Origin of the sequence: Reichenbachiella sp. (assembly GCF_965223055.1) — a bacterium.
GTDB lineage: Bacteria > Bacteroidota > Bacteroidia > Cytophagales > Cyclobacteriaceae > Reichenbachiella.
The window spans coordinates 513,004-628,346 of sequence record NZ_CBDCVM010000011.1; the positions used below are offsets into that span (position 1 = coordinate 513,004).

Sequence of the window (115,343 nt, forward strand, 5' to 3'; positions counted from 1 at the left end):
GTGAAGTTCAATTCTCTTTTCATTGCTGTAGAAACACCGTTTTGTGTATGAAGCAAACTTGTACCAATCGTATGATTATCTGTTTTAGCTGCCAAAGTGGCCAATCCACTCCACAACACATTGCTAGTACTCAAATCACCAATACCTGTATAATCTCTTACCAAAGAAACCTCGCTAGTTGTTCTGTCCTTTTCATATCTTTTTCTTACGAAATCATCGTAAAAAACATTTGTGCTTTTATAATTGAAAATGGCATTGTATCCCCAGGTAACTTTTTCTCCTTCAATCTGATTTCTATGCAATACCGAAAGACCAGTGTTCATGAAGTTGCGCTCTTTATGGACACCCAGTGTAGGGTTGAATTTTCTCGTAACGCCAGCAACAAATTCATCAGGCTGAGTTGGAATGATAGTTCCGGCTGGTATAGGCAATTTTCGCTGGCCATCGTCCCATCCCAAAAAGTCAGTCCCAGATCCTTTATAACTCACATTGCTGGAATTAAAGTGCATGTCAGGATTATAACCCAGAGAAAGAGAAACTGATGTCGTTTTTTCGTCAGGGAAAGCCTTTGTCTGTATATCCACTAAACCTCCAGCGAAATCACCGTTTAGATTTGGACTGAAAGTCTTATAAACCATCACATTCTCCAATATCGCAGTTGGGAAAATGTCTATTTGCACGTCATTTCTGTCTGGATCCAAACCAGGAACTATCATTCCGTTCATTGAAGTCTTAGTGTATCTATCTCCAAGTCCTCTTACATATACATATTTGCCCCCTTGAACAGTAACACCCGTTACTCTTTTCATGGCAGATGACAAATTACTATCCCCTACTTTCTTAAATGCTGCTGATGATATCCCATCAATAGTATTTGCTGATTTTTTCTGAATGGACATCAAAGCCACTTCATTGTCCCTTATTTGCTCAGCAGTAACCACTACAGCTTCCAATTGTTGAACATCTTCAGAAAGTGTTACATTAATGTTGGTCACTTCACCTTCGGTGATTACTACACCTTCGATGATTTGTGGTTGATACGAGACAAACTGAATGACAATGTTGTGTGTGCCTGCATCAAGCGCTAGCGAGAAGTTACCGTCGAAATCGGCTACTGAACCTTGGATGGTTCCTTGTTTAGTCACGGTGGCTCCAAACAGACCTTCGCCATTAGCTCCGTCAATTACTTTACCTCTTAAAAATCCTTGCTGCGCTATTGAAACAGTGGCAGCACTAATGATCAATCCTATTGTTAATAATACCTTATTCATTTTCTGATATTCTAATTTTAATGCAAAACTAGAGTCTCCATATTCCTTGTGTATTTTCAATGTTTTATGAAATGTTTAATATTCCGACACGATTTATCAATTGAATAACATAATGGTAACATTCACCAACTCACTGTAATTCATTTGACATAATAGGTTCTCCAAAACAGAAAAGGCCCGGACTCCCGATAGCTATCGGGAAGCCAGAGCCTTTATATTCAGAAAATGAATCTTAAATTTCTTTCTGCTTACTCCTGGTTTCTTACTCGTCGAAGCTCTTGGTATACACTTCGAATGAATCTGCAGAAACCTTAGAGAAAACTAGACTTCCGGTAGCCACATTAGAAGCAGCATCTTCAGACTCTTCCAAAGACTCAGAATCGAATGAAGCTGACAACTTCACTTTACCACTCTTGAATACAACATTAGTAACAGTACCTTTTGCCTTTGATTTGAAGTCTGCATTGGTGTCAGTTTCATCGATTGAGTAGATGGTACCGTTTGTCAAAGTGAATGACTTGTCCAGAGATCCTTCTCTACCATCGATTTCCAATCCTTCGTCAGAATTCTTGTCTACATGTACTACGAAGTTCTTCACTTCACCAGCGTAAGACTGATCAATATCAATCGCATCATCTCCTACTGCATAAACCAAAAGGTTAGTCACATTTACAGTACCTCCGAAGAACTCTACTCCATCATCAGAGTTGGCATACACTTCGACGTATTCTATGGTGGTTCCTGTACCTACTCCTCCTAAAGTCAAACCGTTGATCTCGCTACCTTCAGCGATCTCAGCTCCGCCATGTCTAATTGAAACATACTTGATAGTACCTGAGTTATCAGCAGCATCATCTCCACCATACTGACCATTGCTATCTTCAGCATCAACTCCTTCGATTTGAGGATTTTCTGTCTTTGCACTTACAGGTGCTTTACCTAAAACTACCAATCCACCCCATTTTCCTTTGGAGTCTTTATCCAATTTAGTTCCTGCCAATTCTCCAGGCTGGATGTCATCATCTGATGAAGTCATGATAATTGGCTCCGTAGCTGTTCCTTCGGCCATCAACTTTCCGCCTTTAGCAATCATCAAAACAGCAGCGTTTGCCCCAGAAAGTGATGCATCTCCTTTTATCACTGTTCCTGCCTGAATAGTCAATGTCACACCGTCAACGACGGTAACTCTTGTTTTCAACAAGTACACATTGTCTTTAGTCCACTCCGTATTCTCATCGATATTGGCAGTAACTTCTACCACCGGAGCTTCATCTGCTCTCACTCTTGAACCCGCTGGCGCGTTAGTCAATGTCCAATCATCAAATACTGTTTCGTCTGAAGCACCTGTAGCTGTATCGTCAGAGGAAGCAACAGCATCTACGGCTACTTGAGTAGCTTCAATAGCAGCTTCTTGTAGTTCCTCCTGAGTTGGATCTGGAATCAGATCATCGATCGGATCATCATCATCACATGAAACCATCAATCCCATTGTTGTAAACACGAATAATAGTGCTAATAACTTTTTCATTTTTTCTCTTTTAAATATTCTGATATTATGTTTTTCAAAATTTGTACTGCAAAACTGTACAAGTGATATTATCAGGTGTGGAAGTAGTGGTTACCTTTCTGTTAAAAGAACCTTATAATGTGTTATTGCTATTTTATCAATGTTAAGGAAATGTGAAGCGGGTTAACAAAAAAGGCAGTTCCATCTCTGGAATTGCCTTTTTCATTTTTTTTCATCGTCAGGTCACTTCACCATATTGATATTGACCTTGTTCAAAATAGTATGGATAATGTCGTGGGTGGTGACACCATCTACCTCTGCTTTCTAGTTCAATATGTTTGAGAAATCAGGAATGTCTAATACAGACAACATTTTATCTATTCGATGAGTAAGTCCTTTCAGTGAATTTCATACTACTGATAGATTTTGAATGACAGCAGCCCATCAGTCAGTTCCATTTGATTGCCATTTCCATCGTATAGAACACAATGAAAAGATGCTTTAATCTGAGCCTCCCATATGCTGATCTCATCTCTTTGAGTAATTTCCAGCTCACTACCAGATTGGTCACCTATACCAATATCTGATGACCACAAAACACCGGATTTATCTGTGTAATTAAACACAATTCCCTCAACATGATCTTCCTCCAATTCGGCTCTTTTCCCAAAACCTAGACTTTCTCCCTCCTTAAAAATTTCGGTTAAGACTTCACTAGAAGAACTGCCATCTTCAATCTTGATGATGAGTTGCATCTTAGCTTCATATTGATCCGACAATAAGTCTTCACCCCATTCAAAATCTACAACATCCAACCAATACTGATTCGTCGGTCCATAATTTGAAGAAGTTGTTGCGTACTTGTATTTGCTACCAATTTTATCATTGACACCATCTACTTTTGCAAAAAAGTAATAACCCGTCAAATTTTCAATAGAATTTTCTACGTCCTTCAAAGGAATGTTGGTAAATGAACCTTCGGATATTTTAATTTCCTCTCCTGTTTTGTAGCTGATAACCGTTGCTGAAAAAGAACCGCTAACCAAATTATTCACCACGTCAAATTTGGAAATAGTAAGCGTGCCCAAGCCTGACTCTGTATTAGAACTATAGCTTACGTAATTTTCCGATTCTGGCGTGAATCTGACCGCACTATATGTTTCTGAAGACAGGTCAAAAACACCATCGCGAGCTTCAGCCAGAGAAAACATTAATTCCCCTTGTTCGGTCGTGGCTTTAATATAAAAATATGTATCTCCAAAGCTTGCCTCTACATTTGAACTTTTGAATTGCTTACCATCAATTAGAGTCAACAACTCTCCTTCTGTCGCATTGGGAAGTTCGGAACTGGATTCATCACAAGATTCGAACAATATTGAAAACACAATAAGCATTAAAAATTTATTCCATTTGATTGTGCAAACGTTTTTGAAGAGGTTGTTCCAGTTCATGTAGGTTGTGTTTAGTTTATAGATACTTTATTTAAAAGTTAAATAGTCTTGTGGGCAACTGTATATGATCAGCCTAAAGTATAATTGATTTTCATTGTCGAAATTAAATATAGGCGGTGACTCGATTACTTCACCATATTGATATTGACCTTGCTCAAAATGGTATTGATAATATCGTGAGTAGTGACACCGTCAGCCTCCGCTTCATAGTTCAAAATGATACGATGGTTGAGTACATCCGGAGCCACTTCCTTGATGTCTTCCGGCAAGACGAAATCCCGTCCTTCCAAGAACGCAATGGCCTTTGCTGCCAAATTCAAATTGATAGAAGCACGTGGAGATGCCCCGAATTGTATGTAATGTGCCTCATCTTTCATTCCAAACGACTCTGGATCTCTTGTAGCAAAGATGAGCTCAATAATGTAACGCTCTAATGATTCCGACAGGTTTACACTGTTGATCTCATTTCGTATGGCGAAAATATCTTCTTTGGTCAGTATCGTATCCACCTTGCTATCGAATGTCATATTAGACATTCTTCGCATAATTTCTAGTTCTTCATCCTTTGATGGATACCCCACATGCACCTTCATCATAAATCTATCTACCTGTGCTTCAGGCAATGGGTAAGTTCCTTCCTGATCCACCGGGTTCTGTGTGGCTAGCACTAAAAATGGCCGATCCAATTCATAAGTCGTCTCGCCAATAGTTACCTGCTTCTCCTGCATAGACTCAAGCAAGGCAGACTGTACTTTGGCTGGAGAACGGTTCACTTCATCCGCCAAAATTAAGTTGGCGAAAATGGGTCCCTTTTTCACCTCGAAATTTGAAGCCTTTTGGTTATAAATCATGGTACCTAGCAAATCCGCAGGTAGCAAATCAGGAGTAAATTGAATTCTTTTGAAGTCTAGGTGTAGCACATTAGCGAGTGTATTGACTGTCAATGTTTTCGCCAGACCTGGCACACCTTCCAAAAGGATATGTCCTTGAGTGAACAATCCGACCATCAACCGATTGATCATATATTTCTGACCAACTACTACTTTATTTACTTCAGTATAAATCTGATTGATTTTTTCCTGATGTGCCTTTTTACTATCTACGCTTGCCGTTGCTTCCATTTTTGTAGTTTATTCTTTACTAACCAAACAAAACTAATCCACTTTGGGTAAGTTTTAAAACCCAAAACGTATATCACACTAATGTTGCTGTTAAAAATTGTTAAGTACTACTGATGGGTAGGTTTCAGTAGATCGTTTACTGTTTTCACAGGGTTAAAAGTGGAAATAGGCACCTCTACAAATAAGGTAATCCAGTCCGCCATGGCACCATTCCACAATCCCGGTAGTTCCATAGCTTTGAGATCTTTCCCATTTTTTGATTTCTGTGTGATAAATCCTGTTTTGTTATCTCTATACTTCAACAAATCAAATTTTTCACCCTTGCAATCTTTCACTCCACAAACCAAATCAACCGGATTGAAGTGTGAAGACTGCTTTAAAATATCAACTTGTGTTGCATCAGACATATCAATCTGAGCTGTTTCTGCAATCTGCAATGATGAACCACTTTCTCCTTTCACCCAAAAAGGTCCTCCACCTGGTTCTCCTGTATTTTCTACCATTCCACAAACGCGAATCGGTCTATCTAAATACTTTACTAGTTCGCCTGAATCATCAAAATTCAAATCAACTCCATACTTAGATTTAAGCGTATCAACTGCTTCAGCAAAACAATCCTCCCCTTTTTTCAAGCGATTTTGCCAGTTAAACGAATCGGCTTGAAATGATAGTAGCAAACTGGCCAGAGCTTTTTTGTAAGTAATTGTATCTGACTTCAAATGATCAGGCACCACATTGTCTATATTTTTTACAAATATTACATCGGCATCCAGGTCATTCAAATTTTCCAACAAAGCACCATGCCCTGCTGGCCTAAAAAGCAATTGCCCATTGTCAAAAAATGGCTTATTGCTTAAATCTACGGCAATGGTGTCTGTAGACTTTTTCTGTTGCGAAAAAGAAACATCAAATTTCACCCCAAGTGTTTGTTCATACACCGGAATCACGTTTTGTAATTTTGATTCAAACTTCTGTTGATGCTCAGGTGAAACAGTAAAATGCAGGCTTACTAATCCGTTTTTACAGGCATACTTCGCTCCTTCAATCAAGTGCTCTTCTATTGGCGTTTTTGACCTACCCTCTTCTTGATGAAAATCAAGAAGTCCTTTAGGTAAACTTCCATAACCCAAGCCGGATTCATCCAGCAATGCATTCACGATGGCTTTATGGTTTTTTGAATCCAAAAGATCATCTATTTCATGACCCAGAGTTTTTAAGACATCCTTCAATTGTTCATAAAATGCAAAATCTTCAAGTCTTGAAATGAAATTTTCAGAACCTGAATTCAATTCATTTGTTGCCACATATTCGAAAAGCTCTTTGAACATTCGGGTTGCAGCGCCAGAAGCAGGAACGAATTTCACAAGCTTTTTACCTGCAGAAGAACGATTATAATTGGCAACCAATTGATCAATCTGTTCGGTTGTCAATTGGGTAATACCATCTCCAACTGTTGCGGGACGGTCCAGGTCTAAAAAAGGGAATCCCGTTCCAAAATCTTTTATTTGATTTTCAATCGCGCTCACTTGTGCTCCGTGAGCTATTATTTGCGCCTCTTCTGTTGCGCTAAAAGCATGCATATTTAGAATCTCTTTAATTGAAAAATGAATCAACAAACTCATGTTTGTTGAACACTTGAAGGTCTTCAACACCCTCTCCAACACCTATGTATTTTACCGGAATTTTGAATTGATCCGAAATACCAATTACTACTCCTCCTTTTGCGGTGCCATCCAACTTGGTAATGGCCAAAGAAGAAACATCTGTGGCTTTGGTGAATTCTTGAGCTTGTATAAAAGCATTCTGTCCAGTACTACCGTCCAAGACTAGCATGATCTCATTAGGAGCATCGTCTACAAACTTTTGAATCACTCTTTTGATCTTTGTCAACTCATTCATCAAATTGACTTTGGTATGCAATCGACCTGCCGTATCTATGATAACAATATCGGCATTTTGTTCTACAGCGTGCTTCACGGCATCATAGGCCACTGCTGAAGGATCAGTATTCATACCATGGGCAATTACTGGTACATTTACGCGCTCTCCCCAAAGCTTCAGTTGATCAACAGCAGCCGCACGAAAAGTATCAGCTGCTCCAAGAACTACTGATTTTCCTCTTCGTTGGAATTGAGAAGCCAATTTGCCAATGGTAGTAGTCTTTCCTACGCCATTTACACCTACGACCAAAAGAACATAAGGCTTTTTATCCTCAGGCAATTCAAAATCTGCTTGATTCCCAGAATTGTTCTCTTCTAGTAACCCGGCGATTTCTTCTCGAAGAATCACATTAAGTTCTGCTGTATTAAGGTATTTATCTTTAGCTACTCGCTCTTCTATCCTTTCAATGATTCTGACGGTGGTATCTACGCCAACATCCGAAGTTATCAATACTTCTTCCAATTCATCTAGCAAATCATCGTCTACCGTAGATTTTCCGGCGACGGCTTTACCTAATTTCGAAAAGAAATTTTCTTTTGTTTTTTCAAGACCCTTGTCTAGTGTCTCTTTCTTTTCTTTGGAAAAAATATTGAATAATCCCATAATCAATTCGGTGGATAGGTAAAAAACAGAAAAAGTCTCCTATCCCGATAGTTATCGGGATCAGGAGACTTTCAAAGATATCTTAAAGGGCTGAATTATTTTGCAGCCAATACTTCTTTCACTTTGTCTTCAGTGACAATTTCTTCTCTGAATGAATATGCTCCTGATTTGGTTTTCACCGCCTTAATCACCTTAGCATATTTTACACCATCCTTGTTCTTCAGGGTTGCAACTACCTTCTTAGCCATGGTTATTTAATTTCTTTGTGAACAGTATATTTCTTAAGAATAGGATTGTACTTTTTCAATTCCATTCTGTCAGGAGTATTTTTCCTGTTTTTTGTCGTAATGTATCTAGAAGTACCTGGCTGACCTGTAGTCTTATGCTCGGTGCATTCTAATATTACCTGAACTCTATTACCTTTCTTAGCCATCGTTCTAAATAATTATAATGAAAGGGTTCCTTTTTCTTTAGCCTTCTTCAAAGTAGCAGCCAATCCATTCTTATTGATGGTTTTCAATGCAGTTGAAGATACTTTCAAAGTAATCCACCTGTCTTCTTCAGGAAGATAAAATCTCTTCTTGAATAGATTCGGATAGAACCTTCTCTTTGTTTTGTTATTCGCGTGGGAAACGTTGTTTCCTGATTGTGGTCTCTTACCAGTTATTTGACAAACTTTCGACATTTTTCTAGTCTTTTAGCGATCCTTAAAAAATCGGAGTGCAAATATAGAGAAAACTTTAGCAATTGAAAAAGCCCTCTGAGAAATAAATTGAAGATTTAGAGATTTGCTATTTGAAATTAAAAGAATTTGGGTCTAATCAGTGTTTGAGCACCATACAACCACATTTTCAAATCTCAATTTGAGAATCTTTAGATCTTCCTAGCCTGATATCCCTCTTTGAGGAGAATTTCGACAACCTTATCTCGCAAATCACCTTGAATAATAATTTCTCGATCCTTCACATTGCCACCAACACCACACTTGGTCTTAATCATTTTACCCAGTTCTTTCAAATCGCCTGTCATGCCAGTAAATCCTGTCACCAAAGTGACCTGCTTTCCTTTGCGATTTTTCTTATCCAGCTCTACGCGTAATTTTTGATCTTTTGGCGCCAATGTTTCTTCTTCTAATTCAGACTCCTCTGTATAATCAAAACTATCATCTGTGGAATACACCACTCCGATTCTGTTTTTAAAATTTCCTTTTTTCGACATCTTATTAATTAATGATGTTTCACAAAATTACAAAACCAATCCCACTCCAAACAAAAGCACGAACAATAAGGTGCTTAATGCTAATTGCTTCAGATAGGGATCTAGTGCAGATGCACTGGTTTTAGTTTTTACTGCCCAAGCGTTTTTAATGATAAGTGGAAATGCTAATACAAAAAGATACGAGGTCCATTCCGACGAATTCAAAACTATAAACATCAAACCGGATAGCATAGCCAGTCCCAACAGCATAAAATGATATATCACAGCTTTGTCGCGTCCAATTCGCACGGGTATTGAAATTTTACCTGCCTTTTGATCAGACTCAATGTCTCGAATGTTATTCACATTGAGTACTCCTGTGGCCAGCAATCCACAACTCAATGCTGGTAGTAGTACATTCCAATTGAAGGTTTTGGTTTGTAAGTAGTAAGAACCACAAACACCCACCAATCCAAAAAAGATCAAAACTGAAATATCCCCGAGTCCACGATAGCCATAAGGGTTGCTTCCAGCCGTATAGGTGACAGCTGCATAGATAGCTGCAATGCCAATAGCCAAAAAGACAAAAATCAATAGCCATTGATCTGCAAATGCAGTAGCCAATAGCCACAATCCAGAAACTAATGACAGGCTAGCGAACATGGCCATCGCCACTTTCATTTGTCCTTTCGAAATAGCTCCAGTTTGCACTGCTCTGGATGGACCTTCCCGATCTTTGCTGTCTGCACCATGAATAGAATCACCGTAGTCATTGGCCAGATTAGAGAGTATTTGTAGAAATATGGTTGTAGAAACAGCCAATCCCAAAATCGTCCAATCAAACTCATCTTGCCACTTAGCCAGGAAGTTGCCCATAAAAATGCTGGATAGGGCCAGAGGCAATGTTCTCAATCGGAAAGCGGATATCCAATGTTTCACGTCGCTCATGTCTTACATTCTATCTGGCACATGGATGCCTAGTAAGGACATTCCAAATTTGATGTTCTTCGCTACTTGAGCAGACAGCGCCACTCGTGAAGCGGTGACTGATTCATCCTGCTCTCCGAAGATGGCTAGTTCAGCATAAAACTTATTGTACTCCTTAGCGAGATCATAGACGTACTGAGCAATCACAGATGGTAAATAATCCTCGGCTGCTAGTTTGATTTTGTTTGGCAACTCAGAAATCAAATACACCAAGTCGCATTCTGTTTGACTCAATTGTACGTCTGCTGAAATTTTCAACTCTTTGGTTTCAATCCCTAATTCATCTGCTCTTCTCAATATGGCCGATATTCTGGCATGCGTATATTGAATGAACGGGCCAGTATTCCCATGAAACTCAATAGACTCTTGTGGATCAAAAAGCATGCGCTTCTTAGGATCTACTTTCAACAAGAAATACTTTAATGCACCTAAGCCAATCGTATCATACAATTCATTGGCCTGCTCTTCGGTAAATCCGTCGATCTTACCTAACTCTTTCGTATGATGCTCTGCGGTACTGATCATTTCATTCATCAAGTCGTCTGCATCCACAACTGTGCCTTCACGAGACTTCATTTTGCCAGAAGGCAAATCAACCATCCCATATGACAGGTGATAACATTCTTCCGCCCATTGGTATCCCAATTTCTTTAGAATCAAGAAAAGCACCTTGAAGTGATAATCTTGTTCGTTACCAACCGTATAGACCTGCTTGATAAGGCCAGGGTATTCCTTGAATCTCTGGATCGCTGTACCAATATCTTGCGTCATGTAAACGGCAGTTCCATCAGATCGCTGTACGATTTTCTGATCTAAACCCTCATCGGTCAAATCTACCCAAACTGAGCCGTCATCCTTGGCGAAGAAATGTCCAGCTTTTAGGCCTTCCGCCACTTGCTCTTTCCCTAATAAATAAGTGTTTGATTCATAATAAAGCTTATCAAAATCAACACCCATCTGCTGATAAGTAGCGTCGAACCCTTGATATACCCAGCCGTTCATTTTTTCCCAAAGGGCATAGGTTTCAGGCTCTTTGGCCTCCCACTTTCTGAGCAAGTCTTGGGCTTCTAGTAAAATAGGAGCTTCTTTCTCTGCAACTTCTTTGGATTTACCAGACTCAACAAGCTGAGCGATTTCAGCTTTGTATGCCTTATCGAATTCGACATAATATTTTCCAACCAACTTATCACCTTTCAATCCAGAAGACTCAGGCGTCTCTCCGTAGCCAAATCTTTGCCAAGCCAGCATAGATTTACAAATGTGGATCCCTCGGTCATTGATGATCTGCACTTTGACCACATCATAACCGTAAGCGTCGTAAATCTTGGAAACAGAGTATCCCAGGAAAATATTTCTTAAGTGACCCAGGTGTAGTGGTTTGTTCGTATTCGGAGAAGAATATTCTACCATTACCGTTTCTCCTTTGCGATTATGCGCGCTAAAGTTTGATTGAGAAGTGATGTCATTAAACAAATTGGTCCAAATCGACTTTGACAATTCAATATTCAAAAAGCCTTTGACCACATTGTATCCATCTACGACTGCGCAATTTTCTTTCAAATAAGTACCCAAATCCTCTCCGGTTTCCATCGGATTCTTTTTTGAAATTTTTCCGTACGGGAAAGTCACAAAAGTATAAGTACCCTCAAACTCTTTTCTGGTAGGCTGCAGACCTAAGTCTGATGCCGATATTTCGTGATCGTAAAGAGATTTGAGCCCTTCTGCTATTCCTTGCTGTAGTTGTGATACAATATCCATTCTTTTTTACTTCTTGGGCAGAAAAACTTCTGCCATCATACATCGGGCGCTTCCGCCTCCCAGTGCCTCTATGGTGTCGAGCGAACTGGAAATGATGTCTTTGTTATAGTTTAAAATCTTAGTTTTCTGATCTTCCTCCAATGAGTCATAAGCAGCTGCAGACATGACCATAAATCGATCTCCTGATTTATTTTCCACCTGCAACATGTTCCCGGCGAAGTGAGTTTTCTGGTTTTCAGAAATCTCAATCACTTCTTTACCCGAATTTTCCAGCGAATCTACAACCATTTTTCTTTCGGCCGTATCATCTATGGTATCCAAACAAATGACAGCGAAATCATGACCCAAGGCCATCATCACATTTGTATGATAGATAGGTAGCCTTTTGCCATCGACATTCTGATTAGCCACAAATGAAACCACCTTATATCCAAAAGCACTTTCAAAATCTTTGATCACGTCTGGGTGGGTTCTTTCAGAAATAGCCGCGTAAGCGATTCGATTGCCTCGATCCAAAATCAGACTTCCTGTGCCTTCGAGAAACTTATCGACTTCTTCGGTTCCAGAAATATCTATGATATTGGTAATCTGGTAGCCAAATGCCCCCAAGTCATCAATAATATCCTGACGTCTTTCCAGCCTTCTGTTTTCCGCATACATGGGATACAAACCTATGACTCCGTCATCATGAAATGATATCCAGTTATTTGGAAAAATCGAGTCTGGCGTACTTGGTTCTGGGGTGTCTTTTACCACCAATACTTCGATGTCCTGATCTCGAAGCTTTTGTACAAACCCATCAAATTCAGCCAAAGCTCTTTGCTGCACATTTTCAGGCGTGATGCCTTCCAATGCCTTTTGATAATAGTTGTTGACAGCGGTCTGCTCATTGAGTCTGAACTGTACCGGACGGATCATCATGATCGTAGATGTTGTATTCACTCCCATCTCAGTATGCTCTTTCGAGTGGTAAAGTGGAACATCTTAACAAGCCTTCCATTTTAGCGGTTTCGCTATAGGGCACTCGCTCAACCTTGAATCCTCTACGTTCCAATTCATCGTTGAGTCTGGTAAAGCCTTGCTCACTGACAATAACCTCAGGAGAAATGGAGAACACATTAGAATTCATTTCATACATCTCATCTTTTGTGATTTCGATGCAATTCTCTTTTCCAAAATGACTCACCAATAAATCGTAGTCTTTTTCATTTTTAAATCCGCCCTTGTAAATGATACATTGATCATTTCCTACAGGTTGGAAACAACAGTCCAAATGCAAAGCATTTTCTTTAGGATCCGTATCAGATTTTTTCAACTCAAAGGCGTAGAATTCACAATTTGGAAATTGGTCTCTTAGAAACTCCACTCCCGCTCGATTTGTTCTACTTACTTGATATTTGTCGTAATCCTCGTCTTCTGAATAGCCAATGTAGAGCTTTTCTTTCCAAGGCATCACATCGCCACCTTCAGCGTAAGCGCCCTTTGGCATTCTAAGGACTTGATCAGGATTGATTTGATCGAGCAAAAAATTGATCCCATCTTTTTCTTCCGCTCTGTCGTCTATAATGTTGGGGACAATGAATTTGTCTCCGATGACAAAGCCAATATCGCGAGCAAACACCTGATTGGTATCAGGAAGTACATTCGGTCTGTAGACCTGAACGCCATGCTTTTTCAATACGTTTGCTACCGCTTCCATTTCTTTTATAATGTCTTCCTCTTTTGGGAAGGTTCCATCGAGAATATGCTCCCTTGATTTTGGGTCATACGCTTCTTCGATGGCAGGTACTCCTCCAAAACTTTCGCCAGTGCCTAGTACAACTGACTTGAGCTGAGCAGTTTCATCTTTAATTAAAATATTAATCATCAAATTCGGGTTTTAGGACGGCAAATTTAACAGGAATTTTAGCAAATACGATGGTGCGGATTAAACATAAATTTGCAGATATTTGTCCGCTTATATAAGCTCTAATTTGATAACAAGTCGTAGATGAAAAAGTACCGCGATTTAATCGACCAAACCTTTTACTTTCCTAATGAAGAATTTGATGTAAAGAACGATCATTTGTCTTTCAATGGAGTAGATCTCATGAAACTTATCGAGGAGCACGGGACACCTCTGAAATTAACTTATTTACCTAAGATTTCGCAAAACATCCAATATGCGAAAAAAATATTCGCAGAAGCTATTCAAAAAAAGAAGTACAATGGCAGTTACACCTATTGCTATTGCACAAAGTCTAATCACTTTTCTTTTGTGATGGAAGAAGCATTGAAAAATGATATACATATCGAGACTTCCTCTGCTTATGATATATCTATTGTTGAAACATTGTTTGAACGCGGGATCATCACCAAAGACACTTATATCATATGTAATGGTTATAAAAGGCCCTTGTATTTACAGAAAATTGCTGAGTTGCTCAACGCAGGCTTTAAAAACTGCTTGCCGATTCTAGATAATTTAATGGAACTGGATTATTACGAAGAGCATGTGAAAAACCCATTCCAAATGGGCATGCGTCTGGCAGCAGATGAAGAACCAAATTTCGAGTTTTATACTTCTCGACTAGGTATTCGATATGGAGATGTGATCGATTATTACAATAATCGAATTAAAGACAAATCTAAGGGGCAGCTAAAAATGCTCCATTACTTTATCAATACTGGAATTAAAGACACCGCATATTATTGGAGTGAGTTGAGTCGATTTGTTTACAAATACGCAGAACTCAAAAAAGTTTGCCCTGAACTTGAAGCAGTTGATATTGGCGGTGGATTTCCAGTGAAAAATTCTCTACACTTTGAATATGACTACCAATACATGGCAGAACAAATCATTGAAAACATTCAATGGATTTGCAAGAAAAACCATGTAGAAGAGCCTAACATATTTACAGAGTTCGGAAGCTATACGGTCGCCGAAAGTGGTGCAACCATTTATTCCGTATTAGACCAAAAACTACAAAACGACAAGGAGCTTTGGTACATGATGGACGGGTCGTTCATTACTCACATCCCTGATGTTTGGGGTCTTAATGCTAAATTCATCATGCTTCCAATCAATCTTTGGAACAACCAATTTCACAGGGTTAACATTGGCGGACTCACATGCGACAGTATGGACTATTACGATTCCGAAGCCCACATCGGCGAATTGTTTTTACCTGTGGTGGAAAAAGGCCAATCTATGTACTTTGGCTTTTTCCATACCGGAGCTTATCAGGAATCTCTAGGTGGCTATGGTGGTATTCAACACTGCTTAATACCAGCCCCGAAACATATTCTGATAGAAAAAGATGAAGAAGGAAAAGTGAGTAGTCGTGTATTTGCAGAAGAACAAACCAGTGAACAAATGATGAAAATATTGGGTTATAAGTAAATAATCATCCTTCAGCTTTTCATATTTCCACAAAGGCTGCAAAAATTTATTTTTTTCTCATAGTTTCGTAAAAAATTTACAATAGCCCTTGAATAAAAGTCTAGTTATAATACCAACCTACGATGAAAAAGAGAACATCGAGGACATCATCAAAGCGGTTTTTGATTTAAAAGCTGATTTTGACGTGTTGGTGGTAGATGATAATTCGCCTGACGGCACAGCGTCTATTGTAAAATCTTTACAAAAAGAGTTTAATGCCCTCCACCTTTTGGAGAGAGAGGGCAAAGCAGGCCTAGGCACAGCTTACATTGCCGGTTTTCATTTTGCACTGGATCACGGATATGAATATATATTCGAGATGGATGCTGACTTTTCTCACAATCCGCAAGACTTAATCAGATTGAGAGCAGCTTGTGAAAGCGGGTCCGATTTATCTATCGGTTCTAGATATATCTCTGGAGTCAACGTTGTCAATTGGCCGATGGATCGTGTACTCATGTCATATTGCGCGAGCAAGTATGTTCAATTCATTACTGGCATTCCAATTAAAGACACCACTGCTGGCTTTAAATGTTATACGCGAAAAGTTTTAGAGACTATAGGGCCAGACAATGTTCATTTTGTGGGATATGCTTTCCAGATTGAAATGAAATTCTTGGCCTGGAAGTATGGTTTTAAAATTACCGAGGTACCAATTATCTTTACTGACCGTACTAAGGGTCAATCAAAAATGTCTCGGGGTATATTTAAAGAGGCTGTATTTGGAGTAATTCAAATGAAGATAAAGAGTCTTTTTAAGAAGTATACTACTTCCTAAACACCTATCAATAATTTCTATTAAAGTATTGGTAGAAATGATTCTATCAGTAGAATCTACGCACAGCTTTTTGCGTTATTTGAGGTAAAGAACTTTAAATATTAATGTCATGAAGGAGAATAAAGTAATCATAAACAAGCTCAACGAACTTTTAGCAGACTTTCAAATTTATTATCAAAACCTAAGAGGGTTTCATTGGAACATTCAGGGTAAAGCATTTTTTGAACTTCATGTAAAATTCGAAGAATTATACACTGATGCAGCCATGAAGGTGGATGAAATAGCAGAGAGAATTCTTACCGTGGGTGGTGTTCCCTTACATGGATTTGAGGATTATTTGGCCACAGCTCAAATCAAACCTGTAAAAAATGTGCACGATGGAGAGACAGCGGTTCAAACCATTGTATCCAACTTGGAACATATTGTTTCTGTCGAGCGATCTCTTAAAGAACTGGCAGGTGAATCTGGCGACAGCGGCACTGAAGATCAAATGTCGGCACTCATAGAGGAGCAGGAAAAAACATTGTGGATGTATAAAGCATGGTTGAAATAACAAGAAAACGGTATTAAAAGAAAAGAGCAAACCAGTAAAGTTGGCTCTTTTCTTTTACATGAAAATATTCGTCAAATATTGATTCCGAAGATCTCGATAGATATAAAAGTCTGAATCAATGGTCGCAATTTCTTTCTGTCCTCTTTCTTCTGAAACTACTATTAAAGAAGCATCGGCCAAATCCATGGGTACGTCATCAAACTTTTCTGTCAATTCGGTCAGTCGGCCAATGTGCCTGTCCTTTAGTTCGAATAGCTTCAACCCTCCTCTTTCTATCCACTTCAAAAAGGCAACTTGGGCTTTAGTGCTAAAATCCAGCATATGGCTGACTTCTGTTACTACTGGCCACGTAGTCCATAATTGACCTTCAAATCCTTTTATAAACTCTAATGCTTGAGTATGATATCTGTCAGATCTGTCAAATAGGGCAATCAATGGTCCGGCATCAATGAGAGTGCTTTTCATGCAGCTTTTCTCTTAATTTAGATTTATATGTGGAAGAACGATCTGTTTCTCCACTTTCTCCGGTGCCAAAAAGATCCTCACCAAGGTCAAAAGGCTGTTTGGCCATTTGCTCTTTGCTAAAGTATTGGGCAAGCGCCTCTTTTACCACATCAGTCTTAGACATGTTGTTGAGCTCACTATAGTCCTTGAGTGTCTTTTCTGTGTCCTTATCAAGTCTGACGTTTAACATTGTTCTTTATTATTTGTAATACAAATGTAATACAATTATCGCAAATTACAAGTCATTCATCTCTAAGTACCTTAGATGGATTTGTATTGGCAGCTTGCCAAGTCTGTGAACCTACGACCAGCAAGCCTAGAATGGCGACAATAATTACTCCAAAAAGAACCACTCCGACTCCAATATCAACTCTAAATGCAATAAAATCCATCCATAGGTCATTGATGAACCAAGTCAAAGGAGCACTTATAAAAATAGCCAGCACCAACAATTTGATAAATCCCTTCGATAAAATAATGATCAATGTTTGATTGCTTGCTCCTAGCACTTTTCTAATAGATACTTCTTTCAATCTGTTTTGTGTGCTGAATACTACCATTCCCAAAAGACCCAAGCATGCTATGATGATAGCCAAAAACGAAATAAACGAAATGATTTTTGTTAAATCTCCGAACATCAGATTGGCAAAAAAAGCAATCTCATCACTCAACAATTTAGATTCCATTTTCAATTCAGGGTTGACCTGGTTCCAAGCTGCGTTTATGCTGGCCATCGATTGTTCGAAGTTCGATGAGTTAACTCTTACCTGCAATATGCCGAATTCTTCGGGCTCATAGATTAAACCAAGGGGTTTGATTGAGGACACTAAGGTTTCATGATTGTAATTCTTCAGTACTCCAATAATTTCATAGTTGATTGAATCATCTAAAACCACGATTTGACCAACAGCATCCAATGGGTGAGGATAGCCAAAGCTTTCCGAAGCTTCTTCGTTAATCACCAACTTTCGCTCTCTGATTTGTTCTGTAAAAGACTTTCCAGCCACGAGAGTGAGCCCCATATTGTCCACGTAGTCTTCATCCACTTCGAAGTAATTCAATTCTCTTTCCACTTCTTCGATTTTTATGGTGGTAGAATTACTCGTACCTGCGGCTGGTGAAAACCCTGCTGCTGACACACTTTGAATATCAGGATATTTGAGTAGCTCTGTTTTCAGTTTTTTAGGATCTGTATTGGTGAGTTGCACCACGACTATATTATCCGCATCAAACCCATAGTCTGTTTCAATCATATAATTCATTTGATCATAGATCAACTTCACCGTAATCACCAAAAACAAAGACAAACCGAATTGACCAACAATCAACGCATTTCTCAATCCCAGTTTTGAGAATACCTTAACCCCCGATAAGTTTTTTAATGCTTGAAGTGCCTTCACTGAAGAATGAAATATAGCAGGCACAAAACCAGCAAATAATCCTACGACAACTGAAAAAACTAAGCAAATCAGGTAAACATCAACTGATTGTTTCAAATCCCAATCCAACAACTGACTGAAATTCAATTCAAGGAAAATGGGTTCCATCATTTGAACTATACCTAAAGACAGCACATATGCCAACACCGATATAATAACAGATTCAGTCAAAAATTGCATTAGAATTTGAAGCCGTACCGCCCCAAAAACTTTGCGAATTCCTACTTCTTTCGCTCTATTCAAAGATCGGGCAATAGACAAATTGGTATAATTGAAACAAGAGGATATGATGATCACCAATGCCATTCCGGATAAGAAATAAACGAATATCATAGGAATGCCGGGGCCAATTTGATTGCCCATCATTGGACCTGGGCTAATGGATCTTATATTCTGAAGATAAAACTGAGTATCTATATCTTCCAATTCTCCATATTGTTCTTCACTAATCGTTGCTAGGTTTTTTTCTATCTCTGCAGGCTTCGCTTCATCTTCAAGTCTTACGTATGTCCATGTCCATGACCTATTGGTCCAAGAAGTGAGTTTTTCGGGCAATACTTCTTTCTTTATGAGCGATTCCAATGTAGACATAGATGCCAATCCATCAAATTTGATATGTGACTTTCCATTCAGCTTTTTGAGCACTCCTGTGACCTTATAGCTACCTAATTCACCCACAACAATAGTCTCACCTACTGGGTTTTCTTTTTTGAACAATTTCTCTGCAGTTTCTTTGGAGAGCACTACTGAATATGGCTCTAACAGGGCAGTATTTGGGTTTCCATATTCGAATTCATATTGGAAAATTTCAAAGAAAGAAGGGTCGGCAAAAAACCCAGATAAAGGTATGTTTACATCTTGCATCAACTTGACCCACCCATTACCAAAACCTCTGGTGAGTCTAGTAAAATCTGCAACGCCTGTAAATCTTTTCGTGAGCTCTTCTCCTATACCCATAGGGCCCGTAGCCATTCCTTCAATGATAGAAGGTTCGTCTCCTCGTGTGTGATTAATTCTATATACCTGCTCCGCATGGGTATTAAACCGATCATAACTAAACTGATCAGCCAGCAACATGATAATGATAAGGCAAATGGACAAACTGAAGGAAAGTCCGAAAACATTAATAAATGAAAACAGCTTGTGCTTTCTAATATTTCTGATTGAAATTTTCAGGTAGTTGTAGAACATAATGATTTATTTGAGTTTGGTCATTGGACTACAACATTTGGCTGTTGGTTACATGCTAATCAGCATTTAATTTCTTCAGCTCCTTTATTAACTGCTTTGCAGTCTTATATCCAACTATCGTTTTGCTGGTTTCTTGATCACTTGAAAGGTAAATCATAGTCGGTAGTCCTTCAATACCAAAATGTTTGGCCAGCTCCTTGCCAGAATATGAATCCCCCTTATATTCTATGGGCGTCGTACTATCGAAATCAATTTTAACAGCATAAAATTGATTATTGAGTATATCGATTACACCATCTTCAGAAAATGTAGTCTTATCCATTTTCTTACACCACCCACACCATTTGGCTGTGAACTCAATGAAAATCGGTTTAGGATCTTCTTTAAACTTAAGCTGTGCCGATTCAAAATCATTCCAATTGACTGTGCTCTCATCACCTATTTCAGCTTGGATGTGAATAGGCAAAAAACAGACAAATAACCACAGTAGATTCCTAACTTTCATAATTCAATTATTTTTAGCTATGTAAATAAACTCTAAATTCATTAATAAGGTTCATCTCGCGCAAACTACAAATAATTCACGTTTGTAATTTTTATTTACTTTGATGCGTGTTAATTTAACCTTCCAATAAGAGAGAAAGATGTACATCAACCTATCAGGATTAAATATTTTAGTAACCGGCGCTAGTAAAGGCATCGGAAAGTCAATTGCCTCTAAGCTGGCTGAGGCTGGAGCCACTGTTGCTGTACATTACAACAAAAACATGCGAGAAGCAGAAAACTTGGCTCATGTATTGGGTAATGAATCTCGCGCTTTTCAAGCTGATCTCTCCAAAAAAGATGAAGCAGCCAATTTATTTGACCGAGTGATACTAGAAATGGGAAGTATCGAAATATTGGTCAATAATGCAGGTGTGGCGAAGGCGGCTGATGTGAATGGAAAAGAATCTGACTGGATCAAATCCTGGAATGAAACTGTACAGGTCAATCTCACATCTGCAGGCATCCTTTGCAAAAAGACAGTAGAGCATTTTCTGAAAAGAAACAGCGCCGGGAGAATCATCAACATCACCTCAAGAGCTGCTTATAGAGGAGACTCGGCAGAGTACATGGCCTATGCCGCTTCAAAAGCCGGATTGGTATCGCTGACTCAAACGATTGCCCGAGCTTATGGCAAAGATGGTATCAAGGCTTTCAATATTGCACCGGGATTCGTCAGAACAGATATGGCCAAAGAAGCCATGGAGAAATATGGAGCAGAACATGTAACTGGAGATATTTCATTGGAACGCTTGACAGAACCAAAAGACATCGCACCTATGGTGACATTTTTAGCCAGCGGCATGGCAGATCACGCCACAGGTAGTACCATAGATATGAATGCAGCTAGCTACGTTCATTAATGGCGCCCCATCGCAACAATGAAAATTATAATTATTACGAACATAAAAACATAATAGAGTAAGTCTGTTCTAAAGTAGTTCTGGTATTTCAAATAAAATTCTCTCAGCTTTTTCATCGCATACTATTTTGCCTCTCAGCACCCAAAAAATCCAACGTTTTGGCTAAAATAATATCTATTTATCCAATACCCATTATATAGGTCTTTCTTACCTTTGCGCAAATTCATTGAATACTAAAGAATAAACAATATGCCCAAAGGAATATACGCCGTACCCGTTCCTGAAAACGAACCGGTGCTATCATACGCCCCAGGAAGTCCAGAAAAAGCTGCTTTAAAAGCTGAAATCAAAGCAATGCGCAGCAAAGAAATTGATGTACCTATGTACATTGGTAGTGAGCTAGTCACTACTGACAAAAAAATGAGAATGGCTCCTCCACATGACCACAAACACACATTGGGTCATTTCAACTATGGGGATGCCTCACATGTCGAGCAAGCCATCAATGCTGCCATGGGTGCCAAGCAGGCATGGGCAGAAATGTCTTGGGAACACAGAGCAAGCATTTTCTTAAAGGCTGCAGATTTGGTGGCTGGACCGTATAGAGCGAAGATCAATGCTTCGACTATGCTGGCGCAATCTAAAAGTCCATTTCAAGCGGAAATTGATGCTGCCTGTGAATACATTGACTTCTTGAAATTCAACGTTGACTTCATGACTCAGATTTATGCTGAGCAACCAGAGTCTGCTCCAGGAATGTGGAATCGACTGGAACACCGCCCTTTAGAAGGATTCGTTTTTGCACTTACTCCATTCAACTTCACGTCTATTGCTGGTAATTTGTGTGCGGCTCCTGCTATGATGGGAAATACCATCGTATGGAAGCCAGCTGAAAGCCAGGTTTATTCAGCACAGATTCTGATGGAAGTATTTAGAGAGGCAGGAGTACCTGATGGCGTGATCAATTTGATTTATGTAGATGGACCTACAGCAGGAGAAGTTGTTTTCAACCACCCTGATTTTGGAGGACTCCACTTTACAGGAAGCACAGGCGTTTTCCAACACTTGTGGAAGACAATTGGTGAAAATATCAACAAGTACAAATCATACCCGAGAATAGTTGGAGAAACTGGTGGAAAGGACTTCATTATCGCTCATAAGTCAGCAGATGCCAAAGCACTGGCTACCGGAATCATCAGAGGTGCTTTCGAATTTCAAGGGCAGAAATGTAGTGCTGCTTCGAGAGCCTACATTCCAGACAATCTTTGGGATGAAGTAAAAGGATATCTTTTGGAAGATCAAAAGTCTATCAAAATGGGTTCTCCAGAGGACTTTACCAATTTCTTCAATGCAGTAATTGATGAAAAGTCTTTTGATAAAATTTCAAAATACATAGATGCTGCCAAAGAAAGCAACATGGCAGAGATCATCGCTGGAGGTGAGTATGACAAATCTGAAGGCTACTTCGTGCAGCCGACGATCATTGTCACTAAAGATCCAATGTTCACCACCATGTGTGAAGAGATCTTCGGGCCAGTCATCACGATCTATGTATACCAAGCGGAGCGATTCGAAGAAGCACTTGAGCTAGTAGATAGCACTTCTCCTTATGCTTTGACCGGAGCAGTTTTCTCGCAAGATAGATATGCAATTGAACTCGCTACTAAGAAACTAGTGAATGCAGCGGGCAACTTCTATATCAACGATAAGCCAACAGGTGCTGTAGTAGGCCAACAACCTTTTGGCGGATCCAGAGCTTCTGGCACGAATGATAAAGCAGGTTCAATGCTGAATTTATTGAGATGGGTATCTCCAAGAACGATTAAGGAAACGTTCAACCCTCCAAAGGACTATAGATATCCTTTTATGGAAGAAAAGTAAGATCTGAAAAGAATAATATGAGTTAAAAACCGCACAATAGTGCGGTTTTTTTATACCCTATTTTCTAGGAACTCTACCAACTTAGCCACTGCCCGACCACGATGAGAAATGGCGTTTTTCGATTCTGCCGACATTTCTGCAAAGGTTTGATCATAACCCTCCGGAATGAATATGGGATCGTAACCGAACCCTTTTTCTCCTTTCAACACAGAAACAATTATTCCATTCACGATGCCCTCAAACTGATGCGTATTCCCTTCAAGATTTAAAGTGATTACAGTCCGAAATCTGGCTGTTTTATTGGAATGAGTTTCGAGATTCTTGAGCAACAGATTGATATTGGCCAAATTATCTCTATCTCTTCCTGCATAACGAGCGGAATAAACACCTGGGTCTCCATTTAAAGCTTCAACTTCTAAACCCGTATCGTCGGCAAAACATGGGATACCATATTTAGATGTTACGAAGTCTGCTTTAATCTTGGAGTTTTCGGAAAGTGTAGAACCCGTTTCTGGAATTTCTTCTCTACACCCTATATCTGTCAGGCCCACCACCTCATATTTGCTTAAGATTTGATTTATCTCTCTAAGCTTATTTTCATTATGTGTAGCGAAACAAATTCTCAATTTGAATGGCTTATGGTCTAATATTCACCAATTCAAACTCGAAAATCAAAGGGGTATTAGGAGGAATGTTTTGATTGCCTTCAGCATCAAAAGCACTACCAACAGTTCCATAGGCAACTGCCGAAGGGATCATTATTAATCCTTTGGAATTCATTTCCATTTCAAGCATCAGATTTCTCAAACCACTTCTAAATCCCAGAATAAAGCTAAAGCTTATTCCAGTGCCGTCTGCCTGATGGTTAAACGCCATCGGAACGTATATTCTATTCAATGTAAATACAGGATCACTTATGGCTCCAGTAGAAGTATTCAATGAGTCCAATAGTTCTTCATATGTCTTATCTGATTTCGCCAATAAATCATCAAATGAAATGCCAATATCTACATAGTTTAAACTGTCTGATTCTTTGGCTACTTGAGGATTGGTGGTATCAAACACCTCATTATTTGTAAACTTGCCCACATAGTGTACTGAAACTATGTCGTTGAACTCAGGAACTCTGACACTTGTAGAAGGGTTCCAAACTACTCGTCGTACCCCATCGTCCTGAACAACTACATCATCTGCATTAATCCCGTTCTCAGGATCAGCAATGTACGCATCAAATAGAACACCTTCAGACTCCGCCTGTGCTAATGAATCCAACCGCAACTGTTCTAATGCCTGCTCATCTTCAGCAGCATGATCTACGCAGCCGCCAAAATATATCAAACCACCCATCAGTACGGATAGCAAAATATGCTTCCTAAACCTCATTCCCATTGTACTAGTCAATTGCCAATAAATTAATATCAAATTTTAAATCCTCTTTAGGGCCAATTGGTCCCGACCCTGAGGTACCATAAGCAAGTTCCCAAGGAATATACAAAGTCCCAGAGCCTCCTTTTCTAAAATATTGAAGGCCTTCATTCCATCCAGCAATTATTCTTTCATCACCAACCGTGAAAACAAATGCTTCATTTCTATCATACGAAGAATCAAATTTACTATCGTCAAGATGGAATCCAGAATAATGTACAGTTACAGCATCCCCCACTCTTGGACGATCTCCGGTCCCTTCTTTAGCTATTACATAGACTAAACCTGTAGATGTAGTCTCATAATCTGTGATATTATTTCTTTCCAGATACTGTTCTATAGAAGGATACGATGATAGGTCTGAATTTTCATCACAAGATAAAAAACTCAAACCCATCAAGCTTAATAAGATAAATGCCCTCAATTTCATTGAAATATTATTGTATGTCTACCAATTCAACATCAAACTTTAGAATAGAGTTCGCAGGGATACTGCCTGTAGCTCTTTCTCCATAAGCTAATGTACTTGGGATATAAAAGGTTGCTTTAGCTCCTTTGTTCAAAAGTGCTATACCTTCATCCCATCCCATGATCACTCTGCCTTGACCTAAAACAAATCCGAATGGCTGTCCCCTATCGTATGAAGAATCAAATTTCGTTCCATCCAAAAGCGTTCCATTGTAGTGAACGGATACTTGATTTCCTGCTGAAGCACTTTCCCCTTCTCCTTCTTGAGTAATTACATATCTCAATCCAGACTCAGTGGTTTCTGCAGTTATATTATTTTCAGCTAAGAAAGCGTCGATAGTCTCACCATCCTTTTTAATAGTTTCTGCTGCATCCTCTAATTTCTTAGCCTGTGCAGCAGCCATTTCTTCTTTTCTTTTCTCTTGTGCCTTTTCGTACTCTTCTTTTTGGAATGCCTGAAACTCTTCAATAGTCATCATAGATACAACTCTGGCATAGAATGTCATATTTCCAGCAGTATCCAAACTATCAGGAATAGCTGTTTTAAATGTATTTTCAAACAAATCTTTTGTTGCGACTTCAAAAGAAGCACTATCTCCTACATTCATAATCTCCAATGCTTCGTACATGGTACCACTTGTAGACCAAACTTCCTTGATGTATTGAAGTGGAACAGGAGCGCCAGCTTTCTCAGAGCTCCATTGCTCGTTCCCATTTTCATTCATGTATTTCATATTAAGTCTTAGAATGGTACTGTCTACCAAAGCAGTTCCTTCTCCCTTTTCTATGATTTTTACTTTAATACCTGAATTTGTTGTTCTTTCTTCGCTACAAGCAACTGATAGGATAGAAATAGCCAAAATAGCTATAAGTGTATTATACTTCATAATTTAATTCCTTCGTCTGTTTTAATACTAGTTCTCTAAAAAGTTTGATGGTGTCTTCTAAGCTTTCAGTGGTTGCACCACCAGCCGCGTTTTTGTGTCCACCGCCATTAAAATATTTTCTTGATAATTCATTCACCGGAATATCTCCAAATGATCTGAACGAAATTTTCACTTTACCTGAGTCTTCAATGAAAATTGCTGACACAGTTATTCCTTCAATACCTAAACCATAATTAACAAGACCCTCAGAGTCTCCGGTTTGGTATTTAAATCTTTCTTTATCTTCTAAGGTCAAGTAGAAATAGGCTACATTGGTTCCTTCTATGATTTCTAATCTTTCCTTAAGTGCGAAACCTAGCAGCCTCATTCTATCTAAAGAATTGCTGTCATAGATGTTGTGACTCACTTTGGCTACATCCGCTCCCAACTCCATCAAATTCGCCACGATATTATGCACATGAGGAGTTGTCGAAGGATGTTTGAAATTTCCTGTATCTGTCATTAAACCAGCATACAGTGCTTCCGCCATTCCTTTAGTTAACTTATCTGTATCCCCTAGCATTTCAACCAGATCATATACTAGCTCTGCAGTTGCAGCAGCCTCTGTACTCCACAGTACATACTTGGCAAATGTCTCTGGATTCAGGTGATGATCGATCAACACTTTCTCGGCATCTGAATCCGCCACCATTTGACCCAATTTCCCAATCCTTTTCAGGCTTGAAAAATCTAAACAAAAGATCAAATCAGAATTTTCAACTAAATACTGTGCCTTTTCTTCATCTTCTTCAAAAATCAAAACATCGTCATTTCCTTCCATCCAATTAAGAAATTTTGGATAATCTGTCGGCGTGATGACACACACCTGATGACCTTGCTTCAATAAATATCCTGCAAGCCCCAAAGAAGAACCTAATGCATCAGCATCAGGTTTGATGTGGGTAGTTATTACAATTCGCTTTGGTAGCTCTAGTAATGCTTTAAATGCTGCTAAGTTTTGCATTGATGCTGTAAAAAGAAGATGCAAAAGTGGTGAAATTTATCCGAAATGCAAAAGACGGGCAAAACTACAAATTACGATATATCAGGAATTCTTTTGATCATTAAAAATTAGCCCTAATTTTGCGGGATTTTTAGAACAAATAAGACTTAAGTTTATAATGGCTAATAACAAAACATTCACCATGATCAAGCCGGATGCATTTAGCGCAGGCAATGCAGGAGCGATCACCAAAATGATAGAAGAGGCTGGTTTTTCGATCAAAGCAATGAAGTTGACAAAACTAACTGCTGAAACCGCTGGAAAATTTTACGCGGTACATAGTGAGCGACCTTTCTATAATGATCTTTGCGCTTACATGTCCTCTGGTGCTATCATTGCTATGATTCTTGAAAAAGATAACGCGGTAGAAGACTTCAGAAAATTGATAGGGGCTACTAACCCAGCTGAAGCTGCTGAAGGTACAATCAGAAAGATATTTGCTAAATCAATTGAAGCAAATGCTGTACACGGATCTGACTCAGACGAAAACGCAGCTATTGAAGGATCTTTCTTTTTCTCAGAATTGGAAAAAATCTAATCAAGATTTAATTCGAAGCTAACGAATCCCGTTTAGATACCTTCTAGACGGGATTTTTTATTTCTTGAAAAACTTACTTCGTATCCAGCGAGGCAGAAATATCGCCCCAAGTAATAGGTAAGGATAATAAGACATTAGTCTCCAGAATATGCTTGACACAAAAGTATAGCTGCCCAAGTACTCATTAAAGAATTGATTGAAAAAGAATTCGGCAGTCCCAGAACTACCAGGAGTAGGTGAAATAAGCATCACAATCCACATAATAATCTGTCGACTAAAAATAACCATGTGCTCAGGAATTGTAATTTCAGTATAGGCAGATACTAAGCTATTCAGCATTAAATACCTCGCACACCAAATGAAAAGGGTAGCCAGTGATATTTTGATCCAGTATTGAGCCATTTTCCCTTTGATCTCACTGGAAGCAATGATAATTTCATCTCCATACTGATTTGCTTTCACTTTCCACTTTTTTAACCATTTCATGGATGTCATCTTTAGCAAAAACCATTTGAATGCTCTCGGTTTGGCAAACAAACCATAAGACATTACCAAGGTATAAACGGCTATTAGCCCATAGCTCAAGAAAAAGAAAAACTGAAGACTACCACCAATTTGCAAATCAAATGTTTCAACAGAAGGAAAAATGACCCCTTGTGTCAGAAGCATGACTACAGGAGCTGCGACTACAAAAAACAAGTTGTCCAAAATGGCCGTCAGCATTACATAGGCCAACGATTTTCCAAAGTTGATACCTTCATAGGTAAGTATAAAAACAGCCACAGCAGTTCCTCCTACTACTGAAGGAGTTACAGCAGATGCAAATTCCCATAAGATGATTACCACTATGCTACTTTTCCAGGTAAGCTCTTGATTGGTCAGTGTTCTAATTCGGTATGCATATCCGGCATCTCTAGCAAGCAAAACCAAAAAAGCCACAAAGACGGATGACCACTTCGCATCAAATATCAAATTGAGATTATCCGAAGTGATATTGTCGTCAAAATAAAATAACAGAAAAACTATACCCAGGCCTAACAGGATTGGCACCCAGATATTATTAGGATTTAAAACTTTGAAAGCATTCTTTTTACTGATCTCCATCAATCGGCCGCTACGGTCTCCGTTTTTTCTATCCAAAAATTATTGAACCCTTCGCCGATGGTGATTTGAATCTGCTGCATTTGAAGCAATTCAAGGATGGCAAGGAAGTTGAAAATGACTGCAATTTTTTCTGGCTTTTCGGCCATCACTTCTGTAAAAGCCATACGGGGTGTTTTATCAAGAGAGAATAGTATGTGCTCCTTTTGGCCAGAAATGGTATAAGGGTATTGCACCACCTTATGTTCTACCTTGTTCTGTTCCGATTCGTAACGATAGAGTACTTTTTTATAGACTTTCAGAATCTTGAAGAGATCCAGGTTTTGCAATTCTGCTTCTACATTGGAAACTTCTGAAAGTGCACGTATTTCCTTGGCTAGGTTTCCCCTCTTTTCTCTATCCAAACGATCAGATTCGAGTTGTACAAGCTCAGCAATTACAGACTTGTATCGCTTATATTCCAATAAGTGTCGAACTAATTCTTCTCTTGGATCAATTTCATTACCCTCTTCATCCAAAACAGGTCTTGGTAAAAGCATTTTAGACTTGATCCGCATAAGTGTAGAGGCCACCAAAATAAACTCACTAGCCACTTCTACATTCATCTTTTCCAGATGCTTGATATAATCTAAAAAGTCGTTAGTAATCTTGGAGATTGGAATATCATATATATCAAGCTCATCTCTTTGAATGAAAAAGAGTAGCAGGTCGAAAGGACCTTCAAATAACGGTAGCTTGACTTCGAATTTCAACAGCAATACATTTTGTCAGTTTCAAAGGTATCACGATTACTTGATTTGAAAAAGTAAGTCTTTATTTTGATTTTGGCTTTTTGTAAATAGGCACTGCACTACACGCCTCCCCATACATCAAACTGGATACAACTGGGCGCAACAAACGAGTTATTTCCACATAGGCATATTCAGGCACTGGAAACTTCCCACAGCCTTTTATTATAACTTTTTGATCTTTAAAATCTTCTATTTTGATTTTGGCAAGTGCCTGCTGAAAAAGGTGATTTTCTAAATGAGACAAATCGCCAAATACAAGATTCTTGGCATGAGGTTCTAATGCTGATGACAAAAGCATATAGGCCCAAGTAGGCACAATGGCATCCACACTACAGTGCACAGCAACATTTTTGTTTTTGTAATCTTCCCAATTATGATTTTGGACAAATGCCCTAAAGTCCTTCTCACGCAGCACCAATTCATTATACAACTGATCCTTGATATCAATCTGCACTCGAGCAGATTGATCAAAATATTCCTCAAGATCAAAATTGATCAATGCACTCTGCGCAACCCTATTTACAATTTCCCCTTCCATTATTTGAATGATGATGCGGTTCTAAACTCTTTTAAATAAAACGGCTCGAAACTGATTACGTTTTCGAAAGACTCTGTTTTATATTTTTTATATGCCAACAAGGCTACTTCTTCGGCTGATGGCACAATATCATCAATGAAATAAGCATTCTTATCTGAAATTACCTCTTTTGATTTGTTGGAACCATCACCAAAAAAAAGCACCTTCTGGCTCTTCAGAATGTCCTCATAGGCATAGTCCTCCAATATTACAGGAGCAGTCGGCTTTATAGTTTTAAAGTCTTTATCAAAAAGCGCAGAGTAAACCTCCATCCTGCGCGCATCCAGCATTGGGCAATACACAACATCTTCCGTTGACCTTCGATACATTTGATAGGCCATTGCCTCTAAGGTATTCACTGCGATCAACGGAATGTCCAAGGCGAGACACAGACCTTTAGCGGCAGATACACCAATCCGTAATCCAGTATAAGACCCAGGCCCTTCAGCTACTGATACTGCAGACAATTCTTCCATCATACAGCCTGAATTGTGCATCATCTGCTTGATCATCACATGCAATAAAGTGGAATGCGATTTTTCTATAGAGTAGAGTTGTGACCCAACAAGTTGTCCATTTTTCAGCAATGCCACAGAGCCACTGCTGGTAGATGTATCTATACCAAGTATTAAAGACACGGAATTAAAGTTTATTTATTTAAAATTTTTGAATAGGACTCGGTATCAGCCAAAATTTTGGCAGCTTCCGAAACTGCTGGATCGTGGTCCAGACTTGCTTCTAACATTCCTTTGTGAAAGTAATATCTACTTACTATTTCTTCTTCCAACATGAATTTGATGTCATCCTTAAAAGTGGTCAAATAGTTGTCTTTTAGGGTAGAAACTTTTGTTTTCAATTTCTCAATGGCCGGCTCCATGCCATCATAATACTTTTCTTTCCTGGCCATTTCTTCTAGTGCTTTGATAGCATCGTCCATTTGAGAAGACAGGTTGAACTCTTTACCATTGACCCAAACCATAAATGCTTCATATTCCTCATCACTCAGATTAAACTCTCGAGGAGCGGCAATTTTATCATGGCTGTACGCATACTCAGTGGCATAATCAAAGATTAAATTTTGGCTCACCATATTGTACAGTAGATTTGAAAATTTTTGAGGAGACACTTCCAAATCCGGCTCTATCCCTCCACCATCATAAACGGTTCTTCCTTTGCTAGTTTTAAAGGCCACTTTGAGCGAATCCGGAATTTTACCAACACTTCCATCTTTATTTCTATGTGAATAGTCGATCGCCTGAATACATCTACCACTTGGAATGTAATATTTGGCAGTTGTAATTTTTAGTTGTGCATTATAAGGCAATGGACGGGTAGCCTGCACCAAACCCTTGCCAAATGTTCTGGTACCCACTAGCACACCACGGTCGTAATCTTGTACGACACCAGAAACAATCTCTGCAGCCGAAGCAGTCGCTCGACTGGTCAATACTGCTAGAGGGATATCATTATCAGCGGTTGCAAATGGTGTTGTATATGTTTTATTCCAAGACGCCATTTTTCCTTTGGTACTTACTACCTCTTTTCCTTGTTCTACAAACACATTGACCACTTTTACCGCCTCATCGAGCAATCCGCCAGGATTGTCCCTTAAATCCAAAATAATCTTTGTAGCGCCTGCTTTCTTCAAGCTATCCAGAGCATTTTTAACTTCACTTCCTGCATCTGTGGTAAAATCAGTTAGTTTAATGAAACCAGTTGTTTCATTATACATACCATAAAACATGATGTTGTCTATAGTAATTTTCGAACGAGTTAATGTCACATCAAATGGTTTGTCTTTGCCAAAGCGCTTTACTGTCAATACAATCTCTGACCCAGGTTGTCCTTTAAGTAACTCGCTAATTTCTATAGATGACTTATTTTCTAAATTCTGATGATCAATTTCTAAAATCTCATCTCCTATTTTCAAGCCCGCGGTATGAGCAGGGTAGCCTACATAAGGCATAATCACAGTATTTGCCTTTTTACGTTGACCTACGATCGCTCCTATACCACCATACTCACCAGTGGTAGCCGTCCTGTAATCTTCAATATCACTTTCCGAAATGTAGGCTGCATAAGGGTCCAACGACTTTAGCATCGCATCGATTCCATCACCTATCAACTCCTCACTAGAAATTTCATCTACATAATGCGTGTTCAATTCCCTGAACAGTGTAGTGAAAATGTTAAGATTGCGAGAGATTTCGAAGCTATTGTCTCCCCCAAGCCAAGTAAATGACAACAGCCCAACGAGCAATACAGCACCTACTATACCTACTACTATTCTCTTCATATCTAATGAATTTACTTATTCAGCTTGGACTTTAAACGCCCAATGGAATCGACAAGTTTAGATTCTATAAAACTATACGGATGAATTTCTTTACCTGTGTAAATATAGGCAATCAACAAATATTTACCCTCTGGCAATAGCTCTTCCAGTCGATGTTTATTTAGTCGATAAGCTTCACGCATCAATCGCTTGATTCGATTGCGGTCAACAGCTCTTTTGAAATTTCTTTTAGATACACTTACCATGAATTGATGGCATGTAGCATTTTCGTCTGCGTGGAGAAACCTGACAGAGAAGGGATAAAAATAAAAAGATGCTCCTTTGGTAAAAAGAGCATCAATTAATTTTTTACTACTCAATCTTTCCTGCTTCGGAAAGGAGTATTTTCTATATGTATGATTTGTTCCTTCCATTAAGAAGGAATAAAGCTAACCAAGATTCTTATTTCTTGTGCTTTCTTTCGTCAGAGACTGTCAGCTTTTTTCTGCCTTTGGCTCTTCTTCTTTTTAAAACAGCTCTTCCTGCCACATCTTCCATTCTGGCTTTAAATCCGTGCTTGTTTCTTCTTTTTCGCTGAGAAGGTTGAAATGTTCTTTTCATCTTATATCGTATTTTTTATCTCTAGATTTCCAAATGCCCTCAAACTACTCATCTGGCGCAGCCTGAAAAAATGGAGTGCAAAAATAGAGAGCTTTTTGACAATAACAAAGTCTAAATCAGATAGTTTAGGGAAGAAGGTACAATTAAATGATGTGTTCTTGATATATCTGTTCTAAAACCTGAATATTTGTGCAAACAAAGACAAAATTATGATTGACTGCCATATTTCTTTTCCAAATCCCTTGACACACCTTTTACACATCCAAATCAAATTTGGGGTAAGCAGTCAATCCACTGTAGATTTTATCCTTCCAGCATGGCGTCCTGGCCGATATGAACTAGCTCCTTTTGTAGAAAATATTCAAAAATTTCATCCCCAGGATGAGTCCGGAAAATTGCTAAACTGGGAAAAGACCAGGCCTAACATTTGGTCGGTCGATTGCGATGATGCAGATGAAATAACGATCAACTATCAATACTACGCGAACAAGATGGATGCAGGTAATTCCGTTTTAGATGATCGCCAGATTTACATCAATTTTATCAACTGCATTTTTTACACCAAAGCGCACAACAATGAGCCTATAAACTTGTCTCTGGAAATTCCTCAGGACTACTCAGTTAGTTGTAGTCTTGAATCTACTTCTTTAGGACAACTAAAAGCGAATGACTATTTACAACTCGTAGACTCACCATTATTAGCTAGCCCTGATCTTAAAATTCTGAGATATGCGGTAGAAGACCATAACTTCTCTATAGCTATTCTTGGAGACTGCCCTTTTTCTGATGAAAAGATTATTGAAGACTTCAAGAGTTTCACAGAATCTCAAATAAACACCATGGGAGGATTTCCAACGAAACAATATGATTTCATAGTGCAATCCCTGGATTACGCTCATTATCACGGCGTAGAACACCAAAACTCGACCATACTAGTTTTGGGTCCGAATGACGAAGCCAACAAAGACGCTTATTATGAGAAATTGATGGGGGTGGCATCTCATGAACTATTTCATACATGGAATGTGACCCGAATTCGCCCGAAGGAAATGTCTCCCTATCAGTTTGACAAAGAAACGATGACTAAGACCGGATTCGTAACAGAAGGCTTTACCACCTACTATGGCGATTTGTTTTTGAAACAATCTGGTGTTTTCAACCAGCAAGAATATTTCAAGGAACTTAATACTCTTTTCGACAGACATTTCGAGAACTATGGCCGACATGAAAGCACCTTGATTCAATCCAGTCAAAACTTATGGGTAGATGGATACAAAAACTTATTCCCATCTAAGAAAGTGAGCATTTATGTAAAGGGCGCCCTTTGCTCTTTAATTCTAGATTTGACTATTCGAAATAAAACGAACAATGACGCTACCCTCATAGACGTAGTGAAAAGGCTGTACGAAAAACATACCTACCCTCAAGGAGGATACACCCAAGAACAGGTTTACGAAATTCTGGAGAGCGTGGGAGGAAAAACGATAGAACCACTTCTTCATACACTTTATGAAACTTCTGAAAGCCTTGACACCTATTTGGCGGAAACGCTTTCTTATGTAGGATGTGAACTAAAGTCAAAACTTCATGCCAATGAAATTACAAGCAAAATAGGTATCAAATGGCAAGACAATATAATCACTGAAATAGCTCCAGGAAGTCCTACGGAAAAATACCTTTCCGTAGGAGATAAGATTCTTGAATTCAATGGAAGTAACTTCCAAAAAGATGAAATTTCGGTTGTAGAACAGAATCAACTAAAAATTAAAAGAGGACCAAAAACATATGACATTCTTGTGCCTATTGCGCCCAGTACGTATTACAATTCTTACAAAATTGAAGTTCAAGAGAGTGCATCACCAGAGCAATTGAAAAATTTATCTCTTTGGCTAGGAAATAATCAGAAATAAATTTCCGCTCAGTGGCTAAAAACTTACATTTGCCCATGCTTTCCTTTGTGGTGAAAATTAATGGTTCTTTTCTAAGATGAATTTTAAAGCGTTGCTGGTAAGATTTCTAGTATGGCGATTAAAGCATATTAGCAACAACAACTTCACTTTGATTCTTAGTGGTATAGTAGGATTGATTGCCGGCCTAGCTGCGGTTACGCTTAAAGAATCTGTTCATTTCATTCAGGCCATACTCAAAAATTACATTTATACTTCAGGTTTTGACTTTCTATATCTCTTTTACCCTTTAGCAGGTATTGTACTCACCATGATCGTCTCGAGATATATTCTGAAAGAAAAGCTTGGTCATGGGATTACACAAATTCTCTTTGTAATCTCCAAACGATCTAGTATTGTCAAGCGCTCCATGATGTATTCTCGAATGGTGACCAGTGCTATTACTGTAGGCTTTGGAGGGTCTGTAGGACTGGAGGCACCCATTGTAGTAACAGGATCGGCCATTGGTTCCAATCTGGCTACCCTCACTCACCTAAACTACAAAAAAAGAACTCTACTCATAGCCTGTGGAGCTTCGGGAGCTATTTCAGCGATCTTTAATTCTCCCATAGCAGGCGTGATTTTTGCCATTGAAGTTATTCTCACAGACGTTACAATTAATAAGTTTATTCCTATTCTGCTATCATCAGTAACAGGATCTTTAGTTTCTCTATCTCTATTAGGTGACGACTTATTGTTTTCATTTAAACTAAAAGACCCTTTTCTAGCAGAACATGTTCACTATTACATTTTTCTAGGAATAGCGTGTGGTATTGTTTCTGTGCACTTTACTCGATTGACTTATGTCATCGAACGATGGATAAAAAAAGTAACTAATGATTGGAGTCGCGCCATGGTTGGGGGTATCGGGCTAGCACTGATTGTACTGACCTTTCCTCCCATCTATGGGGAGGGTTATGACACCATCAAACAGCTACTCAACGGAAACGACGATATTATTTTCAACAACAGTTTGATCTATGGCGAAACAGATAAAACACTACTGATCATTATTCTATTGTTCGCCATACTCGTGGTCAAACCGGTGGCCTCTGCTCTAACCATTGGTTCTGGAGGAAGCGGTGGGATTTTCGCTCCGTCCCTATTCATGGGTGGCATTGCTGGTTATCTGTTTGCTAAAACGGTTAATTTCGTTTTACCTGTTACTATCAGTAGTAGTAACTTCACGCTGGTGGCGATGTGTGGCGTGATGAGCGGTGTGCTCCATGCGCCTCTCACGGCTATATTTTTGATTGCAGAAATAACTGGTGGATACGAACTCTTTGTTCCCCTCATGCTTGTTAGTGCCATTTCATTCATAACGATCAGTTATTTCGAAAAACACTCTCTTTATACCAAAAGCCTAATTGAGAAAGGAGACCTAATAAAGCACGATAAAGATCGACAAGTTTTAAGCTTGATGAAAGTGGACAAGATCATTGAATCGGATTTATTGACGATCATGTACGATGCTAAGCTAGAGGACATGATTAAACTGATCAAAAAGTCCAAACGAAACATTTTTCCTGTTGTGAACTATGTCGGCGGCTTAGAAGGCATCATTACACTAGATGATATTCGAGAAAAGATGTTCGACGAAGAAGCCAGGAAGAATATAGTGGTCAAAGAAATCATGCAACTGCCTCCAGCCGAAGTACATCCAGATGATTCGATGCAGACGGTCATGAATAAATTTGAGATTACTCAGGCATGGAATCTACCTGTAATCGATGAGGGACAGTATATTGGCTTTTTATCAAAATCTAGAATATTTAACGCCTATAGAAACAAGCTGATAAATCAAGACAAAGAATGAAAAGTTAAAAATTTCATTCTTTGCATTATTCATTGATTTTAGGCCTAAATAATTTAAACCTCACCTTCCTTTTCCACAATCCGCAGGACTGGTAATTATTATAAAACACTAATTGACAGAGAGTTAACTTCGCTTAATTCAATGATGTGGATAACTTGCAATTTTGTGGATAACTTTTATCGATTCCTCAGATAGTACTATTTGTTGAATAATTATATGTTTGTACAGACTATTTTGCAACTATCTATTTTTGAGTACGTTACGATATTTTTAAAGCAATTCAGTCAACATTATTGTCAATGAAAAGAGCAAAAACAATATTTTTAATTTCATTATTAGTGTGTGGTTTTACAGCAAGTCAGTCTCTCGCTCAAAGCATAGAGGTAATCAAATACCCAGAATTGGCCAAGCTCATTAATACACCGACTGAAAAACATAAAGTCATTAATTTCTGGGCCACCTGGTGCAGGCCTTGCATCAAAGAACTACCTCAATTCTTGGAATTATACGAAAAGTACAATGAGGAAAACTTAGAATTGAGTTTAGTAAGCTTCGACTTTGTTGAAGAATTAGAAAACAAACTCAAACCATTTGTTGAAAAGAAAAATATCAAAGCGAAAGTGTATCTGCTAGATGAAACAGATTATAATGCTTTTATAGACAAAGTAGACCCATCGTGGAGTGGGGCCATTCCTGCTACCTTGTTTGTGGCAAAAGGGAATTCAAAAAGGAGATTTATTGAAAAAGAATTCTCAGAAAATGAACTCGAAAAAGTTTATCTGAATTTTATTAAATAACATGATTATGAAAAAAAATGTACTTTTATTTTTTGGTCTTGTTGCAGTGGCAGCCATGCTTCTCGCCAGCGGCAACAAAGAGGAAATCGTAAAGCCAAAAGTTGGCTTCAACGTAGGCGATAAAGCTACTGACTTCAAATTGAAGAACGTAGATGGTCGTACTATTTCAATGGCTGACTACAAAGATGCCAAAGGGTACATTGTAGTTTTTACTTGTAATACCTGTCCTTTTTCAAAAATGTATGAAAAAAGAATTGATCAGCTCAATCAAAAATATGAATCAAAAGGATACCCTGTAATTGCTATCAATTCAAATGATGTCACTAAACAACCCGGCGACTCATTTGAAGAAATGGTTAAGCGTTCTAGTGACAAAGGCTATTCTTTCCCCTATTTGTATGATGAAAGTCAAGCTGTAGCTACGGCCTATGGAGCCACTCGCACGCCACATGTCTATATACTCAACAAAAAGTTGGAAGTTGCCTACATAGGCGCCATTGATGACAATCACAAAGATGCAGCTGCCGTCACAAAAAGATATGTAGAAGATGCGGTCGATAGCTTGCTTGATAGCAAGGCTGTAAAAACAACCTCCACTAAAGCGATAGGCTGCACGATAAAATGGAAGGACGCCTAAGCCTCCTTCTTCTTATAATATAATGTTGAGCAATTGGTTTTGTTCAACATTTTTTTTGCCTCAATGATTAAATCCTCTTCAGTCACTGAATTTATCGCGTCCGTTTCTTTGTTGACCAACTCGGTATTGCCAAGCAAAGTATAATAGGCCAAACTCATCGCTCGGTTGAGCAACTCCACTTCAGAAAATACATGAGAAGATTCGGCTTGCATTTTCACTTTATTCAATTCTTCTGGCCTTAACCCATCCTTTAAAAGGCCGGCTATTTCAGCATCCACCATTTCATCTACTTCTTCAAAGCTTATTTCATCTTTTAGTTTCCCAGAGATCACGAGCAATCCAGGCTCTATCGAACCTGTAATACTTGCACTCACAGAAGTTAAAAGTTTCGTCTCCTTCACCAACTTTGTATACAATCGAGAAGACTTGCCCCTTCCTAATACATCACTAAGCAGGTCTATCGTATAGTATTTATTGTGCAGTCGATCCGGCATATGATAGGCTCGATAAAATGCATTCATTGGAACCTCACCTTCTACGGTAAGTTTACGCTCCTCCACTTGTTCCCGCTCTTGAGGTAAGTCTCTGTTGTAGGTTTCTCCAGCCGGAATCGGTGCAAACCATTTTTCAGCTAATGCTTTAACCTGTTCTAGGTTAACATCTCCAGCCACCACCAAAATGGCATTGTTAGGTATATAAAATTTTTTAAAAAACGCCTTTACATCCTCCATCGTAGCATCCTCGATGTGCGAAATTTCCTTCCCGATAGTATTCCATCGGTATGGGTGAGTTTTGTAGGCCATTGGTTTCATATTCAACCAGGCATCTCCATAGGGTTGATCAAGATATCTCTGTTTGAACTCTTCGATAACTACTTTTCGTTGCACCTCCAAAGATTGTGGGTCAAAAGCCAAACTCAGCATTCGGTCAGATTCAAGCCAAAATGCGGTTTCTATATTGTTTGATGGAATCGAAATGTAGTAGTTGGTATAATCCGGAGTAGTAAAAGCATTATTTTCTCCACCCACCTTCTGCAGGGGCTCGTCATAAGAAGGTATATTAACTGAGCCACCAAACATCAAATGCTCAAATAAATGAGCAAAACCAGTCTTGTTCTCCTCTTCATCTCTGGAACCAACATTATACAGCACATTGAGGACTGCCACTTTGGTGGAGTGGTCTTCATGAACAACAACCTGTAGCCCATTGTCCAAAACAAATTTTTCGTATTTCATAGTTTTCCTTCTGGCTGTAAAAATAGAACGCAATCAGATGAATCTATACTATATTGATACATTCAATAAAATTTCTCTTTGAACCCTTGCCAACTCAGGCAAACTGTTAGATTTGTGACTGGCTCGTCCACAAACAATTGTTAAGCAACCCAATACTTACCCAATGAAATTCGAACGAAAGAAACTCACCAACCAACAACTTCTTTCATTTTATAAAAACTTATTACTCCCAAGACTGATAGAAGAGAAAATGTTGATTCTTCTTCGTCAGGGAAAAATCAGTAAATGGTTTTCAGGCATGGGTCAGGAAGCCATCTCAGTTGGCTCGGCTCTAGCTATGGACGACGACGAATATATCCTACCTATGCATCGAAACTTAGGGATATTCACCACTAGAAATATCCAACTAAATCGACTATTCGCACAGTTTCAGGGTAAAGCTAGTGGCTTTACTCAAGGAAGGGATCGTTCTTTTCATTTTGGCTCAAAAGAGCACCATTTGGTGGGGATGATATCTCATCTCGGTCCCCAACTAGGCATCGCAGATGGTATTGCCTTGGCTCACAAGCTAAGAAAAAATAAAAAGTCCACGCTTGTATTCAGCGGAGACGGAGGAGCCAGTGAAGGTGATTTTCATGAAGCACTAAATGTAGCTTCGGTTTGGCAACTGCCCGTGATTTTTGTGGTAGAAAACAATAGTTGGGGTTTGAGCACGCCAAGTAATCAACAATTCAACTTTGATTCATTCACTCAAAAAGGCCCTGGATATGGTATCAAAACCAAACAAGTAGATGGCAACAACCTCTTGGAAGTCTACCATGCTATATCGGAAGCTTCCAAATCCATGAAGAAGAATAACGAGCCTTTCTTGATCGAATGTATGACTTTTAGAATGAGGGGACACGAAGAAGCCAGTGGAACCAAATATTATCCAGAAGGACTTCAGGATAAATGGTCGAAAAAGGATCCTGTAAACAACTATGAGAAGTTTCTTCTCAAAGAAAAAATCCTCACCAAGAAACTCAAGGCAGAAATTGAGACCGAAATAAAAAAGACAATTGACGAAGGTTATAAAAAAGCCAATGAAGAAGGAGTAGTTGCTGTCTCCTCTGAGAAAGAATTGAATGATCTTTTTTCCCCTTTCGAACAAAAGGTAATCACTCCGAAATCTAAAAAACTAGCAGACAAAAGATTTATCGATGCCATATCAGACGGACTGCGTCAAAGCATGGAGAAGTATCCAGAAATGGTGCTTATGGGTCAGGACATTGGCAAATACGGAGGAGTGTTCAAAATCACTGAAGGTTTTGTAGATCAGTTTGGCGAAGAAAGAGTCCGAAATACTCCGCTGTGTGAATCTGCCATTGTAGGTAGTGCATTGGGCCTATCTATTCAGGGAATGAAATCTATGGTTGAGATGCAGTTTGCCGATTTCGTCACCTGTGGATTCAACCAAATCATAAACAACCTGGCAAAAATTCATTGGAGATGGGGGCAGAATGCAGATGTGGTAGTTCGTATGCCTACTGGAGCCGGAGTAGCCGCCGGGCCTTTTCATTCTCAATCGAATGAAGCCTGGTTTTTTCATACCCCAGGATTGAAAATAGTCTACCCATCCAACCCATACGACGCGAAAGGATTATTGAATGCTGCTATTGAAGATCCAAATCCTTATTTGTTTTTCGAACACAAGGCTTTATACAGAGCGCTTTCGGAAGAAATCCCAGAGGATTATTACACAGTCGAAGTAGGCAAAGCCAAACTAGTGCGTGAAGGTGCTGATCTATCAGTAATTACCTACGGCATGGGAGTACATTGGGCCAATGAAATCATCCAAGAACTTAACATAGATGCTGACATCTTAGACTTGAGAACATTGCTTCCTTGGGACAAAGAGGCAGTGGCTGCCACAGTCAAAAAAACTAACAAAGTCATCTTGCTGCACGAAGATTGTTTAACTGGTGGAATAGGCGCTGAACTCGCAGCATGGATTAGTGAACATCATTTCCAAGACCTTGATGCTCCAGTAATGAGAGAAGGAAGTTTAGACACTCCTATACCTTTTGCTGCTAATTTGGAACAGAATTTTTTACCTAAGGAACGTTTTAAAAGTAAATTAAAAGCCCTTTTGGAATACTAAGACCCTAACTTTGCAGCCTCTTATATTGAGTTCAACCTGGATTATGCAATAGGTATCGTAGTGAAGGCAAAAAACGCAAAGAAAGAGGAACTTATGTTGAGAAGGCATAGCATCACTATGGTGATTCAACAAGTTTACTTTAAGTGCCTATTTCAAAGTGGTATATGTCTGGAATAGATTTTCTATTGCATATTTCAGGTTCAATATATTTGTTAACTTCCCGTTTATATTGCGTAGAGAGGATATATGTTAAACAAGCGCTGGTATGTTTTTTTGCTATTCGTTGGCCTAATTACGGTCTCGGCACATACTTCTTATGCGCAACTCTTGACAGATCGAAACAAGCTTAAGACCGCAAGAAGAGAGACAGGATTCCTTCAGCACAAAAAGAAAGCAAAAATCAAAGGACCAAGCGGTAAGCACAAAACTGTTGCCGCCGGAAAAACCAAGTACTCCAAAGCTTCGAGTAATGAAGGTTCAAGTCGTGGTGTAAATCCTAAATATTCCGTATTTACAGCAGGTCAATCCAAAGGTAGAAAAGTCAGTCCTCGATATTCGGTAGCCAATGCTGGGCAAGTAAAAAGCCGAAAAATAAAGCCACGATATTCGGTAGCCAATGCCGGCCAGGTGAAAGGCAAAAAAATTAATGTCAGATATACACAAAGTCACGCTGGTGCTGGCATGGATCGGAAGGTAAATCCAAGATACTCAACACTTAATGCTGGTCAAGTGAAGGGTAAAAAGATTAGCCCCAGGTTTAGTGTAGCAAATGCAGGCAACGTAAAATCAAAAAAAATCACACCAAGATTCACTCAAACCAATGCTGGACAAGTCAAAGGCAAAAATGTGAATCCAAGATATTCGGAATGGAAGCAAGCAGGAAAAGTGGTGGTGGTAAAACCACGATTCACTGTTCCACCAACTTACAACCGAACTAAACCAGCGGGTAATCGAAATAAAGGCTTTTTACCAAGCATGAACCTAAACAGAAAACCAGCTAAACATAAAGCTGGTCCGAATTCTCAATATGCCGGGGTGATGAAAAAAAAGCATCAAAAACCGCTAGCCGTGGCTGATCACAATCAGAATATCAAGAGCTACACAAAGTTTTCCAGTCGGACTGTGCGTAACTCGCCAAATGCCAAAATGGCAAACTATGAGCTCAAGACTAAAAAAAGACGCAAGAAGAGTGGTATGCACCCAAGTGCCAACTATCTCTCAGCCAAATACAACAAGAGTAGAAGTGTAAGGGATTCGAAAAGAAAATTTAATGTCGTTTGGGTACGGATGAATGGGAACAAAATTCAACCTGACGCTGTTAAGAAGAAAACTAAAAAAGCAAAGTTCGATAAAGACGAAATCGACATTTGGAATAATTAATTATGAATTGGAATCAACTAACATCTAAAGGTCAAATAGATCAGATCAAAGCAAATTCTACTAACCAACCTGCTCTTATTTTCAAACACAGCACCAGATGTAGTATCAGTTCTATGGCAGAGAACAGACTGGAAAGAGCTTGGAATGCAGAAGAAATTCCATCTATGGACACCTATCATCTAGATTTAATCCAATATCGTGATATTTCCGATTATATAGCTGCTACATTTAAAATCCCTCATGAATCGCCCCAAGTCTTAATTATATCTGATGGTGAGTGTATCTATCACAATTCACATATGGGCATTGCTTATCACGAAATCAAAAGGATATTTGACGGATTAGTAACTGTGTAATTAGCTTTCTTCTCTTTCCAATGAGCCTATCATATGAGCTAGTTTTCTGGCTTTTTTACCATACATCAAGTGGATCATATAAAAAGTAATTGGAATAGCTAAGAAAATGCCACAAGCCATTCCAATCACAAAAGAGTCCGGGTTCGCAGAGTATTTTGCATAAAAGTCATCACCATCCAGATAGAGTACGATAGCGAGCATGACAGGTACTAAAACAAGAGAGGCAATCTTATAATGAAGTATGAAGCGCTTAACCATTTTTTGAATGGTATAAAGATATGCAAGCACAGAACTGTCAATTTCCTCTTTCTTTAAGCTACTTATCAAATTTCGATAATAGAGGTAAAAAAGCAAATCTATGATCAACAACCCTACTCCAACGACCCTCTGATTATAAAAGATCATACCAATACCTATACAAGTAAGTACTACAAGGTTGACCCATAGTTCGATAGTTAGGGTTTTTATAAACCTATGCACCAAACTATCCGATCCGCTACGAATCATCGCTTCGATTTCAGGCTCACTGAATGCTTGTGCATTCGCTTCATCACCTTGCTTCCAAATGTCCTTAATGTCCAAATCTTTCATCGATGATTTTTTTTAGCTGTGCCTTCACTCTATTCACTTTAGCTCCTACATTGGTTACAGTAATACCCAAAATTTCAGCCATCTCCTTGTAGCTTTTTTCTTCTAAATACAGAAGAATTATTGCTCGATCAGATTCTCTTAAAAGCTTTATAGCTTTATAAAGCTCCTGCACTCTCTCTTCCTGTAGTGCACTGTCTTCGTCTACTATATCAGGAATTTCTCTATTCTCGGTTGGTATGGTGCGTTTTTTACTTCTTAGTTGCGACAAGCAGACATTCAAACATACTCGGTATGTCCAGGTGCTCAATTTCGAAGCACCTCTGAATGAATCAAAAGATCGCCACAATTGAACAATGCACTCTTGATAATAGTCATTAAAATCGTCGGTACTATCTGTATAAATCCGACAGACCTTCGCAATGATGCGATGGTTGTTATTCAAGAATCCCTGAAAGTCCGACTTCATACACGATTGATTTCAAGAGAGTAGGTTGATGATATTTGTGTTTTATTACAAATTCGTTCGTTATTTTATTGGCATGCGCTCGAACGGCTTATTTCTATCAAACAGATAGCGATAAGTATGATGTGTCTTCCCTATCTCTCCTCCTACTTGCTTCACCACCAAAATCATTTTTCGATTGAAATCACCTATCCAATTCATTTCCAAAACTGGATAACGCTTATAGTCTTTTTGAACCATTTGCGCGGTAGCCATCACCAGAGCTCCATCTAACCCCTTACCTTGATGCGCCGGCGCAACACCAAATACCAAACCAAGCATTTTCTTATTGGTCTTTCTCCATTTATGCCATAGGAATTTGAGTTTGCCTATCAAATCCAATTTACCATTCACATATTTAAAGATCTGATTTACTTCTGGTAGATTCAAATAAAATGCTACAGGCTCTCCTTTGTAGTAGGCAAACCAGATTATTTTCTCATCGATAATGGGTTTCATTTGCTTCATTATAGCCTGAGACTGTTCCTTTGACATCTCCGCCACTCCGTCGTGATTGGCCCAAGCTACGTTGTACACTTGCCTAAAGTCTTCCGTATATTTTTCCAGATTACTCAGTTTCATATGTTCAAAGGAGTAATCAGGGTCTTTGTTTAATACTTCTGACTTTTCCATAATTCGAGGATGGAATGGGTCAAAAGTATTTCTTATAAAAGTGAATTGTTTGAAGTACACCTGAAAGCCATAATTTTCGAACAGCTCCTGATAGTATGGAAAATGATAGTTGCACTGATAATTAGGCTCAATATCGAAGCCATCAACCAAGAGACCCCACCACTTGTCGCGATCACCAAAATTAATCGGGCCATCCATGGCTTCCATGCCTTGTTCCTCTAGCCAATTTTTCGCCACATCAAAAAGGAGGTTAGCTGCTTCCTGATCATTAACACACTCAAAAAAACCCGTTCCTCCGGTGGGTTGATCATTATCCTTATCCTTGGTCTTATCATTGACAAAGGCGGCAATTCGACCCAGGGTTCGACCATCTTTTTTAAGCAACCAGCGCTTACATTTCCCCCACTTAAAGGTCTTATTCTTATCTTCGTCAAAGACAGCATGAACATCTTTATTCAGAGGACGAATCCAATTTTTTTCATCTTTGTACAAGCTCACAGCCATCTCCACAAATTCTTGCTGTTCTTGTTTGCTATTTACCGCTATCAGTTTCATGGCCTAAACTTACTCACACCTTGGGGTATTGACAATATTTGGTTGCCGAAGAAAAAAAATATCGAGTCTTCATAAAAAAAAATCATATTTTAATAGCGAGCCTTTGGAAAAGATAAAAAGCAGTTTACTTTTGCAGACCATTACAAAATGGTCCGTTCGTCTAGGGGTTAGGATCCTAGCCGGCCGCACCAGGTTTTCATCCTGAAGGGGAGCATTTGAGGACGATCAGATACCCCAGTAGAGTTGATAAATTGTAAGTTTTGGTCCGTTCGTCTAGGGGTTAGGACGCCAGGTTTTCATCCTGGTAACAGGGGTTCGATTCCCCTACGGACTACAAGAGATTGGGACGCTAGTCGTTCCTTTTTTATGACAAAGTAATGGTCCGTTCGTCTAGGGGTTAGGACGCCAGGTTTTCATCCTGGTAACAGGGGTTCGATTCCCCTACGGACTACAAAAAGGAAGCTCAAAAGGCTTCCTTTTTTTGTGCTTATTCTGTTCTTATTTTTTCAAATCAAAAATATAAAGTTCGACTTGGGATAGCTAATAATAATCCTACTTACATCATATGCGCAAGCACAGCAAAAATGCTTGAAAGGATGCTCTAGTATTTATTAAGCAAATCAACAGGGTCGCGTGACTTTAATTCAATAAATGTCAATTTAAACTCAGATGATAAACTGATCAAAAATTCAATAACCGTAATGCTCTAACACAATAAGGCATCAATAATCACAATACATCATATTTTCTTTAGTAATAATATCCAGAGGCAAATACTGATTTTTTATCACCTCAGACTTGAGTATCAAATGTTTGTACAAGGCCTGCATAGCCAAATATCCTTGATTGATAGGCTGCTGATCTATGAGATAATCGATCCAACCATTTTTTAGACCCTTCACATTAGACGCTACCAAATCATAACCAACAACTCTCATGTTCATTTGCTTTCTAATGGTATGTATTTCGTCCAGTACCAAATGAGACTTAGAATGTGGCAAAAACAGATGCACAGGCTTATCTTCCTTCAATAACCTGGCTTTTAGTCCAGACAAAGACAAGCCTTCCTTCTCCAAATTCACTTTGGTGATTTTGATGCCTTTTTGTCTTGCGAAAAATGTCTCAAGTCCTTCTATTCTTCGGTTTATGGCTTTGTTCTGGGTATCAGAAAAAGACAGCGTAACTATCCAGAGACAAAAATTGGAGTCGTAAGCATTGCTCAAGATGCTACCAGCCATGATCCCACTCTGAAGTGTGTCCTGCCCTACAAAAGACAAATGATTCATCCCATCCATGGTTGCATCCACAAAAATATAAGGGACAATGGTCTCCTTCAGCAGGCTAACAACCTCGTCATCTCTGGTTAGCATATTCGGTGAAAGAATAAGTCCATCAGGATTAGAATCCAGAGCTGCTCGAATCGCCGTCGTCCTCGACTCTTCACTTTTAGATGACACGACAAATTCTTGCTGCGTAAAGCCCATGGCGCTGAATTCGGCTATGGCTCGATCTATTCCCGCACGATGCTTGTCCCAATAGGGGTTGTCATCTGGCAGCACCACGGCTATGGTATAGGATCGATTCAATTTCAAGTTGCGTGCATAGACATTGGAGGTGTAATTGCCCTTTTTGGCAATGTCCAGAATTTTGTCTTTAGTAGCTTGTGCCACACGTCCTCGATTATGAAGCACACGATCTACCGTTCCAATGGACACCTCTGCTTTTTGTGCTATCTCCTTGATAGTGATTCTTTTAGACATAGTCTTAAAAAATAAATGCAATAATTTTTTTTACATTGACGTGCAATATACTACTTTTGGTCAATAAATGTTAACGTACACACCACTCCCTTAAGCATGCATAAGGGTTTTTTTAGTAAGTAATGCGTTAACGTACACACAAACTTTTGAGTCATGAACAAATTAGAAAATAAAGTAGCGGTTATCACCGGAGGAGGAGGCGTTTTGTGCAGCACTATGGCACACCATTTGGCTGATTTAGGATGCAAAGTGGCCATTCTAGATTTGAACAAATCCAATGCAGAAAACGTGGCCCAAGCAATAAAAGCTAAAGGAGGAGAAGCTATTGGCGTAGAAGCCAATGTACTAAAAAGTGATAGCCTGACGCAGGCTAAAGCAGCGATCAATGAGATGTATGGTACTTGCGATATATTGGTGAATGGCGCCGGCGGAAATCACCCCAAAGGCACTACCACCAAAACACATTTCGAGATGGAAGACCTGGCTAAACAAGAGGACCTTACCACGTTTTTCGATCTGGATCCAGAAGGTATCAAATTCGTCTTTGATTTGAATTTCATCGGTACATTGTTGCCCTGCCAAATTTTTACGAAAGACATGCTTGGCAAAGAAGGCTGTACTATCATCAATATTTCATCGATGAATGCTTTCACTCCATTAACTAAAATACCAGCATATAGCGGCGCCAAGGCAGCCATATCGAATTTCACACAGTGGATGGCCGTACATTTCTCTAAAGTTGGCATTCGGGTGAATGCCCTCGCACCAGGGTTCTTCCTGACCGAACAAAACAGAAGATTGCTTACCGAAGAAAACGGCGAACTTACTGCCAGGGGTAACACCATCATCGAACACACGCCCATGGGCAAGTTTGGCGAGCCGGAAGATCTGCTGGGCACGCTCGAATGGCTGGCTGGACCCGGCGCTTCATTTGTCACGGGAGTCACGATTCCGATCGACGGTGGATTTAGTGCATTTAGTGGAGTATAAAAAATTAGAAGGATGAACAAACTAGAACAAACGTGGAGATGGTATGGCCCTAACGACGGCGTAACTCTCTCTCATATCAAACAAGCAGGTGCCACCGGCATTGTATCTGCCCTCCATCACATTGCGAACGGAGAGGTATGGACCGTTGAAGAAATCAACAAGCGCAAGGCTGAAATCGAAGCTGCCGGCCTCACATGGTCGGTAGTAGAAAGTGTGCCAGTGCACGAGGACATCAAAAAAAGAACCGGTGACTACGAGATATATATCGAAAACTACAAGCAGTCCATTCTCAATCTGGGTGCTTGTGGCATCGATACCATCTGCTATAATTTTATGCCTGTGCTGGATTGGACTCGAACCGATTTGGACTTTGATTTTGGCGATGGGTCGACCGCTCTACGATTTGACGCGACGGCTTTTGCAGCATTCGAAATCCATTTGCTCAAGCGACCCAATGCGGCTGTAGCTTACAGCACCAAGCAGCAGGAGCAAGCAGCATCCTATTTCAAATCCCTGACGGATGAAGATAAGGAAAAACTGGTCAACAATATCATTGCCGGACTGCCAGGCGCTGAAGAAGGATACACACTTCAGCAATTTCAAGAGGTGCTGGACACGTATAAAAACATCGACGCACAGCAACTCAAGCTCAATTTGTTTGCGTTCCTAAAGGCCATCATACCTGCCGCCGAGCAGGCCGGTGTGCTCATGTGCATTCATCCGGATGATCCGCCATTTCCTATATTGGGACTCCCAAGAGTGGTGAGCACCGAACAGGACATCAACGAACTCTACGATGCGGTAAACAGCCCTAACAATGGCTTGACATTCTGTACTGGTTCGTTTGGCGTAAGGCCGGACAACGATCTGGTGGGCATGGTGCAGCGACTGGGCAGCCGTATTCATTTCATCCACCTGCGCGCCACCAAACGCGACGAAGATGGCAACTTCCACGAAGCAGACCATTTGGATGGTGACGTAGATATGTTCGGTGTCATGAAAGCCCTGATCGAAGAGCAAGAATCACGAATTAAAAACAATCGCAACGACGTGCGCATGCCATTCAGGCCAGACCACGGACACAAGATGCTGGATGATTTGGTCAAGAAAACCAACCCGGGCTATTCGGCCATCGGTCGACTCCGCGGATTGGCAGAGCTAAGAGGATTAGAGTTAGGAATTAGAAAATCAAAGTGATGAAGAAATTTTTAGGAGACGATTTTTTATTGAACAATAGCGTGGCTGAGGAGCTTTATCATCAGCATGCGGCTTCCTTGCCAATAATCGACTATCACAATCATTTGGATCAGGCCGCCATGGCCGCCAATCATCAATTTCGAAACATCACTGAAGCTTGGCTATACGGTGACCATTACAAGTGGAGAGCCATGCGCGCCAATGGCATTGATGAAAGATACATCACCGGCGACGCCACGGACAAAGAAAAATTTAACAAATGGGCCGAAACAGTGCCCTATACGCTCAGGAACCCGCTATATCACTGGACACACCTGGAGCTACGACGATACTTTGGGATCAATGAATTGCTCTCCCCTGATACTGCCGACGAAATCTATTCGGAGACAGAGGCACTGATGAAAAAAGACTCCCACTCGTGCATTGGTCTCTTGCTCCAAATGAATGTGGAATCGCTTTGCACCACAGATGATCCGGTGGATGATTTGAGTCACCATAGAGCCATAAAGGAGCGCATCAAAGCACCCAAGGTGTACCCTACTTTCAGGCCGGATAAAGCGCTACAGCTCGATGGCGCCGAATCGTGGCTGGGCTACTTACAGCAGCTCAGTGATGCATCTGGCATTTCGATCCAATCATACGACACCTATCTGGAAGCGCTACAGCAGCGTGTTGATTTTTTCCATGAAAATGGCTGTCGGGTATCTGACTTAGGTTTCCACCAAATTCCTGATTTCAATCCTCAGGCAGGAGGACTAGATCAATTGTTTGCCTCCGCCCTGTCGGGAAAAACATTGAATGCCACTGACCTCGATCACCTTCGAGGCCATGCCCTCGCCGCCCTGTGCAAAATGTATCATGCCAAAGGCTGGGTGCAGCAGTTTCACCTCGGCGCTTTGCGCAACAACAACGAACGGGCACTGAGAGAACTCGGACCAGACACAGGCTATGATTCGATGGGTGATTATAGCCAAGCCGTGAGCTTATCCAAATTCTTCAACCATCTGGACAATACCGATCAGCTCGCCAAGTCGATCATCTACAATCTCAACCCACGAGACAACGACTTGTTTGCCACTATGGTGGGCAACTTCAACGACGGTAAGATTGTGGGTAAAATGCAGTTTGGCACTGGCTGGTGGTTTTTAGATCAGAAAAATGGAATGGAAAATCAGATGAACTCCCTGTCCAACATGGGTCTCTTGAGTAGATTTATCGGAATGCTGACCGATTCGAGAAGTTTTCTATCTTTCCCTCGTCATGAATATTTCAGACGAATCTTATGTAATTTAATCGGCACGGATGTGATAAATGGCGAAATACCTCACGACATGGATCTGTTAGGCAAAATGGTGGAAGACATCTGCTATCTCAATGCCAAGAGCTATTTTGACTTTAAAGAATCATAAGTAGCGATGGACACAAATAATCACGAATTTTAAACCAATCGCTTTAAAACTTGACTTTAGTATACAATCGATTGTATTTTACATTCTGAAACAAAACTATGAGATGGATATCACAAAGAAAGTGACGCGATTTTTTCTCCTCTTTTCGCTATTGGCCTTGACTTGTTGTCAATCCTCGAAGGACCAACGATCACTCAAATTGGCACATGGCCTTAACGATTCTCATCCTGTCCATTTGGGATTGGTAGAGATGGCTCGACTGCTGGAAGACATATCTGGTGGAAAAATGACTATGGATATCTACGCCAATGGCCAACTGGGTCAAGAGCGCGACCTGATGGAGTTGCTTCAAATCGGTAGTTTGGACATGACTAAGGTTTCGGCTGGCACTCTAGAAAATTTTGTTCCGGAGTTCAAGGTATTGACCTTGCCCTATTTGTTTGCAGATTCTACTCACACGTGGAATGTACTCCAAGGGGCAATAGGCAAAAATTTGCTCGCCAAAGGCAGTCAATATCGTTTGCGAGGTTTGTGTTTTTATGACGCTGGTAGTAGAAGCTTCTATTCCAAAGCAGCACCTATCCAGTCCCCTGAGGATCTGGCAGGACTAAAAGTAAGAGTAATGAACAGCCAGTCGGCTTTCAATATGGTGAGTGCGCTGGGCGGTTCGCCTACGCCAGTGTCCTTCGGGGAATTGTACACTGCACTGCAGCAAGGCGTAGTGGATGCAGCAGAAAACAACGCACCAAGCTTTTATACATCACGTCACTACGAAATATGCAAGCACTACTCTATAGATGAGCACACCACATTGCCGGATGTACTCATCGTGAGCACCTACTTGTGGGATAGACTCTCAGATCAGGAAAAAGGCTGGCTGCAGCAGGCTGCTGATCAGTCCGTAGAATACCAAAAGCAAGTGTGGTTCAACTCCGTGCAGGATTGCCTGACAAAAGTGCAAGAAGCAGGTGTAAATGTGTACTATCCAGAGAAATCACCTTTCCAGCAAAAGGTAGCCGATCTGTACGCAGAATTTGAATCCAACCCTTCGCTTCATCAATTGATCCAATCCATTCAAAATGCAGCAAATGAGAACTAAAATCGATCAAATATTAGAATATATCTTGAGTCTGCTGCTTGCACTCATGGTACTCAATGTACTCTGGCAGGTAGCCTCTCGCTATCTGCTCAATGACCCTAGCGCATTCACCGACGAGCTGTCCAGATATCTCTTGATATGGGTAGGACTTTTAGGCGCTGCCTATGCCTCAGGCAAAGGCATGCATGTGGCCATCGAATTACTCGAAAGGGCACTGAGCGAAAAGCAAAAAAGAATCCAGAAACTCTGCATACAATTGGTCATTGTGGTCTTTGCCTTTCTGGTGTTGATCATTGGCGGCAGTCGGCTGGTTCATATTTCATTTGAACTGGGACAAACTTCTTCGGCTATGCAAATTCCACTGGGCTATGTCTATCTGGCACTGCCATTGAGTGGATTTCTCATTGCCTATTATAGCCTATCCGATTTTGTGAACCTGCTAAAAAACAACTGATGGAAAATATAGAAGTAATTGTACTCGTACTAGGATTCCTCATACTATTAGCCGTCGGTGTACCGGTAGCTTACAGTGTCGGACTCGCCTCACTATTGACCATCCTGATCAACATCGACACGCTACCGGCATTCACCACGATCGCCCAGCGCATGGCCACCGGGCTAGACAGCTTCTCCTTGCTGGCCATTCCGTTTTTTATTCTGGCAGGACAGATCATGAATCAGGGTGGCATAGCCCAGCGATTAATCGCATTCGCAAAAGCGTTAGTAGGCTCTTTCCCAGGTGGACTAGCATATGTCAATATTATTGGTGCCATGCTATTTGGTGCGATTTCAGGCTCAGCTATGGCGGCTGTCTCTGCCATAGGTGGAACCTTGGGACCACGAATGGAAAAGGAAGGCTATGAAAAATCGTACAGCGCAGCTGTCAACATCGCCTCCTCTACTACTGGATTAGTGATTCCCCCTTCCAATATATTGATTGTGTATTCTCTGGCTAGTGGTGGTGTGTCCATTGCAGCGTTGTTTTTGGCAGGGTATATACCCGGTCTACTCATGGGCTTGGCACTAATGCTTGTGGCCTATATTTATGCCAAGATCAAAAATTACCCTCGAGGGGAAAAGTCTAGTTTTGGTCAATTGCTCACTACCTTTATCCAGGCTTTCCCTAGCTTGATGATGCTGGTGGTAGTAATCGGTGGAATTGTGGTTGGAATTTTCACAGCAACAGAAGCTTCGGGCATTGCCGTGCTTTATACCTTTGTATTATCGCTCGTTTACCGTGAACTTACTATTGAAAAAATTCGACAAATCGCCATCGGATCTGTGGGAACCACGGCCGTAGTGGCATTATTGATCGCCTGCTCCATGAGCATGTCGTGGGTGATGGCTTATGCGGACATCCCACAAGCTGTAACTGCCGGATTGCTAAGCATTTCGGACAATCCTTGGGTGATTCTACTTCTAATCAACTTGCTCCTGTTGGCAGTTGGTATTTTCATGGACATGACGCCGGCCGTTTTGATATTCACCCCGATTTTCTTACCCGTAGTGACCGCCATCGGCATAGATCCGGTTCATTTTGGGATCATTATGGTGATGAATCTTTGTATAGGACTATGCACACCGCCGGTAGGGTCGGTTCTCTTTGTGGGCATTGGTGTGGCTGGCATTTCCTTAGACAAAGTCATCAAGCCCTTGATTCCGCTTTTTATTGCTATGATTATCGTACTGTTGCTTGTCACTTATATTCCAGAGCTCAGCTTGTTTTTACCTGGATTGTTTGAATGATCAAGGGATTTTATCTCTTCAAAAGTTTGATGCATTGCGGACCTCTCACTGTGGGGAGGTCATAGGCTTTTTGAAAGGTGCCGGTATAGATGTCACGGGTCATCACACTGAGGCTATCCGACCGCTTGTTGGCCACCAGGATATAATGACCGGAAGGGTCCATTTCGAATGCACGAGGCCAATCTCCTCCACAATCAAGATTTTCAAACCTTGAGATTTTTCCTTCCTTGAGATCAATCAATCCTACAGCTAGGGTATTGGCTCCCCGATGAGAAGCATATAAATATTGCCCATCGGATGAAATATGAATATCCGCAGATTTATTGAATCCTTGAAAGTCTGTAGGTAAGGTAGGGCAAGAGTCAATTTGATCTAATATGCCGTTTTGTTTATCATAGGTAAAGGCAAATACCTGCCCAGTCAATTCAGCCAATACATAAACCCACGGTTTAAACGGATGAAAGGCCAAGTGCCTGGGGCCACTTCCTGCAAATAGTTTTGTATTTGATACTGGCTGTGCTTCAATACCCCCATCTTCAAACAAGCGATAGCTTTTGATTTCATCGGTCCCTAGATCGTTTACATAAATCAGTCTACTATTTGGTGCTGCCACCACCTGATGTACATGGGGGCTTTTTTGTCTTTTCTTGTTTATACTAGATCCATTATGCCTGATGTGTGTCACACTATTCCCAACAGCTCCGTTAGGTCTTATCCGATAACTTGCCAGGGAACCTGATCCATAGTAAGCCACGAGCAATATATTTCCATCATAAGATAGACTCACATGACAAGCACCGGTCCCCGCATGCTCCACCTTCCCTAACCATTTCAATTTCCCATTGTCCTGATGTATCAAGAAAGAATATATGCCTTCGCCATTAACGGCATAGAGTAGACCTTTCCTCTCATTAATTGCCAAATAGGAGGCCTGCTTAATGGTTGAATCCCTATACTGCTCTACCAACTCGCCGGCAGATGAATTCCAAGTATATATTCCAATGCCGGTCTCAGTCTGATCAACATTTCCAGCTATAAAAACCCAATACGATTCTTGTGCAAGCAGGCCAGGTGAGAGGATGCCATACATGAGGCAGAATACCAATAACAATGAGAAATTTTTTGAGAGGCGCATCATTGAAACAAACTAGGTTTTTGAATATTTCATCTAATGCAAGTAATAAATAAAAGAGCAATAGAATGGCTGCCATAGCACTTTTTGTACGATTCGACACCCTATTTTGAATTCTCAGAAAGATGAATACCGCTAACCTTGGGTAACAATTAAAATATTAAAATCATGAATAAAAACTACAAGATTCTAGAAACCTTCAAGCGATCTACGATCGCAGCTTTGGTTCTATTGGCCACATTTACCATATCGTGTGACGAAGAAGACGACGAGGCGGGCGTTCCAATTCCCAGCATCACTTCCATCAGTCCAGACAGTGTGGAACCAGGAGATAATATCACCATCGTAGGTACTGATTTAGGTGACGCCATCAGTGTTACATTTAATGAAGTGGCAGCGGAAACCATAGTTTCCAATTCGGCTACTGAGATTGTGGCTACCGTTCCTGAAAATGCTTCAACTGGCAAAGTAGCTGTAGCTACTACAGGGGGCATAGCGATTAGCGAAGCAGATCTAACAGTAGTAGTTGTTGGTGCTGTGGTGGTCGAAAAAATTGAACCAATTTCTGCACAAGTTGGTGAAAACATCACTATCACGGGCGTAGACATGGAAACTGTGTCTTCAGTGAAAATCGGAGATGTAGAGGCCACAATAGTGAGTACTACAGCTACCACTGCTGAGGTAACTGTGGGTACAGGAACCACTTGGGGCGCTAAAGCTTTGACTATTGTAAATGAGGGAGGCTCGACCACTACTTCGGTTGAAACAACTAAATTCTACGTGATCCAAATGTTGGACGAAATCTATCAAGAAACATTTGACAGCGAAAATCCGGATGTCATAGGAATGACTGGAGGAGCTGACGGCGAAGAATCTACCGTACATGGATTGAGCACTGAAGTATCAGAGGATGCTACAGACTTACCTCCTGCTATCGACGGTGCATTTTTCCATATGGAAGGCTTTAGCAGCACGGAATATTCGACCAGCTACATGGCTCAACTGGGATTAAGGACTCAGGACGTAGGCACGTTTGCCAATTTTTTTGGTGACGACATTGCCGCAGAAGATGTATATTTCAATATTCAAATTAATTTCGGTGAATTGCCAGATGGATATGATACTTCAGAAAGTGCAGAAGATTTTGTCGTAGGCTTAAGAATTCGGTTTGATACTGATGATTATGAATGGACTCCTACGATGAAAGAAATACATGATTTAGGATATGAAGCAGATGAAAACGGATGGTATAGCCTATCTGTTCCTGCTACGCTATTTGATGATGATGCTGCGCTAGGCACATTCGCATTCAAGGACATGAAAAGATACGCAGTAGCACAAAGAAGAAATTATGGGGTAGGTACGGCATTGCCATTGAGCACTAGTGGAGGCGCAGTTCATGCCACGTTGAGTTTTGATAACATCAGCATTTCCCTGGGAGGTCCATTGAGTTACTAAAAAACTAACTGTTCACACTTAGTCTTATAGACTTTGAAGTTAGGCCGGAGAGTAAAATCTCCGGTTTTTTTGTGACTATATCTAACTAAATTGACAAAGGTCAAGCTCAATCTTGGGCAGATACCCCAAGCCATTAGGTTCTCTGTTCGAAACAGTTACCCCCACCTACAGCTCAACTTTAATGCTGTACGATCCCGCAAAAATCATATCATCCTAAGCCAATAGGATACACAGGGATTATTTGTATGGATGCTATATACAATAGAATAACTTACCGAAAATGGATATTGGATGTAAAAAGATTAGTTTTTTACTACTTCTATAACCGTACGAAAGGTAGTGTTATGAATCACTTGTAATAAATAGATTCCTCTGGTCAGTCGACTCGTTTCAATGACCATGGTAGTCTTTTGACTATTCGCCCGCATAGACATCAATGGATGACCAGTTAGATCTGTAAGTAAAATAGTATCGATCCCAGAAGAAGAATGAACAGTCAATTGGTCTGAGAATGGATTTGGATACACCATATTTTGGTGATGATTGACAGAAAGCACCTCCTCTTTGGGTTTTACAACAAACTCAGTAACAATAGTAGATTCGCTTCCCTGATCATCAACTGCTACTGCTTCTAAAAAATAAGTACCAGCTTCCATTTCAAAAAATTCAGGGTCTAAGTCAGACCGATCACCCCAGAGGTAAGGAATTGATTTTTCTTTGCGTTGCAATTCATCATTCAAATAAAGAAGTATCTCTGCTATGCTCCCATCTGAGTCACTGGCATCGATGGTCACCGTCACATTACTTCCATGCTCGAATTCCTGTTCATCAGTTGGAGATACGAAATCCATTGCCGGAAATTCATTGACTATAATTTCCAATTCTCGTGTTGTCAACAGGCCATCATTATCTATCGCTTCAAGCGTGAGTACATAATTGCCGGATGTCAGGGATTGCAGCTCAGATTCTGTATCCCAAACATAAGGTGAGGTCGTCAATTCACTCAATTTTAGATCTCCTAGATATAAAGTAACCGCTGTGATACTACCATCACTATCTGTTGCTTCAGCTTCTACTATCAGTGGCGCACCGCTTTCTTGAATGACTCCTTTGTCCGGAGAGACAAACTCCAAACTCGGAGCTTGCCCTACAAAAACCTGAATCGAATCCACCGTTACGTTTGCGTCGTCATCCTCCACTTCAATTTTCAACCAATAAATTCCTCCTTCTATATCAAATAACTCAGGATCGTCTTCTACAGCATTGCCCCACTGATAAGGACTAGAAGTCAATTCGCGTTGTTTATTCTCATTAAAATACAAAGTCACTTTTTCTACTGATCCATCAGGGTCATCAGCTTCTATACTGACTGCTATATCATCGCCTATGTCAAATTGATCTCCATGATTTGGCGAAAGCCATGTGAGCGTAGGCTGAGTAGTAGCCGCCTCCATTCTTAAATCAAGTTGTGCTTCGAACAAGGAAGCAGGCGACACGCGCTGCCCCTCCATTTGATCAATACCAACGTCAAATTTATTCACAGTTTCATTTGGTTGGAACCCAATGAAATTTGGCAAGGCATAGGCGTTTCCATTTCTACTGGAAGCGTTCCAAAAATCGTACGTTTGTGTATCCGAAGCCTTATGAATAAAATTCCAAAAGGTGAGGTCTCTGCCGTGATGTGGGTAGCTTTCATACGGGCCACCATTTTTATTCATCACTCCACCATCTATATCATCAAGGAGTGTGGCATAGGGTTGTCCACTATGGCTATCGACCGATTGGTCTTCTTGCATCTGACATCTAAGATAGACTGTATTGACCCCCGAATATCCAGTGCCCGGTCCATGATGCTGTCCAGCCTGATCGTCGCAGTCTTTCACTAGTAGCCCATAGCCTCTTCTCGTCAAAAACGAAGCATGACCTTTTTTTCCTGATATCAACACATTTTCAACTGTAACACCGATCGATTCTCGAACGTCAACCACTTGATTCCAGCTTTTAAACTCACAATTTCTTAGCCAGGCATTCTGCACATTTTCAAACTGAATGGCATTCCAGGCGTAGTCATGTATATCATCCTTGTGATGAACAAAGTCTTCTGGGTAATTTTCCCAATTACTCGAGAACAGTATGCCTTCAATTCCAACTTCCTCAATCACAGCATAGTGCGACACGGTATATGGCAGATCCAACTCAGGCAAATTGGTTTGGATGGGGTTTTTGAAGGTAACCCTTGTGCCATTGATAGCAACAATTTCGTGCAGTTCATGCAAGCTCATACCACCTCCTGAACCAAAGAGACGGGTCCAGTCATTTTCGTTGAGTTCAAGTCCTTCAAAATGAGATTCTGCAAATGCTGTACTCTTATGAGTTAAAAGAATAACTTCTCCAACAGCAAACCCGGAAGCATCTTCAAATACCACTGAAAAGGCTCCTTTTTCGACTGGTTCTGCTAAAAACGTATTACCCGCTGAAGCACTCACGTCCGGTTCCAGTACAAACTGCCAGTGCCCATTCTTCACCCTTTTCTCATCCATAAATATTTCTGTACCACCTGCTCCTGCACCGGCGCCTTTGAGCACAATCTGACTGCGCGACACTCTAATGTTTTTATTTACATCGTTGTCTGCACTTACCAAGTATTTACCTGGTGGGAAGTATACCACAGCAGGACCACTAAATTCCTCTGCTGCATGAATGGCTGCCTGAATGGCATCATCATCGTAGCCTTCATCATCTGCCACCGCCCCATAATCCAGAATACTGAATTGCTGCCATCCGTCTACAGCGGGGATGCTTTCTTCCGAATACCTGTATCCAGCAAAAGAATAATCAAGCAACTCCGGGGTTATTCCATTGGCTTTATCAGACTGATAATCTACCCAAATCTGGGGTGTTTGAGTTCTGGCAACCCACCCGATAGAGCAAATAATAGAAAATAATACTAAACGTTTCATAGCTCTTTTTCCTTGTTCGACTTCACGATTTCAAGGAAGGACCCTTTAAAATATTGATTGAGTACGGTCATTTTTAGAAGTCCTTTCGTGCCATCAGGAATCACCTCTATGGATGCTTGCCCATTGGCCATCTTGATGACCTCACTTCCTGTAGGTGTACCTTGGTTTTTGACCAAATCCCCACCCTCCAGACACTGAAAATACACCTGCTCTTCATAATTCAAACACCTTAGACCGTTCTTGTCCAGGGCAGTTACAGTAACTAAATAATTTCCATTTTCTAATACCGAGGAGGACAGCGATAATTGGTTAGGAGAACCCGCCTGCTCATATCGATAATTGATGACTAACTGATCCTCTGCAATTTTTTCACCGTCTTCCCTACCTACAGCCATCAGCTTGTTTTCCCCTGAAGTAAAAAGCACATCCCAGTTGAGTCCAGCGGCCGGAAACTGCTTTGTATTTCTCGTTTTTGTACCCAGACTTATCCCATTGTGAAAAAGCTCGACAGTTTGACTGTTGCTGTAAACACAAACATTTCTTGGGGTACCCTTAGGACCGGATCGGTCGGTCCAGGTATGTGATTCGATGTAAGCAAACGGATCTTTTGACCAGTAACTTTTGAATACATAATAAGCGTCCTTTGGATTTCCTGCACGATCTGCCAAACCCTTTTGATTGATATACGGGATATCATTTTCTGGCCTCAGTGGTGTGCCAAAATCTTTGAAAGCCCATTGTGCATTACCTGTGAATTGCTCATGGTTTTCAGTAATTGACAAATACCAGTCAAATAAATCCACGATATAGTTTTCATCCCAATCTCCACTTTTAGCAACACTTTTTACTTCCACCTGATTCACTTCTTCTTCAAATTTGGATGGATCCACGAACCCTTTCCCAGTAATTGGATCTTCCTTGTGACGGCCAAAATGACTAGAGCCACCGTACTCCATGTGCAAAAATCTGGGATATTTAGCAATCGACTGGTTGATCACTGACTCATAATTTTCATAAGTACCAGAATACCATCCCGACCAAATCGAAGGACTAAATACATCTACAATATCTGCACCTTCATAATATTTTCTAATAGCTGTATTTCGACTCGGATCAAGCCGATGCGCAAGATCATTTAATTCTTTGAGGTAGTTATTGATTTCGGATGTATCATCACCTCCTTCGAAATCGGGCAGCCAATAAATTTCATTGCCCAAGGACCACAAGATCACACTGGGATGATTGTAGTTTTGGTTGATAATTTCGGTGAGCATTTGGGTAGTATTTTTCTTCCATTGCTCATTACCTACCCCGCCTCTACACCAAGGTAATTCATCCCACACCAATATCCCCATTTCGTCACACGCTCTGTATACTTCGGGGTCTTGAGGATAATGAGCCAATCTTACAAAATTGGCTCCCATATTTTTGATCATGGCTATGTCTGCCCGGTGCATTTCATTGGTCATGGCCGGTCCCACTCCAGCATGCTCCTCGTGTCTGTGGGTGCCTCGGATAATTAAACGTTCTCCATTCAAATAGAACGGTCCATTCTCCTCAAATTCAAACCAACGAAAACCAAATCGATCACTGAGTTGATCCAACGCTTTATTTCCTTTGGTCAATTCCACCTTGGCCGTATACAAATGTGGACGATCAACATGCCAAAGCATAGGATTGGCCGTAGTGAATTGCACCGAATTGTCTGAATTTGCATCCACAGTCCGACGGGCTACTTCATGGCCTTCAGGATCGACAAGTGATACCTCCACCCGATGTTTTGTGGAGAGTTGACCATCGATATTGAAATGTACATCTGCCGTTGCTGACGAGTTGCTTACCTTATCGATAGAAATCTTAAGGTCAGAAATATAAGTCTGGTCAACAGTTTTCAACCAGACATCTCTGGTAATGCCTCCATAAATAAAAAAGTCTGATTTCTGGGAAGGAATCACTTCACGGTCATAGCCATTGTCAACTTTTACTAAAATAGTATTAGCGCCCTTTAGCAATAAAGAAGTGATTTCAATTTCGAATCCTAAGTATCCCCCCACATGGGCTCCAGCTTGCTGACCATTTACAAACACGGTAGATTTGATATTCACTCCCTCGAAATACAAGAAGTACCGCTTATCATCCGTGAGTTCAGCAAATTCCAACTCCTTCTTGTACCAGCTAATACTTCTCCGGTAGCCCGGAATTACATCTACTGCATCTTCCTCATTCCAGCTGTGCGGTAGGTCTATCTCTTCCCATTTTTCCCCGCTTTTCACGTCAGCCACATCAACTATAGGTGACTCTAAATACAACCAATCCTGGTTTAAATTTTCAATTTTTCTATCCTGTGCACTTGCTACATTGAGCATCCCATAGACACAAGCAACCATCCATAAAATCTTCCTGACCATTTTCAATTCCCCTTTTCTAATTAGCTGATAATTGACTTTCTCTAACTATAGCTTCCATAAAATAATAATCTGCATAACTCAATGGCGCATCTATTTCGTCTTTCTTGGGCCAATTTCCTGTACTATGCCCTAGAATAAATGGGACTTTGTTGGCACTTTTCAATAAATATTTTTCTGTAGAAAGTGTATCAATCACCTTTTGGGCGTAAGTCTTATATTCCTGATCACCAGTATATTGAAAAAGTTCGATGGCGGCCGAAGCACAAATAGCTGCTGCAGACACATCGCGTGGAGCATCAGGTATAGCCGGGTCTTTCATATCCCAATAAGGGATATTATCTTCTGGCATATTGTCCTGACTATTGATAAATGTCCAAATACTTTTGGCATGATCCAAAAACACCTCGTTCTTCGTGTATCGATAAACCATCGTAAATCCATACAACCCCCAGGCCTGTCCTCTCGACCAAACTGAATTGACATCGAAGCCCTGATGAGTCAGTTGGTTTTGTACATTACCAGTTTCCGGATTGTAGTCGATCACATGATAACTGCTATAATCGGGCCTATAATGATTCTTCATGGTATTGTAGGCATGGGACTCAGCCATTTTATAAAAACTACTATCTCCGGTCAAAAGAGAGACCTCAAACAATAATTCGAGATTCATCATATTGTCTATGATCACCGGATAATCCCAAACATCTGTTCCAAAATCCCAGGATTTAATACAACCTACAGTACTATCATAGCGAGTACCCAAGGTTTTGGCTGCTTGAATTAAAACCTCTTTGTATTTGACCTTTTTGGTAAGTTCATACGCATTTCCTATGCTGCAATACACCTTGAATCCCATGTCGTGCGTACCACCATTCCATTGCTCTTTGGCCATATATGGATTCCAAAGCTCAGCACGGTCCAAATATTTTTGATCTCCAGTAAGCCTGTACACATACATAAGGCTGCCTGGATAAAATCCACTCGTCCAGTCTTTTGAAGGTACACCACGGACTGCACCATCGGACTCTGTACTCCTTGGAAACTGTGTTGAATCAACAGCATAATTGAATAGGTAAGGAATCCGGGCGCTTACGCCCGGATCCAAACCTTTTATGCTATTATCTACTTTTTCAGTTGACTCTAATTCTCCTTCATGACTGTTCACCTCAGTACAGCCAGTCAGCCAAAAGAAGCATGCTATCAATAAATAACCTCTTTTCACAACTAGTAGCCTGTATTTTGGTTCAAATTATCATTTAGGTCTACGTCCTGTTGATATTTAGGAAAGTAGTAGTCTTTAGATGCGCTGAAGTTCTGAGGATCTAATCCGGTTGCTCCAAAGGCGGCATCTCCTAAGTTGCGTCTTTTGATATCAAACCATCGTCCGAATTCAAATGCCAATTCCAACCTTCTTTCTTCTAAAACTTCCGTTCTAAAGGCTGCCTGATTCAACCCTCCAGCAACATTTGCTGGAATTGCTCTATCGTTAGAGGCATCCGCATCAAGCTCTCTTCTGGCACGAGATCTTATGTCATTGATATAGCCTTCTGCTTCTGCCGTTGGTCCTCCATTTATTTCATTGAGCGCTTCAGCTGCTATGAGTAGAACCTCTGCATATCGAAGAATGATATAGTCAATATCAGAATCCCTTAAACTTGACCCTGTTTCTAATCCAGATTGTCCAATGGCTCTATAATACTTGGCAATATGTGGTCTAGCAACATTTCGAGGAATAGCATCCCAACCTGTATAAGGAACCTCTAATCCACCATTGATGAGAACGGTATCAAAGCTTACAGAGCGTCTATAGTCATTTTCATTCCAGCCATTGAAAACAGCCAAAGATGGTACTGCTACGCTCCATCCGGCACCGGCAGAAAATCTCTCATCTCCTCTTGGTCCAGTAACAGGAGCAATAAAGTCGGTGGAAGCATTACCCCCTCCTAGTTCAGAAGGGTTACCACTTGCATCAGCACCAATAAAATCAATTTCGAATAAAATTTCGTTCGAAGCTTCACTCATGGCAGGATCAAATAGATCATTAAATTCTCCTTCAAGAGCATAGCCGAATGCACCGCTATTATCGATTACATATTTGGCTTCGTCGTAAGCCGACTGAAAGCTACCTCGTGTTAAGTGAACTGAAGCCAAAAATCCGGCAGCAGTACCTTTACCTGGTCTTGATCGAAAAGCTGGCATATCTGGTAACCATAGCTTCGCAAATTCTAAATCCTCTAGAATACCAGCATAAATTTCATCCTCTGAAGACGCTGGTATTGAATAAGCATCTTCAGGGTTAGCAAATGAAGCTGTTACAAATGGCACCTCTCCAAAAAGTCGAACAAAATTGTAATATATAAACGCTCTCAAAAAGCGAGCTTCGGCTACAACAGCATTCAATTCTGATTCGTCTGCTTCTACTCCTTCAGAACCTTCAATGGCCATATTTAATGCAGCAATTGCTTCATAACCTTTGGGCCAGAAGGCACTCACCATACCATTATTAGCACTCATGTTCATTTCATCTACTTCAATTCTTCTTCCCGCAGTAGTTTCATCTCCTATGGTCACCATATCTCCTCTTAAGAGAAGTGACAAGGAGAGTTTTCTTCCCCAGTAATTTTCGTGTCCTATCAATGAATATCCTCCATTGACACTCAGTGCAACATCTTCAGGTGTGTTGAAAAGACCTTCTGGCGAAAGCAAACCCACAGGGTTTTCTTCAAGATTTTGACAAGAAAAATTGAAGATCATGCTCACCGCAATTATTGATGATATTATATATGATTTTTTCATTTTGTTTTCTTTTAAGCTCAAATTATAGTCCCAAATTGATTCCAAACGTGAACGTTTTTACGTTTGGGTAACTCGCATAATCAACTCCAATATTTCTATTGCCATTTGATCCGCTACCAGAGTTGCCATATCCTACTTCTGGATCCAATCCTGGATAGTCTGTAATTGTGAACAAGTTTTGAGCACTTGCATAAACTCTCAATGATCTCAAGTTCAATTTGTCTAACAATGGTTTAGGGAAATTATATCCAAGCGCTATATTTTTCAATCGAATGAAGCTGGCATCATATACAAATCGAGACGACATTCTATACAGTCTCGTTGAAGATGCCGCTGGCATGTCTGTATTTGGATTACTTGGTGTCCATCTGTTCAAAGCCGCTGTAGTTGCGTTACTTTTTCCTGAAAGAGTCTCCAATTCCATCTGCGTAAAACTTACCATTTCGTTTCCATGAACACCCTGAAAGAAGATGTTTAAGTCAAAGTTTTTATAACTAAATGTGTTATTAAATGACCATATAAAATCAGGATTTGGGTCTCCAATTATTCTTCTGTCATCTGCCGTTAATTCTCCATCTGCTACACCATCAGGTCCTGAAATGTCTGCGAATTTTTCTCCGCCTGCCTCTTGCTCAAAACCACTACCGGGTAAAAACGTGTCTCCGTTTTGATAGATTCCATCATATACATAGCCATAGAAGACACCTACAGGTTGTCCTTCCTCTAAAAGCTGAGTATCATCCGGTAATAGCATGTGACCAGGAGAATTTCCATATAATTCGGTAGAATCAGGAAGCTCTAATACTTTGTTCTTGTTTGATGAAATGATAAAATCGGACTCCCACTTGAGTGCTCCATCTAAATTTTTAGATGTCAACATCAATTCAAATCCTTTATTTTCTACTCTGCCAATATTTTGTAATTGAGTAGCTACGCCTCCATATTTTGGGAGCTCTCTTTCAAATAGCAAATCAGCGGTTTCCTTTTTGTAATAGTCGGCTGAAACATGAATTCGACCTGCCAATAGGCCTACATCTAAACCGATGTCAAATTGTGTAGTAGTTTCCCACGTCAAATTCGGATTTGCCAATCTACCCACACGAAGGGCATTTCTTCCTGGATTTATCGAGTACGTTGGACTCAAAACGGCTAGCGACTGATAAGGGTCGATGGCTTGATTTCCAGTAAGTCCGTAACTCGCACGTAACTTCATCTGAGATAGGAAATCTACTCCATCCATAAACGATTCACCCTTGATGTCCCAAGCTACAGCACCAGATGGGAAGAAAGCCCACTTGTTGTTGTTAGCAAAATTGGAAGCTCCGTCGTATCTAGCAGTAAACGTAAAAATATACTTGTCTAAAAAAGAATAATTTGCTCTTGAGTAAAATGACTTCAATATATTTTCTCTCAACTCAGAAGTAGGGGTATTTGGAGAACCTCCTTGAGCCATAGCCCAAAACCTTCCAGAATTTGAAATGAAGTTTTGAGAAGACAAAGATGTACTTTCTCTCTCTTCTTTCTGAAATGAAAATCCATTCACCCATGTGATTCTGTGAGAATCGAATTCTTTATTGATAGTAAAATAATTCTCTGTAAGAAGTGACGAATTCTTACGTGTATCTATTGACCCTAACCCGTTAGCATTGGCTCCTTTGAGCAATGTTGTAGGCCAAAATTCACCTTCTCTCCATGAAGTTACGCCTAAGCCTAATGTTGTCTTAAAACTTAACCAATCTGTAAATTTAAAATCCGCATAAGTATTGGCTTGCATGCGATCAGTTACTCTTTCCCTATCAAACTCTTTTCCCATGGCATATGGGTTGTCAATTTCATCTCCTACTTGAGAAATTGTGTAGGCGCCATCTGCGTCATAAATACCTAGGTCTGGATTGAATCTCAATGCAGAACCTATTATACCGGCATTACCTGTTCCTCCTGTGCCTTCTTGAGTTCTAACTCCAGTGTCTTTGCTTCTTCGACCATATACACTCAATCCTACATTCAACCAATTGGTAGCATCAATCTGTACATTGCTATTCAATGAATATCTCTTATACTCAGAACCCAAAAGAATACCTTCTTGGTCGAAGTAAGTACCAGATATGTAATATTTTACATTGTCGCTTCCTCCGCTAACTGATAATTGATTGTTTGAAATAAAACCGGATTTGTAAATCTCTTTTTGCCAGTCTGTATCACTCCCTAAATATGTATAGTCGCCAAACTCTTGCATATAGTTCGCAAACTCCTGTCCACTTAGCATATCAATTTTATTGGACGCCTCTTGAACAGAATACGAACTGTTGAAATCAATTTTCACCTGACCACTTTTCCCTTTTTTGGTAGTGACCATTATAACACCGTTGGCTCCTCGTGATCCATAAATTGCAGTAGCTGAAGCATCCTTTAAAATTTCGATCGACGCAATATCTTCAGCAGGTGGCATTTCACCTCCTACAAAACCATCTACAACTTTTAATGGATCACTGCTCGCATTCACTGAGGTGCCACCACGAATTTTGATATTAAAATCAGCTCCCGGCTGTCCACCATTATTGGAACTTATCTGAACACCCGCTGCTCGGCCTTGCAATCCTTGTTCAGCGGATAAGACAGGGAATGCACTCAATTCGCTTGCTTTTACAGAAGATACGGATCCTGATAAATCACTCTTTCTTACTGTACCGTATCCTACAACTACAACTTCATCAAGTGAGACTGCGTCCACTTTCATCACTACGTCTATCGTGGTTTGATTGCCCACTTCTATTCGTTGAGATATGAATCCCAAAAATGAAACAGCCAGCACCTCGTCGCTTGCTGCATCGATCGAATACTTTCCATCTATGTCTGTCACCACTCCTCTGGAGGTACCTTCTACTAAAATAGAAGCCCCAGGAATACCCTCTCCATCTTCATCTGATGTTACAACACCGGAGACTGTAGACTGTGCCTTGGCCGAAAGGCCACCCAAACACAGCAGTATAGCCGCCGCATATTTTAGCTTTTGATGTAATAATTTTTTCATATTGTTTGTTTTTGTTTTAACTGAAATAGATAATCGTGAGAGTCATGCCAATAATCAGCAATCCAAGCACCCACTCTTTCCAATGTTTTTTCATATGCATAGAAATTACAGGACAATCTTATCTAGATCAGTACACCCAAAAATCCAAAATAGGGTATATAATAGTACAAAAAACGCCGTCTACGCTTGATATATGCAGTTTTCGCGGTTAGGCAAGCCAATAAATGAGTTTAGGAGAGGGATAAATTTACGAAAGCTTTACGGAAAGTTTGATTAGCCCATTAGACATATGTTGGATCGTAAGCTCAGAAATAGGCAGAGGCATAGAGGAATAGATCTGAATTCAGATCCTTTACAATTAAATGTAAAAGCGACTAGCAACTAGCGCCACACTACTTCTGACTAGCAAATCGGGAGGCGAACGCCGATGGCGAAAGTGAGTGATACTTATTGAAACACTTGGAGAAATATTTAGGGTTTTTGAAGCCTACTTTATATCCAATCTGAGAAATACTTATTTTCCCCTGTTCAAGCAGTTTAGCGGCCCGTTTCATCCTCATAGAAAGAATAAATTCATTGGGTGTCATGTCTGTCCAAGCCTTAACCTTAGTAAAGAGCATTGTCCGACTAACACCGAGTTCTTGTGCGAATAAATTCACATCCAAAAATTGATTATCAATATGTTCATCGACTATCTGAATGGCCTTTTGTAGTAGCTCCTCATCCATGGAAGAAATAGTGATTTCACTAGGAGATATAGGGTCTTCATCTTTGAACTTGGTTTTTAGATTAGCAGCGAATTTGAGCAGGTTTCGCACTTTTAGTTCCAGCTCTTTTACGTTGAATGGTTTGTTGAGATAATCATCTGCGCCTGACTCCAGACCTTCGTATTTAAAAATCAATGAAGTACGAGCGGTGAGTAAAATGAATGGAATATGACTGGTTTTGAGATGATTCTTAGCCTCCGAGCAAAACTCAATACCGTCCATCTTTGGCATCATCACATCACTGATGATTAGATCAGGCACTTCTTTGAGCGCCATATCAAGTCCCATTTGGCCATCCACGGCTTCCATTACATTGTAGTGATCCGCTAATAAACCGGCGATAAAATTTCTCACTTGATCATTGTCCTCAACCACTAAGATGGTTTGAGTATCGGCGTTTTTAGAAATTCTATCTGCAGAAAATGATTTGGTGCCTTTAGGAGTCAAAGAATCAGACACCATATAGTTTTCTAGTTGTTCACTGTCTTTGAAATCGCTGATCACTTGACCCTCAGATAAATGATCAACTCCTTTTTTCAGAGACACAGCAAAAGTGCTGCCTTCTCCTTCTGTACTCGTCACATCTATTTTGCCGTGATGCAAGTCTACAATGCTCTTGGCCAAAGCCAAACCAATCCCGGTGCCACTACTGACAGACTTACTAAACCCATCCGATTTTACTTGATAAAACCGATCAAATATTTTAGTCAGATGATTGCGAGCCATGCCATAACCATTATCCTTGATTGCCAGGGTAACATAATCCTGGGACTCATAGATTTTAATATTAATCTGACCCTTTTCAGGAGTATATTTAAATGCATTAGAAATGAGATTGTAAAGCACGCGCTCCAATTTGTCTCTATCAAAGTAGACGAGCATTTCATCAGCTTCTGCTTCGAAGGTGTATTTGAATTCTCCATTCTTGGCAAAAACTTTAAACGAAAGAAAAATCTCATTCGCAAATTTGACCAAATTGCCTTCAGCTGCTCGTAGCTGATCTTGCTGGTTTTCAATTTTTCTGAAATCCATGAGTTGATTGATCAATTTGAGTAGCTGGTTGGCACTCTGCTGCATGGTTTTCAATTTTTTATACAATACAGAGCTTCCTTTAAAATCTTCAATAATTTGATCCAACGGCCCCAATATTAACGTAAGTGGCGTTCTAAATTCGTGAGAAATATTGGTAAAGAATTGCAGTTTTAATTTGTTGAGTTCTTCTTGTTGAAGGTTCGTTTTATGCTCCAGATCAAGCTTGTATTCCAGCTGGGCCTTGCTTTTAATCATTCGATAGAGTGTCAACAACGCCACGGCAATAATGACAGCATAAGCCATAAATGCCCACAAAGAGCGCCAGGGCGCAGGATGTACCCGGATGTGTAGCTGGGTCAATTCCTTACTTTCATACCCGTCGTTATTTACACCTTTGATCTCGAATACATAATTACCTGACTTTTGGAGAGTATAAGATGCCTGAGCAATTGACGATTTATTCCAATTATTTTCTAACCCTTTGAGTCGATAGACATATTCATTCTTTTTAGGGTTCACAAAACTTGGCAATGCAAATCCAAGGGTAAAATTACCCTGATCATGTTCCAATTCGATTCGTTCGGTGGTGGTTATGGTTTGGTCAAGGATTTGGCTGTCGTCTCCAGGAGCAATCAGTTGGTTATTCACCTTAAGTGAAGTTATTCTGACCGGAGGGGTATGGGTGTTTTCAATCAATTGATTTGGGAAAAAACTACTGACTCCGTCGGGACCACCAAAATACATGGTACCATCTTCAGCAAACAACGATGAGTTGCTATTGTATTCATTGGACACCAGACCATCAGATTCTTCATATAGTTTGATCGATCTGACCGAAGGCTCATAATGTATGATTCCGCTATTAGAGCTTATCCATAGCGCTCCGTTTGTATCTTCTTCGATGGCATGAATCGTATTGCTCGTATTTTGATATCCCGAAAACACGTCGACCCATCGGAAATCGCCATTTTCAAATACATACAAGCCCGTCTCTTTAGAGCCCACCCAAATTCTCTTATCACTACTTTCAAAAATAACTCGTATGTCTTCGCCAGACTCTCTGCCTTCGTCATAAAAATACCTTTTGAAAGTATAATTCCGTTTTGCAATATTCGCTGAAGACCAATAGCACAATCCCTTTTGTGTACCTATCCAAAGATTGCCTTCTCTATCCCGGTGCATAACTCTGATTTGATCATCGGATAACGAGTGACTGTCAGCTCGGTCAGATCTAACATGCTGAATTTTTCTTGAGCTGGGCGTATAAATGTTTAGTCCGCCACCAAATGTAGCAATAACCCAAAAGTCCTTTTCATATTCAATTATATCATAAACACTATTGCTACTCAACCCGTTGCCCTGATTTACGACGAGTTTCACTTGCTCAGCATTCGTGTCAAATAGGTTCAGACCACCATCAAATGTGCAAATCCAAAGACTCCTTGCAGACATGGCAGGTCGTAAGGCTTTGATATTGTTGCTTGTGATGCCATGGCTTGCCATGGCAATTGACTTGAGGTTTTTGCTCTTGTGGTTTTGGACACTGATTCCACCTCCTTCGGTGGCAAAATAGATGTTTTCCCCTGTCTGCACGATAGAGCTTACTACATTGTACGACAGACCATGACCACCTACTTGTTGTTTGATGTTCCCAAAATTGAAATTGGCACGATCCCACATATTGACCCCACCATAATAGGTTCCGACCCAAACCGACCCATTCTTACTACAAAATATACTCTTGACTTTGTTTTCAGACAGTGAATTTTTGGCCGTAGGGATGTTAATACTCATGGTAATTGATCCATCAGAATCTATCCTATTGAGGCCGTTGTATGTGCCTACCCATAGCCTATTTTCGTGATCTACTTCGAGTGCTCTTACATTATTGTGGGTAATCTTATTTGAACCATCAGAAGCCGATAGACGCTCCAATTCATTTCCTTCACTATCCAAAACTATCAATCCATGAAATTTGGTTCCTATCCAGGTCCGTCCATCGTCTGTAAAAGCTATGGTCTGTACAAACAATGGATTGCTGTCTCTTTTCAAATCAATTCTTTCAAATGTAACCTGGCCATTTGCCTCACGAAGGATCAGATGCAACCCCTCTTCTGTCCCTACCCATGTCCGGCCCTTAGGGTCAGTTTTGACACTCCTAATAGCCCCATTGAATAATTTTGTGGAATCAGACTGGTTGGCAAAGTACTTTTGCATTTGTCCGGTTTCAGGATTCAACTGGTTTAGTCCATTAGATGTACCTATCCATAATTCTGTTGGAGAATAGGCGTCTACACTCCAAATCGTATTATTAGATAAACTATTGGGATTATCGGCATCCTCAAGGTATTGCTCGAACTTTTCTGATTTTACATCAAAAAAGTTCAATCCACTATAGGTGCCAATCCAAAGATTGCCCTTGGCATCTACTTCAATGTCCAGAATATCGTTATTACTTATACTGCTGGAATCTTCGGCTTCGTTTCTGTAGATAATAAATTGCTGGCCGTCGTATCTATTGAGTCCATCTCTGGTACCTATCCAAATCATCCCTTGATGATCCTGAGCCATTGTAATAACTGTACTCTGTGATAGGCCGTTTGCCGTGGTAATTTTGGTGAACTCCAGTACAGGTTTTTGAGCCGTGCTAGCTAGACTTGCGAAAACAAGTAGGTTGAATACAAAAATGTATCTGGAAATATCATATGCTATTTTCCTCAGTTGTTTCAACCTTTCATGTTTTTTTATAGGATCTGGCCTATAGAGTAAGATCCAATTCAGGGATTAAATTACATCATTCAATCGCTATTTCCAGAGGATTGTCCAATTGCTGTGCAAATCGACTCAAATAGGTCTCCCATTCGCCTTGATCTTCAAATTGATTGCTTTCTTTCCAGGAAAAGCCTGTGTAGTACACAGATTTCCCATCTTTTACATCCAAATTTAAATAAATGTGGCTGAGGTCTTTCAACTCTGTATTTACCACTTCACTGCCCAGAAAAAATCCTGGAGCAGCTACTATTGCTGTTGCTAAAAAGCTATCGCCATGCGGTTGATAATAACTCACCCACCCCCCTAATGAGTCTATCGTGATCTCTCCATCATTTTCGTGTAAGGTCAGACCAGCCCAAATATCATCTACACCATCTACCTGAACTACTACCTGAGTCAGGTTGCTCCCTTTATCCAGCGTCATTTTTTTTTGAAGTTTTTACCTGATTGGAATCACCCCAAAACCATGTGGCATATTCCAATGAAAATGCAGTTCTCAAAGAACCATTGGTCAAAGTATTGTAAGCGGTAAAGTTCTTGGAGGTATAAAATTGATCCTCAAATTTGACAGCAATGCCTCCACAGCCTCGGCTAATACCCACATGAAAGTTGTCCAATCCTTCACCTGAATCCACGTGATATGCGTTAGGGTCGGACTTATATTTTTTATACCACTTGTTGATAATGGGGTAATCTACTTTTTTCAGCCAACAATCAATACCACTGGTGAGGGTACCTCCAGGCTCACCGCTTTCCTTCATTTGCTGAGCCGTAGGGCCAAAAGTTCTAAAAGCTACTCTATCATTTTCCCAGGCATAATCATCCGTACGCTCAGGAACAAACCTAGAGAAGCAAGCCTTCTCACTGCTTGGGTTTTGTTCTTCAGGTGCTAATTTTTTTAAGGTATAGCTCACTTGCCCGTCAGCTGGTACACCAGGTTGAAACAAGATAGCATCCGTAGTACCGTTCTGATCCTGATCCAAATATTGGATCAATTGCAGTTGGCCAGAATCATCAGCAAGACCATAGGCCTCCACTTCTTCTCCATCTTCCAGCAACAATTGATCAGCATCAATTTGCACCACCTCATTAGTCCTTTCTATGGGTAGCTGATTGGAGATTACAATGGTTTTTTCGGTTTGCTCAGCCATACATGAGCCGAGGCAAATAGTGATGAAAAGGAATGGAATACGTATCATGCTTGTTTTTGATTATTGAATAAAGAATTAAATCAGGGTTTGAATCCGTGTCCGAACCCTGATTGTTCAGAATTAATCCTCGTTGGCAGGCTTGCCTATGGTAGCGAGAATACCGCCATCTACATAGATCACTTGACCATTGACAAAATCACTAGCCTTAGATCCTAGAAATATAGCTGCACCTTCCAGGTCAGAAGGGTCTCCCCATTTTCCAGCCGGCGTTCTGCCTACAATAAAGTCATTGAACGGGTGACCATCTACTCTAATAGGAGCAGTCTGGCTGGTAGCAAAATAACCAGGACCGATGCCATTCGTTTGAATGTTATGCTTGGCCCATTCGGTAGCCATATTTTGAGTAAGCATTTTCAGCCCGCCTTTGGCTGCTGCATAAGCGCCTACAGTGTTTCTTCCCAATTCACTCATCATAGAGCAGATGTTGATGATCTTGCCGGATTTTCTGGCGATCATACCTTTGACCACTGATTTTGAAACGATGAAAGGACTGACCAAGTCCACTTTGATGACTTGCTCAAATTCAGACACCTCCATCTCTTCCAACGGTACGCGTTTGATGATTCCGGCATTGTTGACCAAAATATCTATGTTACCTACCTCTGCTTCAATTTTAGCAATATTGGCTTGCACATCGGCTTCATTGGTCACGTCAAACTTATAGCCTTTTGCGTCGACACCTGCGGCTATATACTCTTTCAACGCATTGTCAATTTTTTCCTGAGAAGAATTGCCATTGATGACTACAGTAGCTCCGGCTTTGCCCAAGCCCATGGCCATGGCCATACCTAGTCCGTGTGTGGCACCGGTTACGAGTGCCACTTTTCCTTTTAAATTGAATAATTCTAAAGACATACGCTACTTATCTAAGTTCTTGAATAGGACAAACGTCCATATCGCCATAATCCAGATTTTCTCCGGCCATGCCCCAAATGAATGTATAGTTTGAGGTACCAGCACCAGAATGGATAGACCAGGGTGGTGAAATTACCGCCTGTTCATTTTGCATCCAGATATGTCGGGTCTCTTCTGTCTGTCCCATAAAATGACACACGGACTGCCCTTCCGGTACTTCAATGTAAAAATACACTTCCATTCTACGGTCGTGAACATGCGATGGCAAAGTATTCCAAACACTGCCTGTCTTCAACTCAGTCATACCCATTTGCAACTGACAAGTCTCTACCACACTAGACACGATCATCTGATTAACCACGCGGTGATTGGCTGTTTCCAGTGAGCCTAGCTCGATTTTGTTAGCCTCTTCTTTTGTGATTTTTTTGGAAGTAAAATGCCTGATGTGCCGGAGCAGAGTTCAAATAAAATTTAGCCGGATTCGACGAATCCTTACTTGAAAATACTACTGACTTACTGTCTTTAGCCACGTATAGGGCATCCTTGTATGAAAGTTCATAAATGGTTCCGTCTACAGTGACCGTTCCTTCACCCCCTACGTTGATTACACCAAGCTCTCTTCTGTCTAAAAAGTTTTCCGCTTTCAATGGATCGATGGCCTCCAGTGTCAAATCACCTTTGACTGGCACTGCAGATCCTGTAATGTATCTGTCGTAATGAGAATAAACCAAGACTACTTCGTCTGCAGTCATTAAATCCTCTATTAGAAACTCGCTCCTTAGGGCTGTGGTATCTTGTTTTTTTACTGCTTCTGGTGACGATGCATATCTCACCTCATATTTTACACTCATAGTTGTCATTCTTTGATTCGAGACAAATTTAATCAAAAAATACAATCGATTGTATTTTGATTGTGAGAAAGTGAATAAATTGCAGTAATGAAGAAGAAAATAACCATTCACGACCTGGCAAGAATCCTCAAAAAAGACAGCTCTACCATATCCAGAGCATTTGCCAATAGTCCGAGGGTAACCAAAAAAACCCGCGACCTCATCCAAGCCAAAGCAAAAGAACTGGGCTATTTTAGGAATACGCTTGCGTCGAACCTAAGAAGTCAAAAGACCCGAACCATAGGCGTGGTGGTACCTCATATTTCACGTTTCTTTCTCTCCACCGTCATAGCCGGCATAGAAGAAGTAGCTTTCGAAAATGACTACCGGGTAATTATCGCTCAATCGATGGATCAGATGGAAAAAGAACATAGACTGATCGATACGCTATTGTCTAGCCAAGTGGATGGCATAATCATATCTATCGCCATGGAAACGAATGAATTTGAACATCTGGAGAGAATAGCAGACCAGAAAACCCCGGTTGTATTCTTCGATCGAAAGTGTGAAGCCATACCTGCCAACAATGTGCTTATTGACGATAAAGCCAGAGCATTTGACGCTACCGAACATTTGATCTTGAATGGACGAAAACGTATTGCTCACTTTTCTGGTTTAGAAAATGTGAGTATCTACCAGGATCGGCTAGAGGGCTATCGAGAGGCACTTAGAAAGCACGGCTTGACTGAGGATCCAGCGTTAATTTTCAAAAGCCCGTTGAAATCAGAAGACGGGAGAGATTTGGCTAGCCAACTGCTTCAACTCAAGCAACGACCAGATGCCATTTTTTCGGCCAACGATATAGCGGCTATATCCTGCATGCAAGTGCTTCAGGAATCTGGGGTCGACGTACCCAAGGACATCGCCATCGTAGGATTTAGTAACGAACCCCTTGGAGCCTATACGACTCCTCCCCTGACCTCAGTAAATCAAAATCCATTAAAAATGGGCAGACTGGCTATACAAACCTTACTCCATCAATTAGAAAATCCAGAGGCCAAGACTGAGACTAAATTTATAGACTCGTCGCTGGTCATACGAAAATCTTCGTAGTCCATCGATAATTATTTAAAGTGAGTTAGTCTTCTTCGACTAAAAAGTTCCTAAAATCTTCTACCCTTTCACAGCAAATTTGCTCCATGACTTGCTGCAGCTGGGTCTTGAGCAGTCCGATGGCATGATCTCCTCCCTGAGCACCAAGCGCTGCCACGCTATACATGAAAGTACGACCAAGGAAGCTGAACTCCGCACCGCTGGCCATCGTTCGGGCAATATCAGGTCCTGACCTAAGCCCACTATCCATCATTACCTTGATCTGGTCTTTGTATGCTTTAGCAATCGACTTCAACGGATGGATGGTGGACTGACCAGCATCGAGTTGCCTTCCGCCATGGTTGGAAACAATGATACCATCCAACCCCAGCTTTACGGCCTTTTCTGCATCTTCCATGCTAGCAACTCCCTTGAGCACGATTTTGCCTTTCCACATGTCCCGTATTGGGGCAATTTTTTCTTCGTTCAGCCGACCGGAAAACGTTTGATTCATATACTGTCCCAGCTGCTTCATATCCAGGCCTTTTGGCATATAGGGCTTCAAACTCTTAAATTCAGGTTTGCCATTGATCAATGTTCTGAGGGCCCAATCCGGCCGAGCCATGATCTGACGCATATTTCTAAACGTCATCCTCGGCGGCATGGCCAAGCCATTTCTAATGTCTCGCGGACGAAATCCAAACGTGGGAACATCTGCCAGCAGCACCAATACGGGGCAGTCTGCAGCTGCGGCTCTTGCTATTAGATCGTCGCGCAATCGATCTTCTGCTGGATGATAAAGCTGAAACCAAGCCTTTCCTTCGGTCAGTTCGCTGGCACGTTCGATGTCCATGGTAGTGACCGTGCTTAGTATGAATGGTACGTTGTGCTCGTGAGCAGCTTTGGCTAAAATCTCGGGTGCCTTGGGCCACATCAGTCCCTGGAGCCCCACCGGCGCAATACCAAACGGAGCGTCATATACATGGCCAAACAATTCTGTTTTCATCTCCGAGCTCAGGTGCTTGGACAAATACTGTGGGATTAACTCGACTTCGCGAATTTCTCTTGTGTTTTTATCCAAATTTACGTCTTCATTGCACCCTCCATCCAGATACTCAAATGCGAATTTTGGTATCTTATTCTTAGCTCTTTCTCTGAGATCCTCTATCGAGGGATAATTAGAATTGTATGTCCAGCTCATGAGATTTAGTTACTCGTTCATCAATGTTTCTATTTCTTCCAAAGCTAGTGGAATGTCTTTCATTAAGTTGAGATTCTTGTCGGCCTGAATCACAATATTATCTTCTAATCGAATACCCATATGCTCTTCCGGAATATAGATACCTGGTTCCACAGTAACCACAGTGTTGGACCTCACTGGCTTATGAAAGCTTCCCACATCGTGCACGTCTAACCCCAAAAAGTGAGACGTGTTGTGTGTAAAGTACTTTCGGTAGGCAGGGCTATCCGGATTCTGGTTTTTGATATCTGTTTGATCTATCAATCCCAATTTCAGCAGCTCTTTTTCCATCACCAGTCCTACTTCTTTGTTGTATTCTGTTAGGATCACTCCCGGTCTTAGCATATCGGTTGCCTCGTTCTTTACGCGAAGTACAGCCTGATACACATCCTTTTGCCTTTCGGTGAATCGCCCGCTGACGGGGATACTTCTGGTCATGTCTGCGTTGTAATTGCCATACTCTGCAGCTACATCCATGAGCAAAATATCACCTTTCTGACACTTTTTCTTGTTTTCAATATAATGCAAAATGCAAGAGTCTCCTCCACTCGCAATGATAGGCGTGTAGGCAAATCCACGCGATTTTTGCTTGACAAACTCATGGATAAACTCTGCCTCAATTTCATACTCAGTGACGCCTGGTTTTACAAATTTCAATACTCGCCTAAAACCATCGTTGGTGATATCACAAGCCTTTTGTAACATTTCTATCTCGTGAGCCGATTTGACTGACCGTATATCATGCATAATGGGAGCCGAACGCTTGTAAGTGTGGTTCGGATACTTCTGATGGCACCAGGAATTGAATCGGTCATCTCTGGTTTCTACATCCAGCATCGCACGGGTATGCTCGTTGGCATTGATGTAAATATTTTGAGAAGCAACGACTAGTTCATTGAATACTTTTTCAAATTCAGAAAGCCATCGCACATTTTCAATGCCTGATAGGGATCTGGCTTCTTCCTTGGTGAATTTATGCCCTTCCCAAACTTTGATCAAGTCATTGGTTTCTCTAATAAAGAGTACTTCTCTTTGAGCCGGGTCAGGAAAATTTGGTCTTAATACTAAAATAGTTTCTTCCTGATCTATGCCGGTCAAATGCAGCAAGTCGTTGTTTTGCCGGAAGGCCATTACACCATCTGCATTGGTGGGCATGATATCATTTGAATTGAAAATAGCCACCGAATCAGATGCCAGGTGTTTGACAAACTCAGCTCTGTTGTTGATGTATGTTGCTTTATCCAGGGGAGTGTATTTCATCATTTTAGATTTTTGTTTAAAAACGAATATCCCCAAGGCAAAAGGTTAGACTATAGACCTTCATTACCTCGGGAATAGTTCAATGCATGATTCGCACAAGCCGAAACGGGCAGTAACCACTTGAACCAATCAAGTTCTTTTTACTGATAACGTTTTACTTTTTGCTTCGAAGTGCCGAGGCCGTTTATACCTAGCTCAACGACATCACCGTCTTTCAGATATGTAGGTGGATTTAATCCCATCCCTACACCAAACGGCGTTCCGGTAGAAATAATATCTCCGGGCAGCAAGGTCATATATTGGCTGATGTAACTGACCAGATGCGGGACATCAAAAATCAAATCTGAAGTGTCGCTATCCTGCATCATTTCGTCATTCACTTTAAGCCACAGTTTCAATTTGCCCGGTTCAGCTATTTCGTTTTTTGTTGCTATGAATGGCCCAATCGGCGCAAATGTATCAGCACTCTTGCCTTTTACCCATTGCCCACTTCTTTCGAGTTGGAAAGCTCTTTCACTCACATCATTGTGCAAGACATAACCAGCCACATGATCCATCGCATGTTTTTCATCGACATAGCTCGCTTTTTTGCCTATTACAATGGCTAGCTCTACTTCCCAGTCCGTTTTTTCACTTCCCTTAGGAATGATAATGTCATCGTTCGGTCCTACTATAGCAGAGGTAGCCTTGAAAAATAATACGGGTTCGGCAGGTATATCCATTCCACTTTCGGCCGCATGCTTGGCATAGTTTAATCCTACGCACACAATCTTGGAAGGTCGTGCCAAGGGTGCTCCTAGTCGCACAGAGGCATCCACTTTGGGTAAGGTATCTGCCTGAGTCGAAACTTGTGAGGCCAATTCGGCCAATGCGCTACCGGCGAAAAATGCCTCATCATAGTCGCTCACCAAACTGCTAACATCTACTCTGGTGTCGTCATCCAACTGAACCCCCGGCTTCTCTTGCCCTTCGGCCCCAAATCTTATCAACTTCATACTACTTCTTTTACTCTATTTAATAACTCTACTGCTTTCTCTGCGGCTAATGTTTGTAATTCTGTGATGCTACTACCGCTGTGCCAAGCCGTGTGGCTGGTCACTATCACATTTTTGGCTTTTAGAAGTGGATGGTCATTCGACAGCGGCTCTTCTTCTACCACATCCAAAGCGGCGCCAGCTATTTCTCCACTATTCAATGCTTTTGTGATATCGGTGGTGTTGATCAATCCACCCCTGCTGGTGTTGACCAGAATGCTCGTCGACTTCATTTTTTTTAGTACCTCAGCATTCACCAGATGATGAGTAGCTTCAATCAGCGGACAATGCAAACTCACTACATCGGCTTGTTGCCAGATTTCGTCGAGAGTTGCTTTTTCTACATTTAGCTCTTCAAACTGCTCGTCAGTCAATCCAGGATCAAAAGCAATTACTTTCATACCAAAGGCCTGCGCTCTACTAGCTACTCGCTGGGAAATTCGACCCAGACCTATCAAAGCCAAAGTAGATTGTCGCAAGGGTGGCAACGTCATCGGTGAGGTGATCACCCAGGTGCCCTGATTGATTCTGTCCCAGGTGGATAAAATCTGTCGTTGTGAAGCCAACATCAGAGCTATGGTATGGTCTGCTACTTCATTGAGACAGTAGTCTGGCACGTTAGCCACCGGGATACCTTTGATTTTGGCTGCCTCCAAATCAATATTGTCCAAGCCGATTCCGTACCTTACGATGCCTTTGCACTGCGTCATGGCTTCGATTGCGGCAGCTTTCACAGGTGCCCACTGTGCGATCACAAGATCGGCATCCTTTACTAATTCGGTTACTTCTTCTTCAGACGTACATTGCGCATCTACTACTGTGTGACCTGCGTCTTCCAATATTTTTCGTTCAATATCTATATTGGGAAAATTCCAATCTGTAATTGCTACTTTCATTGTCATTCGGTTTTGATTTTTCCTAGACCTGAATCAGGCCGGTCTATTTATTTAATTTCAGCCCTTTAAATAATCATGTATAATTTCTCCTTCTATCAAGGTGAATTCTCCCTTCCAAAAGCAGGCGTGTCCTTCTTCCAACACTGGCAGCCTGTAGATCGGCGCTTGCATATTTGGCCTAAGCGCAACAGAACAAGGGTCTATCCAGCTTTCAGATATATTCACATCCTTGAGCTTTCGCGAAGTAATTTGACGTATGGCAGTTTCGCCATTGATATGATTGATGACCTTATAGTTGAGGTTGACAGAAAAGTCGAAGGTCATGTCTTTAAATTCCTCAATAGAGCCTCGGTTTTGTTTGTAGGCCATGGTGCCATTGATTACTTCGATCCCATTTCGCTCCAGCGAACCGATGATCAAATCTCCATTAAAATCCACCTTGGGGTTGCCCCATTTTTTTGGCTGTCCGTGAACTTCTCTTCCCTGTGAAATGCCACCGTCGCTATTCAAAAACAAAAAGGGTGAATAGCCACCAATCGCCTTGCCTGGCAATTCGGCATCAAGCATGACATTACACTCCTGGTACTTGCCGAGATAATCGGTGTCGTTCATGTTATAGATATGAACAAGCACCCATTCGCTTCTGAGCTTGAGGGGAGCTGGTAGAAATTTTTCGGCTGCCTCTCTATCTGTTTTGTACGATAGTGTCAAAACCTCCACATCTCTAAAGGAGAATGGAAACGGAGCGGCCAAAGGGGCTCCGATCGGTGTTGACCAATGATTAATTGATTCCAATGATTCTATTTTTTATCTGACAATCTAGGCGCATGGTCTGGCGCTTCTTTTCCTACACGCTCGTAGTATTCTGCAGGCACCTTCTTAGGATCTTTGTAGACGAGCCACTTACATGGCGCTTCAGAATCAGGATTATACTCCGTCACTCTCATCGGATGTCCATAGTTTTCTATAGATAAGATTTCGTTGACCATAGTGCAGTGTGTACAGTAGTAGCTGATGTCTTTTTTACCCCAGCTCCAAGGCTGTTCTTTCTTGGTGCAGCCAAAAACCTCAGGGGTTTTTACTTCGCCTCGATCTACTCTTTGTCGAGCCACTCCGCCACTTCCGCAAGAGTCGAGCACCAAAGTATATTTTTCTTCATCTTCGATCACCTCTATATCTCCCTGTCTATCCGGTCCCATCAGGTGCCCTCTCAATCCTTCGATCGTGAGCTGGAGCTGAGTCTCTACGTCCTGCGACATGACCTTGTCATAGCGATCTTTGTAGTAGCTACCCAAAATGGATCGGTAGGCCTTTTCCAGTTCGTCTTCACCAAAATTATCAGCGATATAAGTGAAAAATGACCAAGCCCAGTTGGTAAACATATCATGCACCACTTCCCATTCGAGACGCGCATACTCAGTGATTCTTTTCGCTTCTTCTAGGTCTCCTTTTTGCATGGCTTCATAGGCTAGCGCCAGCGAAGATTTCCCGACTTCTAACGGTGGATCCTGTCTTAGATCCCTGTTGATAATATCTGATTTTGATAATTTCATTTCGTTTTTTTTTGAATTGATTAGCTGTTGAGCATGAATCCACCACAAACATTGATATCTTGTCCGGTGATAAAACTTCCTTTTTCTGATGCCAGAAATACGATCAGGTTGGCTACATCATCTGCTTCTCCCAGTCTACCCAGCGGCGTCTGCGCTGTCCACGCCTCCGCTAGTTCAGCAGAATTTTTTCCTGTGATAGGCGCCAATTCTGGATATAAATCATCCCACATAGGAGTCATGATCGGGCCTGGGCTTACGGTATTGACCCGAATGCCTTTGGCACCGTAGGCCAGCGCCATGGACTCAGAGAAATTGCTCACACCAGCTTTGGCTGCAGCATAATGTGCAGACACAGCACGTCCTTTTCGTCCCGCGTTTGACCCCAGATTGATAATAGTGCCGCCGTGATCCATAACCTCTGCTGCTCCTACGGCCACTTGGAACAAGGCCCTAACGTCAATTTCGAATACTTCATCCCACTCTTCGATGGTGATTTCGTTGAGTTTATTGAAATGACAAACACCTGCAGAATTGATTACGATATCAATTCGTCCAGTCATTGCCTTGGCTCTCTCAGCTACAGTTTTAGCACCTTGTGCATCTTGTAGATCTTGTACAAGAGCATGGTGCTCTCCGGGCAATTCCGCCAAGACTGTGTTTAGTTTTTCTTCATTTCTTTCCACACCTACAATGGTGCATCCCTGCTCAGCCAATTGCTTGGCTGTGGCTTTTCCAAACCCACTAGCTACGCCAGTGATGAGTGCCACTTTATTTTCAAATTCCAATTTCATCTCTTCTATTATCTATTATCCCACAGTTAGACTTGGATGCTTTCTCTTGATGTCGCCGTCATAAAGCGGCAAAATCAAATCCACTTCTCTTTCCATTTTGGCAAAAAGCCTATAATGTTCTTCGATCGATTCGCTCAGCCCCAGCGGGATTTTATCTTCAAAATTCCTATACTTAAATACTGCATCGGTTAAGCCCACCACACCTTCTTTGGTCTTCACTTTGAATAACATCGAAGAGCGATGATGTCCACCGCAAAACCAAGAGGTTATACCTGGTAAAAACTCAGTTTCTTCATCAGGCAACAAGTTGATTCTGGCGGCTGCCTCTTGTTTTACCAAATAGCTGATCACATGATCCGGAAACAGTATATTTCTTGGCAACTGTGGAATCTCCGGGTCAGGCGCATGGAAGTCCATCCAGCCTTTGTGTGAGACCCAAATGTTGGCTTTAGGAAACTGATCCAATCCGCCCGTGGCATAAGATGTAATTGGCGTGATAATGACATCCGTAATTTCTTGTGGGGTGACATCGTTTTGAGACAGTGCATTGACGATCCAGTTGTCCTCGGTGATTACAGGCTCATGACCATGCTCATTCATCGCTTCATAAGCCCAATTAGTCCAAAGCGCATCGAGGGCAGAATAGTCTTGCGGAAAGCCAGTATTAAGTAATACTTTACGATCATCGCTTTCGATCAAAAAGGCCCAAAAAGTGAGCATTTCCCACCCGTAGAGTTTGGTCATCCAATATACTTCAGCAGCAGGCACATTAGCCTCGCCCATTTTGAGTGCTGTTATTTTATAATTGTTCATCATAGTTGTGCATTCCATCCGCCATCAACAAAAATGGTAGAGCCTGTGGTGTATTCAGCTTCTTTGCTGGCAAGAAACAGAACGGCGGATTCTACGTCTTTTGGTTTTCCTAGCCTGGCCACTGACAGTTTTGCATCAATCCAAGGCTCAACTGATTTCAAGTCTCTCGATTCCTTATCATTGATATCTGTATGTATCCAACCTGGTGCTATACTGTTGACGGTAATATTATGCTCTCCCAGTTCGATGGCCATACCCATCGACAATAAGCTGAGTCCGGCCTTCGATACACAATAGTGTGTTTGCTTCGCGTTAGACCTGTATGCCCCGACACTGGTAGTGAAAATGATCCTGCCTCCATCTCCTTGTTTGATCATTTGCTTGGCAGCTAACTGTGTGACCCTGAAAGGGCCACTGAGATTGACATCCATGTGTCTATTCCAATTGTCAAGAGAGATATCCATAAATTCTGTGAACTTACAAATCCCACCATTGCTGATCATTATATCTATACCTCCCAAAATATCGATGGCTTGAGCCACCATATCTTCTGTTTGCTTTTCATCCGCTATATCGGATTCTATATGGTGTATTTTAGTATTAAAAGTATCTTCTACCCTTTGGCACTCAGCAACGGCCTTTTCCGAATCCTTATAATGGCTGAATACAATATCGCACCCCTGCTTCGCAAGCGCATCAACATAACTCAACCCAATTCCTCGAGACCCTCCTGTTATTAATACTCTTTTACCCTTTATTTCGAACATATAATTCTTCCTCCAGTAATTCTTTCAACTTATTGCATTGAATAGGCCGAATCCTATCAATCATATGGTGAAGATCAACATTCAGAAAATTTGAGCTGTCCTGTGCTATACTGTGCCGATAGACTTTTTTTGAATTATATAATACTTTCAAGGCTTGCTCCTTTTTGAGCTAATTATGATTTGAATCCATTCAGGTCGGAGTTTCCAACTACAAAGCCCTCGGTTTCCAACAAATAATCCGTGTTTTTAAGCGAATAATTTTATTCGATTTTTAAAATTATTCATTTCTTAAATAGACATTTTGTATAAAACATTAATCATTATGACTATTTCAGATGGCCATTCTATTGCTCAAGTTTGTAATGTGCGAAATGGCAGCAAATAGCATGTGTAATTGCAATAAGTCGTTAGACTAGTCGATTCGGCCAACATGCCACGCTGTTTTGCACGAGGAATTTTTCAACAAAACACTTTACGGTCATGAAACACGATTTTATTCAATTAGACATTTGTGATGATTCCAACACGCCTAAATACAAACAAATTATTGATAGCATCATCTGGAGCATCAGAGATGGAAAACTAAAATCTGGAGATAAACTGCCGTCTATCAATCAGCTAAGTTTTGACTACTATCTATCAAGAGACACAGTAGAAAAAGCATATCGCTATTTATGCAACCAGAAAATCATTCAGTCTATCAAAAGAAGAGGCTATTACATTTTAGATGATAGTACTTCTGAGGAATTGAAAATCTTACTTTTGGTTAATGACTTTAATAGTGAAAAAAAGACCATCTATAATGAGATGATCCAAAAACTAAGCAGTCAGGCTACCATTGACTACTGTGACTATTCGCTGTTTAAAAAAATCATAAAGCATAATTTGGACGGCTATCAATACTACGTGATCATGCCAGGATTTGAAAGCCAGCAACAAGAAGAGTTGAATGACATATTGCGCGAGATCAATTCCGAAAAATTAATATTACTGGATACTAAAGCAGATCAATTGGCCAACTGCAAGGGCGGAATGTACCAGGATTTTAAAGAGGATATTTATAATGCGCTGGTAGAGGCCAGTTCCCTACTTAGAAAATACGAAAAATTGATTTTGATTTTTCCAGAAGACAAAGCGAATACTTATCCCGCAGATATCTTGGCAGGATTCAAGCGTTTCTGTGGTTTCAATCAGTTTAAATATGAAATCTACAACAACGCATCCTGCATCGACCCCAAACAATATAAAAAATCCGCCTTTGTCGTACTCGAAGAAGAAGATCTGGTAACGATCATCAAGAATATTCAGATCTCCAAGATGAAGTTGGCCAAAGATACCGGCATCCTATCTTACAATGACACAGCACTCAAAGAAGTTCTGGCAGAAGGGATTTCGGTGATCACAGCTGATTTTGCCAAAATGGGTCAAGTAGCTGCAGATATGATATTAGGACAGGTTTCAGGTTTGGTAAAAAACGATTTTCATTTTATGTCGAGAGCATCGCTTTAGTTTGTCCAAACAATCATTTTGTACAAACAAATAACTAAAATTAGTTATACTTGGAAATGGAAAACTATTGGAGATACTTTTCTGGTGACAATGAAAACTGGGGCATAAAACTTATCACATGCGGATATGAGCAAATTAACCGCAATGCTGAATACCCAGTAAAAGGTCACCCCGAGTCGCATTTATTCTCTTGGGAAGAAGGACGTACATTACCCGATTATTATATCATTTATATCCCCACAGGTGGGGGTGTTTTCGAGTCCAATACAGGACAAGTTGAAATAAAACCTGGAGATGCCATTATCATCAACAAAGAAGAATGGCATAGATACAAGCCTCATAAAGATCTTGGTTGGGAAGAATACTGGTTGGGTTTTAAAGGGGAATATATCGAAAGCTATGTGGTTAAAGATTTATTCCCTAGCAATACCACCCACATCAAACCAATGGGCTATCAAAGTGACATCATCACACTCTTTAATCATATTCTTAGATTAGTTGGCACTCCAGCCAAGCTGATGGAAAAAGTATTGTTTGGATCACTCATCCAGCTGATCAGTCACTTCACCATTGACAACAGTGTGAAGATCAAAACCAACCGACATGAATACATCGTTCAATCCAGTATCGATTTTATCAGACAAAATCTGACTAATAAAATTGACTACAAAAAAATGAGCGAGCGATTCAACTTGAGCTATAGTCAGTTTAGACTCACATTCAAAAAAGCAACCGGATATTCTTTGAATCAATTTCTAATAGCCGAAAGAATTGGCCTGGCCAGGAGACTATTACATAATACCGATATGGAAATCGGAGAGGTTGCCCATCGTGTAGGTATCAATTCCGTCTTCTATTTTTCAAAATTATATAAACAGAAAACTGGCAAGTCCCCTTCTCACGATAGAAGAAGTCAAATGACTATTTAAACCAAACAGGTCAGTACAGGATAATATTATATGATATACATAGCAAGTTAGCCATCTGAACCTAAGGACAAACGAACCAAAACCTAACACCCATGAGCGGTGAAAATTATGATAAAGGATCAAAGCAGGAAATTTTACTAAGATTCCTCTCGCATGAAGTGCGAAAACCGATTGCCAATATTATAGGAATCACTCGTTTTCTGACTAATAAAAATTTTGAAAGCGTGAACAATCAAGAATGGCAAAGCAAACTGGATTTTTCATTGACAGAATTAGACCGTGCTTTGAGCGAATTAGAAAATATCTATGACAACAAAAAAGAAAAATACGATTAAGTACACGTTACAATTGGCTTGCACATTTGGAGCAATTCTAATCGCACTTACAATCTCGCCACTACATGCTCAAGAATCAGAAGTAAAGGTCAACCACCAAGGGAAAGACTTCAATATGCTCAAGCATGCCTGGAATGCACAATGGATCACTCATCCCAGCGCCTCTACCATGGACTATGGGGTCTTCAATTTCCGAAAAACATTCGAACTCAGCACAGCACCGGAGTCATTTATAGTCCACCTCTCCGCAGACAACAGATACAAACTCTATGTGAACGGCACTTTCGTAGGCCGCGGGCCAGCCATCGGGGACATTGCCCACTGGCGATACGAGACCTATGACCTAGCCGAATACCTTCAGGCTGGAAGCAATACCGTAGCCGTAGAGGTAATCAACTTTGGTGAATTCAGACACGCCAAGCAGCAGACTTTCCAAACCGCATTCATCTTACAGGGAGACAAAAACAATCCTGTATTCATAGATACCACGAAAGACAGCGAATGGAAAGTTTTGAAAAATGAAGCCTACCAAACCATTCCATTTGTGAGCGACTCCGTAGGCGGATACTATGCGGCAGGCCCCGGCGACCGTGTAGACGGAGCCCGGTACCCTTGGGGTTGGAACTCGGCAAGCTACGACGACAGCCACTGGCAAAAGCCCAGACTGGCCATGGTCGAATTTGCCGTAGGAAGAGGGTTCCTTTTTGGAAGCACGTGGTATCTCGTACCTCGTAAAATTCCATTCCTGACAGAAACAGAAACTCGATTCAAAAAAGTGGCTCAGGCCAATGGCATCACCGTTCCAACCAAATTTTTGACTGGCCAGGAAGCCCTCACGATCCCCGCCAACACCATGGCCACGATCCTGCTGGACCATGAAATTCATACCATAGGCTATCCAAACCTGACCGTGAGCCAAGGAAAAAATGCCACCATCAAAGTCACCTACGCCGAAGCTTTGTTCTACAAGTCTTCGCATGAATTTAGTGCCCATGGGGGATGGAAAAAAGGGCCAAGAAATGATCTAGAAAACCAAGAGATCAGAGGATACTACGACATCTTTCAGGCCGATGGTGGTGAAAAACGCACCTACCAACCACAAGCCATGCGAACCTTCAGATATGTGGCCCTAGATATTACCACTGGAGACGAGCCGCTTGTGATCGAAGACTATCACAACCTCTATGTCACCTATCCATTTGAAGAAAAAGCGACATTCAATTCTGACGATCCTGAGCTCAATGCCATTTGGGATGCGGCCTGGCTTACGCTAAAAAACTCTTCTACAGACCAGTTTGAAGACCCCTACTACGAGCAGCTGCAATACATCGGAGATACCCGTATCGAATCATTGGTGTCGATCTTCGTATCGGGAGACGATCGATTGATGCGCAAGGCCATCGAGCAATTCGACGACTCCCGCATGCCCAACGGCCTCACGCAGAGTCGCTATCCTTCCTATATCAATCAGGTGATCCCCACCTATTCGCTCCTGTGGATTCAAATGATCCACGACTACATGATCTATCGAAACGATCCCGCCTTTATTCAAAACTTCCTGCCCGGCATTAAAAGCGTATTGGGCTGGTTCGAGAATAAGGTAGACAGCACCGGCATGCTGGCCAATCTGGAATGGTGGAATTTTACGGACTGGAGTGCTGGTTTTCAAAACGGAATCCCTCCCGGGGCAGACGACGGTCACTCGGCCAATGTAAGCTTGCAATACGCACTCGCCCTGCAAAAATCAGCGGATATTTTTGAGCTACTTGGACAAGATTTGCAAGCCCAGGCATATCGCTCACAAGCCAAAGCTATCATCGAAGCTACTTTAGAAAATTGCTATGATCAGGAGAAGGAGCTGATCGCTGAGCGTCCTGAAAAAGACATTTTTTCTCAGCATACCAATGTTTTTGCGATTCTTACGGATGCTGTACCTGAGCAACAACAAGCTGCGCTACTCGACCGACTGCTCACAGACGAAGACTTGGTACAAAGTACAATCTACTTCAGATTTTACTTGACGCGCGCCATGCAAAAGGCCGCCGGTGCCGATCGCTACCCTGCGAGTCTCAGGCCTTGGAAGGACATGCTAGACCTGGGCATGACCACCTTTGGAGAAACAGATGTAAACCCCAGATCAGAATGTCACGGCTGGAGTGCCAGCCCATGTTTCGACTTTATTCATACGGTCGCAGGTATACAATCTGCCGCACCGGGATTTCAGAAGGTATTGATCGAACCTGCTTTCGGACATTTAAACAAAATTGAAGTTACGTTTCCTCACCCCAACGGCGACCTGTCTGTCAACTTTTCAAAAAGCAGGAAAGGAACTATCAAAGGCACCATCACGCTCCCAGCTGGTGTGAGTGGAGATTTCAAATACAAGGACCAAACCTTGACCTTAAAATCAGGAGTAAATAATCTATAGAATTTGTGAAAGAGAACATGAAGAAGACCATATTATCACTTGCGATTATCATTTATAGCCAGATGCTATTTGCCCAAGTCACAGACGTGATTTCGCTCAACGGCAAAGTACCATTTGAACAAACTAAATCCGCTTTTCCACCGAGTAAATTCACACGAACCATACCGGTACCCGGACTGATTGACTTGGCCGAACCAAAGATCGATCAGTATGAGGCTTACTTCTCGGGCACACACGAACCACGATACAACTGGTACAAATTCACCTTCAAAGTACCGAAGTCCAAGGAAAACAAAACGGCTATTCTCACCGCCCTCAAAAGCAGATTCAACACGCAGGTGATCCTCAATGGCATCGACCTCGGCAGCTATATGCAAAACAATACGCCCATAGATGTCGACCTTACGGATCACTTGGTCTATGGCAAAACCAATACGCTGCTACTCAGACTTGGCGAGCGAGCCTGGATGCCGAAGGAAGCCGCTACCGGATTCGACAGAGAAAAATATACCGATATCCCCGGCATTTGGGACGACATCAAGATCACCTTTGGAGGCCCGATCAGAGTGCACCGAGCCTTAGCGCTGCCAGACTTAGCAGGCGAGCAGGCTACGGTCAAAGTACTATTGGAAAACTATGCCAAAGTCCTCGAGCGAAACACCGAATACAGCGCCATAGAGTACACACTCAAAGCCCACATTCGTGAGAAAAAAAGTGGTCAGGTCGTTACGGAGACGAAAACCATCAACGACAAAATCCAATGTCAGATAGAACAGCAAGAAAAAGTATTGGTCTTTGATTTTAATCATGACATCAAGCCGTGGTCGCCCGCTGACCCTTTTCTCTACGAGGCAGTCATAGAAGTTTCTGCCGACAGAAAGTTTTACGACGATTTCGGCAATCCTGAAAACCTCAAACCTGCCGACGACCAGTCATGGATTGGCCCATCTGACCAGCAAGCCATTACCTTCGGTATGAGGGATTTCAAATCGGTAGAAAAATCTTTCCAGCTCAACGGCGAGGAAATTGCACTGTTTGGGTCTACGCTTACGCTCAATAGATTTTTCGAAGACCGAGACAGAGGAAACCTACCTTGGGACAGGGAATGGGTAGAAAAAATGATGATCGAGATACCTGAAGCCATGGGATGGAATTTTTTCCGAGTCAGCATCGGACTACTGCCTCAGTTTTGGTACGACCTGGCCGACGAGCACGGTATCCTCATCCAAAACGAATACAATATGTGGAACCTGCGAGGAAGACCAGAGCAATACGCCATAGAATACACCGACTGGATCTGGGCCGATGGCAACCACCCAAGCGTGGTGATCTGGGATGCGCTCAATGAGCAAAAGCAAGAATATATTGGCAGAGAACTGATTCCGCAGCTCAGAATGATCGACCCTACCCGACTTTGGGACCTAGGTTTTATGAAGGCTGTGCCAGGCAGCAGATTGGATGTATTCGAGTACCATTGGTATCCGCTCGCACACGGTTGGTGGGTTGGTAACGACTTCATCAAACGTACCCGAGAGGCCTTCCGATTTGGCAAGCTCAACGACAAAGTAGCTGGCCTGGAGCAAATGAAACTCGCCAATGCACCGGTCATCGTGAATGAATTCGCCTGGCTTTGGCAAAATCGCGACGGCCAGACCTCCGGCGTTAGAACCTATGGCAATTTTACCGAAAATGATCGGACGCCCTACAAAGTGGACTACGAATACTACGAGCCAGACGGCAGCCAGCTATACGAAAGCAACCGTGATGTGTACGAATACTATGTAGGCAAAGAAGCGACAGCCGAAGAGCGCTGGAGTTTTCAGGCCTACTTGCAGGCGATCGAAACAGAAATGATCCGATCCACCAGAGAAGCCGATGGTGTAGCCTCATTTGCTTACTTGACAAATAACAATGGCCATACCGGCGATTGGTTTATTCACGACATCAAAGACCTTATCCCATCACAGGCCTTGCTATCTCAATACCATGTGACTCGGCCATTCGCGGCCTTCCTCGACATCGAAGATGCTCGGTATGTAAAGTCTCCAACAGCACAAACTGCCGGCGACGCTTTCAATTTCAACATCATGGTGGTGAATGACACGACCATGGCTAAATCGGGAACCATAAGCTACCAACTGCTAGACAGTCAGGGCGATGTAGTCAGTGAGGGAACTCAAGACGTGTCCGTTCAGCCTTTCTGGCAAACGCTAGTTCCTGTGACGATGACCTTGCCAGAAAAAGCAGGAGGGTATTTGGTGAAAACCGAACTAGACGACCCTACCAGCCAACGCATGAAACAGGTAAGTATCCGATACATTCAGGTGGGAGATTTAGATCAGCCCGATTACTTCGATTATGAATATCAAAAACCTGAAGGATGGCCGGAGTAATAGATAAAAGCAATTTTAAAATTCCAGTTGCCTGGAAAATGCTAGGCCTTGCCGGCCTGGTGCAGTGCTTGCCTGTCTGCAGTCAGGGGCAGCACAGCACCCAAAGAAACCCTCAGCTGGAAGAAACGCTGACCCCATTTAGACTGCCCTTGCCACAGCAGGAAAAAGTGGAGTACCTCTACGGTAAGAAGAAAGCAATAACAGGAATAAAGGCGGAGCTGGAGAATGGCATGCGCATACTCTGGCTCGACGACGACGGAGATATGCAAGAAGGTGACCTGGAGGGCGACCTGGACAACGACTGCCTCCTGGTCGACCTGAACAAAGATGGCAAGTACGGAGACGAAGGCGATCTGATCGTCGACTACATCGATGAAGATCAGGATGGCAAAGCAGACTATCAAGTCATTATAGAAAATGCAGCACGCGACTATACCGGCAAATGGAAGTCACACTACATGTGGTTTGTCGACAACGACAACGACGGCGTATTCGGCTATGTCAATTGGGACACCTTTCGATACGAAGGATGGGATCATAGCGGCAAAGCCAATTTTTTCGCTGACTATCATGGGCAAAGCACCATGCTGAAGGTACACATCTCCCCATGGAATATCGACGACTTGAGTTTCAACTGGGAAAACCCATTTCTATTTTATGACCATGATGACGATGGCCTGACTGAAATGGCCATCCGTGTAGTGGACGAACCTATAGCCATCGAAAAACCTGAAGATCTGATTACCTGGTCCTTCAGCCAAAAAGCATCGCTCGTACAGATGACCTTCGACCTGGACAATGACAATGCCGCAGGCAACGAATTGGATTTCGATATGAGTTTAAAATTTAGTGGGTCAGGCTTCGACTATTCCGATCAAGTCCAACCCATCCAATCGCACCCAATTGCAAAAAAATCCGACAAATACTTCGCCGATCCACGATGGAGGCATCTGGATCGGTTAGTATATGTCAATCACGATTCGGCCTACGATCTCACCTTTTCTCGAGGCGAGTGGAATTCCTGCTGGCTGGTGTTCGACGAAGACGACGACTGCCATCGCTGGGAGCGGGTAGAGTTTTACGACCCCAAAGACCCCTTCAAAATCGGTGCGGGCAACGGGGGACTCGATCACAACCCACAAGCCGACCCCACAGGAGATCGTGGAGAGTGGGATCTGGATTTTTCTGGTCAGGGCAACCTGTACATTTCGCCGCTGGATGGCAAAATTCATCTGCTAGGTGCGGAAACCGGCTACTGGCGCATCGATCAGAATACGCTGAGCTACCAAGGCTGGCAAGGCTGGAGAGGACCAAACATCCAACCAGAAGATACGGATCAGTTTGAACCGACCCGATTCGCCACGGTCAGCTATCAAGATACCGACGACAACGGATTCTTCGATGAAATGCATTTTGACATGGACGGTGATCAGGTATATGAGCAAACCCTTGCACTAAAAGCACTGGGCATCTCCGATACCGCCAAAGTCATTCAAACAGCTACCATGGCATACGATAACTATGTAGCACTATTCGAAGCTGTAGCCAAAGGACAAATGCAAAATGCCGAAGAAATGATAGCACTTGCACAACAAGAGAAGCTATCTACCGACTGGTACAACATCTACAAAAATCCGAGAAGCACACGAGAGCAATACCACAATGGATTTTGGCTTTCTTATTATATATTTCAGGATTTGATTAGAAAAAATTCCAAAGACAATGATAAAATGGCTTTGATCAAAAAAGTCTATTTGTATTAAACAACACAAATTCAGCAGCATATGGGAGCATTTTTAGGGGTACTATTTCATGCCATCGGCGGATTCGGCGCTGGCAGTTTTTACATTCCTTTCAAACAAGTAAAAAAATGGAGCTGGGAGAGTTCCTGGCTTATTTTGGGGCTATCGGCCTGGCTGGTGGTGCCATTCATTGCCGCATGGCTCACCATCCCAAACCTCTGGCAAGTCTTGATGCAGCCCGACAGTGCCGTGAAGGGTTGGACCTATTGCTTCGGACTCCTATGGGGCATCGGAGGACTTACTTTTGGTCTATCCATGCGATATCTGGGCGTGTCGCTAGGCATGACTATCGCACTTGGGCTGTGTACTGCGTTTGGCACGTTGATCCCTCCTATTTTCAAAGGTACTTTTACCAACTTATTACAATCCGGATCAGGGATGATTACCCTTTGGGGCATAGTGATCTGCCTGGTAGGTATCGCCGTAGTAGGACTGGCAGGTGCACGAAAAGAAAAGGAAACTGAGACTGCTTCAGACGACGAGTTCAGTTTGTATAAAGGTTTGATAGTAGCTATTCTATCCGGCATTCTCAGTGCTTGCTTCGCCTTTGGCTTGGAGGCCGGGACACCTATCGCAGACCTCGCTTTTGCTCAGGGCGCCAGCGATCTGTTCAAAAACAACGCGGTGCTGGTATGGATTCTTTGGGGTGGCATGACCACCAATGGCATCTATTGCCTCTACCTCAACCGTAAAAACAAAACCTCCTCGGATTATCAAAACTCAGCGACTCCTCTATCGAAAAACTACCTTTGGGCAGCGCTAGGCGGTCTCACGTGGTATTTGCAGTTTTTTTTCTATGGCATGGGCACGACCTTCTTAGGAGAAAATCTTGAATTTGCCAGCTGGTCTATCCACATGGCCTTCATCATTTTCTTTAGCAACCTGTGGGGCATCATCTACAAAGAATGGGTGGGCGCCTCGAAACAGACCATGTGGATATTGGCTCTGGGGTTAACCATCGTGATGGTGTCCATCCTGATGATTGGCTTGGCCAATACTATCTCTCACTAATCCTTTGAACCCGCGACAAAATGAACCTCATTCAAAATTACAGTACTCCCCTTGCCCTGCTGCTGGCAAGTTGTTTATGGTCTTGTGTTGGGTATAGCCAGGACAACTCTGTCTTGGATGTAGATTTTGAAAACCAAGCCATAGGCAATTACGATACTACTGCACTCCAACAAGATTTTGACACCATCAAATGGTCTATCATCAAAAACAGAGGATCGGTATTACAGGATGGAACTAAGGGAAAGGTATTACAAATCAGCTATCCTCAGGGAGCTGTGGGGCCAGAGCAAGGTGGTGTCCAGTTTGTGAGACCCATACCCCCGGCTGCTACCTACTACCTCAGCTACGACATCTATTTTGAAGAAGGGTTTGATTTTGCCCTTGGCGGAAAACTACCCGGCCTTACCAGTGGCGGGGCTGCCTTTACTGGCGGCAAGCATCCTGATCAGGGACAGGGGTGGAGTGCTCGCTACATGTGGACCGGAGAGCAAAAGCCTATCGTGTATCTGTACTACAAAGACATGCAGGAAAAATATGGCGAGGCAATACACCTGAAAGCTAAATTCGAAACGGGAAAATGGCACACCTTGATACAACGCATTCAAATCAATACACCAGGTAAGAAGGATGCCGAGATAGAAGTCTGGATGGACAACCAAAAAGTAGGACAAAAGAAAAACTTCAGCATAAGGGAGGGCGACTTAGGTCTGATTGACTCATTTTATTTCTCGACCTTCCACGGTGGAGCTACACCAGAGTGGGCTCCTAAAAACGATAGTTTCATCCAAATAGACAACATTCGGATCTACAAGCAGCCTGCTAAATAAGAGGGTTCCCCTGACGCGTGCTTATCTGGACTCAAAAAGTGAAACCAGGACGACACATAAATAAGATTACAGTCGCAATTCAATTGCGACCGAGCAGAAAAACTATTTCGCTCGATTGCCCTCCGCTCGATCCCCCCCTTACTTGGTGTAGTTTGGCTAGATTCTCTCCAAATCCAACTCGACTGTATATAGGCCTTCAGGCAAACCTAATTGATAATCTATCGTAATATTATCGTCATTTACAATCTCTCCGGAAAACAAACCCAAAGGACCTATGGTTTTTTCCTTCCAAGAAACTTTGTATTTAAAACTGAAGTTACCCAAATCATGATTAGGCCTTTCCGAATTTCTATTTGTAGTAATGGAGATTTTATCATTTTCCATTTTGACAAAGGTGAGGATGAAACTATCCGTACCACTATCTGAAGCTCCAGATAAAGGGTTTGAAAAGGACATTTCTTCTGACGCCTGCCAATCTCCAGCTATCATGTCTGCGGAATACAAGCAACTGCCATTATCTGAAATCGCACTCGCATCGAAATTCACGCTTTCCGGATCGCTACAACCTCCAGATTCGTCACCATCATCTGAGCAATTGAACAATAAGATAGCAACTAACATAAAAATAGCTATTTGGCTTAACTGGTTTTTCATTTTCATTTGTAATTTATTTGTAAAAAAAACATTTGTATCTTTCCTGCCATTTCGCTCGATCGCAATTGTATTGCGATTGTATCTTCCAGGCATTTGCAATGCCCATATAGCTATAACAAATTAACATTCATCACCGCTTCTTTGCCGGCATAGTTTCTGGCACTACTGTACAGATACTCTTCCGGCTCACTTACAAAACCAGCCTCCACCGGATTGTTGTGAATATAATCCAGTTTTTCATCCAAAAAACCATTTGTCTCTATCTGCTTTGCGTGATACCCCTCTTTCCAAAGTATGTAATCTGAACCTCGCTGCGTTCGATTCGCTTCATAGCTAAACTTGTTTAACATCCACTCCCTACGACTCTCAGGGATTTCTTTGATTAGTCTGATGAGCGACTTCGAAGTAAACTTTTTAAAGTCCCTGATAGTAGAAACCAAATCATGACCCTGTGCTGTACTTACAATCATATGAAGGTGACTAGTCATGATCACATAGGCATGAACGTTTAACCCTTTCTCTTTCACACAATAATTGAGCGAATCTATCAGACAGTCTCTATAATCCCTTCTTACGAACAAATCAACCCAGCCTACTATTGTAAAGGTCACAAAATACAGTCCCTCATTATCTCTTATTTTATATCGGTTGGCCATAGAAGATAAAGATAGAGCACTCGCATTTTAAATGCTAAATAAGATTACAGTCGCAATACAATTGCGACCGAGCAGAATCCCGATAGATATCGGGAGCGACCGAGCAGAGGAAGCGAAACTTGAACAGCATTTATTTTCACCAACCCAATCGCTCCTGTTCGGCTTTGATGTGGCTAGTGACATTGATAAATGTGTCGATCCAGAGCTCTTCTTGATTTTCCTTTAGATACTCCAAAAGCTCCAGGTGCGCTTCGGAGGAAGTATTGAGATATCCGCCTCCTACACTGTGAAACAAGAAAGTAATGACCGTACCATTGGCCTGTGCTTTCTTCACTTCAGCGATCATTTGCTTGCCTGACAAATCTGAACAGCTGGTGCTGGGCATCAGGTAGGGATCTACCTCCTTGAGTGACGTGGGGACTGGGCTCAGTCCTCTGGCCGCCACAAAAATATGCTGAATACTATCCGCAAAATCTACGCCTTGAATGGTGTGGTCTACGCAGGTATAAGCAAACGTTCTTTCCGTTTTGTCATCCAACGCATGCAGCAATGAGTTGGCCGTATTCAGCTCGTTCATCAACTGTGGGAAGCTGTAGCCATCCAGATCGTATTCGGCTCTGATCCATTCAAAATTTCTTTCGCCAGGAATCACCTTTCTACACGGGTGAAAAAGCGTGTGATTGGCCAACTCATGACCATTGGCCGCTGCAGCGCGCCACTCTTCGGTTCGGTGGGCTACAGTCTGTGCACTACCCGTCAGAAAAAACGTGCCTTCAAAACCATACTCGTTGAGCTGGGGCACCACGATGTCCAGATGACAGTCGATGGCATCGTCATAAGTCAGCACCACGGCGGCTTTCTTTCCTCCCGGCCATTGGGGTGATTTTTGAGCCATCACATTCGTGCATGAAATTATTACGCCGAGCGTGATTAATACTTTGCTATGCTTTACCATCATCACCATTTAATATTTTCGTTGATAAAAGAAATTAAACTTTGCGCCAAGGCTCGCTGCTCCGCTCTATTGGGGTGTCCTAGTGTTTGTTTGTAAGGCACCACGTGGGTGTAGATTCGGTCATCCGCCAAACCCTGTACGGCTCGTTCGACATACGCTGGCCAGGGCGAACCTTCCTGGGTCATGTCCATATTACCCAAGAGACAAATTATGGGTACTCCCTGATATTTGTCTCTTAGGTTTTGAATGAATTTCCGATAGGCCAAAATAATTTCTTCTTCGGTTGGTTTGGTTTCCCCAAATCTTGCTTTGAATTGTGCGTGCTCTGGTCGTTCGACCAACCAGAAATCGTTCTGCATCAAGTTGACCACCACGAGCTCAGGGATATATTGGGTGAAGTCCCAGTGACTAGATGAATCCCGGGGATTCAATCGGTCGTACAGCTCTGGCATAGTCATTGGAAACCAGCTGATGTTGATGCCGATTCCACTTTTGCAAATCGAATGATAGTCCGCCTCAAAATGGCGAGCCACCAGTGACGCATAGCTCACATAATGATTGGTATAAATACTATCTGGTCGATCCTGACCGCTGGTATCATCCACTGCATAGCCAGCCGTGATGGAGTTGCCATAAAACTCTATTCTTCTTTTTTTCGACTGTGGTTCACTCAGCTTAGGGTTGGTGCCATACACTTCAAATCCCTGAAAGGAAGTCTTGCCTTTGTCCCATTCGGTACGCTTGAAAAGCGCTACGGTATGTGGGCCTTCTTGCAGGCCTGCGGCTAACAGATATCGCCTTGTAAGCGTGTCCAATCGTAACATGCGTACACTGTCCCGATCTATGATCACATTGAAGTAATTGGCCCCTTTCTCGTCTTGCAGATAGGCAAACAATGAATCCCCCTCAAAATCTACTCGGGCCGAAGAACCTGGCCAGTACAGATTGGCGTGACCTAATTCAGGCTGGTCTATCCTACCTGAATAGGCAATAGCTTCATGGGCAGGGGATACAAATACCGTCTGTGGTGCATCACAGCCGACTAGCAAAAGCACACCCCAAAATCCTATCAAAATATTTCTCATATCGTGGCTTTGAAGGTTATTCTCCGGGTTCTCTGATTCTTTCGATCATCTGCTTGACCTCTTCAGGCGGTGCAGCATAAAATCTGGATATCACTATCGAAACCACAAAATTGACGATCATGGCTACCGTACCGAAGCCTTCTGGAGAAATACCAAACCACCAATCAGTCTGGTCTCCACCACCAAAAGCTTGCAATTTATATTTGACCATATAGAATAGCATGAGCAACGTACCTATGATCATGCCAGCCACTGCGCCTTCCTTGTTCATTCGCTTGTCGAATATCCCTAAAACTATAGCCGGAAAAAATGAAGCCGCTGCCAAACCAAAGGCCAGCGCTACCGTGGCCGCCACAAACCCTGGTGGGTTAATACCAAAATAACCAGCAACGATCACCGCTGCTCCTGCTGCAATACGAGCCCATCTCAGTTCTCCCTTATCGGAAATATTAGGTTTGATCTGCTTTTTGATGAGGTCGTGAGACACACTGGTGGATATCACCAAAAGCAACCCAGCCGCCGTAGAGAGTGCAGCGGCTAGCCCACCGGCTGCCACCAAAGCAATCACCCAATTGGGCAACTGTGCGATCTCAGGGTTGGCTAGGACAATGATGTCACGATCAATTTTCAATTCGTTTTTTTCAGGATCCGCAACGTACTGGATAGTGCCATTTTCATTCTTATCTTCAAAGGAAATAAGACCTGTGGATTCCCAGTTCTTAAACCATTCTGGGACTGAGGCATATTCGGCATCTGAAACGGTTTCAATCAAATTTGTTCTTGCAAAAGCCGCTATAGCTGGTGCTGTGGTATAGAGAATAGCTATCAATATCAAAGCATAGCCTGCTGAAATACGAGCATCTTTCATACTCGGCACGGTAAAAAATCGCACGATCACGTGTGGTAATCCTGCCGTTCCTACCATGAGTGCAAAAGTGATCGCAAACAAATCCAGTGTGGATTTAGCACCAGTCGTGTATTCTGCAAAGCCGAGTTCTCTATGAAGGCCATCCAGCTTGTCGAGCAAATACGTACCTGACCCATCCAACAACTGACTACCAAAACCAATTTGTGGAATCCACTTTCCGGTAAGCTGAATAGATATGAATATGGCAGGCACCATATAGGCAAATATCAAAATGCAATATTGCGCCACCTGCGTGTAAGTGATACCCTTCATCCCGCCCAAAACAGCATAAAAAAACACAATCACCATTCCGATGATCACTCCAGTATTGATGGGCACCTCGAGGAATCGAGCAAATACCACTCCAACGCCTCGCATCTGACCCGCCACGTAGGTAAATGAGACGATCAGAGCACAGACTACGCCTACCGTTCTGGCAATGTCTGAATAATATCTGTCGCCGATAAAGTCAGGAACGGTAAACTTCCCGAATTTTCTAAGGTAAGGGGCCAGCATCAGAGCCAGTAGCACATAACCACCCGTCCACCCCATCAGGTAAACTGCACCATCGAATCCCATGAAGGAAACCAAACCTGCCATAGAAATGAAAGAAGCGGCGCTCATCCAGTCTGCTGCAGTAGCCATACCATTGGCCAATGGGGGCACATGCCCACCAGCTACATAAAACTCATCGGTACTTCCCGCCTTGCTCCAAATGGCTATGCCTATATACAAGGCAAATGACACCCCTACGATGAGGTAAGTCCAAATTTGAATGTCCATAAAATTAGTCTTGTTTGGTTTGGTGATTGGCGTACTTCTGATCAAGCCTGTTCATTCAGCCATACGTACACAAAGATGATGATCACAAAGGAGTAGATGGAGCCCTGCTGGGCAAACCAAAAGCCGAGGCCAAAACCTCCAAGTTTTATCTGATTCAGTTGATCTACCCAAAGAATGCCAAATCCAAAAGAGGTGATAAACCAGATACTCAGGAGAATGATCAGATAGCGAATATTTTGACGCCAATAGGCTTTGCCCTTTTGTTTATCCATCGTTATTATGTTATAGAGAAATCCTTTAACTCAATTTACTACGAACATGCGATTTATCTTCTGCTCGTCAATTTCAATTGTAAGAATATACGTTTGACTCCTTAGTGATTTAGAAGGCTCGACCCGGATGATGTCCGCTCCTTGGGAAGACATTCGCAATTTCGAATCTACTTCTCGACCAGAAATATCCCTAAGTCGTAAGGAGGTCACCTTATACCCTTTGGTCCTGACAAAGAAATCGCCTGATTTCGAAGGATTAGGATAAACTGTAACTGCTTTTTGCAGCTCTTGCTGAACAGACAACACATCTGATTCGGTCACTGTAAGTTTTATCTCTTCCTTATCGCTGAGCGTACCGTCCGACACCTTTAAGGTGAAAATATAAGTTCCTTTGTCTCCATCCTGAGGTTTTAATACCAATTTTCCAGACCCCTTGGTAGTTTCACTAAAAGTAACAAAACTCGGCGCAGCTACTAAATCAAAGCTTAAATCGTCATCTTCGGCATCTGAAGCAGACACAAACACTTCCTTGGTAGCATTTACCGCTACGGTCTGGTTGCCTATATCAGCAAGTACAGGCGCGGTGTTTTCAGTGTTTACTGCCAGGTCGAATAGTTCCGAAACGGACAAGGCGCCATTGTCAGCCATGATTCTAATATTTGGATAATCTCCTTCTGAACCTATGCCAGGAGCCAACTCCAACGCTGCGGTTCCGTCTCCATTATCCGTCAAGGTGGCAAATGCCGGAAGATTGCTGCCCGTGATTGTCAATGAGTTGTCGTTAGGATCGGTAACCGAAATATTGATCGTTTTTGTCTCTCCTTCAGCCATGGTCAGATCATCAATAGGTGCAATGACAGGTAAGCTGGAAGAATAATACTCATAAGCCCCTGCGTCTACCGTACCGTTCGATAATCGATTATTTCCTGCCAGATCCAGAGATGTCAAATCCTTATTGATTCCCACATTTATGGCAGGACTTTCTGCTTTAGTCAGATAATTATAATCCTCATAGTCTTGGAAATAATCATCGTAATCAGACGAGCTGTTTGTTCCGATTTCAAGATTTCCTTCTACCGTAGATGAGTTATCAAATTTGTCAAATGAAATATCAGCCGCCAGATTGTTTCGAATAATATTATCAAAATTAGTCTGGCCAGTTTTGCTGTTGTCATCAATCAATATCCAGGGGATTTTACTGTCAGAATAATAGGGATGCTTGATCACCGTATTGTTTTGCACCCGACTATTTCTAGCCCCATACAAAGAAATACCATGATAGTGATTCGTCACCAACAGATTATTTTCGACTACCCATCCATCAGGGTAACCATCGGTGATAATAATTCCCTGCATAGATTCTCCTATGAGATCATTGTCTATCACGAATTGAGTAATCGGATCTTCGAAAAGAAGAATCTTATTGAATCTGATGGTCAGTCCTTCGGATTTCGGATCGCCAGTAAGAATGTAGGTTTGGAAAGCATCGTCGTGGTTGGTCTCATAATCTTCTACATAACAATCCCTAATCGTATTGTATTCGAAGGTTTGGAATTGGCCCAATCCTCTAACCGCATCACCAGCGAAGTTGTCTATCAGGTTTGAGGTGGCACTGGAATGATCTCCTCTCAGAGACAAAGCATGGTAGGTGTTTTTAATTGTTGTGTGCTCCACCACTACATTTTCTCCTCTCATATCCATTCCACCTTTGGCGTTGGCATACCAGTCGGCCTTGGTCCAGGTCGAGGATTCTTCGGCTGATTGTATCAAGCAGTTCTTAAAGGTAAGGTCCGTGCTGTTTACGTCGCCAGTGACCAGAAAGCCTTCCTTGCTCAACGCTGACCCTGCTCCATCTATGGTCAGGTCGGCGAATGTCCAGTTTTTTGAATTGGCAATCGTTAATCCATCCAATACAGGGTCGTGTCCGCTAAGTGCCTTTACGGTAACACCATTGGTGAAATTTTTACTCGAAATATATGGCAAGCCATGATCTCCTGATAGTAAGTAAATTAAATCTCCATCTTCGATTACTTTTCCGGTAGCCAATGTGGTAGCCAACGAACCCCATGGGTTGGCTTCGGATCCATCGTTAGCATTGCTCCCATTGATCGGGTCGCAGTAGCGGATCGTTCCTTCAAAGTTGGCGATCTCAATACTGATCTCTTCTGAATCCTCCAGTTCTCCATCAGATACTGTGATGGTGATGTTTTCGGTCAGCCCTATATCATCGCTCGAGCCTGGCGTAATTGTCAATGTCGCTGTTCCATTGTTGTTATCTACTAAAGAGGCAAAACCTGGCAATTCTTCCGAAGCGCTAAAAGTCAGAAAGTCATCGTCTTCGTCGCTCGCTGTAATGGTGATGCTGGATTCCTCTACATATGAAAGCGACTGGTCGCCTATCGTAGCAAGTACCGGGGCATGATTTTCATTTACCGTAGTACTTCCGGTGACTACCACCTGCCCTTGATCCGGCACAGCTTTCACCAACACATAGTTGTCCCCTTCGTGGGTCACCCATGTGGTTTGCCTAGCCACACCATCCTGTAGGGCACTGGCCGACACCCAATCATTGTTTACTCGAATTTTGACAGTTAATGGATAGTCGAATACTTCATCCTTCATATCATCGGTCAGCGTAAATTTTACCGAAAGGTCCAATACCTCATCTACGGTCAAACTATGCGAGTCTCTTTCTTGTCCGTACTTAGCCGCTTCACTAAATCCAGCGATCCAAAGCTCGTCTGCATGATCGTTGATATAACTCATATGGGATTCGGTATTGGTCTGGAGTGTGCCATTGCTGGTCACGCCGTGATAATGAGCGGAATACCATCCGCGATAATAGGACGTGCCGAATAATTTAACTGTTCCTGTCTCATCCAGTAAATTATCAATGTCCGCATTGCTGTTGGTCGCACTCCGGCTATTTAGTGCCAAATAATCAATGGTATTGGCTTGATTCATGACACCGAAGGCACCTCTCATGGCTACATAGATGTCCCTTGCAATATGCTTATCGTATTCGATACCGCATGGGTAGGCATAGGTCAAGGCTTCCCCCGTCGTATTTTCACTAATATCATCTTTGATACTTTCCAAAGCCGTTCTGTACACTTTGTCATTGCTAGTATCTGTTTCGTCTATATCACTATTGATATCACAATCATCGTGGCCATTCACTTCATTTCCTTCATCTATGAGTGTTTGATACTTATCCCAATCGGAGACCTGATTGTCGATAATAAACCAGGTGAATTTTAAATTTTGATGGGTGTCTTGAAGGCCGAGCCAAAAACTATGATCGGCTTCTATATTGTCGTCGATGGTAATGGTGGTCACAGCCAATTTATCATCATTCCAAAAGCTCACGTCTGCTTCTCCATGGGTAGCAGGCCAAACCAAATCAGTAATGGCAAAGCGGTTGCCGCTTGGTTCATCTAAATTCATCAATTGATTTGGATCCCTATCTACTATGGATAAGGTAATCGTTTCGCTGTCTTGATCCTCTCCATCGCTAACGGTAATCACCACATCAGAATAATCTGCCAATGTGGATTCCGATATAATTTCAATGTAGGCCGTTCCATCTCCATTGTCTACAAAGAGCCCTGAAGGAGGTAGGTTGTCAGACACGCTAAAAGTCAACGCGTCATCATCTGCATCCGTAGCGGAAAGATCCAGTCTGCCGTAGCTGTACTGCTGAATATCCAAATCTCCAACAGCAGCCAAAACAGGCGCTACATTGGGTGCTTGTGCGGTGATGTTGATATCAAAAGTCTCATCGTCTGTATATTCTCCGTCAGACACCGTCACTACGATATCTGGATAGGTGGCAATAGCGCCAGCATTGGTAATAGTGATCGATGCTGTGGCATCTCCATGATCTGCAAAGACAGCAGATGGAGGCAAGTTATTGCTTACGCTAAAAGTGAGCGCATCGCCGTTAGAATCTGTTGCAGAAAGGTTGATGGTTAAATCTTCTGTGGTTTCCACGCTTTGGTCACCGATAGCAGCCAGTACCGGTGCTACATTCACCACGGGCTCGTGAGTGATGGACAAGGTAGCTGGATTATCGTCCTCTCCACCATGAACGAGAAAAAAGTGAGCGCCTGTCATATCCGGTTTGTCAATACTTAGTCGCAAGAAAACAAAATCTCCAGCTTCTGCACCCGCTGTATATTGGGCTTTGAGGTAATTGACAAGGTTTGCATTTCCGGTGACGGAGGTCTCTTCAAACCTCTCGGTGTCTAAATTTCCTTGTGGTACATTTTTTTGAAAATAATCATCCTCAATACCTGTATCAGCCCCATTGCCATTGCCAAACGCTCCGCCATAATGATCATCAGCTGAAATCGCAACAGTACTTGCGTAGTCCAAACCATACAAATCAACGAAACAATCTGCATCTATCCATTCCCTTCCATAGGACACATAGACTTTCAAGCTAGCCTCTGTTATTTCCTGACCTGCAGGTATCGCTGGTAGTTCGAAAGGAATGATCACACTTGTCAAATTGGCATTTCCTCCTGCATCACTCTTACCAAGCTTCATTCCCGATTTGGAAGCAAATGCAATTGACTCTGTAAATGGGTTGTTTTCTGTAACTATTGCAGGATCTGAAACAAATCCATCACCTGCCGGGGCCGTCACCACTATGGTGGTTTGCGCCATTACCAATTGTGACATGAGTACACCTATCAACCCTACAAAACCCTTCCTCATCATTCCTCTCTTTTTCATGCTGAATGCTAAAAATAATACCTATGATACTTAATTCAAACTTGACTTATTATCAGTGGCCGTATATAGCTGCCAATGGACATTAAGACAATGAACACCCAATTTAAAGGACCACTAGGATTGGTCTGTCCTGTGCTATATGGTAGCTGTCATTTTGGTAGACCAACAATCACAGCTATGCCTCCGTAGTATAAAAAACAAAAGACCCAGATCGTACATTTCTGTACATACCTGGGTCTTTCGGTATTTCAATCAATTAATAGATTATAGACTCTTCGCTATTATTGAATAACCAATCGCTTAGTTACTGTTAATGAAGCGTTAGATAATATCATCACATATTGTCCTTTTGGAACAGAGCTGTCGATGGTCAACTGATAAGGCTGTTTTGATGCTGTGTCGCTCAACTGTACCTGCTGCATCAACTTTCCAGTAATTCCGAATAAGCTCAATTTTCCTCCATTTAGCTCAGCAGGAATTTGAACATTCACCATTCTGTTCACCGTTGGGTTAGGGTATATCGCCATTTCTTTTTGTAAGTGAGATACGGAAGTTACAGTTGCTGCTTCTTCTACAGTCACCACGATGGTTTCTATGGCTTGACCCAAACCGTCACTTACTTTTACGATGATATCCTTGTGCTCTCCTAAATCAGCTGCCACTGGAGTCATTGTCAACTTGCCAGTACCATCTCCGTTATCAGTCAATTTGACGAACGATGGAGCATTATCCGAAATAGTAAATACTAACTGGTCTGATGCATCATCGTCTGAAGCTTTCAGGGCCACTTCAGTAGTCTCGTCTATCACTACTGTCTGATCGCCAATAGCTGTCAGAGAAGGCAGAGAGTTTTGAACTACAGTGATTTTGATAGTTTCAGATACTGACTCATATGAATCCGTAACACTTACCACAATATTTTCATAGTCATCTGGAGAAACATCAGCTCCATCTACTTCGATTGAACCTGTACCATCACCATTGTCTACCAGCGTCACAAATGCATGCTCACTAGCAAGGCTGAATTCCAGGTCATCACTATCAGCATCTGTAGCAGATATAGCAATTGAATGTGTTCTTTCACTAGTCATCGTCTGATTTCCAATGGCAGCTAATACAGGTGCAGCATTGGCACTAACAGTAAGTGTAAACAACTGCTCTACGTCATCAAAACCATCAGATACAGTTACTGAAATGTCTACGTAAGTATCTTCATCACCCACCATTGGGTCGATAGCTAAAGATCCAGTACCGTCTCCATTGTCAGTCAAGACTACGAATTCCGGGGCATCCGAAAGTGAAAGTGTCAATTCGTCATCAACATCAGCATCCGTTGCGCTAAGTGCTACCGTCTGAGAAAGCCCTTCGCGAACTGACTGATCAGCAATTGCTGCCAATACTGGCAAGTTGCTTGCATTAACTGTTAGTGTAAATGACTGAGATGCTTTTACCAAACCGTCTGTAGTTTCCACTTCTACGGTGATTTCGCCTACATCCGTAGCTGTAGGATTTACGTTTATCACAGCTGTACCATCGCCATTGTCAGTGATACTGATAAAAGAAGGCGAACCTGCAGCCAAAGAAAATGCCAATGGGTCACCGTCGGCATCGCTTGCTGCCACATCTACTTCCAGGCTTCTTCTTTCTAAAAGCGCTTGGTCGGCGATAGCATCGATCGCTGGTGCGTTGTTTGGCATGAGAGTAACTGTTAGGTAAGCACCACCAGTATTACCATTGGATTCATGGCTATCAATGTCTACTCTTGCATATGTCACTAGAGGAGATGCCGCGTCCGCATTCAATCTGAAAAATACAAAATCGCCAGCTTCAGCTCCAGCTGCCAATTGCTCGTTCAGGTAAGCTACAATTGCCTGGTTGGCATTTTCACTTGTTTCATGATCGCCAGCTAATGTAGTAGGAGTGATAATGCTTTCCTGAATTGGATAAGCCGATGGATCACCACCATATTCTCCTGAGTAATGATCTGTTCCTAAAACTGTAGGAGCATCTCTATAAGGCAAAGCTGTTAAATCGTTACTTTGTGGCATCCAACTAGGGATTTGATTAGTAGTAAATTCAAGCTTTGCAGTGGCAAACACCATACCTGCTGGAATAGCAGGAATCTCGAAAGGCATAACTGCAGCCTCATCTACATCATCGGCATCCACCTTGCTACCTCCCGTTAATATCTCAGGAGCACCAGCCCATACAAAAGCTTCTGCAGGGTCATATGCTTCACCAAAAACTGTATAGTTATCCGCTGCATCCACATAGATAGCCTCTGGTGCTTCCGTCACTGTCAAATTGATTGTCTCTTCGTAGGTGTATTCACCAGCAGTCACGGTTACGACTATATCTCTATGATTTCCAAGATCATCTACGTCTGGCGTAAGAGTCAATACGGCTGTACCGTCGTTATTATCAGTCAAGGCTACAAATGCAGGCTCTCCTTCTACTGAGAAAACCATTGGGTCTGCCTCTGCAAAAGTGGCATTCAGATCAATGGTAGTCTCCACATCTCTAGTGATCACATGATCTCCTATAGGATCTAGCAATAGAGGCTGGTAGAAAGTTACATCCAGGGTTGGAGGGTTGTCAGACTCATGACTATCGATATCTATTCTTGCATAAGTTGTTGCATCTGCTACGTTTACATTAATTCTCAAGAAAACGTAATCACCTGGCTCTGCACCAGCTAGCAACTGAGCATTCAGATAGTCAGTCAGGGACTCGCCACCCTCAATTGTAGTTGCAACTACACCTGGCTCCACCGTCTGACTCGTGGGACCAGAAGTTGCCGCCCACTTTTGTTGTATCGCAGTAGCGTTTTCATCACCATCATAAACCCCTTGATAATAATCTGTACCTAGAACTGTTGGTTCATCTCTATAATCCAAACCATATAAATCGTAGTCTACATAAGCCCACGTCACGACATAATTAACATTAGCAGAAAAAGTAGCCGACTTAAAAGAATTACTACCTTGTGGAATTTCTGGAATTTGAAATGGCATAACCGCTGCCATGTCATATTCGTCGGCTGCATCTTGCCAGTTTACTCCTCCACCAACAAGCATCTCTGTTCCGCCCCAGTTGAGTACTGCTGGATTTCTTGTATCTACATGATAATAGAGGTCAATATCCTCAGGCTCAGATTCTATTGTAAAAATCTCTGAATATTCGTTCACATTGATCACCACATCTTGGGTGTTGGTGCCTGTTGTACTCGTCGCTGTTACTGTAATTGTATATTGACCCAAGTCTCCCACCTCAGGAGATACACTAATCGTAGCAGTATTATCCCCATTGTCCATAAATGACCCGAAACCCGGCAGTCCACTTTGTGTCATAGTGATAGCGGCATCAAGTGGATCAACTGCTTCCACTGTGACTTCAAGGTCCGACCCCTCATTAACATTCTGTTCATCTAGTTGGACAAACACTGGATCTGTATTTTCAGAAATGTGAGTTAAAACAATATTTTCTGTATCATGATTTCCAGGGTCTGCCACGTTAAAGTCACCGTTTACTACAGCCATACCCGTTAGATTAATCACCTTATTTCTAAAGGTATATCCATCTGCAATGGTGATTTCACTTCCTCCATCTGGTGTAACATATACATCATAAGACATTGTTGAAGCATCGACTTCAACTCGCACAGCGTAGGTAGTCCCTGCCGAATAAGTTAGATCATTTTCACTAGCATATCCAGAGCCATCATAAGCATCTATCATACCAGAGCTATTGAATCTAACAATTACTGACAAGTCTGAATAGGTAGAAACCGCAGCTACATTAGTCAGACCTGTCACAGCATCAATGTTGACCTTTTCAGCAGTCATGTCAAACTCAAACGTAAATTCACCAGTCTGCACACCTTCTACAAAATCAAAAGTTTGCCAAGTGTTTAATTGACTGGTTACGTCTGCTATTTGGGCAGAGGCATGGAAGGAGAAGCCGATTATGGCCATCCAAATCAAGGGCACTACCCTCTTTAATTGTATAATTTTTTTCATTCGACTAATAGTTAATTTAAAAGTTTCGTTTTGTAGAGAAGAAGTGGATTCGGCTATACCGAACCCACTGTCTCTTTAGTCCTATTATCTTTTCAAACAATAAGATTTGCTTGTTGTTGTTGTGAATAATTTTATTCAAATACTAATCTATAGATACTCCAAAGTGTCTCTGTCCTGCCTTACCCTGCAACCCTTCATTTTTTTCGGAGGGTGCTGGCTATTAGCGTGTTATATTCATAGACTCATATGTTGAGTATTATCTTTATTTAGGATGGTATAATTGAAAACCAAGTAGCAGGCTGCCATTTTCCCCCAGCAGACTGCACTTGATCATCACATTCAATAATTTCCCCCGAAACGATTGAACAATTTGTTGTTGTAGAATTATACTTTAAGTGATGACAATTTAGGTGCATTTCTAGCTCTTCTTATCCTGCCTTATCCTGCCATGCATTCAAAAAGTGAAACCCTTGCTTGATTCTTCAAGGGTTTCACCTGAATACCTTTTACTTTATTAAGAACCGAGACTTGTGAACCGATCGTTCGTCTGAAAGATGAAGTAGGTATATGCCTGATTTCATCTCGTCTAGATTAGAAATATGAAAGGACGTTGTGCTTTCGTTTTCCATATTTATCATTCTAACCACTTGACCGGCATTATTGAAAATTCTAATCACTCCATTCGAAGCATTAAACCCAGTCGGTAATGTTAGATGAAGATCGCCGGACTGTAATGGGTTAGGATAAAGTGAAAGTTTCACTACATCTATCTCCGTAGACAGCACTAGTTTTGATGTCCTTGCACCACTATCACTTCCTGACACTAAAGTCAATGTGGGCTTGTTGTTATTGTTTCCATCGTCAGCTGTACTCATGTTCCAATATGAGTAGTTGGACTCATCTATGTCTGATTCAATTTTGAAAAAGACATAATCTCCCGCTACTGCTCCGGCATCATATTGCGCATTGATAAAATCTGCCAACTGCTGATCATCTGTGATAGTTACAACTCCCGCAGCTGTACTGCTGGTGATGTATCCGGTCTCGATCAGCGTGCTCGACGCCGAGTAGTCCGACACCTGTACCCCACTGGTACTTCGGTAGGTCACCCCGGAGAGGTTCATGTTTCCTGCCGGACTGTTGACCTTCGCTACCAGATTCATGGTGAAAGATGCTTCGGCCACTTCGTGCCCTGCGGGCAAAGTAGGCAGCTGGAATGGCATGATCAATCCCGCGTCATAAGCCGAACTCGCTCCACCTACTCGCGCGGTGGTTTGACCCACCCACTGCGTGGTGCCGTTGGTGCGCACTTCCTGATCATCGTCGTGCGCATAGATGGTGAAAGACTGACCTTGCACCACCTCGTTTACAGTAATCGAAATCGTTTCGCTGTCTGTATCCGTACCGTCTGTCACACTGATAACAATATTGGAGTACACGCCGTCGTCTCCTGAAGCAGGACTGATGGCCAAGGTAGAAGATCCATTGCCATTGGAAGTCAGACTCACAAAAGAAGGCAGGCCTGTAGCCGTGATCGTCAGGTTATCATTGTCCGCATCTGTAGCAGTGATCGAGACATTCAATGTCCCGTCTTCGTCTACCGACTGGTCGCCGATGGCTGCCAATTCTGGTGCTGTATTTCCAGCCTGAGGAGCAGTCACTGTCAGGTCGAACGAGGCTGAGCCGTTGGCCTGACCGTCGTTGGCGGTGATGGTGATGTTGCTATATACGCCAGCATCTCCTGCTGCAGCTACTACCGCTACTGTGCCCGTGCCGTCACCATTGTCGGTGAAAGAAGCAAACGTTGGCAAGTTGGTAGCTGACAAGGTCAGATTATCTCCATCAGCATCGGATGCTGATACGGTTACGTTCACACTGTTGCCTTCTTCCACACTTTGCGTAGCTATACCGGCCACCACTGGTGCATTATTCGTCGGTGGTGTACCTGAGGTATTGATTTGCACTTCCTGGTAGTTGTTCCACGAAGAAGCAGAATTGCCATCGCCGATGATTTTCACATATCGTGCTTGCGTATCGGTAAAATCGAAGTTTTCCAAACTCAAAGTAGTGCCACTGCTGGTACCATTATAAACTTCCGTGTAATTCACCCCGTCATTAGATAGCTCAATACTAAAATCGTATGTACGCTCATCACCTAATCCAAAGGCAATATCTACTGAAGTGACCGTCACCGGGCTGCAGAAGTTTTTCTGCAACCATTCTGTACCCTCAGAAGACCACTTGGTATTCAGATCACCATCCATGGCACCGGCCGGAGGGTTGTAGCCCCATTGGTCGTCCTGATACGCGCTTGCCCAAAGGGTATCGCACGTAAACTTGAACGTACCTGTATTGTTGCTCGAAATCACATTGCCAGCATAGTCTTGTACGTTGCTCACCGTGAGCGTATTCACCTGATTTCCGCCAAGGGTAGACACTTCCATGGTTACGGTACGATTGTCGCTTTCCAGCGTAGCCGACTGTACCGTCACACCATTATTGATGCTGTAGTTGGCTGTATTCTCTGCTGTAGCAGGTGTTACGCTTTCGCTAAAGCTAAAAGTGAATACATCGTCCAGAAAGGAGTTGTTGGTAGCGACCAGCTCTGGATCTACGCTATCAGAAGATGCAGAGTACTCAAAACAGCCTGCATCCGCCGAAGGGCCAAACTGCCTTGCGTTGCCATCTAAATCGGTAGCTGACAAATCAGAATTTACGCCAGCATCGATCGCCAAACTTCCAGCTTTCAGGTGAAAATCACCATTTACATAATCCTCGAAGTAAGGCAGATAGTTGTTGTAATTTGATTGATCAATATCGATGTTGCCCTCTACGGTAGAAGTCGCATCAAATGTCCAGGTGGTGTACTTCGCTGCGATGTTGTTGCGAATCACGTTGTTGAAATTGTCCTGGCCAGTTTTGTTTTGTGCCTGACAAGAAATCCATGGCACCAAATCAGCATCCGTAAAGTGCGGATGCTGCACCACGGTATTGTTTTGAATTTTACAATTTCTGGCACCGTAGAGTGTGATACCATGCGTTTGGTCGTTCATCACCAGGTTGTTTTCTACTACCCAGCCATCTCCAAATCCGTCGGTAATGATGATGCCTTGCATGAGTGTACCAATCAACTCATTGTCGATCACGAATTGGGTAATCGGATCTTCGAAAAGCAAAAACTTATTGTACCTCAAAGTCACACTCTCGATTTTCAGATCTCCGTCGAGCTTATAGGCCTGAAATCCATCATCATGCTGAATGGCATAGTCATCGATATAACAATCTCTGACCGTATTGTATTCATAAGTAGAGAAACTTCCCAGTCCACGGATTGCATCGCCAGCAAAATTGTCGATGGTACAATTGGCCACATACGAATAGTCTCCACGCAATGAAAGGGCGTGATAGACATTAGTCATGAGCGTATTTTCGAAAGTGATGTTTCCACCTCTAAAGTCCGCTCCACTGGCCACATTGGCGTACCAATCATTTTTCGTCCAGGTAGAAATATCATCTGCCGATTTTAGCGTCGAATTCTTAATCGTGATGTGTGTCGTGTTGGCATTACCTGTGAGCATAAACTCCTCTTTGCCCAACCCGGCTGTTGAGGCATCGATGGTAATTCCATCGAACACCAAGTGCTGGCTATTGTCTATGGTCAACTTAGAAAAAACCGGTGTATGTCCTGAAAGTGCCCTGAAAATGACATCTTCCGTGCGGGCCATATTTCCTATATAAACATTGCCAAAGTTGCCATCCATGAGATAAACCAAGTCACCATTTTGTATAGAAGTAGCTTGGATCGAGGCCCATGGGCTCGACTGGCTTCCATCATTGCTGTTGTTGCCACCAACTGGATCGATATAGTAGGTGTTGCCTACGACTGTCCCTGGCGAATAAGCGTTGATCACCACGACCTGGTCGTCGGTATCCGTACCGTCGGTCACAGAGATGGTCACGTTGGTCGTGCTTGCATCTCCTGTTTGCGGGCTGATGGTCATCGTGCCTGTGCCGTCACCATTGTCCGTCAGACTAGCGAAAGCCGGTAATCCTGCTGCTGAAAAAGTCAGCGCATCTGCATTGGCATCTGTCGCCGAGATATTGACAGTGACTGAGCTTCCCTCTTCCACATTCTGGTTGGCGATGGTAGCCAGTACTGGGGCTGCGTTTGCGCCTCCTTCAGGATTTACCGTGATGGTAATATCCTCGGTATCTGCGTCGGTACCATCGCTGGCCGAAATCGTTACATTATAACTGCCTTCGTCACCTGATTGAGGATTGATCTGAAGAGTCCCCGTGCCGTCGCCGTTGTCCGTGAGCGTGGCAAAAGACGGAAGGCTAGTAGCGGATAGCACGATGGCATCTCCATCTGCATCGGTAGCACTCAGGTTTTTGGTGATGCTTGCCAGCTCATCGAGCTGCGCATTGCTCACTGCTGCCAAGACCGGACGAGCATTGCCTCCTGTACCGCTGTTGTACTCATAGGCACCTGCGTCTACCGTACCGTCTGCGACTCTGGCATTGCCATCCAAATCAGTGGAGGTCACATCTGTATTTACGCCCGCATCGATAGCGCCGCTACCCGCCTTGAGATGAAAATCAAGATTGGCATAATCAGCGAAATATGGCGCGTAGTTGTTTACATTGGTGGTGATATCTACATTGTTTTGAACAGTAGATGTAGCATCAAAAGTCCAGGTGGTAAACTGACCAGCGATGTTATTTCTGATGACATTATTGAAATTAGTCTGGCCGGTTTTTCCCTGATCATCCAGGTAGATTCTCGGCACAGTAGTGTCTGTGAAATACGGATGTTGCACCACCGTATTGTTTTGCACTTTACTATTTCGTGCGCCGTACAGCGATATGCCGTGTGCTTGTTGGCTCACGATCAGATTGTTTTCTACCACCCATGAGTCTGCATAGCCATCTGTAATGATCAGCCCCTGCATCAGGGTGCCAATCAAGTTGTTGTCAATGACAAATTGAGTAATAGGGTCTTCGAATAGAAGAATCTTATTGTAACGTAGGGTAACGCCCTCAATTTTAGGATCAGAGTCCAGATTGTACGCCTGAAACCCATCGTCATGCTGGATGGCATAGTCGTCGATATAACAATCTCTTACCGTGTTGTATTCGTAAGTAGAGAAACTACCCAAGCCTCTAATCGCATCTCCGGCAAAGTTGTCAATCAGGTTGCCAGTAGCTGTACTGTGATCTCCTCTCAGAGACAAGGCATGGTAAATGTTTTTAATCGTTGTGTTTTCAATGGTGATATACTCAGCACGCATGTCTATACCACTTTTTACGTTGTTGTACCAATCTGTTTTGGTCCAGGTGGAAGAACTCACTGCTGACTGAATGGTACAATTTCGGAATGTGATGTGGTTCGAATTGGCATCGCCAGTGACCAAAAATCCTTCTTTGATCAGGGTAGAATTAGAGCCATCTACCAATACGCCATCAAAAGTCCAGTTGGTACAGTTGTTTAGACTGATACTGGTCACCGTAGGGTTGTGACCTGGCAATGGAGTAATCGTAATGCCATTGGCAAAGTAATAATTCTGAATGTATGGCGTACCATGATCACCATCCATCAAATACAAAGTAGCACCGTCTGCGATACTTGGCGCCACGTAAGCAACAGCTGCCAACGAACCCCAAGGGCTAGCCTGACTGCCATTGTTGGCCATACTTCCATTGACAGGATCGAGGTAGTACACCGTGCCTGACGGAGCCGTACTCACCGTGATCGTGATGGTTTCTTGTGAACTGACAGACCCATCAGAAGCACTCACCACGATGCCAGTATACGAT

The 115,343-nt window shown here is 41.9% G+C and carries 91 protein-coding genes, 2 tRNA genes and 3 pseudogenes (2 of these 96 only partly in view); 31 read left to right on the forward strand and 65 right to left on the reverse strand.

The window, feature by feature from the left end; genetic code table 11:
• From ACOQO5_RS13585 to ACOQO5_RS13650, 14 genes are all read right to left on the reverse strand, one after another.
• A protein-coding gene (locus ACOQO5_RS13585; RefSeq protein WP_420582236.1) for a TonB-dependent receptor domain-containing protein crosses the window boundary here: on the reverse strand, positions 1 to 1,271 show its start. 1,540 nt of this gene lie to the left of the window's left edge; the window shows 1,271 of its 2,811 coding nt (coding positions 1-1,271); it begins with the start codon at positions 1,269 to 1,271; its stop codon lies off the left edge, out of view.
• A gap of 262 nt (positions 1,272 to 1,533) precedes the next feature.
• The gene (locus tag ACOQO5_RS13590; RefSeq protein ID WP_420582237.1) at positions 1,534 to 2,799 is read right to left on the reverse strand and encodes a hypothetical protein; all 1,266 of its coding nucleotides are present in this window, start codon (positions 2,797 to 2,799) and stop codon (positions 1,534 to 1,536) included.
• Between the two features lie 392 nt (positions 2,800 to 3,191).
• Positions 3,192 to 4,229 carry a DUF6252 family protein gene (locus ACOQO5_RS13595; RefSeq protein WP_420582238.1) on the reverse strand — a complete coding sequence of 346 codons (1,038 nt, stop codon included), beginning with the start codon at positions 4,227 to 4,229 and terminating at the stop codon, positions 3,192 to 3,194.
• A 125-nt stretch (positions 4,230 to 4,354) separates the two neighbouring features.
• Entirely contained in the window at positions 4,355 to 5,350 is a 996-nt protein-coding gene (locus tag ACOQO5_RS13600) for an AAA family ATPase (protein WP_420582239.1), read from the reverse strand.
• 107 nt (positions 5,351 to 5,457) lie between these two features.
• On the reverse strand, positions 5,458 to 6,972 hold the full coding sequence (locus ACOQO5_RS13605) for a DUF4301 family protein (protein WP_420582240.1): 1,515 nt from the start codon (positions 6,970 to 6,972) through the stop codon (positions 5,458 to 5,460).
• Complete coding sequence (ftsY, locus tag ACOQO5_RS13610; protein WP_420582241.1) at positions 6,944 to 7,894, reverse strand: signal recognition particle-docking protein FtsY; 951 nt, start codon at positions 7,892 to 7,894, stop codon at positions 6,944 to 6,946. Before ftsY ends, ACOQO5_RS13605 begins: the two co-directional genes overlap by 29 nt.
• A 95-nt stretch (positions 7,895 to 7,989) precedes the next feature.
• The gene (locus tag ACOQO5_RS13615) at positions 7,990 to 8,142 is read right to left on the reverse strand and encodes a DUF4295 family protein (protein ID WP_084372144.1); all 153 of its coding nucleotides are present in this window, start codon (positions 8,140 to 8,142) and stop codon (positions 7,990 to 7,992) included.
• 2 nt (positions 8,143 to 8,144) lie between these two features.
• A complete protein-coding gene (gene rpmG / locus ACOQO5_RS13620; protein WP_420582242.1) occupies positions 8,145 to 8,327 on the reverse strand; it encodes a 50S ribosomal protein L33 in 183 nt (60 codons plus the stop codon).
• A 12-nt stretch (positions 8,328 to 8,339) separates the two neighbouring features.
• The gene (rpmB, locus tag ACOQO5_RS13625; protein WP_084372148.1) at positions 8,340 to 8,579 is read right to left on the reverse strand and encodes a 50S ribosomal protein L28; all 240 of its coding nucleotides are present in this window, start codon (positions 8,577 to 8,579) and stop codon (positions 8,340 to 8,342) included.
• A 188-nt stretch (positions 8,580 to 8,767) separates the two neighbouring features.
• A complete protein-coding gene (locus ACOQO5_RS13630) occupies positions 8,768 to 9,112 on the reverse strand; it encodes a translation initiation factor (RefSeq protein WP_420582243.1) in 345 nt (114 codons plus the stop codon).
• A 27-nt stretch (positions 9,113 to 9,139) separates the two neighbouring features.
• Positions 9,140 to 10,039 carry a 1,4-dihydroxy-2-naphthoate polyprenyltransferase gene (locus ACOQO5_RS13635; RefSeq protein ID WP_420582244.1) on the reverse strand — a complete coding sequence of 300 codons (900 nt, stop codon included), beginning with the start codon at positions 10,037 to 10,039 and terminating at the stop codon, positions 9,140 to 9,142.
• A 3-nt stretch (positions 10,040 to 10,042) separates the two neighbouring features.
• Entirely contained in the window at positions 10,043 to 11,836 is a 1,794-nt protein-coding gene (gene argS / locus ACOQO5_RS13640; protein WP_420582245.1) for an arginine--tRNA ligase, read from the reverse strand.
• Positions 11,837 to 11,842: 6 nt separating this feature from the next.
• The gene (gene ctlX, locus ACOQO5_RS13645) at positions 11,843 to 12,784 is read right to left on the reverse strand and encodes a citrulline utilization hydrolase CtlX (RefSeq protein WP_420582246.1); all 942 of its coding nucleotides are present in this window, start codon (positions 12,782 to 12,784) and stop codon (positions 11,843 to 11,845) included.
• A gap of 1 nt (position 12,785) precedes the next feature.
• Entirely contained in the window at positions 12,786 to 13,703 is a 918-nt protein-coding gene (locus tag ACOQO5_RS13650) for a dimethylarginine dimethylaminohydrolase family protein (RefSeq protein ID WP_420582247.1), read from the reverse strand.
• Positions 13,704 to 13,826: 123 nt separating this feature from the next.
• On the opposite strand from ACOQO5_RS13650, the gene ACOQO5_RS13655 reads away from it, so the two are divergent.
• The 3 genes from ACOQO5_RS13655 to ACOQO5_RS13665 all read left to right on the forward strand — a co-directional run bounded on the left by ACOQO5_RS13655 (position 13,827) and on the right by ACOQO5_RS13665 (position 16,588).
• Positions 13,827 to 15,218, forward strand: coding sequence for an arginine decarboxylase (locus ACOQO5_RS13655; protein WP_420582248.1), 1,392 nt, complete (start codon positions 13,827 to 13,829; stop codon positions 15,216 to 15,218).
• Between the two features lie 88 nt (positions 15,219 to 15,306).
• Entirely contained in the window at positions 15,307 to 16,035 is a 729-nt protein-coding gene (locus ACOQO5_RS13660) for a polyprenol monophosphomannose synthase (RefSeq protein ID WP_420582249.1), read from the forward strand.
• 109 nt (positions 16,036 to 16,144) lie between these two features.
• Positions 16,145 to 16,588: a Dps family protein gene (locus tag ACOQO5_RS13665; RefSeq protein WP_420582250.1), complete on the forward strand. Its 444-nt coding sequence runs from the start codon at positions 16,145 to 16,147 to the stop codon at positions 16,586 to 16,588.
• A 54-nt stretch (positions 16,589 to 16,642) separates the two neighbouring features.
• Here the strand turns inward: ACOQO5_RS13665 and ACOQO5_RS13670 are convergent, their stop codons facing one another.
• Genes ACOQO5_RS13670 through ACOQO5_RS13685 form a run of 4 tightly spaced genes read right to left on the reverse strand, consistent with a single transcriptional unit; the run spans position 16,643 to position 20,227 of the window.
• Complete coding sequence (locus tag ACOQO5_RS13670; protein WP_420582251.1) at positions 16,643 to 17,053, reverse strand: type II toxin-antitoxin system VapC family toxin; 411 nt, start codon at positions 17,051 to 17,053, stop codon at positions 16,643 to 16,645.
• On the reverse strand, positions 17,034 to 17,282 hold the full coding sequence (locus tag ACOQO5_RS13675; protein ID WP_420582252.1) for a hypothetical protein: 249 nt from the start codon (positions 17,280 to 17,282) through the stop codon (positions 17,034 to 17,036). The genes ACOQO5_RS13670 and ACOQO5_RS13675 overlap by 20 nt, the downstream gene beginning before the upstream one ends.
• 52 nt (positions 17,283 to 17,334) lie before the next feature.
• Complete coding sequence (locus ACOQO5_RS13680) at positions 17,335 to 19,722, reverse strand: ABC transporter permease (protein ID WP_420582253.1); 2,388 nt, start codon at positions 19,720 to 19,722, stop codon at positions 17,335 to 17,337.
• A 55-nt stretch (positions 19,723 to 19,777) separates the two neighbouring features.
• Positions 19,778 to 20,227, reverse strand: a complete 450-nt coding sequence (locus ACOQO5_RS13685) for a thioredoxin family protein (RefSeq protein ID WP_420582254.1) — start codon at positions 20,225 to 20,227, stop codon at positions 19,778 to 19,780.
• A 139-nt stretch (positions 20,228 to 20,366) separates the two neighbouring features.
• Here ACOQO5_RS13685 and ACOQO5_RS13690 point away from each other — a divergent pair, with 139 nt between their 5' ends.
• The gene (locus tag ACOQO5_RS13690) at positions 20,367 to 21,128 is read left to right on the forward strand and encodes an SDR family NAD(P)-dependent oxidoreductase (RefSeq protein ID WP_420582255.1); all 762 of its coding nucleotides are present in this window, start codon (positions 20,367 to 20,369) and stop codon (positions 21,126 to 21,128) included.
• A gap of 249 nt (positions 21,129 to 21,377) precedes the next feature.
• Positions 21,378 to 23,009: an L-glutamate gamma-semialdehyde dehydrogenase gene (gene pruA / locus ACOQO5_RS13695; protein WP_420582256.1), complete on the forward strand. Its 1,632-nt coding sequence runs from the start codon at positions 21,378 to 21,380 to the stop codon at positions 23,007 to 23,009.
• A gap of 50 nt (positions 23,010 to 23,059) precedes the next feature.
• Here pruA and ACOQO5_RS13700 read toward each other — a convergent pair whose 3' ends face one another.
• From ACOQO5_RS13700 to ACOQO5_RS13720, 5 genes are read right to left on the reverse strand one after another with little or no spacing between them, the layout of a single operon-like run.
• Positions 23,060 to 23,635 carry a non-canonical purine NTP diphosphatase gene (locus ACOQO5_RS13700; protein WP_420582257.1) on the reverse strand — a complete coding sequence of 192 codons (576 nt, stop codon included), beginning with the start codon at positions 23,633 to 23,635 and terminating at the stop codon, positions 23,060 to 23,062.
• A 10-nt stretch (positions 23,636 to 23,645) separates the two neighbouring features.
• A complete protein-coding gene (locus tag ACOQO5_RS13705) occupies positions 23,646 to 24,392 on the reverse strand; it encodes an FKBP-type peptidyl-prolyl cis-trans isomerase (RefSeq protein ID WP_420582258.1) in 747 nt (248 codons plus the stop codon).
• 10 nt (positions 24,393 to 24,402) lie between these two features.
• A complete protein-coding gene (locus tag ACOQO5_RS13710; RefSeq protein WP_420582259.1) occupies positions 24,403 to 24,864 on the reverse strand; it encodes an FKBP-type peptidyl-prolyl cis-trans isomerase in 462 nt (153 codons plus the stop codon).
• Between the two features lie 7 nt (positions 24,865 to 24,871).
• Entirely contained in the window at positions 24,872 to 25,789 is a 918-nt protein-coding gene (locus ACOQO5_RS13715) for an FKBP-type peptidyl-prolyl cis-trans isomerase (RefSeq protein WP_420582260.1), read from the reverse strand.
• Positions 25,779 to 26,792, reverse strand: a complete 1,014-nt coding sequence (locus ACOQO5_RS13720; RefSeq protein ID WP_420582261.1) for a DHH family phosphoesterase — start codon at positions 26,790 to 26,792, stop codon at positions 25,779 to 25,781. The genes ACOQO5_RS13715 and ACOQO5_RS13720 overlap by 11 nt, the downstream gene beginning before the upstream one ends.
• A 157-nt stretch (positions 26,793 to 26,949) precedes the next feature.
• Between ACOQO5_RS13720 and ACOQO5_RS13725 the strand changes: the two genes are divergently transcribed.
• On the forward strand, positions 26,950 to 27,369 hold the full coding sequence (locus tag ACOQO5_RS13725) for a nucleoside-diphosphate kinase (RefSeq protein WP_318173178.1): 420 nt from the start codon (positions 26,950 to 26,952) through the stop codon (positions 27,367 to 27,369).
• Between the two features lie 57 nt (positions 27,370 to 27,426).
• Here the strand turns inward: ACOQO5_RS13725 and ACOQO5_RS13730 are convergent, their stop codons facing one another.
• From ACOQO5_RS13730 to rpmH, 7 genes are all read right to left on the reverse strand, one after another.
• Positions 27,427 to 28,509, reverse strand: coding sequence for a lysylphosphatidylglycerol synthase transmembrane domain-containing protein (locus ACOQO5_RS13730; RefSeq protein ID WP_420582262.1), 1,083 nt, complete (start codon positions 28,507 to 28,509; stop codon positions 27,427 to 27,429).
• Positions 28,473 to 29,222, reverse strand: coding sequence for a segregation and condensation protein A (locus tag ACOQO5_RS13735; RefSeq protein ID WP_420582263.1), 750 nt, complete (start codon positions 29,220 to 29,222; stop codon positions 28,473 to 28,475). Before ACOQO5_RS13735 ends, ACOQO5_RS13730 begins: the two co-directional genes overlap by 37 nt.
• A gap of 61 nt (positions 29,223 to 29,283) precedes the next feature.
• The gene (locus ACOQO5_RS13740; RefSeq protein WP_420582264.1) at positions 29,284 to 29,799 is read right to left on the reverse strand and encodes a DUF2480 family protein; all 516 of its coding nucleotides are present in this window, start codon (positions 29,797 to 29,799) and stop codon (positions 29,284 to 29,286) included.
• The gene (tsaB, locus tag ACOQO5_RS13745; protein WP_420582265.1) at positions 29,799 to 30,476 is read right to left on the reverse strand and encodes a tRNA (adenosine(37)-N6)-threonylcarbamoyltransferase complex dimerization subunit type 1 TsaB; all 678 of its coding nucleotides are present in this window, start codon (positions 30,474 to 30,476) and stop codon (positions 29,799 to 29,801) included. The genes ACOQO5_RS13740 and tsaB overlap by 1 nt, the downstream gene beginning before the upstream one ends.
• A gap of 11 nt (positions 30,477 to 30,487) precedes the next feature.
• Positions 30,488 to 32,134 (reverse strand): S41 family peptidase, encoded by a 1,647-nt coding sequence (locus ACOQO5_RS13750; protein WP_420582266.1) that lies wholly within the window; start codon positions 32,132 to 32,134, stop codon positions 30,488 to 30,490.
• An 11-nt stretch (positions 32,135 to 32,145) separates the two neighbouring features.
• A complete protein-coding gene (gene rnpA / locus ACOQO5_RS13755; RefSeq protein ID WP_420582267.1) occupies positions 32,146 to 32,547 on the reverse strand; it encodes a ribonuclease P protein component in 402 nt (133 codons plus the stop codon).
• Between the two features lie 28 nt (positions 32,548 to 32,575).
• On the reverse strand, positions 32,576 to 32,734 hold the full coding sequence (gene rpmH / locus ACOQO5_RS13760; protein WP_084372201.1) for a 50S ribosomal protein L34: 159 nt from the start codon (positions 32,732 to 32,734) through the stop codon (positions 32,576 to 32,578).
• A 209-nt stretch (positions 32,735 to 32,943) separates the two neighbouring features.
• Between rpmH and ACOQO5_RS13765 the strand changes: the two genes are divergently transcribed.
• The 4 genes from ACOQO5_RS13765 to ACOQO5_RS13780 all read left to right on the forward strand — a co-directional run bounded on the left by ACOQO5_RS13765 (position 32,944) and on the right by ACOQO5_RS13780 (position 37,930).
• Positions 32,944 to 34,644: a M61 family metallopeptidase gene (locus ACOQO5_RS13765; RefSeq protein ID WP_420582268.1), complete on the forward strand. Its 1,701-nt coding sequence runs from the start codon at positions 32,944 to 32,946 to the stop codon at positions 34,642 to 34,644.
• A gap of 76 nt (positions 34,645 to 34,720) precedes the next feature.
• Positions 34,721 to 36,496 (forward strand): chloride channel protein, encoded by a 1,776-nt coding sequence (locus tag ACOQO5_RS13770; RefSeq protein ID WP_420582269.1) that lies wholly within the window; start codon positions 34,721 to 34,723, stop codon positions 36,494 to 36,496.
• Positions 36,497 to 36,795: 299 nt separating this feature from the next.
• On the forward strand, positions 36,796 to 37,293 hold the full coding sequence (locus tag ACOQO5_RS13775) for a TlpA disulfide reductase family protein (RefSeq protein WP_420582270.1): 498 nt from the start codon (positions 36,796 to 36,798) through the stop codon (positions 37,291 to 37,293).
• Positions 37,294 to 37,300: 7 nt separating this feature from the next.
• On the forward strand, positions 37,301 to 37,930 hold the full coding sequence (locus ACOQO5_RS13780) for a thioredoxin family protein (RefSeq protein ID WP_420582271.1): 630 nt from the start codon (positions 37,301 to 37,303) through the stop codon (positions 37,928 to 37,930).
• Here the strand turns inward: ACOQO5_RS13780 and ACOQO5_RS13785 are convergent.
• A complete protein-coding gene (locus tag ACOQO5_RS13785; protein ID WP_420582272.1) occupies positions 37,927 to 39,165 on the reverse strand; it encodes a M16 family metallopeptidase in 1,239 nt (412 codons plus the stop codon). The genes ACOQO5_RS13780 and ACOQO5_RS13785 overlap by 4 nt on opposite strands.
• Before the next feature lie 163 nt (positions 39,166 to 39,328).
• On the opposite strand from ACOQO5_RS13785, the gene ACOQO5_RS13790 reads away from it, so the two are divergent.
• From ACOQO5_RS13790 to ytxJ, 3 genes are all read left to right on the forward strand, one after another.
• Entirely contained in the window at positions 39,329 to 41,305 is a 1,977-nt protein-coding gene (locus tag ACOQO5_RS13790) for an alpha-ketoacid dehydrogenase subunit alpha/beta (RefSeq protein ID WP_420582273.1), read from the forward strand.
• Positions 41,306 to 41,551: 246 nt separating this feature from the next.
• Positions 41,552 to 42,685 carry a hypothetical protein gene (locus tag ACOQO5_RS13795; RefSeq protein ID WP_420582274.1) on the forward strand — a complete coding sequence of 378 codons (1,134 nt, stop codon included), beginning with the start codon at positions 41,552 to 41,554 and terminating at the stop codon, positions 42,683 to 42,685.
• 2 nt (positions 42,686 to 42,687) lie between these two features.
• Positions 42,688 to 43,041, forward strand: coding sequence for a bacillithiol system redox-active protein YtxJ (gene ytxJ, locus ACOQO5_RS13800; protein ID WP_420582275.1), 354 nt, complete (start codon positions 42,688 to 42,690; stop codon positions 43,039 to 43,041).
• Here ytxJ and ACOQO5_RS13805 read toward each other — a convergent pair whose 3' ends face one another.
• The 3 genes from ACOQO5_RS13805 to ACOQO5_RS13815 are packed head-to-tail and all read right to left on the reverse strand — an operon-like array spanning position 43,042 to position 45,322.
• Entirely contained in the window at positions 43,042 to 43,632 is a 591-nt protein-coding gene (locus ACOQO5_RS13805) for a hypothetical protein (RefSeq protein WP_420582276.1), read from the reverse strand.
• Positions 43,613 to 44,098 carry an RNA polymerase sigma factor gene (locus ACOQO5_RS13810; RefSeq protein WP_420582277.1) on the reverse strand — a complete coding sequence of 162 codons (486 nt, stop codon included), beginning with the start codon at positions 44,096 to 44,098 and terminating at the stop codon, positions 43,613 to 43,615. The genes ACOQO5_RS13805 and ACOQO5_RS13810 overlap by 20 nt, the downstream gene beginning before the upstream one ends.
• A 60-nt stretch (positions 44,099 to 44,158) precedes the next feature.
• A complete protein-coding gene (locus tag ACOQO5_RS13815) occupies positions 44,159 to 45,322 on the reverse strand; it encodes a hypothetical protein (RefSeq protein WP_420582278.1) in 1,164 nt (387 codons plus the stop codon).
• A 262-nt stretch (positions 45,323 to 45,584) separates the two neighbouring features.
• On the opposite strand from ACOQO5_RS13815, the gene ACOQO5_RS13820 reads away from it, so the two are divergent.
• Together ACOQO5_RS13820 and ACOQO5_RS13825 are read left to right on the forward strand one after the other, a co-directional pair.
• Positions 45,585 to 45,656 (forward strand) — tRNA-Glu (locus tag ACOQO5_RS13820).
• Positions 45,657 to 45,701: 45 nt separating this feature from the next.
• Positions 45,702 to 45,773, forward strand: a tRNA-Glu gene (locus ACOQO5_RS13825).
• Positions 45,774 to 46,044: 271 nt separating this feature from the next.
• Here the strand turns inward: ACOQO5_RS13825 and ACOQO5_RS13830 are convergent.
• Positions 46,045 to 47,082 carry a LacI family DNA-binding transcriptional regulator gene (locus ACOQO5_RS13830; RefSeq protein ID WP_420582279.1) on the reverse strand — a complete coding sequence of 346 codons (1,038 nt, stop codon included), beginning with the start codon at positions 47,080 to 47,082 and terminating at the stop codon, positions 46,045 to 46,047.
• Positions 47,083 to 47,235: 153 nt separating this feature from the next.
• Between ACOQO5_RS13830 and ACOQO5_RS13835 the strand changes: the two genes are divergently transcribed.
• From ACOQO5_RS13835 to ACOQO5_RS13860, 6 genes are all read left to right on the forward strand, one after another.
• Complete coding sequence (locus ACOQO5_RS13835; protein WP_420582280.1) at positions 47,236 to 48,072, forward strand: SDR family oxidoreductase; 837 nt, start codon at positions 47,236 to 47,238, stop codon at positions 48,070 to 48,072.
• A gap of 12 nt (positions 48,073 to 48,084) precedes the next feature.
• Positions 48,085 to 49,269 (forward strand): mannonate dehydratase, encoded by a 1,185-nt coding sequence (gene uxuA, locus ACOQO5_RS13840; RefSeq protein WP_420582281.1) that lies wholly within the window; start codon positions 48,085 to 48,087, stop codon positions 49,267 to 49,269.
• Entirely contained in the window at positions 49,269 to 50,678 is a 1,410-nt protein-coding gene (uxaC, locus tag ACOQO5_RS13845; protein ID WP_420582282.1) for a glucuronate isomerase, read from the forward strand. The genes uxuA and uxaC overlap by 1 nt, the downstream gene beginning before the upstream one ends.
• A 103-nt stretch (positions 50,679 to 50,781) precedes the next feature.
• Entirely contained in the window at positions 50,782 to 51,777 is a 996-nt protein-coding gene (locus ACOQO5_RS13850; RefSeq protein ID WP_420582283.1) for a TRAP transporter substrate-binding protein, read from the forward strand.
• Positions 51,767 to 52,231: a TRAP transporter small permease gene (locus ACOQO5_RS13855; protein WP_420582284.1), complete on the forward strand. Its 465-nt coding sequence runs from the start codon at positions 51,767 to 51,769 to the stop codon at positions 52,229 to 52,231. Before ACOQO5_RS13850 ends, ACOQO5_RS13855 begins: the two co-directional genes overlap by 11 nt.
• Positions 52,231 to 53,523, forward strand: coding sequence for a TRAP transporter large permease (locus tag ACOQO5_RS13860; RefSeq protein ID WP_420582285.1), 1,293 nt, complete (start codon positions 52,231 to 52,233; stop codon positions 53,521 to 53,523). The genes ACOQO5_RS13855 and ACOQO5_RS13860 overlap by 1 nt, the downstream gene beginning before the upstream one ends.
• A gap of 10 nt (positions 53,524 to 53,533) precedes the next feature.
• Here ACOQO5_RS13860 and ACOQO5_RS13865 read toward each other — a convergent pair whose 3' ends face one another.
• Positions 53,534 to 54,661: a lactonase family protein gene (locus ACOQO5_RS13865; RefSeq protein ID WP_420582286.1), complete on the reverse strand. Its 1,128-nt coding sequence runs from the start codon at positions 54,659 to 54,661 to the stop codon at positions 53,534 to 53,536.
• 162 nt (positions 54,662 to 54,823) lie between these two features.
• Here ACOQO5_RS13865 and ACOQO5_RS13870 point away from each other — a divergent pair, with 162 nt between their 5' ends.
• On the forward strand, positions 54,824 to 56,113 hold the full coding sequence (locus tag ACOQO5_RS13870) for an IPT/TIG domain-containing protein (RefSeq protein WP_420582287.1): 1,290 nt from the start codon (positions 54,824 to 54,826) through the stop codon (positions 56,111 to 56,113).
• 302 nt (positions 56,114 to 56,415) lie between these two features.
• Here the strand turns inward: ACOQO5_RS13870 and ACOQO5_RS13875 are convergent, their stop codons facing one another.
• The 10 genes and pseudogenes from ACOQO5_RS13875 to kduI form a co-directional block, all read right to left on the reverse strand.
• On the reverse strand, positions 56,416 to 59,073 hold the full coding sequence (locus ACOQO5_RS13875; protein WP_420582288.1) for a DUF4955 domain-containing protein: 2,658 nt from the start codon (positions 59,071 to 59,073) through the stop codon (positions 56,416 to 56,418).
• Positions 59,070 to 61,481 (reverse strand): glycoside hydrolase family 2 protein, encoded by a 2,412-nt coding sequence (locus ACOQO5_RS13880; RefSeq protein WP_420582289.1) that lies wholly within the window; start codon positions 61,479 to 61,481, stop codon positions 59,070 to 59,072. The genes ACOQO5_RS13875 and ACOQO5_RS13880 overlap by 4 nt, the downstream gene beginning before the upstream one ends.
• A gap of 16 nt (positions 61,482 to 61,497) precedes the next feature.
• Entirely contained in the window at positions 61,498 to 62,703 is a 1,206-nt protein-coding gene (locus ACOQO5_RS13885; protein WP_420582290.1) for a glycoside hydrolase family 88 protein, read from the reverse strand.
• A 2-nt stretch (positions 62,704 to 62,705) separates the two neighbouring features.
• Positions 62,706 to 64,277 (reverse strand): RagB/SusD family nutrient uptake outer membrane protein, encoded by a 1,572-nt coding sequence (locus ACOQO5_RS13890; RefSeq protein ID WP_420582291.1) that lies wholly within the window; start codon positions 64,275 to 64,277, stop codon positions 62,706 to 62,708.
• Positions 64,278 to 64,299: 22 nt separating this feature from the next.
• On the reverse strand, positions 64,300 to 67,308 hold the full coding sequence (locus tag ACOQO5_RS13895) for a SusC/RagA family TonB-linked outer membrane protein (RefSeq protein ID WP_420582292.1): 3,009 nt from the start codon (positions 67,306 to 67,308) through the stop codon (positions 64,300 to 64,302).
• A 392-nt stretch (positions 67,309 to 67,700) separates the two neighbouring features.
• A complete protein-coding gene (locus tag ACOQO5_RS13900) occupies positions 67,701 to 71,837 on the reverse strand; it encodes a two-component regulator propeller domain-containing protein (RefSeq protein ID WP_420582293.1) in 4,137 nt (1,378 codons plus the stop codon).
• 64 nt (positions 71,838 to 71,901) lie between these two features.
• Positions 71,902 to 72,303 carry a DUF4861 family protein gene (locus tag ACOQO5_RS13905; RefSeq protein ID WP_420582294.1) on the reverse strand — a complete coding sequence of 134 codons (402 nt, stop codon included), beginning with the start codon at positions 72,301 to 72,303 and terminating at the stop codon, positions 71,902 to 71,904.
• A complete protein-coding gene (locus ACOQO5_RS13910) occupies positions 72,290 to 73,030 on the reverse strand; it encodes a DUF4861 family protein (RefSeq protein WP_420582295.1) in 741 nt (246 codons plus the stop codon). The genes ACOQO5_RS13905 and ACOQO5_RS13910 overlap by 14 nt, the downstream gene beginning before the upstream one ends.
• A 120-nt stretch (positions 73,031 to 73,150) precedes the next feature.
• Positions 73,151 to 73,945, reverse strand: a complete 795-nt coding sequence (locus ACOQO5_RS13915; RefSeq protein ID WP_420582296.1) for a gluconate 5-dehydrogenase — start codon at positions 73,943 to 73,945, stop codon at positions 73,151 to 73,153.
• 7 nt (positions 73,946 to 73,952) lie between these two features.
• A pseudogene (gene kduI / locus ACOQO5_RS13920) lies at positions 73,953 to 74,796 on the reverse strand (5-dehydro-4-deoxy-D-glucuronate isomerase).
• 87 nt (positions 74,797 to 74,883) lie between these two features.
• Between kduI and ACOQO5_RS13925 the strand changes: the two are divergent.
• A complete protein-coding gene (locus ACOQO5_RS13925; RefSeq protein WP_420582297.1) occupies positions 74,884 to 75,888 on the forward strand; it encodes a LacI family DNA-binding transcriptional regulator in 1,005 nt (334 codons plus the stop codon).
• A 25-nt stretch (positions 75,889 to 75,913) separates the two neighbouring features.
• On the opposite strand, the gene ACOQO5_RS13930 is transcribed toward ACOQO5_RS13925, so the two are convergent.
• From ACOQO5_RS13930 to ACOQO5_RS13970, 9 genes are all read right to left on the reverse strand, one after another.
• Entirely contained in the window at positions 75,914 to 77,068 is a 1,155-nt protein-coding gene (locus ACOQO5_RS13930) for an alpha-hydroxy acid oxidase (RefSeq protein WP_420582298.1), read from the reverse strand.
• A gap of 9 nt (positions 77,069 to 77,077) precedes the next feature.
• Positions 77,078 to 78,367, reverse strand: a complete 1,290-nt coding sequence (locus ACOQO5_RS13935; protein ID WP_420582552.1) for an aminopeptidase P family protein — start codon at positions 78,365 to 78,367, stop codon at positions 77,078 to 77,080.
• Between the two features lie 140 nt (positions 78,368 to 78,507).
• Complete coding sequence (locus ACOQO5_RS13940; protein ID WP_420582299.1) at positions 78,508 to 79,362, reverse strand: fumarylacetoacetate hydrolase family protein; 855 nt, start codon at positions 79,360 to 79,362, stop codon at positions 78,508 to 78,510.
• Entirely contained in the window at positions 79,359 to 80,297 is a 939-nt protein-coding gene (locus ACOQO5_RS13945; RefSeq protein ID WP_420582300.1) for a C-terminal binding protein, read from the reverse strand. The genes ACOQO5_RS13940 and ACOQO5_RS13945 overlap by 4 nt, the downstream gene beginning before the upstream one ends.
• A 57-nt stretch (positions 80,298 to 80,354) precedes the next feature.
• A complete protein-coding gene (locus ACOQO5_RS13950) occupies positions 80,355 to 81,092 on the reverse strand; it encodes an acetoacetate decarboxylase (RefSeq protein WP_420582301.1) in 738 nt (245 codons plus the stop codon).
• A 5-nt stretch (positions 81,093 to 81,097) separates the two neighbouring features.
• Entirely contained in the window at positions 81,098 to 81,850 is a 753-nt protein-coding gene (locus ACOQO5_RS13955) for a hypothetical protein (protein WP_420582302.1), read from the reverse strand.
• 20 nt (positions 81,851 to 81,870) lie between these two features.
• On the reverse strand, positions 81,871 to 82,641 hold the full coding sequence (locus ACOQO5_RS13960; protein WP_420582303.1) for an SDR family NAD(P)-dependent oxidoreductase: 771 nt from the start codon (positions 82,639 to 82,641) through the stop codon (positions 81,871 to 81,873).
• 15 nt (positions 82,642 to 82,656) lie between these two features.
• Positions 82,657 to 83,457 (reverse strand): hypothetical protein, encoded by an 801-nt coding sequence (locus ACOQO5_RS13965; RefSeq protein WP_420582304.1) that lies wholly within the window; start codon positions 83,455 to 83,457, stop codon positions 82,657 to 82,659.
• Positions 83,454 to 84,221: an SDR family NAD(P)-dependent oxidoreductase gene (locus ACOQO5_RS13970; protein ID WP_420582305.1), complete on the reverse strand. Its 768-nt coding sequence runs from the start codon at positions 84,219 to 84,221 to the stop codon at positions 83,454 to 83,456. Before ACOQO5_RS13970 ends, ACOQO5_RS13965 begins: the two co-directional genes overlap by 4 nt.
• 480 nt (positions 84,222 to 84,701) lie before the next feature.
• Here ACOQO5_RS13970 and ACOQO5_RS13975 point away from each other — a divergent pair, with 480 nt between their 5' ends.
• The 8 genes from ACOQO5_RS13975 to ACOQO5_RS14010 all read left to right on the forward strand — a co-directional run bounded on the left by ACOQO5_RS13975 (position 84,702) and on the right by ACOQO5_RS14010 (position 95,455).
• Positions 84,702 to 85,730: a GntR family transcriptional regulator gene (locus tag ACOQO5_RS13975; RefSeq protein ID WP_420582306.1), complete on the forward strand. Its 1,029-nt coding sequence runs from the start codon at positions 84,702 to 84,704 to the stop codon at positions 85,728 to 85,730.
• 56 nt (positions 85,731 to 85,786) lie between these two features.
• The gene (locus ACOQO5_RS13980) at positions 85,787 to 86,659 is read left to right on the forward strand and encodes a helix-turn-helix domain-containing protein (RefSeq protein WP_420582307.1); all 873 of its coding nucleotides are present in this window, start codon (positions 85,787 to 85,789) and stop codon (positions 86,657 to 86,659) included.
• A 92-nt stretch (positions 86,660 to 86,751) separates the two neighbouring features.
• Complete coding sequence (locus tag ACOQO5_RS13985; RefSeq protein WP_420582308.1) at positions 86,752 to 86,994, forward strand: hypothetical protein; 243 nt, start codon at positions 86,752 to 86,754, stop codon at positions 86,992 to 86,994.
• The gene (locus ACOQO5_RS13990; RefSeq protein WP_420582309.1) at positions 86,966 to 89,422 is read left to right on the forward strand and encodes an alpha-L-rhamnosidase C-terminal domain-containing protein; all 2,457 of its coding nucleotides are present in this window, start codon (positions 86,966 to 86,968) and stop codon (positions 89,420 to 89,422) included. Before ACOQO5_RS13985 ends, ACOQO5_RS13990 begins: the two co-directional genes overlap by 29 nt.
• Before the next feature lie 17 nt (positions 89,423 to 89,439).
• Complete coding sequence (locus tag ACOQO5_RS13995; RefSeq protein ID WP_420582310.1) at positions 89,440 to 91,815, forward strand: glycoside hydrolase family 2 TIM barrel-domain containing protein; 2,376 nt, start codon at positions 89,440 to 89,442, stop codon at positions 91,813 to 91,815.
• The gene (locus ACOQO5_RS14000) at positions 91,803 to 93,578 is read left to right on the forward strand and encodes a hypothetical protein (RefSeq protein ID WP_420582311.1); all 1,776 of its coding nucleotides are present in this window, start codon (positions 91,803 to 91,805) and stop codon (positions 93,576 to 93,578) included. The genes ACOQO5_RS13995 and ACOQO5_RS14000 overlap by 13 nt, the downstream gene beginning before the upstream one ends.
• A 21-nt stretch (positions 93,579 to 93,599) precedes the next feature.
• Positions 93,600 to 94,628 (forward strand): L-rhamnose/proton symporter RhaT, encoded by a 1,029-nt coding sequence (locus ACOQO5_RS14005; RefSeq protein WP_420582312.1) that lies wholly within the window; start codon positions 93,600 to 93,602, stop codon positions 94,626 to 94,628.
• 20 nt (positions 94,629 to 94,648) lie between these two features.
• Positions 94,649 to 95,455 (forward strand): polysaccharide lyase, encoded by an 807-nt coding sequence (locus ACOQO5_RS14010; protein ID WP_420582313.1) that lies wholly within the window; start codon positions 94,649 to 94,651, stop codon positions 95,453 to 95,455.
• Positions 95,456 to 95,611: 156 nt separating this feature from the next.
• Here the strand turns inward: ACOQO5_RS14010 and ACOQO5_RS14015 are convergent, their stop codons facing one another.
• The 10 genes and pseudogenes from ACOQO5_RS14015 to ACOQO5_RS14060 form a co-directional block, all read right to left on the reverse strand.
• Entirely contained in the window at positions 95,612 to 96,109 is a 498-nt protein-coding gene (locus ACOQO5_RS14015) for a hypothetical protein (protein ID WP_420582314.1), read from the reverse strand.
• Positions 96,110 to 96,219: 110 nt separating this feature from the next.
• Positions 96,220 to 96,765: an REP-associated tyrosine transposase gene (locus ACOQO5_RS14020; RefSeq protein ID WP_420582315.1), complete on the reverse strand. Its 546-nt coding sequence runs from the start codon at positions 96,763 to 96,765 to the stop codon at positions 96,220 to 96,222.
• A gap of 136 nt (positions 96,766 to 96,901) precedes the next feature.
• On the reverse strand, positions 96,902 to 97,723 hold the full coding sequence (locus tag ACOQO5_RS14025; protein ID WP_420582316.1) for a polysaccharide deacetylase family protein: 822 nt from the start codon (positions 97,721 to 97,723) through the stop codon (positions 96,902 to 96,904).
• The gene (locus ACOQO5_RS14030; protein ID WP_420582317.1) at positions 97,723 to 98,805 is read right to left on the reverse strand and encodes an SGNH/GDSL hydrolase family protein; all 1,083 of its coding nucleotides are present in this window, start codon (positions 98,803 to 98,805) and stop codon (positions 97,723 to 97,725) included. Before ACOQO5_RS14030 ends, ACOQO5_RS14025 begins: the two co-directional genes overlap by 1 nt.
• A gap of 16 nt (positions 98,806 to 98,821) precedes the next feature.
• Positions 98,822 to 100,495: a sodium:solute symporter family protein gene (locus tag ACOQO5_RS14035; RefSeq protein ID WP_420582318.1), complete on the reverse strand. Its 1,674-nt coding sequence runs from the start codon at positions 100,493 to 100,495 to the stop codon at positions 98,822 to 98,824.
• Between the two features lie 4 nt (positions 100,496 to 100,499).
• A pseudogene (locus ACOQO5_RS14040) lies at positions 100,500 to 100,767 on the reverse strand (DUF4212 domain-containing protein).
• A 30-nt stretch (positions 100,768 to 100,797) separates the two neighbouring features.
• Positions 100,798 to 105,507 (reverse strand): choice-of-anchor Q domain-containing protein, encoded by a 4,710-nt coding sequence (locus ACOQO5_RS14045; RefSeq protein ID WP_420582319.1) that lies wholly within the window; start codon positions 105,505 to 105,507, stop codon positions 100,798 to 100,800.
• A 281-nt stretch (positions 105,508 to 105,788) separates the two neighbouring features.
• The gene (locus ACOQO5_RS14050; protein WP_420582320.1) at positions 105,789 to 109,526 is read right to left on the reverse strand and encodes a T9SS type A sorting domain-containing protein; all 3,738 of its coding nucleotides are present in this window, start codon (positions 109,524 to 109,526) and stop codon (positions 105,789 to 105,791) included.
• 506 nt (positions 109,527 to 110,032) lie between these two features.
• Positions 110,033 to 112,945: a discoidin domain-containing protein gene (locus tag ACOQO5_RS14055; RefSeq protein ID WP_420582553.1), complete on the reverse strand. Its 2,913-nt coding sequence runs from the start codon at positions 112,943 to 112,945 to the stop codon at positions 110,033 to 110,035.
• 501 nt (positions 112,946 to 113,446) lie between these two features.
• A pseudogene (locus tag ACOQO5_RS14060) lies at positions 113,447 to 115,343 on the reverse strand (putative Ig domain-containing protein) (its annotated part continues 1,154 nt past the right edge of the window); the annotation flags it as partial.

Excerpts from the sequence above, each read along its gene's own strand:
- ACOQO5_RS13590 (WP_420582237.1), bottom strand. The coding sequence starts at position 2,799 with ATGAAAAAGTTATTAGCACTATTATTCGTGTTTACAACAATGGGATTG.
- ACOQO5_RS13595 (WP_420582238.1), bottom strand. The coding sequence starts at position 4,229 with ATGAACTGGAACAACCTCTTCAAAAACGTTTGCACAATCAAATGGAAT.
- ACOQO5_RS13600 (WP_420582239.1), bottom strand. The coding sequence starts at position 5,350 with ATGGAAGCAACGGCAAGCGTAGATAGTAAAAAGGCACATCAGGAAAAA.
- ACOQO5_RS13605 (WP_420582240.1), bottom strand. The coding sequence starts at position 6,972 with ATGAGTTTGTTGATTCATTTTTCAATTAAAGAGATTCTAAATATGCAT.
- ftsY (WP_420582241.1), bottom strand. The coding sequence starts at position 7,894 with ATGGGATTATTCAATATTTTTTCCAAAGAAAAGAAAGAGACACTAGAC.
- ACOQO5_RS13615 (WP_084372144.1), bottom strand. The coding sequence starts at position 8,142 with ATGGCTAAGAAGGTAGTTGCAACCCTGAAGAACAAGGATGGTGTAAAA.
- rpmG (WP_420582242.1), bottom strand. The coding sequence starts at position 8,327 with ATGGCTAAGAAAGGTAATAGAGTTCAGGTAATATTAGAATGCACCGAG.
- rpmB (WP_084372148.1), bottom strand. The coding sequence starts at position 8,579 with ATGTCGAAAGTTTGTCAAATAACTGGTAAGAGACCACAATCAGGAAAC.
- ACOQO5_RS13630 (WP_420582243.1), bottom strand. The coding sequence starts at position 9,112 with ATGTCGAAAAAAGGAAATTTTAAAAACAGAATCGGAGTGGTGTATTCC.
- ACOQO5_RS13635 (WP_420582244.1), bottom strand. The coding sequence starts at position 10,039 with ATGAGCGACGTGAAACATTGGATATCCGCTTTCCGATTGAGAACATTG.
- argS (WP_420582245.1), bottom strand. The coding sequence starts at position 11,836 with ATGGATATTGTATCACAACTACAGCAAGGAATAGCAGAAGGGCTCAAA.
- ctlX (WP_420582246.1), bottom strand. The coding sequence starts at position 12,784 with ATGGGAGTGAATACAACATCTACGATCATGATGATCCGTCCGGTACAG.
- ACOQO5_RS13650 (WP_420582247.1), bottom strand. The coding sequence starts at position 13,703 with ATGATTAATATTTTAATTAAAGATGAAACTGCTCAGCTCAAGTCAGTT.
- ACOQO5_RS13655 (WP_420582248.1), top strand. The coding sequence starts at position 13,827 with ATGAAAAAGTACCGCGATTTAATCGACCAAACCTTTTACTTTCCTAAT.
- ACOQO5_RS13665 (WP_420582250.1), top strand. The coding sequence starts at position 16,145 with ATGAAGGAGAATAAAGTAATCATAAACAAGCTCAACGAACTTTTAGCA.
- ACOQO5_RS13670 (WP_420582251.1), bottom strand. The coding sequence starts at position 17,053 with ATGAAAAGCACTCTCATTGATGCCGGACCATTGATTGCCCTATTTGAC.
- ACOQO5_RS13675 (WP_420582252.1), bottom strand. The coding sequence starts at position 17,282 with ATGTTAAACGTCAGACTTGATAAGGACACAGAAAAGACACTCAAGGAC.
- ACOQO5_RS13680 (WP_420582253.1), bottom strand. The coding sequence starts at position 19,722 with ATGTTCTACAACTACCTGAAAATTTCAATCAGAAATATTAGAAAGCAC.
- ACOQO5_RS13685 (WP_420582254.1), bottom strand. The coding sequence starts at position 20,227 with ATGAAAGTTAGGAATCTACTGTGGTTATTTGTCTGTTTTTTGCCTATT.
- ACOQO5_RS13690 (WP_420582255.1), top strand. The coding sequence starts at position 20,367 with ATGTACATCAACCTATCAGGATTAAATATTTTAGTAACCGGCGCTAGT.
- pruA (WP_420582256.1), top strand. The coding sequence starts at position 21,378 with ATGCCCAAAGGAATATACGCCGTACCCGTTCCTGAAAACGAACCGGTG.
- ACOQO5_RS13705 (WP_420582258.1), bottom strand. The coding sequence starts at position 24,392 with ATGAGGTTTAGGAAGCATATTTTGCTATCCGTACTGATGGGTGGTTTG.
- ACOQO5_RS13710 (WP_420582259.1), bottom strand. The coding sequence starts at position 24,864 with ATGAAATTGAGGGCATTTATCTTATTAAGCTTGATGGGTTTGAGTTTT.
- ACOQO5_RS13715 (WP_420582260.1), bottom strand. The coding sequence starts at position 25,789 with ATGAAGTATAATACACTTATAGCTATTTTGGCTATTTCTATCCTATCA.
- ACOQO5_RS13720 (WP_420582261.1), bottom strand. The coding sequence starts at position 26,792 with ATGCAAAACTTAGCAGCATTTAAAGCATTACTAGAGCTACCAAAGCGA.
- ACOQO5_RS13725 (WP_318173178.1), top strand. The coding sequence starts at position 26,950 with ATGGCTAATAACAAAACATTCACCATGATCAAGCCGGATGCATTTAGC.
- ACOQO5_RS13740 (WP_420582264.1), bottom strand. The coding sequence starts at position 29,799 with ATGGAAGGGGAAATTGTAAATAGGGTTGCGCAGAGTGCATTGATCAAT.
- ACOQO5_RS13750 (WP_420582266.1), bottom strand. The coding sequence starts at position 32,134 with ATGAAGAGAATAGTAGTAGGTATAGTAGGTGCTGTATTGCTCGTTGGG.
- rnpA (WP_420582267.1), bottom strand. The coding sequence starts at position 32,547 with ATGGAAGGAACAAATCATACATATAGAAAATACTCCTTTCCGAAGCAG.
- rpmH (WP_084372201.1), bottom strand. The coding sequence starts at position 32,734 with ATGAAAAGAACATTTCAACCTTCTCAGCGAAAAAGAAGAAACAAGCAC.
- ACOQO5_RS13765 (WP_420582268.1), top strand. The coding sequence starts at position 32,944 with ATGATTGACTGCCATATTTCTTTTCCAAATCCCTTGACACACCTTTTA.
- ACOQO5_RS13770 (WP_420582269.1), top strand. The coding sequence starts at position 34,721 with ATGAATTTTAAAGCGTTGCTGGTAAGATTTCTAGTATGGCGATTAAAG.
- ACOQO5_RS13775 (WP_420582270.1), top strand. The coding sequence starts at position 36,796 with ATGAAAAGAGCAAAAACAATATTTTTAATTTCATTATTAGTGTGTGGT.
- ACOQO5_RS13780 (WP_420582271.1), top strand. The coding sequence starts at position 37,301 with ATGAAAAAAAATGTACTTTTATTTTTTGGTCTTGTTGCAGTGGCAGCC.
- ACOQO5_RS13785 (WP_420582272.1), bottom strand. The coding sequence starts at position 39,165 with ATGAAATACGAAAAATTTGTTTTGGACAATGGGCTACAGGTTGTTGTT.
- ACOQO5_RS13790 (WP_420582273.1), top strand. The coding sequence starts at position 39,329 with ATGAAATTCGAACGAAAGAAACTCACCAACCAACAACTTCTTTCATTT.
- ACOQO5_RS13795 (WP_420582274.1), top strand. The coding sequence starts at position 41,552 with ATGTTAAACAAGCGCTGGTATGTTTTTTTGCTATTCGTTGGCCTAATT.
- ytxJ (WP_420582275.1), top strand. The coding sequence starts at position 42,688 with ATGAATTGGAATCAACTAACATCTAAAGGTCAAATAGATCAGATCAAA.
- ACOQO5_RS13805 (WP_420582276.1), bottom strand. The coding sequence starts at position 43,632 with ATGAAAGATTTGGACATTAAGGACATTTGGAAGCAAGGTGATGAAGCG.
- ACOQO5_RS13810 (WP_420582277.1), bottom strand. The coding sequence starts at position 44,098 with ATGAAGTCGGACTTTCAGGGATTCTTGAATAACAACCATCGCATCATT.
- ACOQO5_RS13815 (WP_420582278.1), bottom strand. The coding sequence starts at position 45,322 with ATGAAACTGATAGCGGTAAATAGCAAACAAGAACAGCAAGAATTTGTG.
- ACOQO5_RS13830 (WP_420582279.1), bottom strand. The coding sequence starts at position 47,082 with ATGTCTAAAAGAATCACTATCAAGGAGATAGCACAAAAAGCAGAGGTG.
- ACOQO5_RS13835 (WP_420582280.1), top strand. The coding sequence starts at position 47,236 with ATGAACAAATTAGAAAATAAAGTAGCGGTTATCACCGGAGGAGGAGGC.
- uxuA (WP_420582281.1), top strand. The coding sequence starts at position 48,085 with ATGAACAAACTAGAACAAACGTGGAGATGGTATGGCCCTAACGACGGC.
- uxaC (WP_420582282.1), top strand. The coding sequence starts at position 49,269 with ATGAAGAAATTTTTAGGAGACGATTTTTTATTGAACAATAGCGTGGCT.
- ACOQO5_RS13850 (WP_420582283.1), top strand. The coding sequence starts at position 50,782 with ATGGATATCACAAAGAAAGTGACGCGATTTTTTCTCCTCTTTTCGCTA.
- ACOQO5_RS13855 (WP_420582284.1), top strand. The coding sequence starts at position 51,767 with ATGAGAACTAAAATCGATCAAATATTAGAATATATCTTGAGTCTGCTG.
- ACOQO5_RS13860 (WP_420582285.1), top strand. The coding sequence starts at position 52,231 with ATGGAAAATATAGAAGTAATTGTACTCGTACTAGGATTCCTCATACTA.
- ACOQO5_RS13865 (WP_420582286.1), bottom strand. The coding sequence starts at position 54,661 with ATGATGCGCCTCTCAAAAAATTTCTCATTGTTATTGGTATTCTGCCTC.
- ACOQO5_RS13870 (WP_420582287.1), top strand. The coding sequence starts at position 54,824 with ATGAATAAAAACTACAAGATTCTAGAAACCTTCAAGCGATCTACGATC.
- ACOQO5_RS13875 (WP_420582288.1), bottom strand. The coding sequence starts at position 59,073 with ATGAAACGTTTAGTATTATTTTCTATTATTTGCTCTATCGGGTGGGTT.
- ACOQO5_RS13880 (WP_420582289.1), bottom strand. The coding sequence starts at position 61,481 with ATGGTCAGGAAGATTTTATGGATGGTTGCTTGTGTCTATGGGATGCTC.
- ACOQO5_RS13890 (WP_420582291.1), bottom strand. The coding sequence starts at position 64,277 with ATGAAAAAATCATATATAATATCATCAATAATTGCGGTGAGCATGATC.
- ACOQO5_RS13895 (WP_420582292.1), bottom strand. The coding sequence starts at position 67,308 with ATGAAAAAATTATTACATCAAAAGCTAAAATATGCGGCGGCTATACTG.
- ACOQO5_RS13905 (WP_420582294.1), bottom strand. The coding sequence starts at position 72,303 with ATGACGCTGGATAAAGGGAGCAACCTGACTCAGGTAGTAGTTCAGGTA.
- ACOQO5_RS13910 (WP_420582295.1), bottom strand. The coding sequence starts at position 73,030 with ATGGCTGAGCAAACCGAAAAAACCATTGTAATCTCCAATCAGCTACCC.
- ACOQO5_RS13915 (WP_420582296.1), bottom strand. The coding sequence starts at position 73,945 with ATGTCTTTAGAATTATTCAATTTAAAAGGAAAAGTGGCACTCGTAACC.
- ACOQO5_RS13925 (WP_420582297.1), top strand. The coding sequence starts at position 74,884 with ATGAAGAAGAAAATAACCATTCACGACCTGGCAAGAATCCTCAAAAAA.
- ACOQO5_RS13930 (WP_420582298.1), bottom strand. The coding sequence starts at position 77,068 with ATGAGCTGGACATACAATTCTAATTATCCCTCGATAGAGGATCTCAGA.
- ACOQO5_RS13935 (WP_420582552.1), bottom strand. The coding sequence starts at position 78,367 with ATGAAATACACTCCCCTGGATAAAGCAACATACATCAACAACAGAGCT.
- ACOQO5_RS13940 (WP_420582299.1), bottom strand. The coding sequence starts at position 79,362 with ATGAAGTTGATAAGATTTGGGGCCGAAGGGCAAGAGAAGCCGGGGGTT.
- ACOQO5_RS13945 (WP_420582300.1), bottom strand. The coding sequence starts at position 80,297 with ATGAAAGTAGCAATTACAGATTGGAATTTTCCCAATATAGATATTGAA.
- ACOQO5_RS13955 (WP_420582302.1), bottom strand. The coding sequence starts at position 81,850 with ATGAAATTATCAAAATCAGATATTATCAACAGGGATCTAAGACAGGAT.
- ACOQO5_RS13960 (WP_420582303.1), bottom strand. The coding sequence starts at position 82,641 with ATGAAATTGGAATTTGAAAATAAAGTGGCACTCATCACTGGCGTAGCT.
- ACOQO5_RS13965 (WP_420582304.1), bottom strand. The coding sequence starts at position 83,457 with ATGATGAACAATTATAAAATAACAGCACTCAAAATGGGCGAGGCTAAT.
- ACOQO5_RS13970 (WP_420582305.1), bottom strand. The coding sequence starts at position 84,221 with ATGTTCGAAATAAAGGGTAAAAGAGTATTAATAACAGGAGGGTCTCGA.
- ACOQO5_RS13975 (WP_420582306.1), top strand. The coding sequence starts at position 84,702 with ATGAAACACGATTTTATTCAATTAGACATTTGTGATGATTCCAACACG.
- ACOQO5_RS13980 (WP_420582307.1), top strand. The coding sequence starts at position 85,787 with ATGGAAAACTATTGGAGATACTTTTCTGGTGACAATGAAAACTGGGGC.
- ACOQO5_RS13985 (WP_420582308.1), top strand. The coding sequence starts at position 86,752 with ATGAGCGGTGAAAATTATGATAAAGGATCAAAGCAGGAAATTTTACTA.
- ACOQO5_RS13990 (WP_420582309.1), top strand. The coding sequence starts at position 86,966 with ATGACAACAAAAAAGAAAAATACGATTAAGTACACGTTACAATTGGCT.
- ACOQO5_RS13995 (WP_420582310.1), top strand. The coding sequence starts at position 89,440 with ATGAAGAAGACCATATTATCACTTGCGATTATCATTTATAGCCAGATG.
- ACOQO5_RS14000 (WP_420582311.1), top strand. The coding sequence starts at position 91,803 with ATGGCCGGAGTAATAGATAAAAGCAATTTTAAAATTCCAGTTGCCTGG.
- ACOQO5_RS14005 (WP_420582312.1), top strand. The coding sequence starts at position 93,600 with ATGGGAGCATTTTTAGGGGTACTATTTCATGCCATCGGCGGATTCGGC.
- ACOQO5_RS14010 (WP_420582313.1), top strand. The coding sequence starts at position 94,649 with ATGAACCTCATTCAAAATTACAGTACTCCCCTTGCCCTGCTGCTGGCA.
- ACOQO5_RS14015 (WP_420582314.1), bottom strand. The coding sequence starts at position 96,109 with ATGAAAAACCAGTTAAGCCAAATAGCTATTTTTATGTTAGTTGCTATC.
- ACOQO5_RS14020 (WP_420582315.1), bottom strand. The coding sequence starts at position 96,765 with ATGGCCAACCGATATAAAATAAGAGATAATGAGGGACTGTATTTTGTG.
- ACOQO5_RS14025 (WP_420582316.1), bottom strand. The coding sequence starts at position 97,723 with ATGATGGTAAAGCATAGCAAAGTATTAATCACGCTCGGCGTAATAATT.
- ACOQO5_RS14030 (WP_420582317.1), bottom strand. The coding sequence starts at position 98,805 with ATGAGAAATATTTTGATAGGATTTTGGGGTGTGCTTTTGCTAGTCGGC.
- ACOQO5_RS14035 (WP_420582318.1), bottom strand. The coding sequence starts at position 100,495 with ATGGACATTCAAATTTGGACTTACCTCATCGTAGGGGTGTCATTTGCC.
- ACOQO5_RS14045 (WP_420582319.1), bottom strand. The coding sequence starts at position 105,507 with ATGAAAAAGAGAGGAATGATGAGGAAGGGTTTTGTAGGGTTGATAGGT.
- ACOQO5_RS14050 (WP_420582320.1), bottom strand. The coding sequence starts at position 109,526 with ATGAAAAAAATTATACAATTAAAGAGGGTAGTGCCCTTGATTTGGATG.
- ACOQO5_RS14055 (WP_420582553.1), bottom strand. The coding sequence starts at position 112,945 with ATGACTAATGTCTATCACGCCCTTTCATTGCGTGGAGACTATTCGTAT.